This is a genomic window from Novosphingobium sp. MBES04, from assembly GCF_000813185.1.
GTDB lineage: Bacteria > Pseudomonadota > Alphaproteobacteria > Sphingomonadales > Sphingomonadaceae > Novosphingobium > Novosphingobium decolorationis.
This window is the reverse complement of the sequence record NZ_DF850488.1, coordinates 1,872,881-1,957,582: the sequence shown is the minus strand read 5'-3', so window position 1 is coordinate 1,957,582 and position 84,702 is coordinate 1,872,881. Positions and strand designations below refer to the sequence as shown.

At 66.2% G+C, this 84,702-nt stretch carries 64 protein-coding genes, 2 tRNA genes and 9 pseudogenes; 44 read left to right on the top strand and 31 right to left on the bottom strand.

Translation table 11 applies throughout. The features are described from left to right. On the bottom strand, positions 1 to 786 hold a 786-nt coding region (locus tag MBENS4_RS25740), incomplete at its 3' end, for a hypothetical protein (protein ID WP_206778139.1). Between the two features lie 824 nt (positions 787 to 1,610). Between MBENS4_RS25740 and purH the strand changes: the two genes are divergently transcribed. The 5 genes and pseudogenes from purH (at position 1,611) to dxs (ending at position 6,427) form a co-directional block, all read left to right on the top strand. Next, on the top strand, positions 1,611 to 3,203 hold the full coding sequence (gene purH, locus MBENS4_RS08570) for a bifunctional phosphoribosylaminoimidazolecarboxamide formyltransferase/IMP cyclohydrolase (protein ID WP_039390123.1): 1,593 nt from the start codon (positions 1,611 to 1,613) through the stop codon (positions 3,201 to 3,203). Positions 3,204 to 3,233: 30 nt separating this feature from the next. Next, positions 3,234 to 3,455 carry a hypothetical protein gene (locus tag MBENS4_RS08565; RefSeq protein ID WP_039390121.1) on the top strand — a complete coding sequence of 74 codons (222 nt, stop codon included), beginning with the start codon at positions 3,234 to 3,236 and terminating at the stop codon, positions 3,453 to 3,455. A 153-nt stretch (positions 3,456 to 3,608) separates the two neighbouring features. Further along, positions 3,609 to 3,773 carry a hypothetical protein gene (locus MBENS4_RS25735; protein WP_159108032.1) on the top strand — a complete coding sequence of 55 codons (165 nt, stop codon included), beginning with the start codon at positions 3,609 to 3,611 and terminating at the stop codon, positions 3,771 to 3,773. 68 nt (positions 3,774 to 3,841) lie between these two features. Then, positions 3,842 to 4,345, top strand: a complete 504-nt coding sequence (locus MBENS4_RS08555) for a Fur family transcriptional regulator (RefSeq protein WP_239026266.1) — start codon at positions 3,842 to 3,844, stop codon at positions 4,343 to 4,345. 148 nt (positions 4,346 to 4,493) lie between these two features. Continuing rightward, positions 4,494 to 6,427: pseudogene (gene dxs, locus MBENS4_RS08550) on the top strand (1-deoxy-D-xylulose-5-phosphate synthase). 153 nt (positions 6,428 to 6,580) lie between these two features. Here the strand turns inward: dxs and MBENS4_RS08545 are convergent. The 4 genes and pseudogenes from MBENS4_RS08545 to MBENS4_RS08530 all read right to left on the bottom strand — a co-directional run bounded on the left by MBENS4_RS08545 (position 6,581) and on the right by MBENS4_RS08530 (position 11,746). Beyond that, complete coding sequence (locus MBENS4_RS08545; protein WP_039390116.1) at positions 6,581 to 7,339, bottom strand: SDR family oxidoreductase; 759 nt, start codon at positions 7,337 to 7,339, stop codon at positions 6,581 to 6,583. Positions 7,340 to 7,413: 74 nt separating this feature from the next. Continuing rightward, positions 7,414 to 8,715, bottom strand: a complete 1,302-nt coding sequence (locus tag MBENS4_RS08540) for an amidohydrolase family protein (protein WP_039390113.1) — start codon at positions 8,713 to 8,715, stop codon at positions 7,414 to 7,416. Beyond that, entirely contained in the window at positions 8,712 to 10,094 is a 1,383-nt protein-coding gene (locus MBENS4_RS08535) for an amidohydrolase (RefSeq protein ID WP_039390111.1), read from the bottom strand. The genes MBENS4_RS08540 and MBENS4_RS08535 overlap by 4 nt, the downstream gene beginning before the upstream one ends. Positions 10,095 to 10,160: 66 nt before the next feature. Further along, a pseudogene (locus MBENS4_RS08530) lies at positions 10,161 to 11,746 on the bottom strand (peptide MFS transporter). A gap of 354 nt (positions 11,747 to 12,100) precedes the next feature. Here MBENS4_RS08530 and MBENS4_RS08525 point away from each other — a divergent pair. From MBENS4_RS08525 to MBENS4_RS08500, 7 genes are all read left to right on the top strand, one after another. Further along, positions 12,101 to 12,382, top strand: a complete 282-nt coding sequence (locus tag MBENS4_RS08525) for an integration host factor subunit beta (RefSeq protein ID WP_039390108.1) — start codon at positions 12,101 to 12,103, stop codon at positions 12,380 to 12,382. 110 nt (positions 12,383 to 12,492) lie between these two features. Further along, positions 12,493 to 12,577 (top strand) — tRNA-Leu (locus tag MBENS4_RS08520). Positions 12,578 to 12,651: 74 nt separating this feature from the next. Next, positions 12,652 to 14,139, top strand: coding sequence for a DUF2779 domain-containing protein (locus tag MBENS4_RS26565; RefSeq protein WP_242404842.1), 1,488 nt, complete (start codon positions 12,652 to 12,654; stop codon positions 14,137 to 14,139). Positions 14,140 to 14,367: 228 nt separating this feature from the next. Beyond that, complete coding sequence (locus MBENS4_RS08510) at positions 14,368 to 15,648, top strand: M20/M25/M40 family metallo-hydrolase (RefSeq protein WP_052322118.1); 1,281 nt, start codon at positions 14,368 to 14,370, stop codon at positions 15,646 to 15,648. Between the two features lie 1,026 nt (positions 15,649 to 16,674). Beyond that, complete coding sequence (locus MBENS4_RS08505; RefSeq protein WP_052322117.1) at positions 16,675 to 18,927, top strand: TonB-dependent receptor domain-containing protein; 2,253 nt, start codon at positions 16,675 to 16,677, stop codon at positions 18,925 to 18,927. A gap of 44 nt (positions 18,928 to 18,971) precedes the next feature. Beyond that, positions 18,972 to 19,706, top strand: coding sequence for a hypothetical protein (locus tag MBENS4_RS27160; RefSeq protein ID WP_052322116.1), 735 nt, complete (start codon positions 18,972 to 18,974; stop codon positions 19,704 to 19,706). Positions 19,707 to 20,127: 421 nt separating this feature from the next. Then, a complete protein-coding gene (locus tag MBENS4_RS08500) occupies positions 20,128 to 20,391 on the top strand; it encodes a hypothetical protein (RefSeq protein WP_239026268.1) in 264 nt (87 codons plus the stop codon). 23 nt (positions 20,392 to 20,414) lie between these two features. Here MBENS4_RS08500 and MBENS4_RS08495 read toward each other — a convergent pair whose 3' ends face one another. Further along, positions 20,415 to 21,485, bottom strand: a complete 1,071-nt coding sequence (locus MBENS4_RS08495) for a S66 peptidase family protein (RefSeq protein ID WP_039390106.1) — start codon at positions 21,483 to 21,485, stop codon at positions 20,415 to 20,417. Positions 21,486 to 21,568: 83 nt separating this feature from the next. Here MBENS4_RS08495 and MBENS4_RS08490 point away from each other — a divergent pair, with 83 nt between their 5' ends. Next, the gene (locus tag MBENS4_RS08490) at positions 21,569 to 22,441 is read left to right on the top strand and encodes an LOG family protein (RefSeq protein WP_039390103.1); all 873 of its coding nucleotides are present in this window, start codon (positions 21,569 to 21,571) and stop codon (positions 22,439 to 22,441) included. Positions 22,442 to 22,585: 144 nt separating this feature from the next. On the opposite strand, the gene thiD is transcribed toward MBENS4_RS08490, so the two are convergent. Genes thiD through glmM form a run of 3 tightly spaced genes read right to left on the bottom strand, consistent with a single transcriptional unit; the run spans position 22,586 to position 24,919 of the window. Then, positions 22,586 to 23,335, bottom strand: a complete 750-nt coding sequence (gene thiD / locus MBENS4_RS08485; RefSeq protein ID WP_039390100.1) for a bifunctional hydroxymethylpyrimidine kinase/phosphomethylpyrimidine kinase — start codon at positions 23,333 to 23,335, stop codon at positions 22,586 to 22,588. A gap of 13 nt (positions 23,336 to 23,348) precedes the next feature. Further along, positions 23,349 to 23,579, bottom strand: a complete 231-nt coding sequence (locus tag MBENS4_RS08480) for a DUF1272 domain-containing protein (protein WP_039390098.1) — start codon at positions 23,577 to 23,579, stop codon at positions 23,349 to 23,351. Next, complete coding sequence (gene glmM, locus MBENS4_RS08475) at positions 23,579 to 24,919, bottom strand: phosphoglucosamine mutase (RefSeq protein ID WP_039390095.1); 1,341 nt, start codon at positions 24,917 to 24,919, stop codon at positions 23,579 to 23,581. The genes MBENS4_RS08480 and glmM overlap by 1 nt, the downstream gene beginning before the upstream one ends. Positions 24,920 to 25,050: 131 nt before the next feature. Here glmM and MBENS4_RS08470 point away from each other — a divergent pair, with 131 nt between their 5' ends. Beyond that, positions 25,051 to 26,331: a dicarboxylate/amino acid:cation symporter gene (locus MBENS4_RS08470; protein ID WP_039390092.1), complete on the top strand. Its 1,281-nt coding sequence runs from the start codon at positions 25,051 to 25,053 to the stop codon at positions 26,329 to 26,331. A 10-nt stretch (positions 26,332 to 26,341) separates the two neighbouring features. On the opposite strand, the pseudogene MBENS4_RS08465 reads toward MBENS4_RS08470, so the two are convergent. Then, positions 26,342 to 26,951: pseudogene (locus tag MBENS4_RS08465) on the bottom strand (HNH endonuclease). A gap of 164 nt (positions 26,952 to 27,115) precedes the next feature. Between MBENS4_RS08465 and gluQRS the strand changes: the two are divergent. From gluQRS to MBENS4_RS08440, 5 genes are all read left to right on the top strand, one after another. Continuing rightward, positions 27,116 to 27,952 (top strand): tRNA glutamyl-Q(34) synthetase GluQRS, encoded by an 837-nt coding sequence (gene gluQRS, locus MBENS4_RS08460; protein ID WP_039390090.1) that lies wholly within the window; start codon positions 27,116 to 27,118, stop codon positions 27,950 to 27,952. 4 nt (positions 27,953 to 27,956) lie between these two features. Next, positions 27,957 to 28,190, top strand: coding sequence for an HIG1 domain-containing protein (locus MBENS4_RS08455; RefSeq protein WP_039390087.1), 234 nt, complete (start codon positions 27,957 to 27,959; stop codon positions 28,188 to 28,190). Between the two features lie 111 nt (positions 28,191 to 28,301). Beyond that, entirely contained in the window at positions 28,302 to 28,874 is a 573-nt protein-coding gene (locus MBENS4_RS08450) for a cob(I)yrinic acid a,c-diamide adenosyltransferase (RefSeq protein ID WP_039390085.1), read from the top strand. 77 nt (positions 28,875 to 28,951) lie between these two features. Then, positions 28,952 to 29,821: a 3-hydroxyacyl-CoA dehydrogenase family protein gene (locus MBENS4_RS08445; protein ID WP_039390084.1), complete on the top strand. Its 870-nt coding sequence runs from the start codon at positions 28,952 to 28,954 to the stop codon at positions 29,819 to 29,821. A 212-nt stretch (positions 29,822 to 30,033) separates the two neighbouring features. Beyond that, complete coding sequence (locus tag MBENS4_RS08440; protein WP_039390082.1) at positions 30,034 to 30,351, top strand: hypothetical protein; 318 nt, start codon at positions 30,034 to 30,036, stop codon at positions 30,349 to 30,351. 257 nt (positions 30,352 to 30,608) lie between these two features. Here the strand turns inward: MBENS4_RS08440 and mutS are convergent. Beyond that, positions 30,609 to 33,223 (bottom strand): annotated as a pseudogene (mutS, locus tag MBENS4_RS08430) (DNA mismatch repair protein MutS). Positions 33,224 to 33,336: 113 nt separating this feature from the next. Between mutS and MBENS4_RS08425 the strand changes: the two are divergent. After that, positions 33,337 to 35,606: pseudogene (locus tag MBENS4_RS08425) on the top strand (NADP-dependent malic enzyme). 261 nt (positions 35,607 to 35,867) lie between these two features. Further along, positions 35,868 to 36,485: a hypothetical protein gene (locus MBENS4_RS08420; protein ID WP_052322114.1), complete on the top strand. Its 618-nt coding sequence runs from the start codon at positions 35,868 to 35,870 to the stop codon at positions 36,483 to 36,485. Positions 36,486 to 36,652: 167 nt separating this feature from the next. Here the strand turns inward: MBENS4_RS08420 and trmB are convergent, their stop codons facing one another. After that, positions 36,653 to 37,372 (bottom strand): tRNA (guanine(46)-N(7))-methyltransferase TrmB, encoded by a 720-nt coding sequence (gene trmB, locus MBENS4_RS08415; RefSeq protein ID WP_039390079.1) that lies wholly within the window; start codon positions 37,370 to 37,372, stop codon positions 36,653 to 36,655. A 376-nt stretch (positions 37,373 to 37,748) separates the two neighbouring features. On the opposite strand from trmB, the gene MBENS4_RS08410 reads away from it, so the two are divergent. Continuing rightward, positions 37,749 to 38,138, top strand: a complete 390-nt coding sequence (locus MBENS4_RS08410) for a CidA/LrgA family protein (protein WP_039390077.1) — start codon at positions 37,749 to 37,751, stop codon at positions 38,136 to 38,138. Then, positions 38,135 to 38,836, top strand: a complete 702-nt coding sequence (locus MBENS4_RS08405; RefSeq protein ID WP_039390075.1) for an LrgB family protein — start codon at positions 38,135 to 38,137, stop codon at positions 38,834 to 38,836. Before MBENS4_RS08410 ends, MBENS4_RS08405 begins: the two co-directional genes overlap by 4 nt. 98 nt (positions 38,837 to 38,934) lie before the next feature. On the opposite strand, the gene ctrA is transcribed toward MBENS4_RS08405, so the two are convergent. The 3 genes from ctrA to MBENS4_RS08390 form a co-directional block, all read right to left on the bottom strand. Continuing rightward, a complete protein-coding gene (gene ctrA / locus MBENS4_RS08400; protein ID WP_039390074.1) occupies positions 38,935 to 39,630 on the bottom strand; it encodes a response regulator transcription factor CtrA in 696 nt (231 codons plus the stop codon). A gap of 218 nt (positions 39,631 to 39,848) precedes the next feature. Continuing rightward, complete coding sequence (locus tag MBENS4_RS08395; RefSeq protein WP_039392041.1) at positions 39,849 to 41,228, bottom strand: putative O-glycosylation ligase, exosortase A system-associated; 1,380 nt, start codon at positions 41,226 to 41,228, stop codon at positions 39,849 to 39,851. Then, positions 41,221 to 41,433 carry a hypothetical protein gene (locus tag MBENS4_RS08390; protein WP_039390072.1) on the bottom strand — a complete coding sequence of 71 codons (213 nt, stop codon included), beginning with the start codon at positions 41,431 to 41,433 and terminating at the stop codon, positions 41,221 to 41,223. The genes MBENS4_RS08395 and MBENS4_RS08390 overlap by 8 nt, the downstream gene beginning before the upstream one ends. A gap of 66 nt (positions 41,434 to 41,499) precedes the next feature. On the opposite strand from MBENS4_RS08390, the pseudogene MBENS4_RS08385 reads away from it, so the two are divergent. From MBENS4_RS08385 to MBENS4_RS08365, 5 genes and pseudogenes are all read left to right on the top strand, one after another. Further along, positions 41,500 to 42,755 (top strand): annotated as a pseudogene (locus MBENS4_RS08385) (TIGR04063 family PEP-CTERM/XrtA system glycosyltransferase). A 55-nt stretch (positions 42,756 to 42,810) separates the two neighbouring features. After that, positions 42,811 to 44,835 (top strand): hypothetical protein, encoded by a 2,025-nt coding sequence (locus tag MBENS4_RS08380; protein WP_039390069.1) that lies wholly within the window; start codon positions 42,811 to 42,813, stop codon positions 44,833 to 44,835. A gap of 326 nt (positions 44,836 to 45,161) precedes the next feature. After that, positions 45,162 to 49,802: a glutamate synthase large subunit gene (gene gltB, locus MBENS4_RS08375; RefSeq protein ID WP_039390066.1), complete on the top strand. Its 4,641-nt coding sequence runs from the start codon at positions 45,162 to 45,164 to the stop codon at positions 49,800 to 49,802. Positions 49,803 to 49,823: 21 nt separating this feature from the next. After that, positions 49,824 to 51,257 (top strand): glutamate synthase subunit beta, encoded by a 1,434-nt coding sequence (locus tag MBENS4_RS08370; RefSeq protein WP_039390063.1) that lies wholly within the window; start codon positions 49,824 to 49,826, stop codon positions 51,255 to 51,257. A gap of 169 nt (positions 51,258 to 51,426) precedes the next feature. Next, positions 51,427 to 53,280 (top strand): methyl-accepting chemotaxis protein, encoded by a 1,854-nt coding sequence (locus MBENS4_RS08365; protein WP_144400873.1) that lies wholly within the window; start codon positions 51,427 to 51,429, stop codon positions 53,278 to 53,280. A gap of 158 nt (positions 53,281 to 53,438) precedes the next feature. Here MBENS4_RS08365 and MBENS4_RS08360 read toward each other — a convergent pair whose 3' ends face one another. Both MBENS4_RS08360 and ung read right to left on the bottom strand, forming a co-directional pair. Further along, positions 53,439 to 54,983 carry a catalase gene (locus tag MBENS4_RS08360; RefSeq protein WP_052322112.1) on the bottom strand — a complete coding sequence of 515 codons (1,545 nt, stop codon included), beginning with the start codon at positions 54,981 to 54,983 and terminating at the stop codon, positions 53,439 to 53,441. A gap of 100 nt (positions 54,984 to 55,083) precedes the next feature. Continuing rightward, positions 55,084 to 55,800, bottom strand: a complete 717-nt coding sequence (gene ung / locus MBENS4_RS08355) for a uracil-DNA glycosylase (RefSeq protein ID WP_052322111.1) — start codon at positions 55,798 to 55,800, stop codon at positions 55,084 to 55,086. Positions 55,801 to 55,924: 124 nt separating this feature from the next. Between ung and MBENS4_RS08350 the strand changes: the two genes are divergently transcribed. From MBENS4_RS08350 to MBENS4_RS08340, 3 genes are read left to right on the top strand one after another with little or no spacing between them, the layout of a single operon-like run. Continuing rightward, positions 55,925 to 56,506: a ribonuclease D gene (locus MBENS4_RS08350; RefSeq protein WP_052322110.1), complete on the top strand. Its 582-nt coding sequence runs from the start codon at positions 55,925 to 55,927 to the stop codon at positions 56,504 to 56,506. 21 nt (positions 56,507 to 56,527) lie between these two features. Then, a complete protein-coding gene (locus tag MBENS4_RS08345; RefSeq protein ID WP_039390062.1) occupies positions 56,528 to 57,178 on the top strand; it encodes a hypothetical protein in 651 nt (216 codons plus the stop codon). Continuing rightward, entirely contained in the window at positions 57,175 to 57,696 is a 522-nt protein-coding gene (locus tag MBENS4_RS08340) for an LptA/OstA family protein (protein ID WP_039390060.1), read from the top strand. Before MBENS4_RS08345 ends, MBENS4_RS08340 begins: the two co-directional genes overlap by 4 nt. A 104-nt stretch (positions 57,697 to 57,800) precedes the next feature. Here the strand turns inward: MBENS4_RS08340 and MBENS4_RS26560 are convergent. From MBENS4_RS26560 to MBENS4_RS08315, 5 genes and pseudogenes are all read right to left on the bottom strand, one after another. After that, positions 57,801 to 58,378: pseudogene (locus tag MBENS4_RS26560) on the bottom strand (sugar transferase). A 944-nt stretch (positions 58,379 to 59,322) separates the two neighbouring features. Then, the gene (holA, locus tag MBENS4_RS08330; protein ID WP_039390058.1) at positions 59,323 to 60,378 is read right to left on the bottom strand and encodes a DNA polymerase III subunit delta; all 1,056 of its coding nucleotides are present in this window, start codon (positions 60,376 to 60,378) and stop codon (positions 59,323 to 59,325) included. A gap of 6 nt (positions 60,379 to 60,384) precedes the next feature. Further along, entirely contained in the window at positions 60,385 to 60,894 is a 510-nt protein-coding gene (gene lptE, locus MBENS4_RS08325) for an LPS assembly lipoprotein LptE (RefSeq protein ID WP_039390055.1), read from the bottom strand. Continuing rightward, a complete protein-coding gene (gene leuS / locus MBENS4_RS08320; RefSeq protein WP_039390052.1) occupies positions 60,891 to 63,404 on the bottom strand; it encodes a leucine--tRNA ligase in 2,514 nt (837 codons plus the stop codon). The genes lptE and leuS overlap by 4 nt, the downstream gene beginning before the upstream one ends. Before the next feature lie 109 nt (positions 63,405 to 63,513). Further along, a complete protein-coding gene (locus MBENS4_RS08315; RefSeq protein WP_084592006.1) occupies positions 63,514 to 63,981 on the bottom strand; it encodes a DUF3576 domain-containing protein in 468 nt (155 codons plus the stop codon). Positions 63,982 to 64,301: 320 nt separating this feature from the next. Between MBENS4_RS08315 and MBENS4_RS08310 the strand changes: the two genes are divergently transcribed. Both MBENS4_RS08310 and phbB read left to right on the top strand, forming a co-directional pair. After that, complete coding sequence (locus MBENS4_RS08310; protein WP_242404841.1) at positions 64,302 to 65,132, top strand: hypothetical protein; 831 nt, start codon at positions 64,302 to 64,304, stop codon at positions 65,130 to 65,132. 189 nt (positions 65,133 to 65,321) lie between these two features. Further along, positions 65,322 to 66,043 (top strand): annotated as a pseudogene (gene phbB / locus MBENS4_RS08305) (acetoacetyl-CoA reductase). A 118-nt stretch (positions 66,044 to 66,161) separates the two neighbouring features. Here the strand turns inward: phbB and MBENS4_RS08300 are convergent. Next, positions 66,162 to 66,935, bottom strand: a complete 774-nt coding sequence (locus MBENS4_RS08300; RefSeq protein WP_039392030.1) for a helix-turn-helix domain-containing protein — start codon at positions 66,933 to 66,935, stop codon at positions 66,162 to 66,164. 123 nt (positions 66,936 to 67,058) lie between these two features. Here MBENS4_RS08300 and MBENS4_RS08295 point away from each other — a divergent pair, with 123 nt between their 5' ends. Continuing rightward, positions 67,059 to 67,313 carry a ribbon-helix-helix domain-containing protein gene (locus MBENS4_RS08295; RefSeq protein WP_039390051.1) on the top strand — a complete coding sequence of 85 codons (255 nt, stop codon included), beginning with the start codon at positions 67,059 to 67,061 and terminating at the stop codon, positions 67,311 to 67,313. Between the two features lie 250 nt (positions 67,314 to 67,563). On the opposite strand, the gene MBENS4_RS08290 is transcribed toward MBENS4_RS08295, so the two are convergent. Then, the gene (locus tag MBENS4_RS08290) at positions 67,564 to 67,761 is read right to left on the bottom strand and encodes a hypothetical protein (RefSeq protein ID WP_039390049.1); all 198 of its coding nucleotides are present in this window, start codon (positions 67,759 to 67,761) and stop codon (positions 67,564 to 67,566) included. Between the two features lie 70 nt (positions 67,762 to 67,831). Beyond that, positions 67,832 to 69,115: a UDP-N-acetylglucosamine 1-carboxyvinyltransferase gene (gene murA / locus MBENS4_RS08285; protein WP_039390048.1), complete on the bottom strand. Its 1,284-nt coding sequence runs from the start codon at positions 69,113 to 69,115 to the stop codon at positions 67,832 to 67,834. Between the two features lie 142 nt (positions 69,116 to 69,257). Between murA and MBENS4_RS08280 the strand changes: the two are divergent. Continuing rightward, positions 69,258 to 70,138 (top strand): annotated as a pseudogene (locus MBENS4_RS08280) (UTP--glucose-1-phosphate uridylyltransferase). Positions 70,139 to 70,338: 200 nt separating this feature from the next. Here the strand turns inward: MBENS4_RS08280 and MBENS4_RS08275 are convergent. From MBENS4_RS08275 to MBENS4_RS08255, 5 genes are all read right to left on the bottom strand, one after another. Next, entirely contained in the window at positions 70,339 to 70,674 is a 336-nt protein-coding gene (locus MBENS4_RS08275) for a DUF2322 family protein (RefSeq protein WP_039390045.1), read from the bottom strand. A 100-nt stretch (positions 70,675 to 70,774) separates the two neighbouring features. Continuing rightward, positions 70,775 to 71,353: a lytic transglycosylase domain-containing protein gene (locus tag MBENS4_RS08270; protein ID WP_242404840.1), complete on the bottom strand. Its 579-nt coding sequence runs from the start codon at positions 71,351 to 71,353 to the stop codon at positions 70,775 to 70,777. A 111-nt stretch (positions 71,354 to 71,464) separates the two neighbouring features. Further along, positions 71,465 to 72,571 (bottom strand): phytase, encoded by a 1,107-nt coding sequence (locus MBENS4_RS08265; protein ID WP_052322108.1) that lies wholly within the window; start codon positions 72,569 to 72,571, stop codon positions 71,465 to 71,467. Further along, positions 72,571 to 75,339, bottom strand: a complete 2,769-nt coding sequence (locus MBENS4_RS08260) for a TonB-dependent receptor (RefSeq protein WP_039390042.1) — start codon at positions 75,337 to 75,339, stop codon at positions 72,571 to 72,573. The genes MBENS4_RS08265 and MBENS4_RS08260 overlap by 1 nt, the downstream gene beginning before the upstream one ends. A gap of 206 nt (positions 75,340 to 75,545) precedes the next feature. Beyond that, positions 75,546 to 75,620: transfer RNA gene (locus tag MBENS4_RS08255), tRNA-Thr, on the bottom strand. Between the two features lie 162 nt (positions 75,621 to 75,782). Here MBENS4_RS08255 and MBENS4_RS24000 point away from each other — a divergent pair. The 9 genes from MBENS4_RS24000 to MBENS4_RS08210 all read left to right on the top strand — a co-directional run bounded on the left by MBENS4_RS24000 (position 75,783) and on the right by MBENS4_RS08210 (position 83,661). Further along, entirely contained in the window at positions 75,783 to 76,028 is a 246-nt protein-coding gene (locus MBENS4_RS24000; RefSeq protein WP_242404839.1) for a hypothetical protein, read from the top strand. Between the two features lie 87 nt (positions 76,029 to 76,115). Then, the gene (gene gpmA, locus MBENS4_RS08245; protein WP_039390040.1) at positions 76,116 to 76,808 is read left to right on the top strand and encodes a 2,3-diphosphoglycerate-dependent phosphoglycerate mutase; all 693 of its coding nucleotides are present in this window, start codon (positions 76,116 to 76,118) and stop codon (positions 76,806 to 76,808) included. A gap of 1 nt (position 76,809) precedes the next feature. Further along, positions 76,810 to 77,301, top strand: coding sequence for a 5-(carboxyamino)imidazole ribonucleotide mutase (purE, locus tag MBENS4_RS08240; protein ID WP_039390037.1), 492 nt, complete (start codon positions 76,810 to 76,812; stop codon positions 77,299 to 77,301). 46 nt (positions 77,302 to 77,347) lie between these two features. Further along, positions 77,348 to 78,406, top strand: coding sequence for a 5-(carboxyamino)imidazole ribonucleotide synthase (locus tag MBENS4_RS08235; protein WP_039390034.1), 1,059 nt, complete (start codon positions 77,348 to 77,350; stop codon positions 78,404 to 78,406). A gap of 8 nt (positions 78,407 to 78,414) precedes the next feature. Next, the gene (locus MBENS4_RS08230) at positions 78,415 to 78,897 is read left to right on the top strand and encodes a dihydrofolate reductase (protein ID WP_052322106.1); all 483 of its coding nucleotides are present in this window, start codon (positions 78,415 to 78,417) and stop codon (positions 78,895 to 78,897) included. 9 nt (positions 78,898 to 78,906) lie between these two features. Further along, positions 78,907 to 79,839 carry a bifunctional riboflavin kinase/FAD synthetase gene (locus tag MBENS4_RS08225; RefSeq protein ID WP_199904355.1) on the top strand — a complete coding sequence of 311 codons (933 nt, stop codon included), beginning with the start codon at positions 78,907 to 78,909 and terminating at the stop codon, positions 79,837 to 79,839. Between the two features lie 75 nt (positions 79,840 to 79,914). Beyond that, complete coding sequence (ileS, locus tag MBENS4_RS08220) at positions 79,915 to 82,725, top strand: isoleucine--tRNA ligase (protein WP_039390031.1); 2,811 nt, start codon at positions 79,915 to 79,917, stop codon at positions 82,723 to 82,725. A gap of 5 nt (positions 82,726 to 82,730) precedes the next feature. Continuing rightward, on the top strand, positions 82,731 to 83,240 hold the full coding sequence (gene lspA, locus MBENS4_RS08215; protein WP_039392021.1) for a signal peptidase II: 510 nt from the start codon (positions 82,731 to 82,733) through the stop codon (positions 83,238 to 83,240). A 4-nt stretch (positions 83,241 to 83,244) separates the two neighbouring features. Further along, positions 83,245 to 83,661, top strand: a complete 417-nt coding sequence (locus MBENS4_RS08210) for a DUF3035 domain-containing protein (RefSeq protein WP_039392019.1) — start codon at positions 83,245 to 83,247, stop codon at positions 83,659 to 83,661. A gap of 236 nt (positions 83,662 to 83,897) precedes the next feature. Here the strand turns inward: MBENS4_RS08210 and MBENS4_RS08205 are convergent, their stop codons facing one another. Continuing rightward, a complete protein-coding gene (locus tag MBENS4_RS08205) occupies positions 83,898 to 84,629 on the bottom strand; it encodes a DUF695 domain-containing protein (protein WP_159108030.1) in 732 nt (243 codons plus the stop codon). Positions 84,630 to 84,702: the final 73 nt, after the last annotated feature.

The window sequence follows — 84,702 nt, the reverse complement described above, 5'->3', positions numbered from 1 at the left end:
AACTTCAGCCGGCGTATGATTTCGGGCAAATAACAAGTGAAGTGCACGCCGTAGGCGGGCAAGGCCGCCCGAGCATTTGGCTGTGATGGCAGAAATGGCGACATGCCCATCCGGCGCGTCGCGTAGATACTGTTTTGACTCACTCGACCAGTCGCCGAAGGCCAGCAACTCGGCGACCGCAAAACGCATCGCTCCAGTGGTGGTCTCGAAATCCGTTTGAATCCACCAGCCAGGCATGGTGACGGACCCATGGGCGAGATTGTTCCTTAGATCGCGCAGAAAGCGAAACTCAGGCCCCGATAGCGCGTCGAAGCCCAGTTCGCGCGATTGCTCGTGAAGGTCGGGCCGGACGGATTTCGTGAGCCGGCGCAGCGTGTCGATCGCACCTGTAAAGGCGGAGCAGAACGCCATTACTTCTTTCTGGGCGGGATGCTGCACGGTATGGTCAAGGTGATCCTCAAAGGAATCACGGCTCGCTCCATAGGCCACTAGTGCTGCTTCGCAGCGGGTGAGATCGAGGTGGGCTGAAAGCGCAGCGGAGATCAGAGCGTCGAGTCCCAACCTAAGCTTCCGTTCCTTCCAGTAAGGATGGTGCCGAAGCAATTCTACGCGAGTGCTGGGCGCGGACCACACTATGGCGCGCGCGATTGGTTCTGGCGTCGGGAAGGTCGCCTGCTGGAATTGTGCTAGAACGGCCTCGCGCTTCTCCCGCTCGCGCTGTTCCTTCTGCTCGGCCATTCTAGCGAGAAGGGCGTTGAGCCTGTTTCCCTGAGTTTGGTTTGCCAATTGCCTTTCCACTGCTCTTCGGGCGCCAATGCGTCCATTGTTGACCGTGTGAACAGCATAAGGGGTAAGAGAGAATCTGTCACTCAGAGAGCCGAAGCGCAGCTTTGGGAACTTCCGAGCCAACCGGCATCCATTTTTACGGTCATCTGACCATAAGCGGTCAGGCTGCTACCGGCCCAAATCTATCTTAATCGAAAGCTGGCCGGGCTAACGTTGAAGCTCGACTTCCGACAGAAGCTGCCGTTCGACATGTCGCGCGCGAACGTCGGCAATCTCCCAGACCAAGTCAAATCTGGATGCCCGCTCTGAGGCGCAGGAAAACTGCCGTCGAACGACCGAGATGGGCGCGTAGCTGCACTCCAATAGGACTTTCGCTGGTCCGGGAATGGTCGCTTTCCTGCACCGCTTCCTCAGAAGCCGACCGTCGCGAGGGTCCCAAGCGCAGGCTTCACCTCGCGCCCTGCCCTGTCCGATTCCGGGAGCGCGAGGGCGATGGCCCTCGCATTGGCCTTGCTTCGTTTCTGTGCGGCTTTGGATTTTGCTTTCCTACACCCAGGCCCTTGTGCGAGACGGGACGGATGCGGTCGCACGCTTCACTCTCCCTTTGGAACCGAACGTTTTTGAAGGTGACACGCGGGGGCCGGTGACACCCCCTGGACCGTGTCACCTGTGTCAACTTTGTGTCACCCTGTCCGCCCTTCGGGTGCGGACGCGGCCTTGCGGGCCACTTTTTGCCGCACGTACCCTTGCTCCTGTCCCGTCCGCGGCCTAAGGGCGCGCGCAAAGACTTGACGCCCTCTTCTTTGCAAGGAAGCCTTTCGACCATGAGCGATACTGTCCAGATCCGCCGCGCCCTGCTTTCGGTTTCCGACAAGACCGGGCTTGCCGAACTGGGCAAGGTCCTTGCCGATCGCGGCGTCGAGCTGGTCTCGACCGGCGGTACCGCCAAGGCGCTGCGCGAGGCGGGCCTGACCGTCAAGGACATCTCGGAAGTGACCAATTTCCCCGAGATGATGGACGGCCGCGTCAAGACGCTGCACCCCAAGGTCCACGGCGGGCTCCTGGCCGTGCGCGACAACCCCGAGCATGCCGCCGCGATGGCCGAGCATGAAATCGGCGCGATCGACCTCGTCGTCGTCAACCTCTACCCCTTCGAGGCAACTGTCGCCAAGGGCGCGGACCGCGACACGATCATCGAGAACATCGACATCGGCGGCCCCTCGATGGTGCGCTCGGCGGCCAAGAACCACGCCTACGTCACCATCGTCACCGACCCCGTCGACTACGAGGGCCTGATGGTCGAGCTGGAGGCCACCGACGGCGCCACCACGCTGGCGTTCCGCAAGCTGATGGCCGCGCGCGCCTTTGCCCAGACCGCCGCCTACGATTCGATGATCTCGCAGTGGTTCGCCTTTGCCGACCAGGGCCAGGAATTCCCCGAGATGCTCGCCGTCAACGGCCGCCTCTCCACCACCCTGCGCTATGGTGAGAACCCGCACCAGAAGGCCGCGCTCTACACGCCGGTCGGTCCCTACACCAAGGGTCTTGCCCAGGCCGAGCAGATCCAGGGCAAGGAACTCTCGTACAACAACTACAACGACGCCGACGCTGCCTTCGAACTCGCCGCCGAGTTCAAGGGCCAGAAGCCCTCGGTCGTCATCGTCAAGCACGCCAACCCTTGCGGCGTTGCCCAGGGTGACACGCTGCTGGGCGCCTGGAACGATGCCCTGGCCTGCGACGATGTCTCGGCCTTCGGCGGGATCGTCGCGGTCAACCAGACCCTCGATGGCCCGACCGCCGAGGCGATCTGCCAGATCTTCACCGAAGTCGTCGTCGCGCCCGACGCGGACGAGGACGCGCGCGCCTTCTTCGCCAAGAAGAAGAACCTGCGCCTCCTGCTCACCGGCGAACTGCCCGACCCGCGCCGCGGCGGCCTCAACGTGAAGCCCATCACCGGCGGCCTGCTCGTCCAGGGCCGCGACAACGGCGCCATCGGCTTCGATGACCTCAAGGTCGTCACCGAGCGCGCGCCCACCGACGCGGAACTCGCCGACTGCCTCTTCGCCTGGACCGTGGCCCGCCACGTCAAGTCGAACGCCATCGTCTACGCCAAGGACGGCGCCACCGCAGGCATCGGCGCAGGCCAGATGAACCGCCGCGACTCCTCGCGCATCGCCGCGATGAAGGCCGCCGAAGCGGCTGAAAAGTTCGGTTGGGACAAGCCGCGCACCCATGGCAGCGCGGTGGCCTCGGACGCCTTCTTCCCCTTCGCGGACGGCCTCCTCGCCGCCGCCGAAGCGGGTGCCAGCGCGATCATCCAGCCCGGCGGCTCGATCCGCGACGATGAAGTGATCGCGGCGGCCAACGAAGCGGGCCTCGCGATGGTCTTCACCGGAATGCGCCATTTCCGTCACTAAGACACCGACACGCCGGGGGCCGCTGCACACATGACCTTGCTCTGGCTCGGCCCCCTCGTGACGCTCGGCTTCATGGCCGGGTTCCTGATTTCAGCGATCCTGCTGCGCATGGGGCGCCTCTCGCGCCCGGCCAGCTGGATCGCCGCGCTCGGCCTTCCCTTCGGCTGCGCGACCTTGCCGGTGCTGATTCTGGCCGTGCTTTCGCTCTTCGAAATGCTGATGGAAACGCACAGTCCTTCGACAGGAATGTGACAAGTTCCCGCCGATTTCCTCGCCCTGCCGCCCACATGAAACAACTCATCGTCCGGTCAACGGATGATGCCCTTTATTCACTCGACGGTCAGCCGTTTTGGGACAAGAGGGCGCGGAAGAAACCGGCGGCCCGCGCCGCCAGAACCTATTAGATTGCCTGGATACCCTATGCGCCTGCTCAAGACCCAATTCGCCCGCTTCTTCGCTCTCGGCTTCGCCGGTGGGGCCGTGCTGGTGTTCGGCGTCATGGGCATCGACACCGGCACCTCGCTTTCGGACTCGATGGTCCCCCCGGCCGAAGCCGCCACCACACGTTGAGGCACGCCGGACGCGGCGCACAGCCGTCCGGACTCACGGCCCCACCCGACATTGCGAAGCGGGGCCGGATGGCCCATATTGGAAGCATGGGCACCGATCTTCACGACGACTGCGAAATCACGCACGGCCACCACGAGCACAGCGGCGAAGGCCTGAAAAGGGCGGCGCGCGACGTGCTGGTATCGGCGGGTGAGCAGTGGACCGACATGCGCGCGGACGTGTTCGCCTCGCTGGCCGAACGCACCACGCCCGCTTCGGCCTATGACCTCGCCGAAAGCGTTTCGGCGCTGCGCGGCAAGCGCGTAGCCCCCAACAGCGTCTACCGTATTCTCGACCTCTTCGTGCGCACGAACCTGGCGCGCCGGGTGGAAAGCGCAAACGCCTACATCGCCAATTCGCATCCCGGCTGTCGTCACGACTGCATCTTCCTAATCTGCGATGCCTGCGGCGAAGTCGTGCACATTGATGACGACGAACTGACCGGCGCGCTCATCAAGGCCGCCCGCGACAACGGTTTTGCCGACGTGCGCCCGGTCGTCGAACTGCGCGGAACCTGCGCCTCATGCAGTTGAAGCGCTCTCTTTTCCCAGTGCCAACTTGAAACGCCCGCCAATTTCTTGACTTTTCCTTGGCACAATCCTTACGGACGGCCGTTAGGACCCGATGGCTCCGAAGTCGATCAGATCGACATGCCCGCCGCACACGTGTAAGGCTAACCTGATGAACGCCAGCTCGGCAACGCCCCTCCTCGATACCGTTTCCACCCCTGAAGACCTGCGTGCGCTTGCGCCCGGCCAGCTGCGCCAGCTTGCCGACGAATTGCGCACCGAGACGATCTCGGCCGTGGGGCAGACCGGTGGGCACCTGGGCTCGGGGCTCGGCGTGGTCGAACTTACGGTCGCCTTGCACTACGTCTTCGACACGCCCGTCGACCGCCTGATCTGGGACGTGGGCCACCAGGCCTATCCGCACAAGATCCTGACCGGCCGCCGCGACCGTATCCGTACGTTGCGCCAGGGCGGCGGCCTCTCGGGTTTCACCAAGCGCTCCGAGAGCGAGTACGATCCCTTCGGCACCGCGCATAGCTCCACCTCGATCTCGGCTGCGCTCGGCTTTGCCATGGCCAACAAGATCAAGGGCGTGGCCGGACGCGGCATTGCGGTGATCGGCGACGGCGCGATGAGCGCAGGCATGGCCTACGAGGCGATGAACAACGCCGAGGCCGCAGGCAACCGCCTGATCGTGATCCTCAACGACAACGACATGTCGATCGCGCCGCCGGTCGGGGGCCTCTCGTCCTACCTCGCGCGGCTTGTGTCCTCGGGCAAGTTCCTGGGGCTGCGCGAGCTTGCACGCCGCTTCGCCCGCCGCCTGCCGCGCCCGCTGGCGCAGGCTGCCCGCAAGACCGACGAATACGCCCGCGGCCTCGCCATGGGTGGCACGCTGTTCGAGGAACTGGGCTTCTATTATGTCGGCCCGCTCGACGGCCACGACCTCGATTCGCTGGTTCCAGTCCTCGAAAACGTGCGCGATGCGGGCGAAGGCCCGATCCTGCTCCATGTCGTGACGCAGAAGGGCAAGGGTTATCAGCCCGCCGAGGATGCGGCCGACAAGTACCACGGCGTCCAGAAGTTCAATGTCGTCACCGGTGAGCAGACCAAGCTCCCGCCGGTCCGCCCAGTTACACCGGCGTCTTTGCCAAGGCGCTGGTTGCCGAGGCCGAGAAGGACGACACGATCTGCGCGATCACGGCGGCGATGCCTTCGGGCACCGGGCTCGACAAGTTCGCCTCCTCCTTCCCCGAGCGTTCGTTCGATGTCGGCATCGCCGAACAGCACGCCGTGACCTTCGCAGCCGGTCTGGCCGCGCAAGGAATGCGCCCGTTCTGCGCGATCTACTCCACCTTCCTGCAGCGCGCCTTCGACCAGGTCGTGCACGACGTGGCGATCCAGAACCTGCCGGTGCGATTCGCCATCGACCGGGCCGGGCTTGTCGGGGCAGACGGCGCCACCCACGCAGGCTCGTTCGACATCACCTACCTGGCGACGCTCCCCAACATGGTCGTCATGGCCGCCGCAGACGAAGCGGAACTGGTCCACATGACCCACACCGCCGCGCTGCATGACAGTGGCCCCATCGCCTTCCGCTACCCGCGTGGCAACGGCGTGGGCGTGGAACTGCCCGAGACCCCGCTGCGCCTCGAGATCGGCAAGGGCCGCGTGGTGCGCGGTTCGGCGGAAAAGGGCGGCAAGGTCGCCATTCTCTCGCTCGGCACGCGCCTTGGCGAGGCGCTCAAGGCCTCCGACACGCTGGAGGCCAAGGGCCTGCCGACGACGGTCGCCGACATGCGCTTTGCCAAGCCGCTCGACACCGACCTCATCCGCCGCCTGATGCTGAACCACGAAGTGGTCATCACGCTGGAGGAAGGTTCGATCGGCGGCCTTGGCGCCCACGTCCTCACCATGGCGAGCGACGAGGGCCTCACCGATGCGGGCCTCAAGATCCGCACCATGCGCCTGCCCGACGTCTTCCAGGACCAGGACAAGCCCGAGAAGCAGTACGACGATGCCGGCCTCAACGCGCCGCAGATCGTCGACACCGTGCTTTCGGCCCTGCGCCACAACAGCCAGGGCGTGAGCGAAGCGCGGGCCTGAGCGAAAGAACGAAGGAAGAAGTTCCGAGGGCCATCGCCCTCGGGCTCCCCATACCAGTCTACCTCACCTTCCACCTGCTATTCTGGCGGAGATAAGGTGTGGTTGCCGATTTTGGGGTCAAGGGGCGATGGCCCTTGAATCATTCGTCTTCCTTCAATGCGCGTAGAGCATCTTGCGCGTCATCCCCCCGTCGATGACGAACTGCTGCCCCGTGATGAAGCCTGCGCCTTCCGAGGCGAGAAACGCGACAGTCCCGGCGATGTCCTCAGGCACGCCGACCCGCCCCACGGGATGCTGCGCGTGATCGATGGGCCGATGTTCGGGCTCGCTGCGTGTGCTGGCCTTCTGCCAGTCGGCCGTCTCGATCCAGCCCGGCAGGATCGCGTTGACGCGAATGTCGGGGCCAAGGCTGATGGCAAGCGCGTGGGTCATCGCGCATAGCGCGCCCTTGGCCGCCGCGTAGGCCTCGGTATCGGGTTCGGACTGGAGCGCGCGGGTGGACGCCATGAGGACGATGCTTCCCTGCCGCGCGCGCAAGGGCGCGACCGCCCCCCGCACGGCCAGGAACGCCCCTGTCACGTGGCTGTCCTGCCAGCGCCGCCACTCCTGCAGCGAAAGCTCCTCGATCGGCCCGGAGACCGGATCCGCGATCCCCGCGTTGGAAACGAGGAGATCAAGGCCGGCATTGTCCGTCCACCGCGCGACCTGGGCAAAGGCGTGCGCCATGCCATCTTCGTCCGCCACATCGACGGTCTGGGTCAGAAGCTGCTCACTGCCGCTCTTGGCCGCAAGGTCGGCCAGCGCCTCGTCGTCACGGTCGAAGGCCGCCACCTTCCACCCTTTGCCAAGGAGATGGAGGACCACCCCCTTGCCGATACCCTGGGCGCCGCCCGTCACAATCGCGATCCGCATGGTGTCCTCGTGTGTCCCTTCTTCGTTTCAGGGGATGAACGCCTGCGGAGCGCGAAAGTGTCGCGACGGCCAGCTTACCAGCTGTAGGCCTTGGGCAGGTAGGTGCGATCGAGGTCCTTGTAGCGTTCGCGCAGCCGTGCCTGGTGGCTGTCGAAGGGCTGCTTGACCCCGTCGATGTAGACCGCCTCGGGCGCCGAGGAGAGCTCCAGCGGATCGCCGTCCCAGATCACCACGTCGCCTACCGCACCAGGTGCCAGGACGCCTTCCTTGCCGCCCATGCCGCTGATCTCGGCCGGGATCGAGGTGATCGCGGCAAAGGCCTGCGCCCAGGTGAGGCCAGTCGCTCCCGGCAGCTTGGTCAGCGCCACAAGGTTCCCGGCCTGCTCGGCCGCGCGGCGGGGCTGGTTGTCGCCCACGAAAAGGCCAATGCCGACCTTGACGCCCGCCTGAACCATGCGCCCGACATTCGACTGGGTCGCGCCCAGCACCTCGAACTGCTCGGGCAAGTCGCGCAGCGGCATGGTCAGGACCGGGACGCCCGAGGCGGCGATCTCGTTCGCCACCATCCAGCCCTCGCTCGCGCCGATCAGCACGAGTTTGAGTGCGGGAAACTCGCTCTTGAGCGCGAGCACGGCGCGAATGTCCGAAGCGCGCTCGACATGGACGTAGAGCGCCTGTTCGCCCGAGAGGACAGGCGCGAGAGCGGCCGCATCGGCATGAGTCAGCAGCGCATCGGAGGCCCGTTCGGCGGAAGCCGAAGCGCCTGCAAGCGCCTTCGCCTCGCGCAGCGCATTGCGCAGCGTGACGTGCGCGGACATGCGGCTGCCGCCGGCCTCGCGCGCGCCGCCTTCGCCCAGGACCACGAACTGGAAGGCGCGGGGCTTGTCGACCAGCCCGGCATCCGCGCCCAGATCGATGAGTGCACCCTGCCCGGCAAAGATCGCGTTGCCCGGGAACGGCGTCACGCTGGCGCGCGTCACCCCGCCTTCGCGACTGACCGCGATATGCTCGTTGGCCGGGTTCAAGGCGGGCACGACATCGAGGCTGGCGTTGAACGGGCTCTTGTCGGCCGAGAGATCGTTGCTGTCGCCGACCGCCTGCACGTCCCACAGGCCCATGTCCGAGACCGCCGCGAAGATGCCGGGCGTCACCCACTTGCCGGTGCCGTCCACAGTCTCGACCCCGGCCGGGACCGCGACGCCCACGCCTGCGGCCACGACCTTGCCCGCCTGGACAAGAACGGTCGCACCTTCGACCGGTTCGCTGCCATCGCCCTTCGCCAGCGTGGCGTTGGTGACGGCAAGGTCCTGTGCGGACGCGGCAAGCGGCGCGGCGATGGCCGCCAGGCTGGCGGCAAATGCGAGGATACGGCTCATTTCACGTCTCCTTCACCGGGCTGGCCGAGTTCGAAATCGCTGACCGGACGCATCCGGGGATTGGTGGCATCGAACAGCATCGCGCCGTCGATCCAGACCTTTTCCGGGCGGGTGTAGACCGAGAGCGGATCACCGTTCCACAAGACGACGTCGGCCATCTTGCCTTCTTCCAGACTGCCGGTCTGATCGGCAATGCCCGCCGCCTTGGCCGCATTGTAGGTGAACCAGGAAATGACCTGGGCATCGGGGATGTCGATCCCCATCCGGCGCCCGGCACCTTGCGCCTTGGCCGCCGCCTGGTTGAGGCGCTGGATGCCGTTCTGGTCGTCCGAGTGAATGACCACGCAGGCACCTTCCTTGGCGATCAGCGCGGCGTTCTCGGGGATGCCGTCATAGGCCTCCATCTTGAAGCCGTACCAATCCGCCCATACCGCCGAGCACACGTCCGCCTCGCGCAGCATGTCGGCGATCTTGTAGCTCTCGACCGCGTGGTGGAAGGTGGTGACCTTGTAGCCCGCCTCCTTCGCCATATCGAGCACGAGCGCCATTTCCTCGGCCCGGTAGCAGTGGTTCTGGACGAGGATCTCGCCCTTCAGCACGCCCTCCAGCGTTTCCTTAGCAAGGTCACGCTTTTCGTGGTCACCCTCCATGTAGGCCTTGGCGTCGATCCACGTCTGGCGGTTGACCGCGAAGTTGCCCATGCGCGTGGACGGCTTCATCCCGCGCGAGCCGTAGACGCGCTTGGGATTCTCGCCGCAGGCCATCTTGAGCGAATAGGGCGCGCCCGGGAACTTCATCTGCTGCACGGTGATCGCGGGCACGTTCTTGAGCATGACCGAGCGCCCGCCCATGAGATTGGCCGACCCCGGCAGGATCAGGAGCGAAGTCACCCCGCCGTTCGCCAGCGCGCGGCTGAAGCCCGGATCCTGCGGCCAGACCGAATGCTCGGCCCAGACATCGGGCGTGGTCGGCGCGGTGGCCTCATTGCCATCCGAGTTGGCATCGACACCGGGCGAGGCATAGTCGCCCAGATGCGAGTGCGCGTCGATGACGCCCGGCGTCACGAACTTGCCCGTGCCATCGATGCGGTCGTAGCCTTCGGGGATGGCGAGGTCGGAGGCACCCACGGCGACCACCTTGCCCTCGGCAAAGAGCACCGTGCCGTTGTCGATCCGGCCGCCACGCCCGTCATAGACGGTGGCGCCCACCAGCGCCGTCGGGCGCCCGGGATAGGCCTGGTAAGTCGAGGCGTAGGGCACCTCGCGCGACGCCTCGGCGTCCTTCTCCTTCTTCTTCGCCTGCGCGCCCGGCGCCAGCGTAAGCGCGAGGGTCAGCGCCAGTGCGCTGCTCCACCGCCCGATCTGCGACGTCATCCTCATGTGTCATGCCCCTGCTTGAAAGAACTCCGGCCCGATCATCGCTGACCGGGCCGGAGGGTTGTGTCCTTAGTTCGGCTTCACCTCGGGGTGAACGCCGCCTTCCTGGGCTTCAAGGCCCGCCTCGCCCTGCCCGGCAAGGTCGTCCTCCGCGCCGTCGTCGCGCAAGCTGTCGAGGTGCATGAGGCGCTTGACCAGCGGGCTGAGGACGAGGACGGCCACGCCGATCCCCACGCCATACCAGCCCACCGTGTTGTAGACGCCCAGCACCAGTTCCTTGCCCGCTTCGCCGCCTTCGAGGCCATCGCCGCCTGCCGCCTGCGAGATGAGGCCCGCCGCGAAGTTGCCCGTTGCCGAGGCAAAGAACCAGGTGCCCATGATGAGCGAGGCCATGTGCGCGGGCGCCAGTCGGTTCATCGCCGAAAGGCCGACCGGCGAGAGGCACAGCTCGCCCGTGGTGTGGAGAAGGTAGATGAGGAAGATGAAGAGCACCGGCACGGCGTTGTCCATTCCCGCAGCCTTCGCGCCCCAGACGAGGACGAGGAAGCCAAGACCCACCTGGATGACGCCCAGGCCGAACTTGAACGGGGCCGAAGGCTCGAACCCGCGGCGGCCCAGCATCGTCCAGATCCCGGCGAAAAGCGGGGCCAGAAGGAAGATATAGGCCGCATTCAGCGACTGGAACATCGAGGCGGGTGCCTCGAAGCCGAGCATGGTGCGATCAACCTCACGGTCGGTGAAGAGCGAGAGCGAGTTGCCCGCCTGCTCGAACAGCGCCCAGAACACGATCGACACGAAGATCAGGAACAGCGCCGCGAAAATGCGGTCGCGGTCGTGCCCGGGCAGCTTCACCACCGAATAGAGGATCACGCCCAGCACCAGAATACCGCCGAAGATACCGAGCAGCGTGCCGACCACGGCCTGGTTCTGCACCAGCCACCAGCAGGCCAGCACGGCCACGAGGCCCACGCCGTAGAGCGCCCACTCGAAGCCCTTCGAGAGGGGCTTGGGCGCTTCGCCGCGGCCCATTAGGAGCGGCTTGAAGACGACGAAGACGACAAGGCCGAGCAGCATGCCCACGCCCGCCGCACCAAAGCCATAGGACCAACCGTAGACCTCGCCCAGGTAGCCGCACAGCAGCGAACCGAGGAAGGCGCCCAGGTTAATGCCCATGTAGAAGATGGTGTAAGCCGGATCGCGGCGCGCATCGGTGCGCGGGTAGAGCTGGCCGACGATCACCGAGATGTTCGCCTTCAGGAAGCCCGAGCCCACGATGATGAAGGCGAGCGCCAGCCAGAACACGTTGAGGCTGGCCGCATCCTGTCCGCCCGAACCTTCAAAGCCCATCAGGAAATGGCCGAATGTCAGGAGTATAGCGCCGTAGGCACGGCCTTGCGCTGCCCCAGGTAGCGGTCGGCCAGATAGCCACCCAGCACCGGGGTGATGTATACGAGCGCGGTGTAGGCGCCGTAGATGACACCCGCTTCCCCGTCCGAGAAAAGCCAGTGCTTGGTCAGGTAGAAAATGAGCAGCGCGCGCATGCCGTAGTAGGAGAAGCGCTCCCACATCTCGGCAAAGAACAGGACGAAGAGGCCTTTCGGATGCCCCAATATGGTGCCGCGGGCATCCCCGCTTTCGGCATAGTGTGTCGCCATCGACCCCGGAATTCCCTTGATTGATCGTGTTGTTCGGCCCTGTGCGCCGCGCAGCAAAGGGGCGCGGGCCGCGTATGACGGGCGAGCCTAGCGGCAAAACGGTCATTGTGAAGGGGGGACCTTGCCTCGTGCACACCCATGTCACGGCGCGAAGGCCCGCGGTTCGGCCTGGAAATGGACGGGCAAAGGTTAGGCGTTGCGTCATGCGCCACGAAATGTCATTTTCCCTTTCGACGCGGACGTTTGAATACGCAATTTTATGATTCGAAGGGGTGCGGTCCTTTTTTCGGGCCGCTGTTGGAACCAGTTCCGGAAAGTCCGGCATGGTCGGACCCGGTGCAATTGGGGGATGCAATGATCAGATCCGAACTGCTGCAGGCACTCGCCAAGGAAAATCCAGAGCTGCGCGCCGAAGACGTGGAAAGTGCGCTCGACACCTTCTTCAACGAGATCGGCCAGCGCCTCGCCGACGGTGGACGCGTGGAACTGCGCGGTTTCGGCGCCTTCTCGACACGCCATCGTGACAGCCGCGTGGGCCGCAACCCGCGCACCGGCGAAAGCGTGGAGGTCCCCGAAAAGCGGGTGCCCTACTTCAAGCCGGGCAAGGAAATGCGCGCGCGCCTCAACGTCACCTGAACGGGCCGGGCGCGCCGCCGCACGTCGGGCTTCGGGCGCGCCGGCCAGGTCCTCGCAAGTTCCCCGTTGCCGCCGGCCCCGCGATCTGCCAGATCGCTGCCCACGCCTGTGCGGGCGTGGCGGAATGGTAGACGCCGGGGACTTAAAATCCCCTGATCCTTGATCGTGCGGGTTCGAGTCCCGCCGCCCGCACCACACGCCTGTCCGGGTTGGCCGAGCGCGGCCTGCCCGTGGAGCGCTCCATTCGATGCCTGCTTTCGATCCTCACGTTGCCCGGATCTGACCGGCTACTAACTCCGCGCCATCTGGCCGCGCTGGCCCAGTGCCCGCGTCGGCTCTGGCTGGAGATCTATCACCCCGAGTTGGCGCGAGCCACGCCCCACTTCGAGAGCGCGCCCTTCGACATTCACGAACTGGCCCGCGAGCAGGAAGGCACCGGCACGCGCCTTGGCCCGCACCAAAACCACGTAACGGCGCTGCGACGTACCCGCCAGATCCTGGCCGCCGGGCATCCGGGTCCTATCTTCGAGGCCCGCTTCGATCACGAAGGCCTCGTGGCCGATGTGGACCTGCTCATCCGCGACCCCCTGGCGCCGGGGCGCTGGCGGCTCCATGCCGTCCTCAGGACCACCAAGCCCAAGCCTCAGCATGTCGCCAGGCTGGCGGCCCAGATGTGGATCGTCGAGCAGTGCGGATTGCCGATCTCGCGCGCCCGGATCCGCCATATCGCCCCCGACTTCGTGCTCGACACGCCGGGGGAGTATCGCGGCCTCTTCACCGACACCGACGTCACCGCCTCCGCGCGCGCGCAGCAATCCGACATGGCCGATCTGCTCGGCGAAGCCCGCCGGATCGTCGCGGGACCCGAACCGGACTGCCCGACCGGCCCGCATTGCCGCAAGCCTGCGCCCTGCCCCTTCGCCGCGCATTGCCAGGCGCTGGAGGACGCGCCGGAATGGCCGGTCACGCTTCTGCCGGACGGAGGCGGGCGCAAGTGGGCCCGCAAGGGCGTGTGGGACCTTCTGGAACTTGACGCCGCAACCATGGCCAAGCCACGTGAGGCCCGCATCGTGGCGGCCACCCAGAGCGGCACCCCGTTTCATGACGCCCAGGGCGCGCGCCGCGCCATGGGCTCTTGGAACTGCCCCCGCGCCTGGCTCGATTTCGAGACGATTGCCGCCTCGGTCCCGCTCTGGGCAGGCACCCGGCCCTACCAGCAGGTTCCCTTCCAGTTCTCGCTTCACCTCGAGCAGGCCGATGGCACGGTGACCCACCATCAATACCTGTGCGTCGATGGCAGCGACCCGCGACCGGGCTGCGCCGAGGCGCTGGCGCGCACGATCCCACCCAACGCGACCATCATTGCCTACAACGCCGGGTTCGAGCGCGCGATCCTGCGCGCGCTGGCACGCCAGGTCCCTGCCTTCGAAGCCCCCCTGATGGCGCTTGCCGAACGTACGGTCGACCTGCTCCCCGTCACCCGCAACCACTGGTACCACCGCGACCAGCGTGGCTCCTGGTCGATCAAGGCGGTGCTGCCCACGATTGCCCCGGAACTCGCTTACACGCAGCTTGCCGTTCAGGACGGCGCGATGGCACAGGACAGCTTTCTGGAAGCCAGTTCGCCCGCTACCTCACCCGAGCGCCGCCGCGCGCTGGAAGAGGCATTGCGGGCCTATTGCACCCGCGACACCTGGGCGATGGTGGTCCTGGCCAGACGACTTGCTGCTCCACAGGAAGGGAACGCGAACGATTAAGGGCCGCCTCGGCTTGCGAAGGTTGGGACCATACCTGATCCCGCCATGATCCCCGCGCATTGCCAGCGCCCGCACCATCGGTAGAGTGGCTCCGGAATGGGCGCGCCGTTCCATCCGCACCGCGAGGCGCGCGCGTCCGAAAACACAGGGGGCCCTGCCGATCTCATGACCATACAGCACGTTCTTTCGGCACGCGGCCACGCGTCCGCCCTCCCACGTACATCTGTAATGGCGCGTGCATGGGGCGTTGCCGCTGGCCTCGCAGGCCTTGCGCTGGCCCCCCAGCCCGCCGAGGCGCAGGACTATGACATTGAGGCCAGCCGCCTCCTCGCCAGCCCCAGGTTCGAGGCCGCCAGGAAATCGCTCGCGGCCGACTACGACACCATTGTCGCCGATCTCATCACCCTGACCGAGATCGAGGCGCCCCCGTTCAAGGAGGCCAGGCGCGCCGCCGCCTACGCGCAGATGCTGAAGGCCGCCGGGCTCGAGAACGTCCAGACCGATGCCCAAGGCAATGTCATGGGCCTGCGCAGGGGATCGGGCGGCGGGCCGCTGATCGCGGTCGCCGCACACCTCGACACCGTCTTCCCAGAGGGTACCGACGTCACCGTAAAGCGCGAGGGCAATCGCCTGGCGGCCCCCGGGATCGGCGATGACACCAGCAGCCTGCCGGTGCTCCTCGCCTTCATCCGCGCCATGGACAAGGCCGGATACACGACCAGGGCCGATATCCTGTTCCTGGGCGATGTGGGCGAAGAGGGCCCGGGCAACCTTCGCGGCATGCGCCATCTCTTCAACGAAGGCCCCTACGCAGGCAAGATCGACGCCTTCATCTCCTTCGAGCCGGGCAAGGCCGGGCGCATCACCCATGGCGGCATCGGCTCCAGGCGCTACACGGTGACTTTCAAGGGGCCCGGTGGGCACAGCTACGGCGCCTTTGGCCTGGTCAACCCGGCCTACGCGATGAGCGATGCGATAACCCAGTTCGCCAGGATGCAGGTGCCCGCCTCGCCGAAGACGACCTACAGCGTGGGGATCGTCGAGGGCGGCACCTCGGTCAACTCGATCCCCTTCGCAACGACGATGACTGTCGACATGCGCTCGGAGAGCGCCGAGGAACTGGCAAAGGAGGAAGCCGCCTTCCTCGCCATCCTGCCCGGCGCCGCCGCGCGCGAGAACGCCGCGCGCTCGACCGAGCAGGGCGAGATCACCTATGAGACCACGCTCATCGGCGATCGCCCGGTCGGCCTCACCGCGCGCTCCGCGCCGATCGTCGAATATGCGCGCGCCAGCAGCGAGGCGATGGGCTTCCAAGTCCACTACGGCAGCAGTTCGACCGACAGCAACCTCCCGATGAGCCTGGGCATTCCCGCCGTCACGCTGGGCTCAGGCTTCACTACGCACCGCGCGCACTCGCTCGATGAGTACCTCGAACTCGACCGCGAGAACGACCTTGCCAGCATGAGCGCCGGGCTCGCCACGCTGCTGCTCCTCGCCAAGGCAGACTAGATCCCAGGCCCCCCGGCACCACGAAGCACAAAAGCGGCGATTCATGAAACTGATCCGCACGCTGGCTCTGTTCACCGCGAGTACGGCCCGGACCACGACAGCCCCGAACACGCCCGCCCTGGCCCAGGACCGGCCGACCTGCCAGGACAGCGAATGGGCGGGCCGATCTCGACGCGCAGTTCGCCCATAACCGGAGCGCACTGGCGCTCGCCCACGGCACCAGGCTCGCCGCCTGGCGCCTGCGCCGGGCCCAGGCCACGGGCCGCACGGACGAGGCAATACTCGCCCCCATCACACAGCGCCTGCTGACCTCGACGCCGCGCTGGGCCCGGTGACCCCGGCCGAGCTCACCGCCTACCTTCTGGGTGCGCCTGCCGTCCCGGAGACCTGAGATCGCCCCTCCCGCCATGGCGTGTGCCAGGCTCGGCGCATAGCCAGAGGACGCTCCTGGTCGGCTTCAAGGTGCTCTGATCCCCCCTCGGATGGCCGGGGCCGCAAATTCGGGCCTTGTCTCTGACGCCCCCGCTAGCTCGGGAGGACCTGGCAACGAAGGGTTCGGGCGACGCACCAGTTCTTGGAGAGAAAGGCAACTTCATTACATTTTTATGGCAATTTTGTTCGCATCACTACGCCCATGAAAAACCTAGAGGACATTTTGCAGATCAGTTGACAGACGCAATCGAACTTGAAAGAGCAACGAGAGCCGATCTCCCGCAAATATTGCGTCGCACAATGCAGCCTTCTTGCACCCGATCACATTGTTGCAGTTTGTTTCTGCAATGCCGATATCTTGTTGGAGTAATTCGGCCAAAGGATACATTTTTTATTTAAAACCAAAGCGTTGCATGATTGCAACGCCTCGCAAATATATTGCTTCAACATTTCCAAAAGCATTGAACGTCCTTTCCCTGCCCGCCAACAGGCAGCGCTCATGGCTTTCGCGTCTGCCGATCGCGGAGCCCTGCAACCGAGCCGGATCCCCCAGCGCCCCCACGCTGCCCGGTTCCAAGGGACAAGGACAACTACGTGACACCCACTTTCCGGAAGGCCGCGCTGCGCGGCGCCACCAGCCTGACCGCTTTCGCCCTGCTGTGCGGCACCGCCCATGCCCAGGACGCCACCGCTCCGGCTCCGGCCGCCAGCGAAGGCGCCGACGATGTCATCATCGTCACCGGCTCGATCACCCGCAACCCGGCGGCTGCCACGGCCTCGCCGGTCGTCTCGATCACCTCGGACGATCTTGAGAAGCGCGGCATCAAGACTGTCGCCGACACGCTGCAGACGCTGACCGCCAACAACGCGGGCACGATCCCCGCCAGCTGGTCGGGCAACGGCTTCACCACGGGCGCCACCGCCCCGTCGCTGCGCGGCTTCAACAACGCCTACACGCTGACGCTGTTCGACGGCATGCGCACCGCCTACTACCCGCTTGCGGACGACGGCCAGCGCAACATCGTCGACATCAACTCGATGCCCGGTTCGATTGTCGACCGCGTCGACACCCTGCTCGACGGCGCCTCGGCGACCTACGGCTCGGACGCGATCGCGGGCGTGGTCAACGTCATCTCCAAGCGCCAGATCCAGGGCCTGCACCTCGATGCCTCGATGGGCGTCTCGCAGCGCGGCGACGGTGACGAGCAGCGCATCAACGGCACGTATGGCTACGGCGATCTCGACGACCAGGGCTTCAACATCTACGCGAACTTCGAATACCAGAAGAACGCCGCGATGGACCTCTCGGCCCGCAAGGGTCCGTGGAGCACGGCTGACCAGTCCTCGATCTGCGGCGGCCCGACCGACGGCTGCCTGACCAACAACGTGCGCAACGGCATCCAGGCCGACGGCGGCTACGGCGGCATCCAGTCGACCATCGTGCCCTTCGTCCAGCCCTTCACGCAGGACGCCACGGGCGCCTACGTCGCGCAAGGCGATTACCAGATGCTCAACCCGAGCGCGGGCTGCGGCCGCCTGAACGCGCTCACGCTGACGCCTGAGCAGCAGCAGAACGCCACCGTTGTCGGCACCCCCTCGGTGGTCTGCCAGCAGGACCTCACCAACGACTACGAGGCCTACACCGCGCGCACCAAGCGTATCGGTGGCACGCTGCGCGGCACGGTGCGCCTGAACGACCTCACCGAGGCGTTCCTGATGTTCAACTACTACAACGTGACCACCGCGAACCGCATGGCCCCCTCGGGCTGGACCGGCCGCACCGCGGCGGGTGGCGATCGCGTTACGATCAGCCAGATCTACCTGCCCGCCTATGTCTGCGCGAACGGCGTGGGCACGCTGTCGGGCGAGGCCAACAACATCCTGAGCGGCACGGGCTGCGATGCCAGCAACGGCACGCTCAACCCGAACAACCCGTTTGCCGCGCAGGGCCAGTCGGCCCGCCTGCTCGGCATGCCCGACATGCCGCGCTACACCTACACCAACGCCAAGACCTACCGCATCTCGGGCGGCGTCGACGGCTCGTTCGGTGACGGTTGGGACTACATGATCGGCGCGACCGCCTCGGAAGTCACGCTGGACGTCACCAACACCGGCTACATCAACGCCCAGGGCCTGATGGACGCGGTGGCGCAGGGCACCTACAACTTCATGGATCCCTCGGCCAACTCGGCCGAAGCCATCCAGGGCGTGTTCCCCGACCAGCACAAGCGCGCGACCTCGAAGCTGGCGCAGGTCATGGCGACCCTCAGCAAGGACGTGTTCGAGCTGCCGGGCGGCATGGTCAACGTGGCCATCCAGGGCCAGTACCGCTACGAGTCGATCAACAACCCGAGCTCGAACGCCCCCAACGACGTCAACCCGGCGGATCGCTACTACGGCATCAACGCCATCGGCGTGAAGGGTCACCGCGACGTGTGGTCGGCGGCTTACGAAATCTCGGTTCCGATCGTGGACGAATTCCGCGTGAAGGCCGACGGCTCGTATGACCACTACTCGACCGGCCAGGAAAACTTCGCGCCCAAGTTCGAGGCCGAATTCCAGCCGATCGACGAGATCAAGCTGCGCGGCACGTTCACCAAGGGCTTCCGTGCCCCGAACCTGAACGAATCGTTCCAGCTGCCTTCGACCGGCTACATCACCTCGACGATCAACTGCAGCAATGCCGCGTTCCAGTCGTTCTGTGACGCACACGCCAGCAACCCCGGCTACTACGAGGGCGGCTACAGCGTGGGCATCACTTCGGCCGGCAACCCGGACCTGAAGTCCGAGAAGTCGACCTCGTACACCTTCGGCGCGGTGATCCAGCGACCCGCAACATCACGCTGACGGTCGACTACTGGCGCACCAAGATCAAGAACCTGATCACCTCGGTGAACCCCACCGATGAGCTCTACGCCGCGTACTACGGCAACAACGGCCAGGTGAACATGCCCGGCATCACCGTGACGCAGGGTGCGCCCGATCCGGAGAACCTGGGTGCACTTCCGCTGATCGGCGAAGTCGGCAGCTCGTTCCAGAACGCGAACTCGATGCTCGGCAAGGGTATCGACGTCTCGGGCTCGGCCTACTTCGGGCTCACCGACACGATCACCTGGCGCACCAACGCCACGGCCTCGTACCTGATCCGTCTGCAGCAGGACATCGACGGCACGATCAACCGCTTCGACGGTTCGCTGGGTGGCTGCAACTGGACCTCGTGCTCGGGCGCCCCGCGCTTCCGCGCTTCGTGGCAGAACACGCTGGACTTCGCCGACACCACCAGCGTGACGCTCACCGCGTACTACACCAGCGGCTATTCGAGCACCGCGTCGGATGCCGGCGGCACCTACAAGGACTGCGAAGCCAGCGCGGCGGCCGGTCAGCTCGTGACCTACCCGGACAGCGGCCGTGCCGTGCAGTGCCATGGCCCCAGCACCTTCAACCTCGACGGCCACGCCGAGACGAAGATCGCCGACGGCAAGTTCACGCTCTACGCGGATGTCATGAACATCCTCGACGGCAAGCCCAAGTACGACCCGAACGCTGCCTACGGCATCTACAACTTCAACGCCGCATGGAGGGCTCGCTCTTCATGGGCCGCTACTTCCGCATCGGCGCGAAGGTAGACTTCTAAGGCAACCTGCGTCTCGTCCGGCGGTCCGGTCCCTTGTGGACCGTCGGACAGGACGGCGCCCGTCGTCCGGTTCCCCGCCGCGGTTGCCCGAAACCCTGACCGCGGCGCATCCTCCCGCCGGACCGACCGGGCCCCGAGAAGGGGCGGCCTCCCCACGAGGCCGCCCCTTTTTCGTATCCGCAAGCCACGCACATGTCCGTAGGCTGCCGCTTGCGATCCGCTAACCCTATCCGACCTAGATTGCCTCTCCAGGCCGCTTGATTGGCTGGCTAACCGAATGGCCGGAAGGAGATCGGATGGTCCGTGCCCTGTTCCCCGCGGCATCGCGGGCTAGAAGCGAGAGCCTGGTCGAGGCGCCGCCTGGCGCCCCCAGCTCACCCTTCGGGCGGCGGGCGCCGCGCGAGCACGTAGAGATGCTGGCGCGCTTTCGCCGCACCATTTCCAGCAGCACGGTCATGCTCAAGGATCTGACCCCCTATGGCGCCCGGATCGAGGGCGTGGAGGGGCTCGAACCCGACGAAGCGGTGCGCCTCGCCCTGCCCGGCCAGCGCCCGGCCCTCGCGTTCGTCGCCTGGTCCAACGCCCATTGCGCCGGGCTGGAGTTCGCAGAACCGCTCGACCTCTATGTCTACGGAGATCTCGTGCGGCGCTACGCGCTGCCCGGAGAGCGGGACTGACCCGCCCACGACGGGCCGCGCGCTCAGATCACGACCGGTTCGAGGACCTGGAGCGTGCCCGCATCGGCATCGAGGCGCACCTGGCACCCCACCGGCACGCTCGCCTGCGCGGCAATGTGACCGATCGAGAGACCCTGGAAAGCCGGAATGCCAAGCCCGCCGAAATGCTGGTCGAGCACTTCGTAGATCGTGAAGTTGGAATAGCCAGGCCCCGGGTTGCGGCAATTGGTGCACTGGCCGAAGACGACGCCCGCCAGGCCTTTGAGAACACCGGCCAGGGCAAGCTGGGTCAACATGCGGTCGATCCGGTACTCGGACTCGTTGGTGTCCTCCAGGAACAGGACGGCGCCGCGCATGTCGGGAAAATAGGGCGTACCGACCAGCGCCGAAAGCACGCTGAGATTGCCGCCCAGAAGGCGTCCCTGCGCCTGCCCGCCCGCAAAGACGCGCGGGCCGCGGCGGCCTCCGCCCAGGCTGGGACCTGTGTAGCCTGCGACCGAGAGCGTGGGCGTTGCGCCCTCGAAGGCCAAGGCGCGCCAGCTCTCCCAGGCCACGAGCGGCCAGCTGGCCGAGGCGTTGGGGCCATGCAGGCTGGGCGCGCAGCCATGGGCGGCCAGCGCGGCGTGGAGCGCGGTGTTGTCGCTGAAACCGGTGAAGAGCTTGGGGTGACGGCGCAGCGCGGCAAAGTCCAGCCGGGGCAGAATGCGCGCGGTGCCCCAGCCGCCGCGCACGGCCATGACGCCCTTTACGCGGGGGTCCTGCCAGGTTTCCATGAAGGCGGCCGCGCGCGCCGCGTCCTCACCCGCAAGATAGCCCGCCCGCGCGGTCAGGTTGGGCGCGAGGGTCGGCTCCAGCCCCATCGCGCGCACCGCCTCGGCGATTTCCTCGATCCCGAACCGGTCGCCGATGAAGCCCGCCGGCGCGACCAGCCCCAGCCCGTCGCCGGGCCGCAGGCGCGGGGCGCGGAGCCTTTCGCCCCTGCCCGCGTTGTCCTTCGCATGCGCGCGATCGGCGACGGCAGATGGGAGGCCCGAAAGGGCAAGCCCCCCGGCCAGGGTCGCGACGGTTTTCAGGCATTGGCGTCTGGACTGCATGGTGTGGCACCCTAGCCACGCCCCGCGGCGGCGTCTCGGCAAATCTCTCGACGGACCGGCCTTCCCGGTCCATGGATAGGCAAATGACAGAAGAAGAAAAGAAACTCACCGACCGCCGCTTCTACAAGGCGGAACAGGAAGCCACCTTCGCCGGCGAACAGACCGGCACCCTGCAGACGCAGCACCCGGCCTACCAGCTGGCCTTCCAGGACACCGATTTCCTGCTGCGCGACGAACTGCGCCCGGTCCGCTTCCAGCTTGAACTGCTCAAGCCCGAGATGCTGCTGGAAGAAGCCAACATCGGCTCCACCCTCGTCATGTACGGCTCGGCCCGCATTCCCTCGCCCGAAAAGTGCGACGACGTGCTCGCAAAGGCCTCCAGCGACGAGGACAGGAAGGTTGCCGAGCGACTCGTCGCCAAGGCCAAGTACTACGAGGAAGCGCGCAAACTCGCGCGCATCGCCAGCCAGTGCGGGCTGGTGGAAAAGGGCATGCGCCAGTTCGTCGTGTGCTCGGGCGGCGGCCCCTCGATCATGGAAGCGGCCAACCGCGGCGCGCACGAGGTCGGCGCGGAATCGCTGGGCCTCAACATCGTCCTCCCGCACGAGCAGGCGCCCAACCCCTACGTCACGCCGCGCCTCTCCTTCCAGTTCCACTACTTCGCGCTGCGCAAGATGCACTTCCTGCTGCGCGCCCGCGCCGTCGCCGTGTTCCCGGGCGGCTTTGGTACGCTCGATGAGATGCTGGAGATGATCACCCTCATCCAGACCGGCAAGATGAAGCCGATCCCGGTGCTCCTCTACGGACGCGAGTTCTGGGAAAAGGTCATCAACTTCGAGGCCTTGGCTGAGGAAGGCGTGATTGCGAGGAAGGACCTCGACCTGTTCACCTGGTGCGAGACCGCCGAGGACGGGTGGAAGGCGATCCGTGCCTTCTACGATCTCGACTGCGGGTAAGGCAGGGCAAGTAAAGGACGTATCCGAGGGCCATCGCCCTCGGGCTCCCCAAACTTGTCGACTTCACCTTGAGAGCGCGACCTTGGCCGGAAACGAGAGGTCACCCATTCCGGGGTCAAGGGGCGATGGGCTCTTGAAAGAATCCTATCGGACCGCCTGGTGCCCCATCGGGCCATGCCCGGCGCCCAGCCCCGGGGCCGCGCTGAGGGCTCGGCGCACGAATTCGCGCGCGCCTTCGACCGCCTCGGGCAGCGACAGGCCCTGTCCCAGGCCCGTCGCAATCGCGCTCGAGAGTGTGCAGCCGGTGCCGTGGGTGTGGCGGGTGACAATGCGCGGTGCGCGCCAGATGACCGGGTCCTCGCCCGGCACCATCAATCGGTCCTCGACCACGTCGCCTTCGGCATCGCCGCCCTTGGCAAGGTAGGCCACGCCTAGCGCTTCCAGGGCCGCATCGCCGCCCAGGGCTTCGAGTTCGGGCACGTTGGGCGTCGTCAGCGCGGCGCAGGCCATGAGACGGGAGAAGGCCGCGATCGTTGCCGCATCGGCCAGCACCGATCCCGATGTCGCGACCATGACCGGATCGAACACGACAGGCACGCCCAGTTCCTCCAGCCGCGCAGCCACCACGTGCGCGATCTCGGCCGAACCCAGCATGCCGATCTTCACCGCATCGACCCCGATGTCGCTGACGCAGGCATCGATCTGCGCGCCCACCATCTCGGGCGAGAGCGCGACGACGTCGGTCACTCCGCAGGTGTTCTGCGCCGTGATCGCGGTGATCGCGGTCATGGCGTAGCCGCCCAGCATCGTGATCGTCTTGATGTCGGCCTGGATGCCCGCTCCCCCTGAGGAATCCGAGCCGGCGATGGAAAGAATACGAGGAGGTGTGGTCATGGCCTGAGACTTGTCACTTGGCCTTGTAGCGGCGCACCTTGGACGGGGGCGCGGCGTCGTGGTGCTTCTTGGCGCGGGTCGGGCGGTCGGTCAGCTCTCCCCCGCATTCGGGGCACAGGTCATCGAGATCCTCGGCGCATTCCGCGCAGTAGGTGCACTCGAACGAGCAGATGAAGGCGCCGGGCGCTTCGGCGGGAAGATTGGCGCCGCAGCGCGCGCAATCGGGACGCATTTCCAGGGCCATCAGCCGGCTACCTCTTCAATGGCGGTGCAGATCGCGGCAACCACCGCCTCGACCTTGGCGGCATCGTCGCCCTCGGCCATGACCCGGATCACCGGTTCGGTGCCCGAGGGACGGATGACAAGGCGGCCCTCGCCGCGCAGCGTGTTCTCGGCCTCGGCGATGACGGCCTGCACCCGCGCATCCTCCAGCGGCTTGCCGCCTGCAAAGCGCACGTTGCGCAAGAGCTGAGGGACCGGATCAAAGAGGTGGAGCACCTCGCTCGCCTTCTTGCCCGACTGGACCAACGCAGCGAGCACCTGGAGGGCCGCCACGGTGCCATCGCCGGTCGTCGCATGGTCGAGCAGGATCATGTGGCCCGACTGTTCACCGCCCACGTTGAAACCGCCGGACTTAATGCGTTCGAGCACGTGCCGGTCGCCCACCTTGGTGCGCTCCAGCGTCAGCTCAAGGCCCTGGAGGTAGCGCTCCAGGCCCAAGTTTGACATGACCGTGGCGACCACGCCCCCGCCGCGCAGCTTGCCGCGCGCGGCCATCTGCGTGCCGAGCAGCGCCATGATCTGGTCCCCGTCCACGACCTTGCCGTTCTCGTCGACGACGATCAGCCGGTCGGCATCGCCATCGAGCGCAATGCCGATGTCGCAGCCGCCCGAGACGACCGTCTCCTGCAAGAGGTCGGGATGGGTCGAGCCGCAGGCCTTGTTGATGTTCTTGCCGTTGGGCGTCACGCCCACCGTCACCACTTCGGCGCCCAGTTCCCAGAACGCGGATGGGGCGACTTGGTAGGCCGCGCCATTGGCGCAGTCGACCGCGATCTTGAGGCCATCCAGCCGCACCGTATTGGGCAGCGAGGCCTTCACGGCGTGGATGTAGCGCCCGCGCGCGTCATCGATACGCCGCGCCCGGCCGATGTCTTCGGCCTCGGCAAGCTCCAGCTCCTCGCCCAGCATCTTCTCGATCGCCAGTTCGTCCGCGTCGGAGAGCTTGAAGCCATCGGGGCCGAACAGCTTGATGCCGTTGTCCTCGTAAGGGTTGTGGCTGGCCGAGATCATCACGCCGACATCGGCGCGCAATTCGCGGGTGAGCAGCGCGACCGCGGGCGTGGGCATCGGGCCCAGCAGGATCACGTCCATCCCCACGCTGGTGAAGCCGGCGGTCATCGCGTTCTCGAGCATGTAGCCCGACAGGCGCGTGTCCTTGCCGATCACCACGCGGTGGCGGTGGGTGCCGCGCTGGAACAGCTTGCCCGCTGCCTGGCCGACCTTGGCGGCCATCGCGGCGGTCATCGCGCCCTGGTTGGTGCGGCCGCGAATGCCGTCGGTTCCGAAGAATTGCTTGCTCATGCCTGTCCGTCACCTGCCGTGCGTCTTGCAAATTGCCATGCCGCGCCGGGCTGGTAATGTCACCCCCCTCGCCCGTCCTTTCACCCGGATGCGCCTTTTCCCACCCCCTCCAGACACGATCAGGGACCTTGATGACCGAGCCTTCCAGCGCCAGCCGCATGCCCGAGATCCGCGTTCCGGGTCTCCTCACGCTGGGCGGCCTTCTGGCCGGGCTGGCTGCGGGTGCCCTGTTCAAGGGGGCGGCACCGCTGCGCGATATCCTGATTCTGGCTGAGCCGCTGGGCGACCTGTGGCTGCGCGCGCTCAAGATGACGATCCTGCCGCTGGTCGCAGGGCTCCTGTTCACCGGCATCGTCGAGACCGCCGCGGCCGCGCAGGCGGGCACCATGGCCCGCCGCACGCTCGGCCTCATCGTGGGCGTGCTGGCGGCCAGCGCCTGCCTCGGCGGCCTCCTGATGCCGCTTCTCCTGCGTCTGTTTCCCGCCCCCGCGCTCGATCTTGCAGGCCACGGCGAGGCGCCCGAAGCCGAGCTCCCCGGCCTTGGCGATTTTCTCGGCTCGCTCGTCCCCTCCAACGTGCTGGGCGCAGCCGCCGAGGACGCGATGCTGCCGGTGATCGTCTTCATTGCCCTCTTTGCGCTGGCCTCCACCCGCCTCGCCGAGGAACCACGCCGCCAGCTGGCCCTCCTTTTCGAGGGGCTGGCGGGCGCGATGATCGTCGTCATCGGATGGGTGCTCAAGCTCGCGCCGCTCGGGGTCTTCGCCCTTGGCCTGTCGCTCGCCGCGCGCACCGGCGCGGCGGCCATCGGGACGCTGGGCCATTACATCCTTCTCGTCGCAGCGCTGGGCGCGGTGTTCCTGCTCACCGCCTACCCACTCGCGGTGCTGGTCGGGCGACGGCATCTCGGCGCCTTTGCCCGCGCGGTCCTGCCTGCGCAGGTGGTGGCCGTCTCGACGCAGTCCTCGCTCGCCAGCCTGCCTGCGATGCTGGCCGCCGCTCGGGCGCTGCGGGTTCCGGCGACGGCGGCCGAATTTGCCCTTCCCCTTGCTGTCACGCTGTTTCGCGCAACCGGCCCGGCGATGAACGTGGGCGTCGCCGTCTACGCCGCGCAGCTGGCCGGCTACGAGTTTTCGGCAAACGCCATCGCGGCGGGTGTCCTCGTCGCATTCGTCACCACATTCGGCACGGTTTCGCTCCCCGGCACGGTCAGCTTCATCGCCTCCACCGGGCCGATTGCCGCCGCGATGGGCGCGCCGCTCTGGCCGCTTGGCATCCTTGTCGCCGTGGAGATGCTGCCCGACATCATGCGCACGCTGGGCAACGTGACGATGGACGTCGCGGTGACGACGGCGGTGGCAGGAGAAGAGAGAGGCGAAGGCGATGCCGCGCCCGACGCACCCACAGTCCACTAGGACCCAGTGCCTAAGGCTCCAGTTCGATGTCCCAATACAGCCAGTCGCGCCAGGTCTCGTGCAGGTAGTTGGGCGGAAAGGCCTTTCCGCGGTCCTGCAGTTGCCAGCTGGTCGGCTTGATGGGCGCGACCATCGGCGGCATGTTCGCCTGCTTGGGCGTGCGCCCGCCCTTCTTGAGGTTGCAGGGCGAACAGGCGGTGAGGATGTTCTCCCAGCTCGTCTTGCCCCCCCAGCCTCCGCGGGACCACGTGGTCGAAGGTCAGGTTGTGCGGCGATCCGCAGTACTGGCACGTGAACTTGTCGCGCAGGAACAGGTTGAAGCGCGTGAAAGCGGGAAACTCGGAGGGTTTGACGTAGTCGTGGAGCGCGATCACCGAGGGGATCTGCATCGTCCAGCTGGGGCTGCGCACCGCCCGGTCGTAGCACGAGACCACGTCCACCTTCTCCAGCACCACCGCCTTGATCGCGGTCTGCCAGGGCCAGACACTGAGCGGGTAATAGGAGAGCGGCGTGTAATCCGCATTGAGAACGAGCGCAGGGCAGTCCGAAAGACTTCGGGAGGGATCATCCTCCGCGCTGCGGAAACGGGCCGCGCGCTCTATCAGCTCCGATCTGAGCATGGCCTCCTGTCGCAGGCCGTGATGACAAGTTCATGGCAGCACATGAAGTCTTTTGCAGCACTTGCGCGACTCGGCGTCAAGTCCCCAATGGTACAGCCCTGCCGAAATGCGACGAATACCCCCGCGCTGTTCAGAACAACATCTTCACTTCACGAGCCTTTTTCATGACCCGTACACGCTTTGCGCCCAGCCCCAACGGCTCGCTTCACCTGGGCCATGCCTATGCCGCCATCGTTGCGCACGATCTGGCCCACGAACGCGGCGGAGAATTCCTCGTGCGCATCGAGGACATCGACGGTGCGCGCAGCCGCCAGGAACTCGCCGAGGAGGCGCTGGAGGACCTTGCCTGGCTGGGTCTCACCTGGGACGGACCGGTGCGCATCCAGTCGCGCAACGTCGCCGCGCACGTGGCCGCGGGCGAGCGCCTGAAGGCGATGGGCCTCCTCTATCCCTGCCGCTGCACCCGCGCCGAAATAGCCGCAAATGCAACCCGAATGGGCCCCGATGGGCCGGTCTACCCCGGCACCTGCAAGCACCGCGCCCTCGATCCCGAAGGCGCGGCCTGGCGCATCGACATGGAGGCGGCGATCTCACGCGCCGGGCCCCTCACCTGGGAGGACGAACGGGCCGGTGTGCAGCGGACCGATCCGTCGCCCTACGGCGATGTCGTGCTGCTGCGAAAGGATCTTCCCGGCAGCTACCACCTCGCCGCCACGCTCGATGATGCCGCAGACAGTGTCACCCTCGTAACCCGGGGCATGGACCTGTTCGGCGCCACCCACATCCACCGCCTGCTCCAGGCCCTGCTCGACCTGCCCGTGCCCACCTGGCACCATCACGCCCTGCTGGTCGAGCCGGACGGGCGCAAGCTGGCCAAGCGGCGTGGCTCGCCCTCGCTCGCCGACCGGCGCCGTGCCGGGGAGGACGGCCCCGCGCTCGCGGCAGCCCTGCGCGCCCATGCCTTCCCCGCTGGCCTTTCGCTGGGCGAAGGCGTAGCCTGAGGCCATGAGCACTCTACTCGTCATCGTCATTGTCGCCCTGATGATCGCAGTCGTGATCAGCCTCGTGCGCGGAATCATCGCGTTTCTGAACAGCACGAAGGAGGACCTCAACCGCGATCCCAACGAAACCGGCCCCTCCAAGAACCAGCAGATGCAGAACCGCATGATGTTCAACCGCATCAAGTACCAGGCCGCCGCGGTCCTGGTCTGCGCGCTGCTTCTGGCCTTCACGCGTTAAGCCCCGCCACCTTTTTTCCAGGAAGCGATCCGACAGGCAGTTGCCCTTCCTTTGGGTGGTGCACGCGCCTTGGCCGCGCATTAGGAACAGCGCCCCCGGCGAAAGAGAACCATGGTCAAGCTCAACAAGATCTACACCCGCACCGGCGATGACGGCACCACCGGCCTTGTCGACGGATCGCGCCTGCCCAAGCACGCGCGCCGCATGGAGGCCATCGGCAGCGTCGATGAGGTCAACAGCGCGATCGGCCTCGCTGTCTGCGCGCTCGCGGCCGAGGCCCCGCATAGGGCCAACCTCGTGCGCATCCAGAACGACCTGTTCGACCTTGGCGCGGACCTTGCGACCCCCGGCGAGGACTTCACCCCGGGCGAGATGACCCTGCGCATGGTCACCGCCCAGGTCGACTGGCTGGAAGGCGCCATCGACGCCGTCAACGCCGATCTCCAGCCGCTGACCAGCTTCATCCTGCCCGGCGGCAGCGAAGCGGCGGCCCGCGTCCACATTGCGCGCGCGAGCTGCCGCAGCGCCGAGCGCTGCGCCACCGCGCTGGCGGGGGACGAGCCGGTCAACCCGGCCGCGCTCGCCTATCTCAACCGCCTGTCCGACTACCTCTTCGTACTCGCCCGTGCGCTGAACGAGAACGGCGCGCGCGACGTATTGTGGGTGCCCGGACAGAATCGGTAAGACGCACAGAGATAATTTCCACAAGGCCCCGGACCTGCGCGTCCCTGTGGCCAGACGTTCGAGAGGGAGCACACAGCGTGCAGACAGTCGGTATCATCGGTGCAGGGATCATGGGCACGGGCATTGCCCAGACCGTGGCGGGCAAGGGCATGGACGTGGTCCTGACCGACGTCAGCCTCGAGGCCGCCGAAAAGGGCAAGGCCAAGATCGAGAAGGGCCTTGGTCGCCTGATCGCCAAGGAAAAGATCACCCAAGGCGATGCCGATGCGCTCCTCGCGCGCATTACGCCCACCGGCGATTACGCAGCGATGGCCGAATGCGACCTCATCATCGAGGCCGCGACCGAGCGCGAGGACATCAAGGCCAAGATCTTCGAGGCGGCAGGCAAGGTACTCAAAGACGGCGCGCTCATGGCCTCCAACACCAGCTCGATCCCGATCACCCGCATGGGGGCAGGCACGATCGACCCGGCCCGCTTCTGCGGCCTGCACTTCTTCAATCCGGTGCCGGTCATGGGCCTGATCGAGGTGATCCCGGGCCTTGCCACCAGCGCGGACACCGTCGCGAAGATGAAGGCCTTTGGCGAGAAGTTGGGCAAGACCGTGGTGCTCGCGGGCGACGAGGCCGGCTTCGTGGTCAACCGCGTGCTGTGCCCGATGCTCAACGAGGCAATCTGCGTGCTGGGCGCGGGCGTTGCCAATGTCGCGGACATCGACGCGGCCATGAAGCTGGGCGCCAACCACCCGATGGGTCCGCTCAGGCTGGCCGACTTCATCGGCCTCGACACCCTGCTCGAGATCATGAAGGTCCTCTTCGAGAGCACCGGCGATCCCAAGTACCGCCCGGCCACCCTGCTCCAGAAGTACGTCGAGGCAGGCTGGTACGGCCGCAAGAGCGGGAAGGGGTTCTACGACTATTCGGGCGAGGAGCCCGTTCCCACGCGTTGAAAGAACAAGAGGAATCAAGGGGCCATCGCCCCTTGACCCCAGAACGGGCAACCTCACCTTTCTTGGCCACCCTGGCGCGCGGGCGGTGAGGCCTCCAGTTCGGGGAGCCCGAGGGCGATGGCCCTCGGAATTTTCCTTTTCCCTTCTTCCTTGCCCCGCAAGGGGAACGCGACTCGCATTCGCTCCGTTACAGATGTCAAAGGAGATATCCGATGGCCCAACGTAACGACGACTTCGCCCCCGAGACGGTCAACGCCGAGCAGGCCGATGCGCCCATGCAGGCCCAGGAAGTGGCCGAGCAGGCCCTGAACCACTCGACCTCGGTGCTGGGGCTCGAACAGAGCGAGAAGCTCTCCGCCAGCCTCGACGGCGCGAACGCGCAGGATCTGGTCGATCACATGCGCCAGATGGACACGAGCGGCACCATCGACATGTCCGCCTACGCGGGCGAGGAAGCGATGGATGACCTGGAAGACCGCTACGGCCGCGAAAGCGCCCCCGAACCCGATCTGGCATCCGACGGCAGTTGAGGCTAAAGCCTCACGCCAGAAACACGAAAATCAATCGGGAGAGGTGGGCGTTTCCTTCGCCCAAGGGTTCTTATGCTTGCCATGCGTTTTGGCGACAGCTTCCGGCTTGTCGCGCCCCCCGTCTTCGGACGCCGGGACAGTGCAATAGGCAGTCAGCAGCACGCTGGCCGCCCAGAACAGAGCGTGCCAGCGGCTACGGAAGACGCGGGTGAGGCGCGGACCGAGGAACATCATGGCCCCCTTGTGGGCCTTCCCGGTTAATCCTCGGTTCCCGCCTCGCGCTTGAGATCATAGAGAATTTCCAGCGCGTCGCGCGGGGCAAGCGCGTCAACATCCATGTCGCGCAGCTTTTCGCGCAAGCTGTCGCAGGCCTCTTCGCGCGCCTCTTCGGCGGCGGCGAACAGCGGGAGCTCGCCAAGGCCAGCGGCTAGACCACCCGTTTCCGCGCGGCCCTTCTCGAGCTTTTCGAGCACTGACTTGGCCCGGCTGATGACCTTGGGGGGGACACCCGCAAGGCGCGCGACGGCGAGGCCATAGCTGCGGTCCGCCGCGCCTTCGGCCAGTTCGTGGAGGAGCACCAGTTCCCCCTTCCATTCGCGCGCCCGCACATGGTGGAGCGACAGCGCCTCACAGGTTTCGGCAAGGCGCGCCATCTCGTGGTAGTGCGTCGCGAAAAGGCAGCGGCAGCGGTTGGTCTCGTGGACCGCCTCGGCGACCGCCCAGGCCAGCGCGAGGCCATCGTAAGTGGATGTACCGCGCCCGACCTCATCCAGAATCACGAAGCTGCGCTCGGTCGCCTGCGAGAGGATCGCGGCGGTCTCGACCATCTCGACCATGAAAGTCGACGCCCGCGCGCCAGGTTGTCCGAGGCCCCCACGCGGCTGAACAGGCGGTCCACCAGACCGATCCGCGCGGCGTCCGCCGGCACGAATCCGCCCGCCTGCGCGAGCAGGACGATGAGCGCGTTCTGGCGCAGGAACGTCGACTTACCACCCATGTTGGGCCCGCCGATCAGCCAGAGCCGGTCGTGGCTGGCGAGACGGCAGTCGTTGGCGACGAAACGCTCGTTCTGCGCCTTGAGGGCCGCTTCCACCACCGGATGGCGGCCGCCCTCGATTTCCAGCGAGAGCCCCTCGACCACTTCGGGTCGCGCCCAGCCCCCTTCTGCGGCGCGCTCTGCCTGCCCGGCGGCAACATCGATGCGGGCGAGCGCGGCCGCGGTGGCCGCGATCACCTGGCGTGCGGCGACGGCCTCCTCGACCAGCGCCTCGAAATGCGCCTCTTCGGCCGCGAGCGCATGGGCGCCCGCCTCGGTGATGCGGCTCGCCTCTTCGTGCAGCGCCAGCGCGTTGAAGCGCATCGCGCCCGCCATCGTCTGGCGGTGCGTAAAGCCGCTCTCGGCCTGCATCAGCGTGTCGGCGTGGCGCGAGGGCACTTCGATGAAATAGCCCAGCACGTTGTTGTGCTTGATCTTGAGCGCGGCAACGCCGGTATCCTCGCGGTACTTCGCCTCGAGCGCGGCAATCGCCTTGCGCGCGTTGCCCGAGGTGACGCGCAGTTCATCGAGGCTGGCGTCGTAGCCTTCGGCGATGAAGCCGCCCTGCCCGCGTTCGGTCGGCGGCGCGGAAACGAGCGCGCGGGTGAAATGCTCCACCATCGCGCCCCAGCCCGCGACATGGCCGCCCAGCGCGGGGAGCAGGCTGTCGAGCAGCACCGGCAGGTCCGCGCGGCCCGCGAGGCGCCCGCCGATGGAATGCGCTCCGGCCAAACCATCGCGCAGCTGGCCAAGATCACGCGGCGATCCGCGCCCGGCGACCACGCGGCCCAGCGCACGGCCCACGTCCGGCAGCGCGCGCAGCGCCGCGCGCAGGTCCTCGCGCAGCATCGGGTCCTCATGCAGCCAGCCGACCAGTTCGAGACGTGCCGAAATCGCGGCGCGGTCGGTCAGCGGCGCGGAAAGGTCCTCGGCCAGCTGGCGTGCGCCCGCGCCGGTCACGCAGCGGTCGACCGCGTCGATCAGGCTGCCCTTGCGCGAACCTTGCGCGGATTCGAGGATTTCCAGGCTCGCGCGCGTGGCCTCGTCCATTGCCAGCGTCGCCTCGCCCGAACGCGCCTCGGGCGGCAGCAGCAGCGGCAGCGCGCCGCGCCCGACATGGTCGAGATAGGCAATGAGACCACCGGCGGCGGCCAGCATCGGGCGGGTGAAGGCTCCAAAGCCATCGAGCGTGGAGACGCCGTGGATGCCCTTCAGGCGCTCCTCGCCGCCCTCCGAGGAGAATTCATGGCCCGAACGCCCGATAGCGTCCTCGGGTGCCAGCTCCCAGCCGTCCTGCACGACAAGCTCGCGCGCGCCCAGACGTGCAAGGCTTGCAAGAAAGCGATCAGGTGCACATTCCTCAAGCACCATCTGCCCGGTCGAGATGTCGCAGGCGGCAAGACCGATCGCGCCGCGCACCTCGCAGGCCGCGGCCAAAACGTTCGCCCGGCGCGGTTCCAGGAGAGCTTCCTCGGTCAGCGTCCCTGCCGTCACGAAGCGCACGATATCGCGCGCGACAAGGGCCTTGGAGCCTCCGCGCTTCTTCGCTTCGGCGGGCGTCTCGGTCTGCTCGGCTATGGCCACGCGGCAGCCCGCCTTGATCAGCCGGGCAAGGTAGCTTTCGGCCGAATGGACCGGCACGCCGCACATCGGGATCGGGGTTCCGTTGTGCTCACCGCGCGTGGTGAGTGCGATATCGAGAACTTGGCTTGCGATTTTTGCATCTTCGAAGAAAAGCTCGAAGAAGTCCCCCATACGGTAGAACAGCAAGCATTCGCCAGCCTCCTCGCGAAGCGCGAGATACTGGGCCATCATGGGTGTTGCGGCGGAACTCATGGCGCTGCGTTAGCCCCGCTCCCCGGGGCTTGTGAAGCGCAAGCCCCTTGCCTTTCCCCTATCGCGTCCCGGAATCTTTCGTTATCGGCCCTCGCTCATCCGGGAGAAATTCATTGTCCGAGAAAAGCAAGGTCCAGTTTACCGAGCGCGAGGCTCTGTTCTACCACCAGACAATCCGTCCGGGTAAGATCGAGATCATCGCCTCCAAGCCGATGGCAACGCAGCGCGACCTGTCGCTCGCCTACTCGCCCGGCGTCGCCGTGCCTGTCCAGCCATCGCCGACGATCCGCAGAAGGCTTACGATTACACCGCCAAGGGCAACCTGGTCGCGGTCATCTCCAACGGCTCGGCCATCCTGGGCATGGGCAACCTGGGCGCGCTCGCGTCCAAGCCGGTGATGGAAGGCAAGGCGGTCCTGTTCAAGCGCTTCGCCGACGTCGACTCGATCGACATCGAGCTGAACAGCGAGGACCCCGAGGCCCTCATCGAAGCCATCGCGATGATGGAGCCGAGCTTTGGCGGCATCAACCTTGAAGACATCAAGGCGCCCGAGTGCTTCGTGATCGAGCAGACCCTGCGCGACCGCATGAACATCCCGGTCATGCACGACGACCAGCACGGCACCGCGATCATCACCGCGGCCGGCCTCATCAACGCCTGCCTCATCACCGGCCGCAAGATCGACGAGATCAAGGTCGTGGTGAACGGCGCGGGCGCGGCGGCGCTGGCCTGCACCTCGCTCATCAAGTCGATGGGCGTGCGCCACGACAACGTCATCATCTGCGACCGTTCGGGCACGATCTACCAGGGTCGCACCGAGCAGATGGACCAGTGGAAGAGCGCGCACGCGGCCAACACCGAGGCGCGCACGCTGGAAGAGGCGCTGGTCGGCGCCGACGTGTTCCTCGGCCTCTCGGCCGCTGGCGCGCTGCCGCCCGAATACGTCAAGAAGATGGCCGACGAGCCGATCATCTTCGCGATGGCCAACCCCGTTCCCGAGATCAATCCCGACGAGGCCAAGGCCGTGCGTCCGGACGCGATCATCGCCACGGGCCGTTCGGACTTCCCGAACCAGGTCAACAACGTGCTGGGCTTCCCCTTCATCTTCCGCGGCGCGCTCGACGTGTCGGCAACCGCGATCAACGAAGAGATGAAGATCGCGGCGGCAACCGCCATCGCCGAACTGGCGCGCGAACAGGTCCACGAGGACGTCGCGGCGGCCTACGGCGGTGCGGTGCAGCAGTTCGGCCGTGACTACATCATCCCCGCGCCCTTCGATCCGCGCCTGATGGAAGTGGTGCCCGCCGCCGTCGCCAAGGCGGCGATGGATTCGGGCGTCGCGCAGCGTCCGATCGAAGACTTCGACGCCTACCGCCTGCAGCTCAAGGGCCGCCTCAACCCGACCACCTCGGTGCTGAGCTCGGTCTACGCGCAGGTCCGCGCGAACCCCAAGCGCGTGATCTTCGCCGAAGCGGACAACGAAGTGGTGCTGCGCGCCGCGATCCAGTACCGCGATTTCGGCTACGGCGAACCGGTCCTGGTCGGCCGCACCCAGAACATCCTCGACCTCATGGGTGAGCTGGGCGTGCCCAACCCGGAGAGCTTCCACATCGAGAACTCGATGGTGTCCGACCACGTCGCCCCGATGGTCGAGATGATCTACGCGCGCCTCAAGCGCCGTGGTTACCTGGAACGCGACGTGCAGCGCATGGTCAACACCGACCGCAACACCTTCGCCTCGGGCCTGCTCAAGATGGGCGTGGGCGATGCGATGATCACCGGCATGACGCGTCCCTTCGCGCAGTCGATGAAGAACGTGCGCCGCGTGCTCGATCCGGCCCCGGACAAGCTGCCCTTCGGCATGCACATGCTGGTCGGCAAGAACCGCACCGTGTTCCTCGCCGACACCACCATCAACGAGCGTCCGAGCGCCGAGGAACTGGCGATCATCGCCACCGAAGCCGCTTCGGTCGCCAAGCGCATGGGCCACGAGCCGCGCGTTGCGTTCCTCTCCTACTCGACCTTCGGCAACCCGGAAGGCCAGTGGGTCGAGCGCACCCGCGATGCCGTGCACATCCTCGACGAACGTGACGACGTGCCCTTCGAGTACGAAGGCGAGATGGCCCCCGATGCCGCTCTCAACCCCAAGATCATGGCGCTCTACCCGTTCTGCCGCCTCTCGGCTCCGGCGAACGTCCTGATCATGCCGGGCCTGCAGTCGGCCAACATCTCGGCCAAGCTGCTGCGCGAGATCGGCGGCACGACCTCGATCGGTCCGATCCTGCTGGGCATGGAAAAGCCGGTCCAGATCGTACCGATGACCGCGATCGCGCCCGACGTGCTGACGAGCGCCGTGCTCGCGGCCGCCGGCATCGCTGGCTGAGGTCACAGCAACACCGCCGCTCAGGGCCGCCATCCCGGACGGCCCTGTTCCCGGCAACGTCTACCAGAAGGCCCCGGCAGGACCCTCCTGCCGGGGCCTTTTTGCAACGCCTGGCCTGCGAAGTGCCGTCCGGCGCCCGAACGCGGCCTGATCGGCGCGAATTTCAATTGACCCGCCCCGGGTCCATCCTAAAGGCTGGCTCACGCCGCGCCATGGGGACGCGGACGTGTATTGGAGCTGCGGATCGAAGGAGGTGCCCCCGTGTGGCAGTGGTTTACAGGGAACACGCAGGTCGTCAGCGTCGCTCTCAGCTTTGCCATGCTGATCGTCTGGGTGATCTACCTGCAGCTGCTCCTGGTCCAGTTCCGGGGCACCAAGCGCTCGACGATCCTCATCACCCGCGCGGCGGGCCGGGGCATGCGCAGCCGCTGCCTCGTCACCAACATGAGCAGCCAGCCGCTCTACGTCTCCAGTCTCATCGCGACAGTCCATGTGCGCGGGCGCCAGATCGAACTGGCGCTGACCGACCTGCGCGAACTGCCAGGCGATCTGGGCGAAGACCCGCGCTCGATCATGGGCCAGGGCAGCCTTGCGACCGGCCAGTTCATGAACATCGGCCACTTCGATGACATCGTGCGCACCCTGCTCGACGCCAACGAGGAAACCGACGTGCAGGAAGAGGAGGTCGACCAGTTCGACCTCACCGTGGTCGCGCTCTACGCGCTGGAGGACCTGCCCGTGGGCGCGACGCGCAGCTTCCACTTCGAACGCAACGTGCCCAAGGGCCCGCGCGTCCAGCCGCTCAGCATCGCCACCGACCAGATCCGCCAGCGCCGCCGCCGCCGCGACCTGCTGAACAAGGTGCAGCAGTACCTCTGAAGCGGTACAAGCATAAGCAGGAAGACATTTTTCAAGGGGTCATCACCCCTTGACCCCCAAATGGGCAACCTCACCATTCTCAGGCCACGTGGCGCGAGATCCGCGAGGTCGACAGTTTGGGGAGCCCGAGGGCGATGGCCCTCGGAACCATCTTTCTGCTTTTCCGCTCAGCCCTTGCGGCGGTAGCGGAAGTACCAGACCTCGTGCTTGTAGACCGCGCGGGCCTTGGCCTCGTAGCGGGTCTCGGGCCAGCCGCCCGGGCGCTTCTGGAAGTCGAGGGGCTTGTCGCAGAGCCATTCGAACTGGTCAGTGTGGCGCTGCATCACCATCAGCGCATGGCGCAGGTAGATGGCGTGGTCGGTGCCGAAGCGGAACTCGCCGCCGGGCTTCAGCTTGGCCGCGAACATGTCCACCGGACCATCGTTCATCATGCGCCGCTTGGCGTGGCGGGCCTTGGGCCAGGGATCGGGATGCAGCAGGTAGAGGAACGAGAGCGAACCGTCGGGAATACGTGCGAGGACTTCCAGCGCATCGCCATGGTGGATGCGCACGTTGCCCAAGGGCGGATGCGCGCCATTGTCGCCCGCAACGTGCATCAGCGCCTGCGCGACGCCGTTGATGAAGGGCTCGGCGCCGATGAAACCGTGGCCGGGCAGCATGTCGGCACGCGCGGCCATGTGCTCGCCGCCGCCAAAGCCGATCTCGAAGTGGAGCGGGCGATCATCGCCAAACAGCCCCTCGGCCGTGATCGGCCCGTCCTCGGGCATCGAAATCTTGGGCAGGAGGTTGTCGACAAGGCCCTGCTGGCCCGCACGCAGGGGCTTGCCCTTGGAGCGGCCGTAGAGGCGGTTGAGAGTCGTGGGATCGCCGGGTTTGTGCGCAGTCATGGGCCGCGGCACTGGCAGGCAAGCGCGTGCGGGTCAATATTGCACGTGGTCGGCGGGGCAGCAGGGCCTCGCTTTCCCAGTGCAGGGCGGATGATAGAAGAGAAGAAGAAGGAAGTACTGATTCAAAGGGTTATTACCCCTTGACCCCAAAATGGGCGACCTCACCATTCTCAGGCCACGTGGCGCGATAACCCTGAGGTCGCCAGTTTGGGGAGCCCGAGGGCGATGGCCCTCGGAATCACCTTTCCATCCTTGTCCGCACATGGCTTCGTGCCTTGAATCCACGCAAAGGACGAATTGCACGCACGCCCCGGCCCGGCCATACCTCCCGGATCAGCCCGCGCCGCCCGCCTCTCCCAGAACCGGACCTTTCCCCATGCTCTCCGCCATCTTCCTCCTTCTTGCCTGCCAGCTCGTTGGCGAGGCGCTGCACCGGATCACCGGGCTTGCGCTTCCCGGTTCGGTCATCGGCATGGTGCTGCTGCTGGGATGGCTGGCGCTGGTGCGGCGCGAGCGGCCGACGCTGGGCGCGGTCAGTGGCTGGCTGACCGCGCATCTCTCGATCATGTTCGTGCCCGCCGCGGTCGGCCTCATGCAGGAAGGTCCTGCGCTTGCCCGCTATGGGCTGGGGCTCGCGCTCGCGACCGGGGTCTCGACCGTGCTGACCATCGTCGTCACCGCGCTGGTGTTCCGTTGGGCGCTTCGCCGCTTCACCCCGGACGAAGTCGGCAAGCGCCCCGTGCAGCCTGCGGAGCGCGGGGCATGAGTGCGCTGACGGGTCTTCTCGCTACCCCGCTCCTATGGTTGGCGGCGACGCTGGGCGTCTTCGAGATCTTTGAGCGCCTTTCCCAGCGCTCGGGGCGTCATCCGCTGTGCCACCCGGTGCTCTGGACCACGCCGGTGCTGATCGCGCTGCTCTGGGCCACGGGGACGCCCTATGCCGACTACCAGGCCGACACCTTTCTCCTCAGCTTCCTGCTCGGCCCGGCCGTGGTCGGTCTCGCCGTCCCGATCTGGGCGCAGCGTGAGCGCATCAAGCGCCTTGCCGTGCCGATTGTCCTGTCGCTCGCGGCCGGTGCGGTGACCTCGATCGTCAGCGCGGTCGGGATTCTCTCCCTCTTCGGGGCGCCTGCCGACATTCTCGCCTCGATTGCCCCACGCGCGACGACGACGCCGGTGGCGATGGCCATCGCCCAGCAGCTGGGCGGCGTGCCCGCGCTGGCCGCCTGCATCGTCCTGTTCGCCGGGATCGTGGGGGCGATGGCAGCCACCCCGCTCCTCAACGCAATGAAGTTCGACGACTATCGCCCGCGCGGCTTTGCCCTTGGCGTTTCCGCGCACGGGTTCGGAGCCGCACGCGCGTTCCAGGTCAGCGAGACCGCAGGTGCCTTTGCAAGTCTTGGCATGGCGCTCAACGCGGTGATGACGGCGGCCCTGCTCTCGCTCCTCGCCGCGCTGCTCTGATCCCACCCGAATCGCGAAAAGCGCGAATCGAAACGGCCGGCAATTCCCTCTAGGAACGCCGGCCGTTTCGATTCGGTCAGATCAGGATGCGGGTGCGCTCAGGCGACTTCCTGCATCTCGTCCGGATCGCGCAGGACATAGCCACGGCCCCAGACGGTCTCGATGTAGTTGGCCCCGCCGCAGGCGTGGCTGAGCTTCTTGCGCAGCTTGCAGATGAAGACGTCGATGATCTTCAGCTCGGGCTCGTCCATGCCGCCATAGAGGTGGTTCAGGAACATTTCCTTGGTCAGCGTGGTGCCCTTGCGCAGGCTGAGCAGCTCCAGCATGGCGTATTCCTTGCCGGTCAGATGCACCCGCGCGCCATCGACTTCCACGGTCTTGGCATCGAGGTTGACGACCAGCTTGCCGGTGCGGATGACCGACTGCGAATGCCCCTTGGAACGGCGCACAACTGCATGAATACGCGCGATAAGTTCTTCGCGGTGGAACGGCTTGGTGACGTAGTCGTCAGCGCCGAAGCCGAACGAGCGGACCTTGGAATCCATTTCCGAGATGCCCGACAGGATGAGGACCGGGGTCTGCACCTTGGCCACGCGCAGCTTCTTGAGCACGTCGTACCCGTGCATGTCGGGCAGATTGAGGTCGAGCAGTATGATGTCGTAATCGTACAGCTTGCCCAGATCGAGGCCTTCCTCGCCCAGGTCGGTCGAGTAGATATTGAACCCCTCGGCCGTGAGCATCAGCTCGATCGCACGCGCAGTGGTGGGTTCGTCCTCGATCAACAGAACTCGCATTGGGTGATCCCCTTGTTGCCCTTATGTGCCGACCCTATCGGCTCCCGGTGTAGACTGCGGTAACCGCTTCGCAACGGACCTTGCCGAGAATTAACCATAGGTGGGATGAAGGTTAAAGGTTAATTTGCCGTAAATGCGGACGCGAAGTGCAGACTATGGAAAGATTCTTAGTCGTGCCACCGCACATCCCCACGGTAACCAAAACGGCGAAGTGCCCTTCAGGTTAAGGGGCGCACCTTCATTTTCCTTTCCACGCGAGCACGGGGCTTCGCGCGGTCGGCCTTCACCTGTGGCGTACCGACCCGCCCAAGATAGCTCCACAGGCCGCACTGCAGGCCGATCACCATCAGGATGAAGGGCTGGAAAGCGATGCCCACGAACAGAGAACCGACGAGGTAGGACACCTGCGAGAGCTGGAGCGCATTGGCAAGCGGGGCCACCCAGGCCTCCTCCGGCGCGCTCCGCTTGCGGTAGCGGCGGCGCAGCGCCTCCATCTGCCACAGCCCCGAAGCCTGGAGCAGCAGCCACAGGAACAGGCCGGGATAGCCCTGTTCGCCCAGCATCTCGAAGTAGCTGGAGTGGTAGGCGCGGCCTGTCTCGACGACATGCTCGCGACGCACGGTCGTCACGTCTCCACTCGTGTCATGCACGACCGTGTCGTACTCGACCCGGCTCGCGAGGTAGGCCTCGAAACCACCGCCCAGCGGATTCTCCCGCGCGTAGTCCCAGGTCCACTTCCAGACCCCCAGCCGCGTACCCGCCGACTGGTCGGCCTCGTGGTTCTCGATGGTGTTCATGCGCGCGACGAACGATTGGGGCAGGAAGGGAATCGCGGCAAAGGCGACCAGCGTCATGCCCGCCAGGATCAGGACCCGGTGGCGCGCGGTGCGCAGGTAGAGGATGCATAGGGCCGCAAGGCAGACGAGGCCGGTGCGCGCCTGCGTGCCCACAGGGATCAGGCAGCACGCGAAGATGAGCGCCACCGCGAAAGTCCAGACCCTCCAGTCGGAGGGGAAGATCGTCGAATGTCGCGCCAGCCACAGGATGATCGGGATGACCGCGATGGCCACGCACGAGAGGATCGAGCCTTCATAGAGGCCCGTGTTGTTCTCCACGAAGATGCGCAAAGTGCCATAGCCGCCACCGCCCAGCGCGGTCTTGATCCCCCCATCGATGATGAGCGCGCTGGCCGCCAGCACCATCACCAGTGCGGCGGCCTCGATGCGCAGGCGCGTGCGCAGGGTGAGCGGGAGGAAGATCGCAAAGACCAGCGCCTTCCACACCCAGCTCCATTTCTCGAGCGCGGGCAGCGGATAGTCCGCGCGCAGCGTGGTCATCGCGCAGTAGGCTAGCAGCGCCAGCATCACTCCCTGACGCCAAGTGAAACGCGTCCCCTCCTTCCCGTCGAGCGCCAGCCAGCCGCCAAAGGCCGCAACGAAGGCAATCAGCGAAGTGGGGATGACCGAAAGGAACCCCCAGGAAATGATCTGGGGTGCAACGATGTCGATGTAGAGATAGCACAGCACCCACAGGAACGGGCGGCGCAGCCCGGCCAGCAGAAGCGCGACAAAGAAGCCGGTGAAGGCGAGGTTAAGCACCAGGCGCTCCCGGGCGCGGCGCACGCGCATCCTCTTCGGACTGCGGCTCGGTAGCGGCGCCGGGAACGCGCATCCCCTGCCCACCCGGGGCACGACGCGGCGCTGGGGGCTCGCCCTCGCGGTCGAGATCGGGCCGCTGCAACAGGCGCCACACGGCCAGCGCGATCAGGCCGTGGGAGAGGGCAAGGGCAAAGATGTCGACCATCGCAAAACCTGCTAAGGCGCCCGGGTTGACGCCGCGTTAAGCGTTGTCCTGTAGCAAACGAGCGCCATGAGCACACGCCCGCCCCGCATCCTGCACGTGCTGGACCATTCGCTGCCCCTGCAAAGCGGCTACACCTTCCGCACCCGTGCGATCCTGAAGGCACAGCAGGCGATGGGCTACGAGGTGCGCGGCGTCACGGGGCTGCGCCACAAGGCCGGAGACACCCCAGGTGACACGGCGCCTGAAGAGGCCGATGGCCTGCTCTTCCACCGCACCCCCGGGACCGCCAAGGGCCCGCCGGTCTGGCGCGAGGCGCGCGAAATCGCCCGCTTCCACACCGGGATCGAGGCCGCGATCGCGGCCTGGCGCCCGGACATCCTCCACGCCCATTCGCCCGCGCTGTGCGGCGCCGCGGCGCTGCGGGCCGCCCGGCGCCACGCGCTCCCCCTCGTCTACGAGATCCGGGCCTTCTGGGAAGACGCCGCGGTGGGCAACGGCACGGGTCGCGAAGGCTCGCTCAAGTACCGGCTGACCCGCGGCCTTGAAAACCACGTTGTTGCCCGCGCCGATGCAGTGGTGACGATCTGCGAGGGCCTGCGCGCCGATCTTGCCGGGCGCGGCGTGCCCGCCGACAAGATCACGGTCATGCCCAACGGCGTGGATCTCGATCTCTTCGGGACGCCTGCGCCGCGCAACGAGGCGCTTGCCCGGACGCTTGGCTTCCAGCGCGCGGACGGCGCCCCTGTCCGGTCATCGGTTTCATCGGCAGCTTCTACGATTACGAGGGGCTCGACGACCTCATCGCGGCCATGCCCGCCCTGCTCGCCCGAGAGCCCGACGCACGCCTCCTGCTGGTCGGCGGGGGCCCGCGCGCCGAGGCGCTTGGCGCGCAGGCCAAAGAGTCTCCGGCCGCGCACGCAATCCGCTTCGTGGGGCGCGTTCCCCACGCCGAGGTCGAACGCTACTACGCGCTGTGCGATGTCATGGCCTACCCCCGCAAGCGCAGCCGTCTCACCGACCTCGTCACCCCGCTCAAGCCCCTGGAAGCGATGGCCCAGGGCAAGATCGTCGCGGCCAGTGACGTGGGCGGACATCGCGAACTGGTCACCCATGGCGAGACCGGCGTGCTCTTCGCGCCCGATGATCCACAGGATCTGGCGCGCGCGCTTGCCGAACTGCTCGGCGCGCGCGATAGTTGGGAACGCCTTCGCACTGCGGGCATTGCCCATGTGCGCCGCGCGCACGACTGGTCCGCCAATGCCAGGCGTTATCAAGACGTTTACCAAATGCTGTCACCAGTGGTGGCGCAACATGGGCACTAGAACGCGATCGGTTCCGCGATTCCCGGCCCGATAATCACTCCTGGGGGTGTGCGACGTGGCCGATAAGATGCGCAAGACCAAGGGCGGAAAGCCGCCGATCAGCCAGCATCCGATCTTCCCCGCCATCATCGCGCTGTGGTGCGGCGCGCTGGCCGGGCTGTGCAGCATCGCGCTGCGGCCCGCCGTGGTTGAACAGGCGATTCTCGCCACCGGCCTCGACACGCTCGTACCCATGGCCGCGCCGCCGCTGGGGGCCACCTTCCGCATCGCGCTTGCCCTTGCCATGACCGGGCTCGGCGCCCTTCTTGGCGGATTCCTGGCCCTGCGCATCGTGCGCCCGCGCCCGTCTGCCCGCGCCCATGCCCGCGCCCACGGGGATCGCACCGAAATGGCTCGGGACGAAGCCCCGGTCAGCACGCGCGCGCCTGCGGGCCGTCGTCGGGCACTGGCCAACATGGAACTGGAAACCGCGAGCGCCCAGGAAGCGAGTGCAGAGACCGCCGAGGCCCTGGAAAATAGCGCGCCCGAGGCTCCCAAGGCCCCCGCGCAGTTCGAGACGATCATTGCGCCTGCATCTGCCGCAGCGCCCCTTGAAGAAACCGGACGTGGCGAAATCGCCGAAGGCATCCTCGACATGCGCGAGTTTGATCTCGAGGCCTATCTCGACAATGCACAGGCCCCCGCCGCCGAGCCGGACGTGATGCCCGCACCCCGCGAAGCCGAAGCCCCGGCCGCGACCGCGGCCGCGACCGCTGTCGCCCCGGATGCGCCTGTTGCCCTGGAGTCCAGCGTGTCCCCGTCGCGCCCCATCCCGCCCGAGGCGCAGGTCTTCCGGACAGGCACCCCGTCCGCCTCTGCGCCCGAGGCCGACGTACCGGCCGCCCCCGGCCAGCGCCTGTTCGATGCCTATTCGCAGGCGATCGCCGCAAGGACCGCGGCCCCTGGCTTCTCGCTGCTCCCGCACAAGGATGAGGAAATCGACGAAGGCGCAGAGACCTGGGACGAGATTCCGACCGTATCCGAGTCCGTCGCAACGGACGAACTGCGCAGCGCCCAGACCACTCCGGCCCAAGCGCCCGATGTGCTGCCCTTCGCCGCAGCCGCCATGGCCGAATTCACCGCAGGCGCAGGCCCGCGCAGCGGCGCCGAGCGCATCGCCGCGCGCGAACTCGATGAACTCTCGCCGATCGAACTGCTCGAGCGCCTCGCCCTGGCGATGACGCGCCGCCGCGAGACCGAGGCGCTGGACCCGGCCCCGGAGACATCGGACGAACCGACCCCGGCGCCGTCCACGAGCGGCCCCGCCATCCCGGAGCCCTATTCGCCGGAAGCCGCCACAGAGGCACCGCCACTACCGACGCCATCGGCCGCAGAGGAGGCAACACGCCCGCAGGTCGAAGCGCCCGAACCGGCCCCGGTCGCACTGGCCCGCGGCCCCTTCGCCGCACCGAACTCCGAGGCCACCCGCGAGCCTGCCACGCACGAGGCGGCACAGACGACTCCCGAAGAGGCGTCCGCCGCAAAGCCGGGCCTGCCCGCCGCCATGCGCGGGATCGACTTCGATGCCTTCGAGGACGAGGACGACGAGGCGCTGCCTGACTACATCCCGGCCCGCCACATCCGCGCGCCTGCACCGCCGTCCGCGCCGTCCCCGGCCCCGTTCGCCGCGCCCGCCGGCCTTGCCCCCGAGGAGCCCGAGGAAAACGACGCCGAAGAAGAAAGCGTGCTCGAACAGGGCTACTCCTCGCTGCTGGGCCTGTCGCGCCCGAGCGAAGCTGCGCCGTCCTTCGTGCGCGTCGAGGAACCCGACGACCATGACGAGATCGAACCGGTCGTGATCTTCCCAGGCGAAGAGGCGCGCAGCCAGACCGCCCGCGCATCGAGCGAGGCTCCGCGTCCCTTCGATGCGGCCCCAGCCGGAGGGTCCGAACCCTTGGCCTTCCCGCGTCAAATGCAGGCCGATGCCTCCCTCGCGCAGTCCCGCCCCTTCGATGCCCCCGCGCGCGAAGACTCAGAAGAGACCGAGAAGGCCCTGCGCGCGGCCCTCGCCACGCTCCAGCGGATGAGCGGCGCCGCCTGATCGCGACACTTGATCGCTGGAGAGGCAGCGGAGGCAATCGCCTGCCTTCTGTTCCCCGAAGCGGGTTCCGCTCCACGGACACTTGTTTCACCAAACCATTGCGACAGTTCTCAAACGCTGATTCTTGATAACAAAATGGCCTAAAATCGGCGTCAATTGGAATTTTTCATCCGTCGAGGCCCGAAGTCGGTTGCAAAACCGCCCCTCAATCTGCATGGGGACCGTGGGGTCACTATGTCGCTCAAGAGCGGCGCTCGATTCGTGCGCGCTGCGCGGGCGAAGCGGGTTTTGCGACCCCTGACAAAATGACAGGATGGGTATTATCGATGGGATTTCCTAAGCCCCAGGGCCTTTATGATGCGCGAAATGAACATGACTCCTGCGGTGTGGGCTTCGTAGCCCATATCAAGGGTGAGAAATCGCACGCCATTATTACCCAGGCTCTGGAGATTCTGAAAAACATCGACCACCGCGGCGCCGTGGGTGCGGACCCGCTGCTGGGCGATGGTGCGGGCATTCTCACGCAGATTCCCGATCAGCTTTTCCGCACGTGGGCCAAGGACAATGGCCATGAGCTGCCCCAGCCGGGCGACTACGCCGTGGCGATGTGCTTCCTGCCCCGCGACGAGGCTTCGCGCGACTTCGTGGTCTCGACCTTCGAGAAGTTCATTGCCAAGGAAGGCCAGCGCCTCGTGGGCTGGCGCGACGTGCCGGTCACGCTCGACGGCCTGGGCAAGGCGGTTCTGGAATCGATGCCGGTGGTGCGCCAGTGCGTGATCGCACGCGACGGCGACTGCCCCGACCAGGACGCGTTCGAGCGCAAGCTGCTGGTGATCCGCAAGCAGACGCAGAACCCGCTGCACAAGCTGGCCGAGAAGAACGACCTGCCCGGCCTGACCGAGCTCTACATGCCCAGCTTCTCGAGCCGCACGATCGTCTACAAGGGCCTGCTCCTGGCAACCCAGGTCGGCTCGTTCTACGACGACCTGCGCAATCCGGACTTCGTCTCGGCGCTCGGCCTCGTGCACCAGCGCTTCTCGACCAACACCTTCCCGAGCTGGCGCCTTGCGCACCCCTACCGCTTCATGGCGCACAACGGTGAAATCAACACCGTGCGCGGCAACGTGAACTGGATGAACGCGCGCCGCCGCACCATGGAAAGCGACCTCCTGGGCGCGGACCTCGACAAGATGTGGCCGATCATCCCGCACGGCCAGTCGGACACCGCGTGCCTCGACAACGCCTTCGAACTGCTGCTCGCGGGCGGCTACTCGCTGGTCCACGCGATGATGATCCTCATCCCGGAAGCCTGGGCCGGCAACCCGCTGATGGACGCCAAGCGCCGCGCCTTCTACGAATACCACGCCGCGCTGATGGAGCCCTGGGACGGTCCGGCCGCCGTGGCCTTCACCGATGGTCGCCAGATCGGCGCCACCCTCGACCGCAACGGCCTGCGCCCCGCGCGCTTCCTCGTCACCGACGATGACCTGTGCGTCATGGCCTCGGAAAGCGGCGTCCTGCCGATCGCCGAGGAGCGCATCGTGCGCAAGTGGCGCCTCCAGCCCGGCCGCATGCTGCTGATCGACTTCGAAGAAGGTCGCATCATCGAGGACGAGGAAATCAAGTCCAAGCTCTCGGAGGAGGAACCCTACGAGAAGTGGCTCGACAAGGCGCAGTACAAGCTCGCCGACCTCGACGTGATCGAGCCCGAACTGGCCGAGATCCCTGCCCCCACCGGCACGCTGCTCGACCGCCAGCAGGCCTTCGGCTACACCCAGGAAGACACCCAGCGCTTCCTCGAGCCGATGGCCATGAACGGCGATGATCCGATCGGCTCGATGGGCACCGACACGCCGATCCCGGTCCTGTCGAACAAGGCCCGCCTGCTCTACGACTATTTCAAGCAGAACTTCGCGCAGGTCACCAACCCGCCGATCGACCCGATCCGCGAGGAACTGGTCATGAGCCTCGTCTCGATGATCGGTCCGCGCCCGAACCTGCTCGGCCACGATGCCGGAACGCACAAGCGTCTCGAAGTCAGCCAGCCGATCCTGACCGACAAGGGTCTGGCCAAGATCCGCTCGGTGGAAGCCGCCCTTGACGGCGCCTTCCGCACCGAGACCATCGACATGACCTGGGACGCCGAGAGCGGCGCCGCGGGCCTTGAGATGGCGATCAAGGAAATGTGCTGGGCAGCAACCGAAGCCGTGCTCGCGGACAAGAACATCCTGATCCTGTCCGACCGTGCGCAGGGCCCGGACCGCATTCCGATGCCTGCGCTGCTGGCGACCGCAGCGGTGCACCACCACCTCGTGCGCCAGGGCCTGCGCATGCAGACCGGCCTTGTCATCGAGACCGGTGAAGCCCGCGAAGTCCAGCATTTCTGCGCGCTGGCTGGCTATGGCGCCGAAGCGATCAACCCCTACCTCGCTTTCGAGACGATCGAGGAAATGCGGGTCCGCAAGAAGCTGCCGATCTCGGCCGACGATGCGGCCAAGAACTACGTCTACGCCGTGGGCAAGGGCATCCGCAAGGTGATGTCCAAGATGGGTATCTCGACCTACCAGTCGTACTGCGGCGCGCAGATCTTCGACGCGGTGGGCCTCTCGAGCGAGTTCATCGAGACCTACTTCGCAGGCACCGCGACGACCATCGAAGGCGCGGGCCTGGCCGAAATCGCCGAAGAGACCGTGCGTCGCCACGCCGAGGCCTATGGCGACAACCCGATCTACGCGGGCATGCTCGACGTGGGCGGCATCTACGGCTCGCGCGTACGCGGTGAAGACCACGCCTGGACCAGCGACAACATCGGCAACCTCCAGCACGCGGTGCGCGGCAACGTGCCCGCCAAGTACAAGGAGTTCGCCGAGAGCATCAACGACCAGTCGGCCCGCATGCTGACCATCCGCGGCCTGCTCGACTTCAAGCTGGCCGAGACGGCCATTCCCATCGAGGAAGTCGAACCGGCCAGCGAGATCGTCAAGCGCTTCGCCACCGGCGCGATGAGCTACGGCTCGATCTCGTGGGAGGCGCACACCACGCTGGCGCTCGCCATGAACCGTATCGGCGGCAAGTCGAACACCGGTGAAGGCGGCGAGGATCCCAAGCGCTTCAAGCCGCTGGAAAACGGCGACACGATGCGTTCGTCGATCAAGCAGGTTGCCTCGGGCCGCTTCGGCGTCACCACCGAGTACCTCGTCAACGCCGACGACATCCAGATCAAGATGGCGCAGGGCGCAAAGCCCGGCGAAGGCGGCCAGCTGCCCGGCCACAAGGTCGACAAGGTGATCGGCAAGACCCGTCACTCGACCCCGGGTGTGGGCCTTATCTCGCCGCCGCCGCACCACGACATCTACTCGATCGAGGACCTTGCGCAGCTCATTCACGATCTCAAGAACGTGAACCCGACGAGCCGCGTTTCGGTCAAGCTCGTCTCCGAAGTGGGCGTGGGCACGGTTGCCGCCGGTGTCTCGAAGGCACGTGCGGACCACATCACCGTCTCGGGCTACGAGGGCGGTACCGGCGCTTCGCCGCTGACCTCGCTGACCCACGCGGGCAGCCCGTGGGAAATCGGCCTGGCCGAAACCCAGCAGACGCTGATCCTCAACAACCTGCGCAGCCGCGTCGCTGTCCAGGCGGACGGCGGCCTGCGTACGGGCCGTGACGTCGCGGTCGCCGCGCTCCTGGGCGCCGACGAGTTCGGCTTTGCCACTGCGCCGCTGATCGCGGCCGGGTGCATCATGATGCGCAAGTGCCACCTCAACACCTGCCCGGTCGGCGTTGCCACGCAGAACCCCGTTCTGCGCGCCCGCTTCACCGGCCAGCCCGAGCACGTGATCAACTACTTCTTCTTCGTCGCCGAGGAACTGCGCGCGATCATGGCCCAGCTGGGCTTCCGCACCATCGCCGAGATGGTCGGCCGCGTCGACAAGCTCGACATGAAGAAGGCGATCACCCACTGGAAGGCCAAGGGCGTCGACCTCTCCCGCATCCTCTACCAGGCACCGCTGGGCGACAGCCCCTCGCTGAACTGGTCGGAGCGCCAGGACCACGGCCTCGAGAACGCGCTCGACAACGCGCTCATCGCCGCCGCGGCCCCGGCCCTGGAGAACGGCGAGGCCGTGCGCATCGAGAAGCCGGTGATCAACGTCAACCGCACCGTGGGCGCGATGCTCTCGGGCGAGGTGGCGCGTCGCTACGGCCATGAGGGCCTGCCCGACAACACCATCAACGTGCAGCTGACCGGCGTTGCCGGCCAGAGCTTCGCGGCCTGGCTCGCCCATGGCGTGACGCTCGACCTCGTCGGCGATGCCAACGACTACGTCGGCAAGGGTCTGTCGGGTGGCCGCGTGATCGTGCGCCAGCCGGACAACGTGAAGCGCGTTCCCACCGAGAACATCATCGTCGGCAACACCGTGCTCTACGGCGCGGTATCGGGCGAGGCGTTCTTCAACGGCGTGGGCGGCGAGCGTTTCGCGGTCCGCAACTCGGGCGCGATCGCGGTTGTCGAAGGCTGCGGCGATCACGGCTGCGAGTACATGACCGGCGGCGTGGTGATGGTTCTGGGCAAGACCGGACGCAACTTTGCAGCCGGCATGTCGGGCGGCATCGCCTACGTCTACGACGAGGAAGGCCGCTTCAAGGACCTGGCCAACACCGCCATGGTGGATCTCGAAAGCGTCTCGGCGACCCCGGACGAGGACGAGGGCACCGGCCGTCCGCAGCAGCGCACGGTCAGCGTCAACGACCTGGGCATGGGCGACATGCTGCGTCACGACGCCGAGCGCATCCGCGTCCTGCTGGAACGCCACAAGCTGCACACCGGCTCGAGCCGGGCCAGCGAACTCCTCGACAACTTCGAGGATGCGCTGGGCAAGTTCGTCAAGGTGATGCCGCGCGACTACGCCAAGGCGCTCAAGATGCTCGAAGCCGAGCGTCTCGAAGCCGCCACGGTCGCGGCGGAATAAGTTCGAAGGAATATAGAAGACATGGGCAAGGAAACCGGCTTTCTCGAGCTTGACCGCCAGGACCGTACGTACGGACCTGTCGACGAGCGTCTGAAGAACTACAAGGAGTTCGTGGTCCCCCTTTCGGCGGAAACGCTGAAGGGGCAGGCCTCGCGCTGCATGAACTGCGGCGTGCCGCACTGCCACACCGGCTGTCCGGTGAACAACATCATCCCCGACTGGAACCACCTGGTCTACGAGGACGACTTCCGCAACGCGCTTCAGGTCCTCCACTCGACCAACAACTTCCCCGAGTTCACCGGCCGCATCTGCCCCGCGCCGTGCGAGGCGGCCTGCACGCTGAACCTCATCGACGAGCCCGTCACGATCAAGTCGATCGAATGCGCGATCGTCGACAAGGGCTGGTCGGAAGGCTGGATCACGCCGAAGATCCCCGAGGCGAAGACCGGCAAGTCGGTCGCGGTCGTGGGTTCGGGCCCGGCGGGCCTCGCCTGCGCGCAGCAGCTGGCGCGCGCGGGCCACTCGGTCACCGTGTTCGAGAAGAACGACCGTGTGGGCGGGCTGATGCGCTACGGCATCCCCGACTTCAAGATGGAGAAGCACCTCATCAACCGCCGCGCCGCGCAGATGGAGGCTGAAGGCGTGACCTTCCGCACCTCCACCGAAGTGGGCGTGAACGTCTCGGTGAGCTCGCTCAAGGAAAACTACGACGCGATCGTCTTTGCCGGCGGCGCCGAGGATGCGCGCAAGCTGCAGATCCCGGGCGCTGAACTGCCCGGCGTGCGCCTTGCGATGGAGTTCCTCACCCAGCAGAACAAGCGCAACGCGGGCGACGATGAACTGCGCGCCGCACCGCGCGGTTCGCTCACCGCGACCGGCAAGAACGTCATCGTCATCGGCGGCGGCGACACCGGTTCGGACTGCGTGGGCACCTCCAACCGCCAGGGCGCCAAGTCGGTCACCCAGCTCGAGATCATGCCCAAGCCCCCGGTCCACGAGGACAAGGGCATGTCCTGGCCGTTCTGGCCCCTGAAGCTGCGCACTTCGAGCAGCCACCAGGAAGGTGCGGACCGCGAATGGGCCGTGCTTACCAAGCGCGTCGTCGGCGACAACGACGTCAAGGGCCTCGAATGCGTCCGCGTCGAGTGGAAGGACGGCAAGATGGTCGAGGTCGAGGGCAGCGAGTTCACGCTCGAAGCCGACCTCATCCTTCTCGCCATGGGCTTCGTGGGCCCCAAGAAGGCCGGCATGCTCGACCAGGCCGCCGTCGAGCTCGACGCGCGCGGCAACGTCAAGGCCGACACCCAGGTCTACCAGACCTCGGACGAGCAGATCTGGGCCTGCGGCGACATGCGCCGTGGCCAGAGCCTCGTCGTCTGGGCCATCCGCGAAGGCCGCCAGTGCGCGCGCGCCGTCGACGAGGCCCTGATGGGCGCGAGCGAACTGCCGCGCTGAGACAGGGCCACACGGTAACCGAGAGACGAAGGGGCGTCCGCAAGGGCGCCCCTTTTTTCATGGCTCCCGAAAGCGTTGCGCGCGCCCTGTGCGACCTCCTGGCATCTTGCCGCTTCCTGCCCGGCTCCCCCGCAAAGTCGCCTAGGTCCGCCTTGGCGCCCATTTCACCGTGCGCCGTTACCTCCTCTTCGCGGCAGCCCGGCCACGGGCCGCCTGCAAGGACGCGCGCCGGGATGCGCAGAAGGGATGGAGCGAGACGGTGATCAAGGACCAGACCCGGAAGGCCGGACGCGGGCTCACCACGCTCGTTGCGCTCGCCGTGCTGCTGACCGGCCTTGCCGTCTACATGATCCGCTTTGGCGGTCCGATCGAGCGCAAGCACGCCCTCCAGAACGAGATGCTGGCTGACATCCTGCCGCCGCCAGCCTTCGTCGTCGAACCCTACCTCCAGGTCACACAGGCCACCGCCAACCCGGGGAAAGCCCCGCTCGTCCTTGACGAGCTGGAGCGCCTCGAAGGCGAATTCCGCGAACGCCAGGCCTATTGGCAGGAAAACGAGGTGCCTCCCGAAGTACGCGACCAGCTGGCCCGCGTGATCCGGGTCGCGGACCATTTCTGGCGCATCGTCGATGGCAAGTTCGCCAAGGCCGCCAAGGGCCGCGACCGGGATGCCATGTACTGGATCCAGGAGCGCGAACTCTCCCCCATCTACGACTGCCAGCGCCACGAAGTGCTCAAGCTCGTCGCCCTCTCGCGCGCCTTCACCACGGCCGAGATGCGCACCGACACCTGGATCACCGCCGCCTGCCTGCTGGCCAGCGCTCTCATAGCGCTGCTGCTGGCGGCCGCCATCCCCTATGCCGCCCGGCTGATCGACCGTAGGATCGTCACCCCTCTGGAGAACGCCAGCCGCAGCTTCGGACACCTCGCCTCAGGCGACTTCGACATCGTCATCGAAGGCACCGAGCGGCGCGACGAGTTCGGTACGATGGCCCGCTCGATGGACGTCTTCCGCCGCGCCGGGATCGAGAAGGCCAGCGCGGACGAGGAACAGCGGCGCGTGGTCGAGAATGTCTCGGTCGGCCTCCACAAGCTTGCGGGCAAGGACCTCGAATACCGCATCACCGAGCCCTTCCCGGAAAGCTACGAGGCGCTGCGCACGAACTTCAACGAGGCCGTCTCCGCACTGTGCAAGGCCATGGGCACCGTGCGCGTCGGGGCCTCCAGCGTGATGAACGCGATCTCGGAGATTCGCGCGGGCTCGGACGACCTTGCCCAGCGCAACCAGCAGCAGGCCGCGAGCCTGGAGGAAACCGCCGCGGCCATGGCGCAAGTGACCGACCGCATCCGCGAATCGGCAGGCACCGCCGCTCAGGCGCAGGAGGCCATCACCACGGCCCACGACGAGGCCAGCGAAGGCGGCGAAGTGGTCCGCGCGGCCGTCTCCGCGATGTCCGCCATCGAGGCATCCGCGCGCGAGATTTCGACCATCATCGACCTCATTGATGGTATTGCCTTCCAGACCAATCTCCTGGCCCTCAACGCAGGGGTCGAGGCCGCGCGCGCGGGCGATGCGGGCAAGGGCTTCGCGGTCGTCGCCAACGAGGTGCGCGATCTCGCCCAGCGTTCGGCCGACGCGGCGCACCAGATCAAGGAGCTCATCACCAAGAGCAGCGCGCAAGTGGAAGGCGGCGTCGAACTGGTCGGCGAGACCGGCACCCGGCTCGAGGCCATCCTGGCGCAAGTGAGCGAACTGCGCAGCTTCATCGCGCAGATGGCCACCTCGGCGCGCCAGCAGGCGAGCGACCTCGACCAGGTCAACACCTCGGTCGGCGAAATGGACCGCATGACCCAGCAGAACGCGGCCATGGTCGAGGAAACGACCGCCGCGACCCGAAGCCTGGAAAGCGAAGCGCGCGGCCTCAGCGAACTCATGGCGGGCTTCCGCACCCGCATGCGCGAGGACCGCCCCGAGATCGCGGGACAGGGCGAGCCCTTGCGGCGGACCAGCGCGGCGGCCTGAGCGGCCAGAAGGAAAGAGAAATCCGAGGGCCATCGCCCTCGGGCTCCCCGAACGGTCAACCTCACCTTGCGCACGCCAGATTGGCTGAGAAAGGTGAGGTTGCCGATTCCGGGGTCAAGGGGCGATGGCCCCTTGAAATAAGAATTCTACTTCGTCGCTTACTCCGCGTGCGCCTTCACGGTGTCGGGCGCCGTATTCACCTCTTCGGCGTCGGTCGCGGTCTCGCTCGTGATCGGCACTGCGTTCACGTCGCTGTCGAGTTCCTCGCAGGCCTTGCGCACGCCGGCCGCGTAGTCGGGGTGGACGTTCTCCAGGACCGCGAACCAGCGTTCCTTCACGCCCTTCGAGCACGGCCCCATGGCCTGCGCGTAGTTGGTGTAGAGGCGCTGCTTCTGCTCGTCGGTGAACATCTCATAGAGCGCGCGGGGCTGCGTGAAGTCGTCCATCTCCTGCGGGTTGCCATAGCGATCCATGTCCCCGTCGATGCGCAGCGGCGGCTCCTGCGCGCCCGCATCGGCGACCGGCCCATCGTACTGGTTGGGCTCGTAGTAGGCGTCCGGGTTGCCGAAGTCGTTGGTGAAGAAGCGCATCGCGCCGTCCTTGTGATAATGATTCACCTTGGCGGCCTTGGCCGCGTTGGCGGGCAGCGCCTCGTAATGTGTGCCCAGGCGGTAGCGGTGCGCATCGGCATAGGAGAACACGCGTGCCTGCAGCATCTTGTCGGGCGAGAACGAGATCCCCGGCACGATGTTCGAGGGGCTGAATGCCGCGTTCTCGACCATCTGGAAGTAGTTGTCCGGGTTCTGGTTCATCTCCAGGACGCCCACCTCGATCAGCGGGTAGTCGCCGTGGGGCCAGACCTTGGTGAGGTCGAAGGGGTTGTAGGGCGTCTTGAGCGCGTCTTCCTCGGGCATGACCTGGATGTAGAGCGTCCACTTGGGGTACTCGCCCTTCTCGACCGCGTTGTAGAGGTCCTCCTGATAGGATTCGCGCGTCTTTCCGATCAGCTTCTCGGCCTCGGCGTTGGTGTAGAACTTGTGCCCCTGCTGGGTCTTGAAGTGGAACTTCACCCAGAAGCGTTCGCCAGCCGCGTTCCACATCGAGAAGGTGTGGCTGCCATACCCGTTCATGTGCATCGGGTTCTTGGGGATGCCGCGGTCCGACATCAGGATCGTCACCTGGTGCACGCTCTCGGGCTGGGCGGCCCAGAAGTCGAACATGGCCTCGGGGCTGCGCAGGTTGGTGCGCGGATGGCGCTTCTGCGTGTGGATGAAGTCGGGGAACTTGTAGGCATCGCGCACGAAGAAGACGGGCGTGTTGTTGCCCACCATGTCCCAGTTGCCGTCCTCGGTGTAGAACTTGAGGGAGAAGCCGCGCACGTCGCGTTCGGCATCGGCCGCGCCCGCTTCACCCGCGACGGTCGACCAGCGCGAAAGCACCTCGGTCTGCTTTCCCACCTCGGAAAACATCTTCGCGCAGGTGTACTTCGTGATGTCCTTGGTCACCGTGAAAGTGCCCTGCAGGCCCCAGCCCTTGGCGTGGACGGTGCGCTCGGGGATGCGCTCGCGGTTCTGGTGGGCGAGCTTCTCCAGGAGCTGGTAGTCCTGCATCAGCACCGGCCCGCGCGTGCCTGCGGTCAGCGAGTTCTCGTTGGAGGGAACAGGGGCACCGGCGCTGGTGGTCAGGGTGGGCTTGTCGGCCATGGATGGGTCCTCTCGGCGATTGGGGGTTCGCCAAAGAGAATGCGTCAGGCCCGCAAGTGGTTGCCGCAGGGCTTGCGATCAGCCTGATCGGCTGCGTCTATCAGACGCAGCCCCAATCGATCGGCTCACGCCCGTTCTCTTCCAGAAAGGCGTTGGTACGGCTGAAATGCCCGCATCCTAGGAACCCGCGGTGCGCCGAGAGCGGACTGGGATGCGGCGCCTGCAGGATGAGGTGCTGACTTTGCATGAGCCCCGGCACCCGCTGCGCCTTCTTCTGCGCATGCGAACCCCACAGCAGGAACACGCACGGCTCGCGCCGCGCCGCAACTGCGGCCACGGCGGCATCGGTGATCGCCTCCCAACCCCGCTTCTGGTGCGAACCGGCCTGCCCCGCCTCGACCGTCAGGGCGTTGTTGAGGAGCAGCACACCCTGGCGAGCCCAGCCTTCCAGATTGCCGTGCCCGGGCGCCGTCACACCGCAGTCGCGGGCCAGTTCCTTGTAGATGTTGACCAGCGAGGGGGGCACGCGCACGCCCTTCTGCACCGAAAAGGCCAGCCCGTGCGCCTGTCCCGGCCCGTGATAGGGGTCCTGCCCCAGGATCACGACCTTGACCGCATCGAGCGGGGTAAGTTCCAATGCGCGCAGGCGGCTGCCGCGCGGGGGATAGATGGTCTTGCCGCCCGCCTCCTCGGCATGCAGCCAGGCGCCCAGACGGCGCGCCTCGGGAGCTTCCAGAACCGGGGCAAGCGCGGCGCGCCAGCTTTCCGGCACCGCCTCGGCGCCTTCGGCACCGGCGTGGCTGTCCGATCCGCTCATCGCAAATTTCCTCCGCGCCCGGCAACAAGGTGGGCTTGCGCCCATTGCGCAACCGACCGGCAATCCCTAAGCACTTTCGCATCATGCTGTCTATCTCCACGAAGAAGATCTCCCCGAGGGCGTCCTGGCGCCGGGGCCCGTTGCCGTCGACACCGAGACGATGGGACTCATCACCCGCCGCGACCGCCTGTGCGTGGTCCAGATTTCCGATGGCGGAGGCGATGAGCATCTCGTCCGCTTCGCGCCGGGCAGCGACTACGCCGCGCCCAACCTGAAGGCGGTGCTGGCCGATCCGGCGCGCCTCAAGCTCTACCATTTCGCGCGCTTCGACCTCGCCGCGATGGAGCACTACATGGGCGTGATGGCTGCGCCTGTGTTCTGCACCAAGATCGCGAGCAAGCTGGTGCGCACCTACACCGACCGCCACGGCCTCAAGGACCTGGTGCGCGAACTTCTCGGCAAGGAAGTGTCCAAGCAGCAGCAGTCGAGCGACTGGGGTGCACCGGACCTGTCCGACCCGCAGAAGGAATACGCGGCCTCCGACGTGCGCCACCTCCACGCGATGCACACCATCCTGGTCGAGCGCCTCGCCCGCGAGGGCCGCACCGAGATGGCCCAGGCCTGCTTCGATTTCCTTCCCGCCCGCGCGCGTCTCGACCTCGCCGGGTGGCCTGACCACGACATTTTCAGCCACCAAGCGGCCTGACGCTGCAGGAACCACGCGCCCATGTCTGAGGAAGCCAGACAGATCCGCAACCGCCGCCGGCACCTTGCCGCGCCCGGCGGCTCGCACGACCGCCTGGTGGGTTTCCTGATAAAGGCCCTGCCGGCCGCAATCGGCGTGGTCGCTGCGGTGATGATCCTCGTGCCCCTCAGCCCGCGCGGCGAAGTCAGCTTCCTGCTTGATCGCAACAAGGTCGAGGTCACCGAAAACCGCCTCTCGGTCGACGACGCCGCCTACAGCGGCAAGGACGACCGGGGGCGCGCCTTCACCGTCACGGCAGGCACGGCCGTTCAGGAAAGCGCGGCCAGTCCCATCGTCGAGATGTTCGACCTCGCCGCCCAGCTTGCACTCAGCGACGGGCCCGGCAAGATCGTCGCCCCGCGCGGGCGCTACAACTACGACGAGGACCTGCTCGACGTCGATGGACCTGTCGATTTCGCCGCGAGCGATGGCTACCACATGACCGCGAACAACGTCTCGGTCGATATCGCATCCAAGCTCGCCCATGGCTCCGGCGGCGTCGAAGGTCGGGTGCCCAGCGGCACCTTCAAGGCCGAGACCATGCAGGCCGACCTCGATGCGCGCACCGTAACCCTTGAAGGCAATGCCAAGCTGCGGATGACCCCCGGCAGCAAGCTGGAGATACCCCAATGACGTCCGTTCGCCTGCCCTCCCTTGCGCTGCGTTCGGCCCTTGCCCTCGCGATCCTGGCAACAGGCGGCCTGGTCGCCTCCCAGCGGATCGGGGCGCAGGCCCTCGAAGGCCACAACACCGACGCCCCTGTCGACTTCTCGGCCGACAAGATCGAGCTGCAGGACCGGGAGGACCGCGTCGTGCTCACCGGCAATGTCGACATCCGCCAGGCCGGCCTGACGCTGAAGGCCGCGCGCACCGTGGTCAATTTCACCAACGCCGACCGCCTCGAGGTCCAGCGCATCACCGCAACCGGCGGTGTACGTGTGACCCGGCGCGACGAAGTCGCCACCGGCGACGTGGCCGTCTACGACTTCAACAAGCGCATCATCACCATGGTCGGCAACGCCTCGCTCAAACGCGGCAGCACCGATACGCTGCGCGGCGGTCGTTTCGTGGTCGATCTCAAGACCGGCGTCTCCTCGGCCTCGGGCGGGCGCGTCAAGGGCACCTTCAACGTACCCAAATCGTCGAACTGATCCTAGCCGGTACCTTCGCCAGCACCTTCGCCGACACAGGCACGAAAAAGCCCACCCGGTCGCAATGACCCGGCGGGCTTTTTCGTGCCTGACTTGGCTGGCGCTCAGAACGCGCGGTCGTGGACCAGGACGCGCAAGGTCAGGAAGATGATCTGCACATCGCGCATGATCGTCCAGCCTTCGAGGTATTCCAGATCCGACTGCAGGCGGTTGACCAGATCCGATTCCTTGTCGGTCGCGCCGCGATAGCCGCGCACCTGCGCAAGGCCCGACAGGCCCGGCTTGAGGCTGTGCCGCTGCCAGTAGCGCAGGTCCACCTCCCAGAACAGCTTGTCGCCCGCCAGCGATCCCGTGGCGTGCGGGCGCGGACCGACGAGGCTCATGTCGCCAAGGAGCACGTTGAAGAGCTGGGGCAACTCGTCGATGCTGGTCTTGCGGATGAACTTGCCGACCGGGTGATGCGCTGGTCGTTCTTCGAGGCCGACTGGTTGCCATCGGCATCGCACAAGGCCTCTGTCATCGAACGGAACTTGTACATGTTAAAGAAGCGGTTGCCGCGCCCCATGCGCCGCTGGACGAAGAGCACCGAGCCCCCGTCGTAGAACTTCACGGCCAGCGCGATCACGATCAGAAGCGGCGAGAGCGCAAGGATGGCGCTGCCCGCGAAGGCAAGGTCGAACATGCGCTTGATCGCCCGCTCGCGAAGCCCCAACGGCCCTGCCGAAACCAGGAGGAGGCCATGCTGGCCCGAGACTCGGGCCCCCTGCGCGCCGAGACGCACAACGACATCGTCCAGCACTTCACCATCGACGTTGGCGCCCTTGAGCATCATCGCCCATTCCGCGCGGCGGCCGACCGGGCAGCTTACGATCACGCGGTCGATATTGCGCAGCACCAGACCGAAGCGGTCAAGCGCATCGGGGTCCTTGAGATCGGGACGCAAACCCATCGCGGTAGCCGAAACGCGAATGGCCCCGGGGAAATCGACCTTGGGACCGCCATCGTCGATGACCAGTTCGTTGAGCACCTGGGTGCCGCAGCGCCAGCGGACCAGGGCCCGCATCTGGCGACGCGAAATGGCCATCAGGATCATCGCCGTGACCGAGCCGAGGATAAAGGCCAGACGCGGCAATTCGCCGGACGGACGGATAAGGAACTGCACGAAGACCGCGACAGCCACCGAAAGCGTCATCGCCATCATCGTTCGGGCCACGCCCGACCAGGCGTTGCGCAACGTGGTGAGCGAATAGCTCCCGTTGTAGAGGGCCAGTGTCAGGAAGATGGGAAGGACCAGCTGTCCATAAACGAGCGCCCGCGCGAACCCGAGCTGGCCATGAATCGCCCAGCCGATCACCGCAAAACCGATCGCGATCGCCAGCATGTCGCCGAGCATGATGCCCAGATAACACTGCAAACGCCGCCGCACGAGAGCTGGCGCAACGGGGCTAACCCCTTGCTCCGGCGAAACATTGAGCATGGCACGTGGCGCGAACGGCGCATTCATGGATTCGGCACTCCCGACAGCCAGCTTCACCTTGCCCTGCCCCCCTGCGTTAGTTCGAAGACGGTAATGCTGCAGTGCAATACGTATAGTCCCCATGGCCACCAAGTAGCAATCGAAAAACCTTAGACGGTTCTGCTTGCGCGTTGTTTTGTAGATCCTATCGCCATTCGAGCAATTCGCACGAGACCATCGGCCAACAAGAGCTCCGAATCCTGACTATTGGACAGGAGACTCTGGTGCAGTGCAACAAGACGCGACACGAGACGGTCGAGACGCGGGCCGCGCCAGACCCGCAATTGCTGCGCCAGGGCCGGTTTGTCTTTCCAGAATACCCGACGCGCCTTGGCTTCGGCTTCGAGTAAAGCGCCAACGTCGCCGTTCGTTCCCAATTGGGCATTGAGGGCGGCCAGTTGAGCCACACGCCGCTCCAAGGCCAGCAACAGCCCCACCGGATTGATCTGCAGGTCGTGCATGCGCTTGAGTTCGGAGGCGAGGAGCTCGCGCTTCCCCCCCAGGATCGTATCGACGAGCGGACCGAAGGCATCGTCCTCGGTCGAGGCGCCGATCGCATCGAGCGCCTCCATCGTCACCGCCTGCGGAGCCTCGGGCACGGCATCGAGATAGAGCGCCAGCTTCTCGACCTCGGAACGCGCAAGCCGCGTGTCGAGCCCTGCCGCACGGGCAATGCGCTGGGCGACCTCGCTCCCCATCTTGAGCCCCGCCCCGTTGGCCAGCGTGCGCACCGTGGCGGTCACCGAGGCGAGATCGGGCGGATAGAACATGCCCACCAGCGCGTCGCCGCGCCCGGAAAGCAGCTTGGCCGTGCGCGACTTGTCGGTCGCGCCGGTCGCCACGATCAGGACCGGGCAGCCCTCGACCTCGTTCTCGATCAGGGTCTTGACCGCATCATGCGCTTCGTCGCCCTGCGCGCGCACGTAGATGTGGCGGGTGCCGCCGAACAGCGAAGTCGAGCGGGCCTCATCGCCCAGGCGCACCGGATCGCGGCGCAGTTCCGCCCCGCTCATCTCGATACGTTCGCCCGGGTCGTCCAGAAGCGAGACGATCTTCGCGGCCGCATCGCTCGCGCCCGATTCGTCGGGCCCACACAGGAAGAACAGCCGGGCCTCACGCGCGACCCGGGCCGCGACCGAGGCGAAGTCCTTCTGGGTGGCCTTCACGGGACCTTAGGGACGTGCATCGTCGCGCAGGCGCAGCGCGAGATTGGTCACGATACGGTCGGCGACGTCCTTGGCCAGGTTCTCCAGCGCGCGCTGTTCCGCGGCGATGGTGGCGTAGTCGGACGAGACCACGTCGATACCCGCATCCGAGCCCGCCGTCGCGTCGACGACGATCTCATCGCTGGCCGTATCAACAAGCTGGAAGCGCGCACGCAGGGTGCGCCGTTCGCGCCCGATGGTGTCATCCGAAAGGAGGCCGAAGCCTTCGAGCTGGTCGTCGAGGCGCACGTCGAGCCGGTAGCGCGGCGTGGTGCCGGCCGGCGGCTCGCCCATCTTGTCGATCAGCGCGTTGCGCACGAGCCAGCCCGCGCGCCCCTCGATCGCGGCGACCTGGATGTCGGAGAGGCCGCGCGCGACTTCGCCGCTGCCACCGCCCGCGTACATCGGCGAGAGGCCGCATCCAGCCAGCGGAACGGCCAGCGCAAGCGCGGCCGCAAAGGCGCGAAGGGACCTCACGCGACGATATTGACCAGACGATCGGGCACGACGATTACCTTGCGAATTTCAGCGCCATCGATCGCACGCTGGACCTTCTCGCTGGCCAGCGCAAGCGCCTCGAGGTCTTCCTTCGACGCGCCCTTGGCAACCGTCAGCGTGTCGCGCAGCTTGCCCTTGACCTGGACCGCGATGGTGACCTCGTCCTCGACCAGCAGCGCCGGATCGACTTCGGGCCACAGCGCCTCGGCGACGAGACCCTTGCCGAACGTGGCGTAGGCTTCCTCGGCGAGGTGCGGCATCATCGGCGCGATCAGCAGCAGGAGTTCGCGGATCGCGGTGGAGCGGCTTGCCGAAGGCTTGGCCTTCTCGACCGCGCCGGTCAGCTCGTAGATGCGCGCGACGGCCTTGTTGAAGCCAAGCGATTCGATGTCGGCAGCCACCGCCGCGACGGTCTGGTGGAGCTTGCGGTCGAGCGCCTTGTCCTCACCCTCGGCCCCCGCATCGAACTGCGCGAAAAGCCTCCACAGGCGCTGCACGAAGCGCGCGCAGCCCTCGATCCCGGCTTCCGACCAGGGCAGGTCGCGCTCGGGCGGGCTGTCGGACAGCATGAACCAGCGGATCGCATCGGCGCCGTAAGTCTGGACGATCTCGTCAGGATCGACGACGTTCTTCTTGGACTTCGACATCTTGATGACCTTGCCGACCTCGATGGTCGAACCGTCGGCCTTCAAGATGGCGCCATCGGCCGTGCGCGTGATCTCGGCAGGGGCGAAGTAGACGTCGCGTCCGCCTTCCTTGCGCGAGTAGACCTCGTGCGTGACCATGCCTTGCGTGAACAGGCTCGCAAACGGCTCCTTCACGTCGACAAGGCCGATGCGGGCCAGCGCGCGGGTCCAGAAGCGGGCGTAGAGCAAGTGCAGGATCGCGTGCTCGATGCCGCCGATGTACTGTTCGACCGGGAGCCACTTGGCGATGGCCTCCTTGTCGAAGGGCTTGTCGCCGGGCTGGCTGGCGAAGCGCAGGAAGTACCACGAGCTGTCGGCAAAGGTGTCGAGCGTGTCGGTCTCACGGCGCGCCGCATGGCCGCACTGCGGGCAGTCGACATGCTTCCAGGTCGGATGTCGTTCGAGCGGGTTGCCCGGCGTCTGGAAATCGACGTCTTCGGGGAGCGTCACGGGCAGGTGCTTCTTGGGCACCGGCACCACGCCGCAGACCTCGCAGTGGATGAACGGGATCGGCGTGCCCCAGTAGCGCTGACGCGAGATACCCCAGTCGCGCAGGCGCCACACCGTCTTGCCTTCGCCCCAGCCGCCGTCCTGGGCACGGCGGATGACTTCGGCCTTGGCCTCGGCCACGCTCATGCCGTTCAGGAAATCGGAGTGGACGAGCACGCCGTCCCCGGCTTCCGCCTCGCCCGCGAAGGGCGCATCGGCATCCTCAGCCTTGGCCGCGACAACGCGCAGGATGGGCAGTTCGTACTTGGTCGCGAACTCGAAGTCGCGTTGGTCGTGGCCCGGAACGGCCATGACCGCGCCGGTGCCGTAGTCCATCAGCACGAAGTTGGCGATGAAGACCGGAAGCTCGGCCCCGGTGAAGGGGTGCTTCGCGGTAATGCCGGTGTCGAAGCCCAGCTTCTCGGCGGTTTCGAGCTCGGCCGCGGTGGTGCCGCCGCGCTTGCACTCGGCGATGAAGTCCTGCGCCGCGGCACTGTCCTTCGCCACGCCCTGCGCAATCGGGTGATCGGCCGCGACCGCCACGAAGCTCGCGCCGAAGATCGTGTCGGGACGGGTCGAATAGACTTCGACGCTGCCGCCGTCCGAAAGGTCGAAGCTAAACTGCAGGCCTTGCGACTTGCCGATCCAGTTCTCCTGCATCGTGCGGACCTTTTCGGGCCACTTGTCGAGGCTACCCAGCCCCTCGAGCAGTTCATCGGCGAAGTCGGTGATCTTGAGGAACCACTGGTTCAGCTTGCGCTTCTCGACCAGCGCGCCCGAACGCCAGCCGCGCCCGTCGATGACCTGCTCGTTGGCGAGCACGGTCATGTCGACCGGGTCCCAGTTCACCGCCGATTCCTTGCGATAGACAAGGCCGTGCGCGTACATGTCGAGGAACAGCGCCTGCTCATGGCCGTAGTAGTCCGGCTCGCAGGTGGCGAGTTCGCGCGACCAGTCGAGCGCGAAACCCAGGCGCTTGAGCTGCGCCTTCATGTTGGCGATGTTGTCGCGCGTCCAGCCGCCCGGATGGACGCCCTTTTCCATGGCCGCGTTCTCAGCCGGCATACCGAAGGCGTCCCAGCCCATCGGGTGGAGCACCTCGTGTCCGCGCATGCGCTTGTAGCGCGCCAGGACGTCGCCCATGGTGTAGTTGCGCACGTGACCGATATGGATGCGGCCCGAGGGATAGGGGAACATCTCCAGGACGTAGCTGCGCGGCTTCGTCGAGGTGTCGTCCGCCTTGAAGCACTGGGCTTCGTCCCATGCCGCCTGCCAGCGGACATCCGCCTGCGCCGGGTCGAACCGCTCGGTCATTTCAGTCTGGTCTCCTGCAAGGACCCTTGCGGCCCTTGCGTTCTTTCATGGGGGAGGCCCCCACGCAGGGGACCTTTCGAAATTCGGGTTGGGTCGGCGAAGGGCCGGATCAGCCGCCGACCGAATCGCGGCGCAGGTCACGCGCACGGGTCAGGATCACGTTTTCCAGCTTCTGGACGGTCGCGGCCTGGACCGGAGCCCCCACCCAAGCGTCGCCTTCGCGGATCTGGCGGGCGGCCGAGACGCGCAGCGCATCGGCGCGCAGGTCCTGGTCGAGGATGGTGACCGAGACCTTCACGCGCTCGCTCGGCTTGTCCGGGTTCACGTACCAGTCGGTGATGATCACGCCGCCATTGCTGTCGGACTGGACCAGCGGCATGAACGAGAGCGCATCGAGGCTCGCGCGCCACAGGTAGCTGTTCACGCCGATGGTGGTGACATGCGAGGGCGCCAGCGCGCCCGACACGTCATTCTTCTTGCCGCCACAGCCGGCCAGCGCGAGGGCCGCGACCACGCATACCGCGGCGGTCATCGTCTTGCGCGGGGCGAAAAGGCCGAATTCAGTGCTGCCTGTCATTTTACTTCCCGGTTCCTGGTCTGTGTCGGCAGGGATCGGCCCAGAGGTTGGCCCTGCGGTCCCCGACATGTTGCATTGCCTCTATAACCGCCATTGCCTCGGAGCAAGAGCGCCCTTGCCTTTGATGCTGCCGCAAACGGGACAGCCCAGGCCGTGGGCGAGCCTGGATCTGGTGCCCTGTAGAGCCGCTGGCAGGTAAACCCGCGATGAATGGTGGCCTGTCCTCGGCCTTGGCCTCCCTCTTGAGCCACGCCGGTGCGATCACCATTCCCCTTCCGGCTCAGACTGTGTTAAGAAGAATCGTGCAAGACCAAGACGCCATGACCATGGCCAGTGCGCTGGCCACCACACGGGAGTGCCTCGACGTGACCGCGCAGACCCCTGCCCCACCCCCGACAGAAGCCCCGGCCGCTTCGCGCGGCGGTGTGCGGGCCGGCGCCCTGCTGGCAGGATCGGTCGGTCTGCTCGCGCTGCCCAGCGCAGTCATGGCCTTTTCCGCGTCGTTCCATGGCGAGGATCCGCAAGGCGAAAGCCTGGGCTCGCTGGAATCGCAGGCCTCGGGCGAAACGCTCTCGCGCGCGGTCGCGATGCGCTCGCTCGCCAAGGGCGGCGAATTCGCCTTCACCCCGGCCGGCACCCCGCATCGCCCCGAACGCTCGGTGCTGGTGGTCGTGCGCGACGATCCGGTCGCGGCCAAGGCGATCATCGTGCGCGGACGCTATCAAGCGCCCAAGGCGGAAAGCCCGCGCGCAGCCGCCAATCCGCAGATCGCCGCCAGTTCGTTCAGCCTGGGTACGTCGCGCGGGTACCAGAACTTTGCACAGGACCTCGTCAAGCCTTCGGAGAAGCGCTCCGTGGCCGCCCTGCCCGACCTCCAGTCCTACAGCCTGACGCCGGGCACCGGGGAGGAAAAGGAATCGCGCTTCACCCCCCGCATCTCGATCGACGAGAAGCGCGCGGCGGGGCGTGCCCCCCGCACCTTCGCGGGGATCGAAGGCGAGGTGGACCTGGGCGGTGCCTACCGCGTGGCCAAGAACCTCAACGTCACGGCGGGCGTGCGCTACTCGCAGGACCGGGAACGCCTGCAGCCGCTCACCGATGGCCGCCAGGACAGCCAGGCGGTCTATGTCGGAACCCAGTTCAGCTTCTGACACTATTGCTAAATTGTTGAAATGTGACCGCTAGCTGCCTGTAATTCGCAGGCGCGCAAGCGCAGTTGCACTTGTCGCACCCTTAATTCGCCAGGGCGAATGCAAATATCGCCACACTGAGCTTGCCGCATTCCTATTCCTTTCTTAGCAATGTGCTTGGTGGATGCACACGAAAGCGAAAGGCTGAATATGGCACGCGTTGCGATTGTTACTGGCGGCACCCGCGGTATCGGAGAGGCTATTTCCCTGGCTCTGCAGGACAGGGGCCACAAGGTTGTTGCGAGCTACGCAGGCAACGATGAAAAGGCCAAGGCCTTTACCGACAAGACGGGCATACCGGCCTACAAGTGGGACGTGGGCGACCACGAAGCGACGCTCGAAGGCGTGGCCCGGGTCGCCGAGGAAGTCGGTCCGGTCGACATCGTCGTCAACAACGCGGGTATCACCCGCGACGGCGTGCTCCACAAGATGAGCTTCGAGGACTGGAACGAGGTGATGCGCATCAACCTCGGCGGGTGTTTCAACATGGCCAAGGCCACTTTTCCCGGCATGCGGGAACGCAAGTGGGGCCGCATCGTCAACATCGGCTCGATCAACGGACAGGCTGGCCAGTACGGCCAAGTCAACTACGCCGCGGCCAAGTCGGGCATCCACGGCTTCACCAAGCGCTGGCCCAGGAAGGCGCCAAGTACGGCGTCACCGTGAACGCGATTGCGCCGGGCTACATCGACACCGACATGGTCGCGGCCGTGCCCGCGCCGGTGCTGGAAAAGATTGTCGCGAAGATCCCGGTCGGCCGCCTCGGCCACGCCTACGAGATCGCCCGCGGCGTCGCCTTCCTGTGCTCTGAGAACGCCGAGTTCGTGACCGGCTCGACGCTGTCGATCAACGGCGGCCAGCACATGTACTAAAACACCAGGACGGGCGACCTCACCTTTCTCAGCCAGAGCGGCGCGCGAAAGGTGAGCTAGACAGTTTGGGGAGCCCGAGGGCGATGGCCCTCGGCAATCCTCTTTTCCCGACCTGGACTCAGGACATCCAGTATCCGACCACCTTCCAGCGCCCCTCTTCCGGGCTGAGCGAGACGGTCTCGATCACGTTCGCCTTGTGGGCGAACGCGCTCTGGAACTTGACCACCTTGAGCCCGCTCGGCGGGCCGGGCACGGCCTCTTCGCCCAGCAGGCGCCGGGAGACGACCTCGCCGAGCGGCGGGCGCACCTGCGCGGCAAGGCTTGCCCAGCGCGCGGCCGTATTCTGGGCCTGGAAGGCCTCTCCGGTTTCGGCCCAGCTCTTTTCCCATTCGCCTTCGTCGACAAGATGCAGCCAGGCGCGCGCCGAGGCGACCGGCGCGCTCTCCACGCCGTGCGCCTCGGGTGCGGACTGAAGGGAAGCGGACGGGGACAGCATCAGAAGAGCGGCAACTATGGCAAGCGTCATGGCAAGAACTCCGCCGAGCGCCCAGACCAGAAGGGGCCGGGTCTTCGAAGCGCGTTTCGGCTCCTCCCGGTCTGCCGTGCGATCCGGGCCGGGCGCAGCCCCCATTTCCGTGTCCCCTTGCAATTTGGGGGTCGAGTCCGCTCCCAGCCCCTCTTCGCGATCGAGGAGCAGACGGGCGGCCTCCCGGCTGCTCGAGACCGCCATCTTGCGACGCGCGTTGCGCAGGCGCTCGTGAATCGTATGGACCGACAGTTCGAAGTGGCGCGCCAGCGACTTGGCGTCATGCCCGCGCGCCATCAGCCGCAGCGTTTCCTTCTCCCGCTCAGTGAGGGCCGCGTACCCGTCCTGAAGGTCCCCTTCTGCCATGATCCCATCTGTCTCCACGCGTGATCGCAATCACTTGCCCCGCAAAGCCTAGGGAGCGAACCGCGTACAGGGCACCCCAAAAAAATCGTAGGCGGTCCGGGGGCGTGCCCCTATTGCAGGGGGATGGTCTCCCCCTTTCACCCGCCCGTCAAACGCTCGGTGGAAATCGCCGGACACAAGACCTCGATCAGCCTGGAACCGGTGTTCTGGGACGCACTGGTCTCGGCCGCCGAGGAAGAGCGCGTGCCGATCAACGCGCTCGTCGCACGCATCGACCTCGAACGCGCGCAGGCCGAAGTGCCGCCTGGCCTAGCGAGCGCGATCCGAGTCTGGCTGATGCTGCGCTTTGCGAGTTCGGTGACCCCGCTTGAAGAGTGAGGAGACACGGGGATCAAGAAAAACAGTTCCGAGGGCCATCGCCCTCAGGCTCCCCAAACTGCTTAACTCACCTTCCGCGCGCGCCCTTAGCTGGGAGAGGTGAGGTAGACAGTTCTGGGGTCAAGGGGCGATGCCCCCTTGTATCCTACTTTCCTTCTCTCTTCGCCTTCCAACGCCCCAACGGGAAAGGGGCGGACAGCCTTTCGGCCCCGCCCCTCGGGTACGCTGCATCAGGGACATGCACGTGTAATCAGTAGTTGGCGACCGCGTCGCTGGCCGGGAAGGTCTCGTCGAGCGCTTCGTCGGTCTTGGACCACGTCCTAGGCGTGGTTTCCATGTTCGCGGCACCGGCATCGCGGACCTTGGGCGTCTCGCCCTTGTCCTTCTGCGTGTACTTGTAGAACGCGTAGCCTGCCGCACCGAGCGCGGCCATTCGCATAAGGCCCATTGTCCAATCTCCTCTCAGGCGCCCTTGCGGGCGTTCGATGGGAAAATGCACAAGGGGCCCGTGCGGTTCCTCAATCGGCGCCGATACGTTCGATCTGTGCGCCGAGCAGCGCCAGTTTCTCTTCCAGACGCTCGTATCCGCGGTCGAGGTGGTAGAGGCGGTGCACCTGGGTCTCGCCCTCGGCGGCCAGCCCCGCGATCACAAGACTCATCGAGGCGCGCAGGTCCGTCGCCATGACCTCGGCGCCGGTCAGCGTGTCGACGCCATGGACGATGGCCGTGCGGCCCTTGGTCTCGATATGCGCGCCCATGCGGTTGAGCTCGGGCACGTGCATGTAGCGGTTCTCGAAGATCGTCTCGGTCAGAACGCTGGAGCCTTCCGCCTTGCACAGAAGCGCCATGAGCTGGGCCTGCATGTCGGTGGCAAAGCCCGGAAACGGGGCGGTCGAGAGCGTGACCGGACGCAAGGGGCCATTGGCCGCGACGTAGAGGCCGTCCTCACGCGGCTCGACAAGCACGCCCGCATCGCGCAGCGCCTGCACGGTTGCTTCCATATCCTCGATCCGCGCGCCCTTGAGGAGGACCTCGCCGCCCGTGATCGCCGCCGCGCAGGCATAGGACCCCGCCTCGATGCGGTCGGGCATGACCATGTAGGTCGCCCCATGCAGGCGCGGCACGCCATGGATGGTAAGGTCCGACGTGCCGATGCCCTCGATCCGGGCACCCATCGCGGTGAGCAGATTGCACAGGTCGACGATTTCCGGTTCGCGCGCGGCGTTGTGCAGCGTCGACTTGCCCTTGCACAGGACCGCAGCCATCAGCGCGTTCTCGGTCGCGCCGACCGAGACCACCGGGAACGAGAAGCGTCCGCCCGGAAGGCCGCCCTCGGGTGCAATCGCCTTCACGTAGCCCGCCGCCATCTCGATCTGCGCGCCCAGCGCTTCGAGCGCCTTCAAATGCAGGTCGATCGGGCGGTTGCCGATGGCGCAGCCGCCGGGCAGCGAGACAGTCGCCTCGCCCATGCGCGCCAGCATCGGGCCGAGCACCAGGATCGAGGCGCGCATCTTGCGGACCAGATCGTAGGGGGCGACCGTGCTGGTGATACGGGTGGCCTGCAGCGTCATCACCCGGCCGAAATCCTCCGGCCGCGAGCCCGCGATGGCCGTCGAGATGCCGAACTGGTTCATCAGGTGCTGGAAGCCGTCGATGTCCGCGAGACGCGGCAGATTGCGCAGCGTCAGCGGCTCCTCGGTCAGGAGGGCGCAGGGCAGCAACGTGAGCGCTGCGTTCTTGGCGCCGGAAACGGGAATAGTGCCGGAAAGGCGTTTGCCGCCTTGAATAACGATCTTGTCCATCCCCACCCATTTAGCGTGATTTGGCGCGCCAGCAAGCGCGCAACCATTGGCCGCTTCATGTGTTTGTGGAAGGGCTTGGTTGCACTGCAGCGCCGAAAACGCTTTAATTGCTTTGCAACATCTGAAGGGTACTGCGAGGTCCATGACTGCCAACAACTTCCGAAAGCCAGTCCGCAAAGCCGTATTCCCGGTGGCCGGACTTGGAACCCGCTTCCTCCCCGCAACTAAAGCCATTCCAAAAGAGCTTCTCCCCGTCGTAGATCGCCCGCTTATTCAGTATGCGGTCGACGAAGCGCGCGAAGCGGGTATCGAGGAATTCGTATTCGTGACTGGCCGCGGAAAGACCGCGATTGTCGAGCACTTCGATACGGCCTATGAACTCGAAGCCACGATGAGCGGTCGTGGTAAATCACTCGAACCGCTCGAGCCCACGCGCATGAAGCCCGGCAACCTCGTCACCGTGCGCCAGCAGGTGCCGCTGGGCCTGGGCCACGCGGTCTGGTGCGCCCGCGCGGTCACCGGCGATGAACCCTTCGCGATCTTCCTGCCCGACGAACTCATGTACGGCTCGCCCGGCTGCATGGCCCAGATGATCGAGGCCTACAACGAAGTCGGCGGCAACCTCGTTTCGGTGCTGGAAGTACCCGAGAACGAGGTCTCCAGCTACGGCGTCATCAAGCCCGGTGCGGTGAATGGAAAGCTGACCGAAGTGAAGGGCCTCGTCGAGAAGCCCAAGGTGGAAGACGCGCCCTCCAACAAGATCGTCTCGGGCCGCTACATCCTCCAGCCCGAAGTCATGGGCCTGCTCGCCAGCCAGGACAAGGCGCGGGCGGCGAAATCCAGCTGACCGACTCGATGGCCAAGCTGATCGACACCCAGCCCTTCCACGCCGTCACCTTCGAGGGCCAGCGCTTCGACTGCGGCTCGAAGCTGGGCTTCGTCGAAGCGACGCTCTCGATTGCTCTCGACCGCGAGGACATGGGCGAGGACGTGCGCGCGATGGCCAAGCGCATCCTGGGCTGATTGGCCCGGACCTTGCTGCAAAAAAGGGCGCTGTTCACACGAACAGCGCCCTTTTTTGATGTGCCAGAAAGAGATATCCGAGGGCCATCGCCCTCGGGCTCCCCGAACTGGCTGCCGCATCTTTCTCCCGCCCAGCTGGCTGAGGAAGGTGAGGTCGCCGATTCCGGGGTCAAGGGGCGATGGCCCCTTGAAAAGGAACTTCACTCAGAAGCCGGAATGACCTTGATACCCAGCGGCGCGGCGCCGTTGACGATGGCGACGAGGCGGTCGATGTTGGGGTGTGCCCCCGGATTGGCCCGCGCGTCCTCGACCATCTCGGCGAAGATGGCGAGGCCATGATCGGCGGCCTTGGCGTCGAGCGTGCCGAATTCCTGCTGGAGGTACTGGTAGAGCGCCAGCGAGCCCTTCTTGCCGGGCGCATTGGGAATCGTGTCGAGCACGGTCCCGGTCCCATCGACGAAGTCGATGCGCTCCACGCCCTCGATCGAGGGAAGCTGGGCGAGGTTGTCCTTGAAGGTGTCGGTGGGGGTAATCATCGGCGGCCTTTCCGCAAGAATTCGTCAGGGTTCAAGGCCGCGCCCGTAGCAGCGCCCTGCCCCGCCGACCATCCTTGGCGGCCAGCTTCGCGCCAGACGGTTACTTGCGAACCGGATCGGCGAGGCGCCCCATGATCGCGGCGACATAGGCCTGGGTCTCGCGGATGCGGGGAATGCCACCCGCCTGCGCCACCCGCCGGGGGCCTGCGTTGTAGGCCGCAAGCGCCTTCTCGATATCCCCGCCGAAGGTGTCGAGCTGCTCGCGCAGATAGCGCGCGCCGCCCTCCAGGTTCGCGTGCGGGTTGTCGGCATCAACGCCCATCTGCTGCGCGGTCCCCGGCATGAGTTGGGCTAGGCCGCGTGCACCCGCGTGCGAGCGGGCCCCCTCGTTCCAGCGGCTTTCCTGCCAGACCACGGCTTCGAGAAGCGCGGGACTGATGTCGTACTTGGCCGCAAGCTGCGCGACATGCGCGCGCCAGCGTTCAGGCCCGGCCGCATCGAGCGCCTGTGTGAGCGAAGCCTGGTCGATGGCGAGCGCGCCCTCGTCCAGGGGCAGATCCGGCTCGGCGTTCGGCTGCGGGCCACCTGCCACCCACTGTGCGCCCGACTGCCCGATCTCGAGCACGTCGGCCTGCGCGGGAAGCGCACTGAACACAGCAAGACCGGTGGCGCCTGCCACCAGTGCGAATCGCTTGCCGCGATGCCGTGCCCACCCGTGTCTCATCCCGCCATCCTTACTCCAGGAACGCGGCGGCGGACAGGCTCTTTGCAGCCCACCCGCCGCGCGCCGTCAGTCGAGCTTCAGCGCCGCGCGAATGGCGTCCCAGGCGACCAGCTTGAAGTTCTGGGCATGGGGCGCGTTGTCGCCGTCCTGCGCCATGAACAGGCCGCCCGGATACTTCGGGCCGAAGTCACCCAGCGCAACTTCGATCCCGTCGGTTTCGCTGGTGCCGCCAAGTTCACCGCCATTGATGCGGAAACGCCCGGCGTAGGCGCCGCCGGGCAGCGTGAAGACCGCATAGGCGCTGTCGCCCTGACTGGAGGCCAGCAGCCAGGCCCTGTCGTCTTCGCCACGGGCGATCGCCAGCCCCTCGACATCATCGACAAGGCCATCCTGCGCCCCGACCTTCGCCAGAGCTCGGGGTTCGAGACGTGCCGCATCCAGGTCGACCTGCCAGATCCCCACGTCTTCCTCGGCGAGGTAAAGCGTATGGGTGGCATCGTCGATCACGCAGCCCTCGGCCTGCGTCGCGACCTTGACCTCGCGCGTGAAAGCGGCGCGGATACGACCGTCCGCCTCGGTGAGCGCGCTCTCGGCCACGGTCCCGTCCTTCATCACGACGTAGGCGCGGGCCAGATCCCCCTCGCCCAGCGGCGCGCCCATGCAGAAGCCATAGGCCTCCATCGCGCGGTGCCCCGATGCAAGGAAGCTGCGCGTCCCCAGGTCGCGCAGTTTACCCGTCGCCGTGTCGAGCCAGAACAGCGCGATACGCGGCTCGGCCTCATCGCCCCGGTCGCTGGCGGCCACCAGCACCGCCGTCTGCCCCGAAGCCAGAGTGACCTCACGCAGGTCGACGTTGTTGAGGCGGCCCGCAGCGGCAAAATCGCGCACCTCGCCGTCCAGCCCATAGACGTAGAGACCCGCCTTCTTGTCGGTGCCCAGCACCAGACTTGCGGCCGGATCGGCCCGGTTGCGCCAGATGGCCGGGTCATCGGCCGCATCGTCGTTGACCGTGCCCACAGGCTTCGTCTCACCGCTCGCAGGCACCTCGACGGCGGGGAGCCGCACGGCCGGTTCCTCGGGGGTGGTCGCGCAGGCGCCAAGCAGAAGGGCCGGGAGCAATGCGCCCGACCCCTGCTTCACGATCATGCTGAGAGTCGTGAAGGATGTTCTCATCAGAAGTTCACCCGTGCACCGAACTTCACCGTGGGACCATACTTCTCGAACTGCAGCAGGCGCTGCGCGCCGGCAAGGTTCTGGTAGGCGAAGTACTTGGCGTTGTTGATGTTGATGACGTCGAGCGTGAGGCGCACGTTCTCGGTGACACGCACCTTGCCCGAGAAGTCGAGCTGGAAGTGGTTGTCGACGTAGCGGTCCTCGGTCACGTCGTCGCCCACCTCGTCGAGGTAGCGATCGCGGTAGGTGCCCGAGAAGCGCAGGTTGAGCGGGCCCTTCTGGTAGCCCAGCACCGCGTTGAAGGTGTTCTTCGAGGTGCTCGGCAGCGAGATCGAACGCCCATCGGCCAGCTCACCCTTCGAGTGGGTGTAGGTGTAGTTGACCTGGGTCAGCAGGCCGTCGAAGGGCGCGGGCAGCATCGAGAAAGCCTGGCTGTAGCTGGCCTCGAAGCCCACGATCTCGGCGGTCTCGCCATTGAGCGCGGTGCGGAACTCGTCGTAGGTGCGCCCTTCGTAGGTGTAGTCGTCGAAGGTCTGCGTGTAGGTGTAGTTGTCGATCGACTTGTAGAAGCCGTTGAAGGTCAGCGCGCCGTTCGAGGAGAAGTAGTACTCCACCCCCGCATCGAAGTTCCACGACATGAAGGGCTGCAGGTCGGGGTTGCCGAACTCGGCCTCGTTGTCCTCGTTGACGATGTTGCGCGGGGCGAGCTCGGAGAACTTGGGGCGCACGAGGCTCTTCGAGCCGGCAATACGCGCCACGATGTTGTCCTGCGGCGAGTAGCGCAAGGTCAGGCTGGGCAGCCAGTCGGTATAGCTGCGCTTGTAGCGCAGGGCTTCGACCGGAGGCAGCTCGAAGTTGTCCTCGTCGTCCGTGACGGTGCTGCCTTCAAGCGTGTTCTTCGTGTGCTCCATGCGCACGCCGCCCACCACGCGCAGGTCGCTCGAATCCCAGCGGGCAAGCGCGTAACCGGCGTAGATGTCTTCCTTCACGCGGTAATCGCTGACCGCCGAATCGTAGGCCGAGCCGTAGGTGTCGATTTCCAGCGTGTCGCCGTACTGTGCAAGGAAGTCCTTGCCCGCGCCCTTGTAGCTGACGGGGCCCAGGTCGATGTCGGCGAGGCGATAGGTCTGCTCGCCCGTCCAGCCGTCCATCGTGTAGGGAATGTCGCCGTCCTTGTAGGTCGTGACGTTGAAGTCATAGGACTTCGTGCGCCAGCGCGCCTTGCCGCCTGCCTGCAGGGTCAGGTCGCCGGTGCCCATCGCGAAAGTGCGCGCAAGGTCGGCCTTGATCGCCCATTCCTCGTCCTGGCTGTCCGAGAGGGTGGTGTGGTCGATCTTGTCGAATTCATAGGAGTCCGGATCGTTGAGCAGCGCCGCGCCGCTCGCGGCGGTGTAGGTCGGCACGCGCGGATCGGAGTAGTCCCAGTCGATGGTCAGGCCATCGCCTTCGAAATCACGCTTGAAGCGGATAGGGTCGACCGAGTTGTTCTCCAGTTCGCTCGACTTCGACCAGCTGGCAACCCAGTTGAACTTCCAGGTGCCGGTGTCGGTGTCGCTGCCCAGGGCAACGGTGCGGATGCGCTGGCGCTCGAAGCGGTCCTTAAGGTCGCGCTCGACGGTGATCTCGCCGTCCTCGTCGCTGAAGCTGGGGCCGTTCGCACCGAAGGCGCTCGGATCCTCGCCGAAGTCGAAGGTGGTGCGGTTGCGGTACTCGTGGTCGTCGAACTGGCTCCACACGCCCTTGATGTAGGCCGTGGTGGTGTCCGAGGCGCGCCAGTCGAAGTTGAGGTTGGCGTTGAGGCGCTTACGCTTCACGTCGTAGTCGCGGTACTCGACCGTCGGGCTGAACGCTTCGCCGTCGGCCTCGTCCCAGAAGTCGGACTCGACGTTGTCGGTCTCGAACTTGCGCTCGTAGTAGCTCACGCCGCCCGAGATGCCGAAGCTGTCGCCGACAGGTGCCGAGAAGCTGAACGCGCCCTTGGGGGTCACCGTGTCGGCATAGTCGTTGTAGCTGCCCTCGGCGGTGAGGGTGAAGGTCGGCTTCTTGAGGTCGAAGGCGCTGGTGGTCTTGATCTCGATCGAGGCGCCGATGGTGTCGGCGTCCATGTCGGGGGTCAGCGACTTCTTGATGGTGACCGATTCGATGAGGTCGGAGGAGACCACGTCGAGCGCGACGCCGCGCGAATCGGATTCAGGCGCAGGCACGCGCACGCCGTTGAGCGAGGTCGCGTTGAGATCGGGAGCCAGGCCGCGCACCGAGACGTAGCGCCCTTCGCCCTGGTCGTTGAGGATGTTGACGCCGGGCAGGCGGCGCAGCGATTCCGCGACGTTCTGGTCGGGGAACTGGCCGATGGCATCGCGCGTCAGCACCGAGGAGACACCGTCCGCCGCCTTCTGGCGCGAGAGCGAGCTTGCGAGGTTCGCGGTCTGGCCGACGACCAGGATCGCCTCGCCGCCAATGCCGGCAAGCGCGAAGTTGCCCTCGACCCGGCCGGTGGCGGGGACCGAGACGGTCTTGGTCTCGACGATCGCGCCCACATAGGTCACCTCGAGCGTGTAGTCGCCGGCGGGCACATCACCGAAGATGTAGCTGCCATCGCGGCTCGTCTCGACGATGCGGTTGAGCTCGACGATGCGCACGCTCGCGGACTGCAGCGCCCGGGTGCCGGTGGCGTCCGAGACGTGACCGGCGACCTCGCCGGCGTGGGCCATGGCCGGAAATGCGGCGGTGGCGAGCAGCCCTGCAAGAATGCGGACGGAATTTTTCATAAGGAAGAGAGCCCCTGTGTACCCTGATCAAACGTGTTTGAAGGGCCCCCTAAGCGCGCAATATGACAGGCAAATGCTGTTATTCTGTCAGTTCCATGACAGGTGCGACACACTTGCATGACAGCAACCTGCGGGAAACAGGCAGGAAAAAGACGCACTGCGGATGCTGCAATGCGTCATACAGATATATCTGGAAAAAGGAGGAATGGTGCTGCTGGGGAGGATTGAACTCCCGACCTCACCCTTACCAAGGGTGCGCTCTACCACTGAGCTACAGCAGCGCCGAACCGGGCGCTGAAAATTTCAAAGCGCCGTCCTGGAAATGGGCCTCTCTTCGCGGAGAAGTGAAGCGTCCCGAGGACAGGGGGGCGCTATTGGTCGCGCCGGAATGAATTGTCAAGCGCTGCTTGCACTTTCTCGTGCGCAGGGCCATTGCACAGGCCATGAGCGGTCCCGACAAATCCTCTCCCAAGCCCGACAAGTCTGCGGTTTCCGGGGGGAAGAACCTGACCCGCGAGGAACGCCTCGCGGCCAAGCTGCGCGAGAACCTGCGCCGCCGCAAGGCGCAGGCCCGCGCCACCACCCTGTCCGAATCGGCCGGATCCGACAGCGAATCGGCAAGCGACTCGCCCTCTCCGCGCGCCGGACACGAATCAGGCAGGCTTCCCAAACCGCCCCCGGAAAGCTAGGGGCTTGCGCCAAGACCCGTAGCCTTGCCCGCGCGGGGCATCAGCCGGATGCCGCCGGGGCGACGATACCAGCAAAGGATACCTGCCTTGCCCCGTCTGATCCTTGTCCGCCACGGCCAGAGCCAGTGGAATCTTGAAAACCGCTTCACCGGCTGGTGGGACGTCGATCTTACCGAGAAGGGCGAAGGCGAAGCCCGCGCCGCCGGACGCCTGCTCAAGGACAAGGGTATCCTGCCGACCGTCGCGTTCACCTCGCTGCAGACCCGCGCGATCAAGACGCTGCACTACGCGCTGGAAGAGGCGGGCATCCTGTGGATCCCGGAGACCAAGGACTGGCGCCTGAACGAGCGTCACTACGGCGGCCTCACCGGTCTCAACAAGGCCGAGACCGCCGAGAAGCACGGCGAGGACCAGGTCAAGATCTGGCGCCGTAGCTTCGACACGCCCCCGCCGGTGCTCGAACGCGGCAGCGAGTTCGACCTCGCCTCCGACCCACGCTACGCCGGGATCGACGTGCCCCAGACCGAAAGCCTCAAGGACACCATCGCGCGCGTCCTGCCCTATTACGAGAGCTCGATCGTGCCGCACCTCAAGACGAGCGCGGACGCCTGCGTGATCGTCTCGGCGCACGGCAACTCGCTGCGCGCGCTGGTGAAGCATCTGTCGGGCATCTCCGACGAGGAAATCACCGGCCTTGAGATCCCGACCGGCCAGCCGATCGTCTACGACCTCGACACCGACCTTGCGGTTCTCGACCGCTACTACCTCTCGGAGCGTTGAGATGAGCGAAAAGCCCCGCGTCGCCATCATCATGGGCAGCCAGTCGGACTGGCCGACGATGCAGCGCGCCGCCGACATGCTCGACACGCTCGAGGTCGCCTACGATGCCCGCATCGTCTCGGCCCACCGCACGCCCGACCGCCTCGTCGACTTCGCCAAGAGCGCGGAAGAGGAAGGCTTCAAGGTCGTGATCGCAGGTGCCGGCGGTGCCGCCCACCTGCCGGGCATGGTCGCCTCGATGACGCATCTTCCGGTGCTGGGCGTTCCGGTCCAGAGCCGCGCGCTCTCGGGCCAGGACAGCCTGCTCTCGATCGTGCAGATGCCCGCCGGCATCCCGGTCGGCACGCTCGCCATCGGCGAGGCGGGTGCGGCCAATGCCGGCCTGCTTGCCGCCTCGATCCTCTCGACCTCGGACGAGGGCCTCGCCGACCGGCTCAAGGCCTTCCGCGCAAAGCAGACGCAGAGCGTCGCTGAGCGCCCGACCTCCGACTGATCCTCTCCTCTTCCCCCCACGACCGCAAAGGCAGATACGACAGCGCATGATTGCTCCCGGCGAAACCATCGGAATCCTTGGTGGCGGCCAGCTTGGCCGGATGCTCGCGATGGCCGCCGCGCGGCTTGGCTACCGCTGCCATATCTACGCGCCCGAGGACCACTCGGTCGCCGCCGAAGTGAGCGCGGCGCACACGCAGGCCGCGTTCGACTACGCGGCGGGCCTGTCGGCCTTCGCGGCCGACTGCGCGGTGGTGACCTACGAGTTCGAGAACGTGCCCGTCGCCCCGCTCGCCGCGCTGGGCGAGGTGCCGGTCTTCCCGCACCCGCGCGCGCTGGAAACCGCGCAGGATCGCCTCGCCGAGAAGACCTTCGTCACCAAGCTGGGCGGCACCCCTGCCCCCTTCGCGCCTGTGGATTCGCCCGAGGACCTGCGCGCCGCGATCGCCAGGATCGGCACGCCCGGCATCCTCAAGACCCGGCGCGACGGCTATGATGGCAAGGGCCAGTGGCGGATCATGTCGCCCGAAGACGCCGAGGGCCTCGACCTGCCCGACCAGCCGCTCATCTACGAGGGCTTCGTCCACTTCTCGGCCGAGTTCTCGGTGATCCTGTGCCGCGGCCAGGACGGCGAAATCCGCTATTTCGATTCCGCGCACAACCGCCACGAAGACGGCATTCTCGCGCTCAGCACCGTGCCCGCCCCCGCCGCGATCACCGCGCAGGTGCCTGCCGCGCGCGACCTGGCCGCCAAGGTCGGTGACGCGCTCGACTACGTCGGCGTCCTGACCCTGGAGTTCTTTGCGACCGAGGCGGGCCCCGTCTTCAACGAGATGGCCCCGCGCGTCCACAACTCCGGCCACTGGACCATCGAGGGCGCGGTCACCTGTCAGTTCGAGAACCACATCCGCGCGATCTGCGGGCTGCCACTGGGCAGCACCAAACTTGCCGCGGACGCTGTGGAGATGCGCAATCTCATCGGCGAGGCTGCGAACGACTGGGCCGAAATTCTCAAGGACCCGGCCAACCACCTGCACCTCTACGGCAAGGGCGATGTGCGCCCCGGCCGCAAGATGGGCCACGTCACCCGCCTGACTTTCGACTGAGCGGGCAGGTGCAGGACATCTTCCTCATCACCGCCCGCGCGGCGAACGGCGTGATCGGCCTCGACGGGCAGCTGCCCTGGCGCCTTCCGGCCGATCTCAAGCGCTTCAAGGCGCTGACCATGGGCAAGCCCATGGTCATGGGCCGCAAGACCTTCGAGAGCTTCCCTTCGCCCCTTCCCGGCCGCCGCCACATCGTGCTCACCCGCGATACCGACTGGCAGGCCGAGGGCGCCGAAGTGGTCCACACCGCCCAGGACGCGTTGGCGCAGGCAGGCGAGGGCGAGATCGCGATCATCGGCGGGGCCGAGATCTACGCGCTGTTCCTCGAACACGCGCACCGCATCGAGCTGACCGAAATCCACGAGGACTACGTCGGCGACACGCATTTCCCGATTCTGGACGACACCTGGCGCGAGACCGCGCGCGAGGAACATCCGGCAAACGGCAATTTTCCGCCTCACGCTTTCGTGACCCTCCAGCGCAACCTATAGCCGCCAGACATGATTCGCCTCGACAACCGCGTACCCGTCCCCGATTCGCTCCATGGCGCCATTGTCGCGCTGGGCAACTTCGATGGTTTCCACCAGGGCCACCAGGCCGTCGTCGGCGAAGCGATCCGCTGGGCGCGCGCCGAGGGCCGCCCGGTCATCGTGGCGACCTTCGATCCGCACCCGGTGCGCCTGTTTCAGCCCGATGCAGCGCCCTTCCGGCTGACCACCCTCGACCAGCGCGAGGACCTGTTCGGCGCGGCCGGGGCCGACGCCATGCTGGTGCTCCACTTCGACCGGCTGATGGCGAGCATGACCGCGGCGGAATGGATCGAGGAAGTCCTCCACCGCCAGCTTGGCGTGGCCGGCGTCGTCACCGGCGAGGATTTCACCTTCGGCAAGGGCCGCGGCGGCAATCCGGACGTGCTGCGCGAAATCGGAGCCCGATTCGGCGTCTCCAACCGCACCGTGCCCGCCGTTCACGACCAGTATGGACCAATCTCGTCGAGCCGCGTGCGCGAAGCGCTCATCGCGGGCGACTGCGAGGCCGCCGCACGCCTCCTCACCCGCCCCTTCGCGGTGCGCGGGCCCGTCCAGCACGGCAACAAGTTCGGACGCCAGATGGGCTTCCCCACCGCCAACATCGACATGGCAAGCTACCTGCGCCCGCACTACGGAATCTACGCGGTGATCGGCCATTTCCCGGACGGACGCCGGATTCCGGGCGCGGCGAATCTGGGCATCCGCCCCACGATCCAGCCGCCTGTCGAGCTTCTGGAGCCGCATTTCTTCGACGTGTCGGAGGACATGTACGACCTCGTCATCGAGGTGGAATTCCACCACTTCATCCGCCCCGAGGCCAAGTTCGCCTCGATCGAGGAAATGATGACTCAGATCGGGCGCGACTGCGTCAAGGCACGCGAACTTCTCGCTCCCCTGACCTGATCGGCAAAAGAGAGTCCGTTCATGGACTCTTCCTCCCTTCCAAGAACCGCGCAATTGCTCTAGTGGCGGCCGGTCATGACTGAACAACGCGACTACAAAGACACCGTCTTCCTGCCGAAGACCGATTTCCCCATGAAGGCCGGCCTCGCCCAGAAGGAGCCCGGTATTCTTTCGCGTTGGGAAAGCGAGCGGATTTACGACCAGGTTCGCGCCGCGCGCGCAGGCCGGGAAAAGTTCATCCTCCACGACGGCCCGCCCTACGCCAATGGCGACATGCACATCGGCCATGCGCTCAACCACATCCTCAAGGACATGGTCGTGCGCACGCAGACGCTGCTGGGCAAGGACGCGCCCTACGTGCCGGGCTGGGACTGCCACGGTCTTCCCATCGAGTGGAAGGTGGAAGAGGCGTACCGCAAGAAGAAGAAGAACAAGGACGAGGTTCCCGCCGAGGAATTCCGCGCCGAGTGCCGCGCTTACGCGCGCCAGTGGGTCGATACCCAGCGTGAGCAGTTGAAGCGCCTGGGCATCAACGGCAACTGGGACCAGCCCTACCTGACGATGGACTTCGACGCCGAGGCCACCATCGTCACCGAACTCCTCAAGTTCGCGCAGAGCAACATGCTCTACCGCGGCGCCAAGCCGGTCATGTGGTCGCCGGTCGAGAAGACCGCGCTCGCCGAAGCCGAGGTCGAGTACGAGGACATCGTCTCGACCCAGATCGACGTCGCCTTCGAGATCGTCGAATCGCAGGACCCAGACCTTGTCGGCGCCTACGCGGTGATCTGGACGACCACGCCCTGGACGATCCCCGTCAACCAGGCGCTCGCCTACGGCTCCCACATCGATTACCACCTGATCGAGGCCGATGGCCGCCGCTACCTCATCGCCGAACCGCTGGTCGACGCCTTCATCAAGCGCCTGGGCCATGAAACGCACGACCTGCACTTCTTCATGAAGGGCGCAGGGCTCGAAGGCACCAAGGTGCGCCACCCGATGCATCACCTGGGCGGCTTCTACGCCGAACTGCGCCCGATGCTGGCGGGCGATTTCGTCACCACCGATTCGGGCACCGGCCTTGTCCACCTCGCCCCCGATCACGGCGAGGACGACTTCGAGCTGTGCAAGGCCAACGGCCTCAATCCCAAGTTCGTGGTCGAGGCCGATGGCCGCTACCGCGAGGACTGGTTGTGGTTGGGCGGTCAGGGGTCGGTCATCAACCCCAAGTTCACCGCGCCTGATGGCCCGATCTGTTCGGACCTCAAGGAGGCTGGCGCGCTGCTTTCGGCCTCGGCCGACTACAGCCACTCCTACCCGCACTCGTGGCGTTCGAAGGCCAAGGTCATCTACCGCTGCACCCCGCAGTGGTTCGTGCCGATGGACACGCCATCCGCGACCTCGGGCATGCCCGATGGCATGACCCTGCGCGAAACCGCCGAGATGGCGCTCGCCCACACGCGCTTCGTGCCCGCCAAGGGCCGCAACCGCATCGGCGCGATGGTCCAGGGCCGCCCCGACTGGGTGCTCTCGCGCCAGCGCGCCTGGGGCGTGCCAATCACGCTCTTCGTCGACCGCACAACCGGTGAATACCTCGTCGACGAGGCGGTCAACACGCGCATCATCGCGGCCATCCGTGAAAGCGGCGTCGATGCCTGGTCGGACGAGCGCGCGCAGGAATACCTAGGCGGGGCCTACAAGGCCGAGGACTACGAGCGCGTCGTCGACATTCTCGATGTCTGGTTCGATTCCGGCTCGACCCATGCGTTCGTCCTGGAATCGGGCAAGTGGCCCGAACTGCTGCGCCCCGAAGGCTATGAAGGCCCGCACGCAGACCTCTACCTCGAAGGCTCCGACCAGCACCGTGGCTGGTTCCAGTCCTCGCTGCTCGAAGCCTGCGCCACGCGCGGCCATGCGCCCTACAAGGCGGTTCTCACCCACGGCTTCACGATGGACGCCAAGGGCTTCAAGATGTCGAAGTCGCTGGGCAACACGATCAGCCCGATCAAGGTCATGGAGACCAGCGGCGCGGACATCATCCGCCTCTGGGCGCTCTCGGTCGACTTCACCGAGGACCACCGCATCGGCGATGAGATCCTGAAGGGCGTGGGCGACCAGTACCGCCGCCTGCGCAACACCTTCCGCTACATGCTCGGCGCGCTCAGCGATTTCGCCGAGGATGAGCGTGTGGCCCTCGCCGACATGCCCGAGCTCGAACGCTACATGCTCGCGCTGCTGGCCGATCTCGACGCGGACCTGAAGCAGGCCGTCGCCGACTATGACTTCAACACCTACGTGCGGCGTCTCCTCGACTTCTGCAACGAGGACCTCTCGGCCTTCTTCTTCGACATCCGCAAGGACCGTCTCTACTGCGACGATCCGGCCAGCCTGGAGCGCCGCGCCTACCGCACCGCGCTCGACACGCTGTTCCACGCACTGGTGCGCTACGCGGCCCCTGTCACCGTGTTCACGGCCGAGGAAGTATGGACCTCGCGCTATCCCGAAGGCGGCAGCGTCCACCTTCTGGAATGGCCCGAAGTGCCCGCACCGGATGCCGACAAGGACACCTGGACGGCCCTGCGCACCCTGCGCGAAAAGGTCACCGAAGCCATCGAACCGCTGCGCCGTGAGAAGACCGTGCGCTCCAGCCTCGAGGCCGAAGTCACCGTTCCCGCCAGCGCCGTGCCCGAGGGCTTCTCGGACGAGGATCTGGCCGCGCTGTTCATCACCGCGACAGTGAGCCGCGGGCAAGGCGAGGACGTGACCGTCACCAAGACCACCCACCACAAGTGCGGCCGTTGCTGGCGCCTGCTTCCCGAGGTTTCGGAAGACGGCGCGCTGTGCGGGCGCTGCGAGGACGTGGTGGACGCGCCGGAGACCCCCGCGTGACCCTCATGCGCAAGCGCCTGCTCGGCCTTCTGGCCGCAGCCCTTGTGTTCCTTGTCGACCAGGGCGTGAAGTCCTGGGTCACGGGCCCGCTCGGCATCGACCGGGTGGGCGACGTACAGGAAATCCTGCCCTTCTTCGCGCTGCGCTTCACGCAGAACTTCGGCGTCTCGCTCGGCCTCTTCACCGCGGGCTCGCCCGAGGGGCGCTGGGCGCTGGTAGCGATGACCGCGGCGATCGCGCTGTTCGTCTTCGTGTGGCTGCTGCGCGAGCGCAAGCTGCCCGAGATCGGCGCGCTCGGCCTGGTCCTGGGCGGCGCGCTCGGCAACATCCGCGACCGCTTCAGCTTCGGCTACGTGGTTGACTTTGCCGACCTGCATTTCGGCGAATGGAGGCCCTTCCTGGTCTTCAACATCGCCGATGCCGCGATTACCCTGGGCGTCCTGATTATCCTTGCCCGCACGCTCCTTTCGCGCGACAAGCCCGAAACCACAGCAAGCCCCGCTCCGGAGAGTTGATTTGATGTTCGTTAAGAAGACCGGCGCCCTGATCCTTGTCACGAGCGGCGCATTCCTGCTCTCGGCCTGTGGCAGCAGCGGCCTGTTCAACCGCGCGCGGCCGGACGAATTCGCCGTCCAGCGCCAGACGCCGCTGGTCGTGCCGCCCGACTTCTCGCTGCAGCCGCCCAAGCAGGGCGAACCGCGCCCCTCCGACGGCGCGCTTCAGGAGCAGACCCTCGATGCGCTGTTCGGCGGCCCGCAGGCCCGCAGCGACGTGGAAACGGCAACCCTCGCCATGGCCGGCAAGGCGGAACCCGGCATCCGCTCGACCGTGGGCGATCCCGACACCTACACCGTGGCCAAGGGCCAGGTGACCCGCTCGATCCTGTCCGCCCCCGAAGGCGATGGCCGCGAAGCCCAGGTCGCCGTCGGCGGCTGAACCAGGCTTCCAGAGTTACGAAAATGGCCGGGAGGGCAATGCTCTCCCGGCCCTTTTTGCGTGTGAAGTCGGGAGAGAAGAAAAGCCCGATTCAAGGGGCCATCGCCCCTTGAACCCCAGAATGGGCGACCTCACCACACGAGGCTGCGTGAACAAGTTCGGCATTGATCGGAACGCTTGGAATGGGTCGATTCAAGACGGTTGGGTCTTGGTGACGAAGCTATGGCTTGCGTCGTTCAATCTTCAACAACGCAGCCCCAGCCATCGTAGTCGCCATTGCTCACCTTCGCATTGCGGTAGAGATCGATCGTTATATCGTCGATCTGGTCTGGCCTATCTGTTCGATCGAACTCGATGCCGTATTCGTCCTCGCTTGCATCTCTTTCTTGTGAAACCGAGTAGCCCTGTGCGAGAATATATCGAGCGAACTGGTCGCGATCAGTCGGTGTTTTGAACACTGCAAAGTGATCTATTTTCCGGGGACGGTCGATATGATCACCATTTTCGAGCAGCCGATCAATTACGTCACGGTTCCCAATTCTCTGCAAATCCTCCGGCGAGGGATGGAGAAACCCCCAGTAAGTTGACCATTCGCGATCTAAGCAAGTGCCAGTCTGGAACTGGAAAGAAGGCCAGTTTTCCATTGCCTCGATTAGTTTCGCCTCAATGGCGGGGTCATTCGTATAGAAGTAGAAATCGCGATTTCCGCTTGATGTGTTGCGGCCAACATAGAGCGCTCTACCGTTGCTCCCGATAGTTTTGGCAACGTCCTTTTCGAGCGCAACCAGCGTGTCGAACTCTTGCTGGCTAGACAGGCCATCTTCGCGGGGATGATTCATTCTCACACGAAGATAAGCCATGTTCGGGAATTTGGCCACTGGCGCGACCCTGGCGATACCAAGATCGACAAAGATGGATGCAGGTTCGCCATCTACGAGAAGCGGATAAAAATTCCAGTGGTCCGACATCAACATATCCCGGTGCTGTTCACCTGGACGATAGCTTTGCACCGAAGGTTTTCAACAACGGGTTCTAGGGCGT

Excerpts from the sequence above, each read along its gene's own strand:
- purH (WP_039390123.1), top strand. The coding sequence starts at position 1,611 with ATGAGCGATACTGTCCAGATCCGCCGCGCCCTGCTTTCGGTTTCCGAC.
- MBENS4_RS08565 (WP_039390121.1), top strand. The coding sequence starts at position 3,234 with ATGACCTTGCTCTGGCTCGGCCCCCTCGTGACGCTCGGCTTCATGGCC.
- MBENS4_RS08555 (WP_239026266.1), top strand. The coding sequence starts at position 3,842 with ATGGCCCATATTGGAAGCATGGGCACCGATCTTCACGACGACTGCGAA.
- MBENS4_RS08545 (WP_039390116.1), bottom strand. The coding sequence starts at position 7,339 with ATGCGGATCGCGATTGTGACGGGCGGCGCCCAGGGTATCGGCAAGGGG.
- MBENS4_RS08540 (WP_039390113.1), bottom strand. The coding sequence starts at position 8,715 with ATGAGCCGTATCCTCGCATTTGCCGCCAGCCTGGCGGCCATCGCCGCG.
- MBENS4_RS08535 (WP_039390111.1), bottom strand. The coding sequence starts at position 10,094 with ATGAGGATGACGTCGCAGATCGGGCGGTGGAGCAGCGCACTGGCGCTG.
- MBENS4_RS08525 (WP_039390108.1), top strand. The coding sequence starts at position 12,101 with ATGATCAGATCCGAACTGCTGCAGGCACTCGCCAAGGAAAATCCAGAG.
- MBENS4_RS08510 (WP_052322118.1), top strand. The coding sequence starts at position 14,368 with ATGGCGCGTGCATGGGGCGTTGCCGCTGGCCTCGCAGGCCTTGCGCTG.
- MBENS4_RS08500 (WP_239026268.1), top strand. The coding sequence starts at position 20,128 with ATGCTGGCGCGCTTTCGCCGCACCATTTCCAGCAGCACGGTCATGCTC.
- MBENS4_RS08495 (WP_039390106.1), bottom strand. The coding sequence starts at position 21,485 with ATGCAGTCCAGACGCCAATGCCTGAAAACCGTCGCGACCCTGGCCGGG.
- MBENS4_RS08490 (WP_039390103.1), top strand. The coding sequence starts at position 21,569 with ATGACAGAAGAAGAAAAGAAACTCACCGACCGCCGCTTCTACAAGGCG.
- thiD (WP_039390100.1), bottom strand. The coding sequence starts at position 23,335 with ATGACCACACCTCCTCGTATTCTTTCCATCGCCGGCTCGGATTCCTCA.
- MBENS4_RS08480 (WP_039390098.1), bottom strand. The coding sequence starts at position 23,579 with ATGGCCCTGGAAATGCGTCCCGATTGCGCGCGCTGCGGCGCCAATCTT.
- glmM (WP_039390095.1), bottom strand. The coding sequence starts at position 24,919 with ATGAGCAAGCAATTCTTCGGAACCGACGGCATTCGCGGCCGCACCAAC.
- MBENS4_RS08470 (WP_039390092.1), top strand. The coding sequence starts at position 25,051 with ATGACCGAGCCTTCCAGCGCCAGCCGCATGCCCGAGATCCGCGTTCCG.
- gluQRS (WP_039390090.1), top strand. The coding sequence starts at position 27,116 with ATGACCCGTACACGCTTTGCGCCCAGCCCCAACGGCTCGCTTCACCTG.
- MBENS4_RS08455 (WP_039390087.1), top strand. The coding sequence starts at position 27,957 with ATGAGCACTCTACTCGTCATCGTCATTGTCGCCCTGATGATCGCAGTC.
- MBENS4_RS08450 (WP_039390085.1), top strand. The coding sequence starts at position 28,302 with ATGGTCAAGCTCAACAAGATCTACACCCGCACCGGCGATGACGGCACC.
- MBENS4_RS08440 (WP_039390082.1), top strand. The coding sequence starts at position 30,034 with ATGGCCCAACGTAACGACGACTTCGCCCCCGAGACGGTCAACGCCGAG.
- trmB (WP_039390079.1), bottom strand. The coding sequence starts at position 37,372 with ATGACTGCGCACAAACCCGGCGATCCCACGACTCTCAACCGCCTCTAC.
- MBENS4_RS08410 (WP_039390077.1), top strand. The coding sequence starts at position 37,749 with ATGCTCTCCGCCATCTTCCTCCTTCTTGCCTGCCAGCTCGTTGGCGAG.
- MBENS4_RS08405 (WP_039390075.1), top strand. The coding sequence starts at position 38,135 with ATGAGTGCGCTGACGGGTCTTCTCGCTACCCCGCTCCTATGGTTGGCG.
- ctrA (WP_039390074.1), bottom strand. The coding sequence starts at position 39,630 with ATGCGAGTTCTGTTGATCGAGGACGAACCCACCACTGCGCGTGCGATC.
- MBENS4_RS08390 (WP_039390072.1), bottom strand. The coding sequence starts at position 41,433 with ATGGTCGACATCTTTGCCCTTGCCCTCTCCCACGGCCTGATCGCGCTG.
- gltB (WP_039390066.1), top strand. The coding sequence starts at position 45,162 with ATGGGATTTCCTAAGCCCCAGGGCCTTTATGATGCGCGAAATGAACAT.
- MBENS4_RS08370 (WP_039390063.1), top strand. The coding sequence starts at position 49,824 with ATGGGCAAGGAAACCGGCTTTCTCGAGCTTGACCGCCAGGACCGTACG.
- MBENS4_RS08360 (WP_052322112.1), bottom strand. The coding sequence starts at position 54,983 with ATGGCCGACAAGCCCACCCTGACCACCAGCGCCGGTGCCCCTGTTCCC.
- ung (WP_052322111.1), bottom strand. The coding sequence starts at position 55,800 with ATGAGCGGATCGGACAGCCACGCCGGTGCCGAAGGCGCCGAGGCGGTG.
- MBENS4_RS08345 (WP_039390062.1), top strand. The coding sequence starts at position 56,528 with ATGTCTGAGGAAGCCAGACAGATCCGCAACCGCCGCCGGCACCTTGCC.
- MBENS4_RS08340 (WP_039390060.1), top strand. The coding sequence starts at position 57,175 with ATGACGTCCGTTCGCCTGCCCTCCCTTGCGCTGCGTTCGGCCCTTGCC.
- leuS (WP_039390052.1), bottom strand. The coding sequence starts at position 63,404 with ATGACCGAGCGGTTCGACCCGGCGCAGGCGGATGTCCGCTGGCAGGCG.
- MBENS4_RS08315 (WP_084592006.1), bottom strand. The coding sequence starts at position 63,981 with ATGACAGGCAGCACTGAATTCGGCCTTTTCGCCCCGCGCAAGACGATG.
- MBENS4_RS08310 (WP_242404841.1), top strand. The coding sequence starts at position 64,302 with ATGACCATGGCCAGTGCGCTGGCCACCACACGGGAGTGCCTCGACGTG.
- MBENS4_RS08300 (WP_039392030.1), bottom strand. The coding sequence starts at position 66,935 with ATGGCAGAAGGGGACCTTCAGGACGGGTACGCGGCCCTCACTGAGCGG.
- MBENS4_RS08295 (WP_039390051.1), top strand. The coding sequence starts at position 67,059 with ATGGTCTCCCCCTTTCACCCGCCCGTCAAACGCTCGGTGGAAATCGCC.
- MBENS4_RS08290 (WP_039390049.1), bottom strand. The coding sequence starts at position 67,761 with ATGGGCCTTATGCGAATGGCCGCGCTCGGTGCGGCAGGCTACGCGTTC.
- murA (WP_039390048.1), bottom strand. The coding sequence starts at position 69,115 with ATGGACAAGATCGTTATTCAAGGCGGCAAACGCCTTTCCGGCACTATT.
- MBENS4_RS08275 (WP_039390045.1), bottom strand. The coding sequence starts at position 70,674 with ATGATTACCCCCACCGACACCTTCAAGGACAACCTCGCCCAGCTTCCC.
- MBENS4_RS08265 (WP_052322108.1), bottom strand. The coding sequence starts at position 72,571 with ATGAGAACATCCTTCACGACTCTCAGCATGATCGTGAAGCAGGGGTCG.
- MBENS4_RS08260 (WP_039390042.1), bottom strand. The coding sequence starts at position 75,339 with ATGAAAAATTCCGTCCGCATTCTTGCAGGGCTGCTCGCCACCGCCGCA.
- MBENS4_RS24000 (WP_242404839.1), top strand. The coding sequence starts at position 75,783 with ATGAGCGGTCCCGACAAATCCTCTCCCAAGCCCGACAAGTCTGCGGTT.
- purE (WP_039390037.1), top strand. The coding sequence starts at position 76,810 with ATGAGCGAAAAGCCCCGCGTCGCCATCATCATGGGCAGCCAGTCGGAC.
- MBENS4_RS08235 (WP_039390034.1), top strand. The coding sequence starts at position 77,348 with ATGATTGCTCCCGGCGAAACCATCGGAATCCTTGGTGGCGGCCAGCTT.
- MBENS4_RS08225 (WP_199904355.1), top strand. The coding sequence starts at position 78,907 with ATGATTCGCCTCGACAACCGCGTACCCGTCCCCGATTCGCTCCATGGC.
- ileS (WP_039390031.1), top strand. The coding sequence starts at position 79,915 with ATGACTGAACAACGCGACTACAAAGACACCGTCTTCCTGCCGAAGACC.
- lspA (WP_039392021.1), top strand. The coding sequence starts at position 82,731 with ATGCGCAAGCGCCTGCTCGGCCTTCTGGCCGCAGCCCTTGTGTTCCTT.
- MBENS4_RS08210 (WP_039392019.1), top strand. The coding sequence starts at position 83,245 with ATGTTCGTTAAGAAGACCGGCGCCCTGATCCTTGTCACGAGCGGCGCA.
- MBENS4_RS08205 (WP_159108030.1), bottom strand. The coding sequence starts at position 84,629 with ATGTCGGACCACTGGAATTTTTATCCGCTTCTCGTAGATGGCGAACCT.